Raw genomic sequence first — 114,767 nt, 5'->3', positions numbered from 1 at the left:
GAGCCTGCGCGCCAGCTTACGATGATCGCGCTTTTCGGCCTCTTCGAGGCGATGAAGATACGCCTTGAGCTGTTTCTTGTCCGGCCAGGCGGTGCCATAGATGCGCGTCAGCATCGGTTTATCGGCATCGCCACGCCAATAGGCGCCAGCCAGCTTGGTCAGCTTGAATGCCTTGAGGTGGCGTGTGTTGGGCACATGCGGCCCACGACACATATCGATGTATTCCTGATGATGGTAGAGACGCAGCGTCTCGCCCTCGGGAATACCACGGATGATTTCCTGCTTGTACGGCTCGTCGCGATGCAAGAAGGTCAGCATCGCCTTGTCGCGATCGACATACTCGCGCACCACGTCGTAACCCGTGTCGATCAAGTGTTTCATGCGCTGCTCGATCGCCTCGAGATCTTCCGGCGTGGCCGAACGACCGAAATCGATGTCGTAGTAGAAGCCGTCGTCGATCACCGGGCCTATCGCCATCTTGGCGTCCGGGTAGAGTTGCTTGACCGCGTGGCCGATCAGGTGGGCGCAGGAATGGCGAATGACCTCCAGCCCTTCCTCGTCGCGCGCGGTGAGTATGGCGACCTCGGCGTCACGGTCGATGATATCGGCGGCATCGACCGCCACGCCATCGATCTTGCCGGCTACGCAGGCCTTAGCCAGGCCAGCACCGATCGACTCGGCCAGTTGCATCACGCTAAGAGGGGTATCGAAGGTTCTTTGGCTGCCGTCGGGCAGAGTCACGATGGGCATGAAAGCGTCCTTGAGCGCAGTGGTGAGCCATACCAGGGATCACATGTCGCGGGAGTAATGGGGTGCATCGAGATAGCGCGGACACCTCGCCTGGCCATCACGCAACTCCACATGCCTTGGGCATGTTGCATGAGACGGTGTCAGACGGCGATGACGCGCAGGAAAGGTGAACATTAGCAGCCGATTAGCCTAGGCGTCCAGCCCGAGCCGACCGCAATGTCGCAGCCATGAAAAAGGGGCGCCCGAAGGCACCCCTCATCAGCTACCGATCAAACCGGTAATGGCAAAGGCTTACGCCTTACTGTTCCCATTCACCCAGTTCGACGCGACGGTTCTGAGCACGGCCCGCATCGGTTTCGTTAGTCGCGATGGGTTGCTCTTCACCATAGCCGGTCGCACGGATGTGGCTAGGATCGATGCCATGTGCGGCGAGGTAATCCCTGACCGAGTCGGCACGACGCTGCGACAGGTCGAGATTGTAGGCTTCAGTACCGATGGAATCGGTATGGCCTTCGAGACGCACGTAGACATTCTCGTTGGCGGCAAGCTTCTCGGCGACATCGGCGAGGACCATTTCCGCGTCCGGGGTCAGCGTAGCGGAATCGAACTCGAAGTGGACGTCCTGCAGCACCACGTCGGCTTCACAGCCAAGCGCGTTGACTTCGGCACCGGCCGGCGTGTTGGGGCACTGGTCCATGTAGTCCGGTACACCGTCGCCGTCGGAATCCAGCGGGCAGCCCGAAGCATTCACTTCAACGCCGGCCGGAGTTCCCGGGCACTCGTCCATGTAGTCGGGTACGCCGTCACCATCGGTATCCAGCGGACAACCGCTAGCATCGACAGCCACGCCGGCAGGTGTGTTCGGGCACTGATCGCGGCCATCCGGCACACCGTCGCCATCGCTATCGTTCATCGATGGGCCATAATCGGCACACATCAGGGCACCGGCAGTCGCACCGGCAACACCACCAATCGCTGCGGCATCATCCTCGTTTGATTCACCGCTGGTGGCATAACCGATGCCACCACCGATCAGACCACCGGCCAAACCGCAGACGAACGGTGACTGATACCAAGCGTCCTGATCATTGCTAGCCATGGACTGGGTGCCAGAACTGGCACAGCCCGAAAGACCAACCACGAGAGCAGAACCAAGCAGTAAGCCAGTCGTTGATTTCTTCATGTAAGACTCCTTCTTAACACAGCGCTAGTCGTAACGTGTCGTTACTCAGCGGGCCCTACAAAATATCAGGCCCAAACAGGAAGAGAGTGGATTGCAACACTCATCCTTTCCTCGGAAAAGAAAGCACATTTATGCTCATTCGGCTAGTGCTTTCCCATACATCATTGCAATTTGTATCGTTGATGTACGCCTTGCATCATAGCAACCATCATCATGACTGATCGAAGAAAATGCTGCAAACGGGGAATTCCGGTAACACTCCTGTACAACAAGTTAAAAGCGTATATTCAAACTTGACGGCGATCGTTAGGCGCATGGAAAAGCCTCCTTTCAGACTGCGGGCGAATCCGATAGGCAATGCGCTGAATGTCGATCATCGCGGCAAATGAGAAAAATCAGTGCAAGCCAGCCGGCCAACGCTGCTTGAAATCGATCACAGCATGTGCAGCGTCGAGCACGCCGGTACGCAGTTCGTCTTCCACGACGTGACGCTGGCGGTCTTCCTGTAGACGCTGAAGCGGCGTCAATACCCGTCGCGACGAATGCGTATGCAGGTGGGCCGTGCGCTGATGAACCTCGGCGAAAATACGCAGCGAGGGGCGCTCGAGCAGTTTGGGATCGATGATCTCCAGGAGCACCTTGCAACGCAGGCTACCTTCCGTCAGATCCACCTGGTCGGCCAACATCGCCCTAGCAATGACTTCGAGACTTTCAAGGCAATTCTCGTTGGCACGACGTATCTCTTCACGGCGAAATGAATCGCGACTCTTGACCTTGCGCCACAACAGCAAGGCATACATACCCAATCCACCCACGACAACAACCGCACTACCCAGCATCAACCAGGCTATCGTTTCGTTCATATTGGCCTCGGCACAGTATTCGCTGCGCGTAGTATACGTTGGCAAGACAAGCCCACCCAATCGACACTGAACTTGGACATCTTTCCTGCGCCGTCGCGATAAGGAAGAGAAAGCTTGCAACATTACTCTCGAATTATTAGCTAGCTAAAGGTACATTGCCGTCCCGTCAACCAAACCAGCATGGAGGCTGACAACATGCAGACCCCATCCCCTACCTCGAACGAACAGCAAGAACGCCCTTCGCGCGCGGCCCTTGTCGGACTCTGGCTTGGCCCAGCCTGGCTGGTGATAACCTGGCTACTACCGCCGCCAGCCGGCATGCCCGATCCAGCATGGCTCTGCACGGGACTGGCCCTGCTAATGGCGACCTGGTGGGCCACCGAGGCCATTCCCATCCCTGCCACCGCACTACTACCGCTCGTACTGATACCGGCAATGGGAATCGATGGGCTCGAACCCACGGCGTCCAATTATGCCGACCCCATCATCTTTCTGTTCCTCGGCGGCTTTCTGCTGGGTATAGGCATGCAACGCTGGAACCTGCACCGCCGAATCGCCTTGAGAATCCTGCAATTCGTCGGCCACCAGCCGCGCCGGCAGATCGGCGGGTTCATGATCGCCACCGGCTTTCTCAGCATGTGGGTTTCCAATACCGCGACCACCATCATGATGCTGCCGATCGGCATGTCGGTGATCAGCCTGCTTGAGGACAAGGACCCCAGGGAGTTGAAGCGCTATGCCACCGCCCTACTGCTGGCCATCGCGTATTCCGCCAGTATCGGCGGTATCGCGACGCTGATCGGTACGCCACCCAATGCGCTACTGGTGGGTTACTTGTCTAACAATCAAGGGGTGGATATCGGTTTCGCGCAATGGATGATCATCGGCTTGCCGGTCAGCATCGTAATGATGATCGTTGCCTGGTGGTGGCTCACGCGAAAAGGCTTCGACATGGGTTCCGGCGAGGATAGCGCCGATCTGATTCATGATGAGTTGGCCAAGCTCGGCGGCATATCCTCCGCGGAGCGCCGTGTCGGCATCGTCTTCCTGCTGGCCGCACTGAGCTGGATGACTCGCCCATTGCTCAACGATGCCGGCATTGGCTGGCTTTCCGATACGGCGGTGGCCATCATCGCAGGTTTGGTATTGTTTCTACTGCCCAGTGGCAGTCAACCAGGCGTTCGTCTGCTCGATTGGGATGACGTCAAGGACTTGCCGTGGGGCGTGCTGTTGCTGTTCGGTGGTGGGTTGGCACTGGCCGGAGCGATTCAAAACTCCGGGCTCGCGGAATGGATCGCCAATCAACTCGCGATATTTGGTGTGTTGCCGCTGATCGGGCTGATCGGCATGATCGTGCTGATCATCATCTTCGTTACCGAGCTGACCTCCAACACCGCCACGGCGGCCGCTTTTCTACCACTACTCGGGGCTTTGGCAATGTCGCTGGATGTCTCGGCGGTGCTGATCACCGTGCCAGCGGCAATAGCCGCTAGCTGCGCCTTCATGATGCCGGTCGCAACGCCGCCCAATGCCATCGTGTTTTCGACCGGACACATGAAGATTCAATCGATGATTCGAGCCGGGTTCATGCTTAACGTGATCGGCACCCTGGTGGTAACGCTGGTGGCTTACTCGCTGATCACGCTGTTCTGGTGAGGCATGCCAATGACAACGCTGCCGGCGCTTGGCCGGCAGCGTTCGCCGAGGCCGCTACACCCCAGCTAAGACGGCGTAATGATCGAGCAGCAGAATGGCGAAAACACCCAGGATATAGCGGATCGAGAACCAGAAGGCACCGATTGGCGCTTGAGAATCACGGCCCCGCCAGACACGCCAATACCAGACCATGAAGCGTGCATTGAGCGCGGTGATACCGACCAGGTAGACGATGCCGCTCATTCCCGTGGCAAACGGTAGCAGTGTGACCGCCACCGTAAGCCAGCTATACAGCCATATTTGCAAGCGGGTGAAGGCCTCGCCGTGTGTCACCGGTAGCATCGGCACTTTGGCGCGAGCATATTCGTCTCGTTTATGGATCGCCAATGCCCAGAAATGCGGAGGCGTCCAAGCGAACACGATCAACACCAGCAGCAGCGCATCGGGATGCACCTCGCCACTCACCGCCGCCCAACCCAGCAGCGGTGGTGCCGCCCCGGCCAAGCCACCGATGGTGATGTTCTGCGGCGTGGCCCGTTTGAGAAAAGCGGTATAAATCAGCGCATAGCCGATCAGCGAGGCGAGCGTCAGCCAGGCCGTCAAGGCATTCACCTGCCAGGCCAGCAGGCCAATGCCCGATACCGACAGCAGCCCGGCCCAGCCCAATGCCAGCGGCGTGGGTAATCTTCGCGTGGCCAAAGGGCGACTCGCGGTACGCAGCATCAGGGCATCCAGGCGCCGGTCGAGTACATGGTTGAAAGCCGCCGCGCCCGAGGCTGCTAGCCCTATTCCCACCAGCCCCAACACCACGGCCTTCGTCGGTGGCAATCCTGGCACGGCCAAGGCCATGCCCACCAGCGCACAGACCAGCATGACCACAACGACCCGGGGCTTGCCCAGTGTAATAAAGTCACGCCATTGCCAAGGGGCAACCACCTGCGGCGCTTGCGAGATCATGACATCACGCATGGACCCACTCCTTCTTTGCCTTGTTCACCATATGCCACCCATCGGACAGGTCGGCCACACGCCAGATAGTCAATGTCATCGCCAGGACCAATAGCGCCGCCCCCGCGGTATGCGCCAAGGCCAGTCCTAACGGCAACCATAACAGTACATTGGCGATACCCAATGCCAACTGCAGGCCGTACCCGCCAAGCAGCATTGCCAGACAAGGGCGCAAATGCCGCCGATGTCGATGGCGCCAAGCCAATAGCAACAGCACAATACCCAATGCCACGGCACCCAAGCGGTGAGCCATATGAATCGCCGTACGTGCCTCGCCGTGCAACTGACCGTACAAATAACTCGGACCAATCGTCTGCGTCAGATCCAACCCTTCGGCCCAATCCATGGCCGGCCACCATTGGCCATTGCACATCGGGATTCCCTGACAGGCGAGCCCCGCGTAATTGCTCGATGTCCAGCCACCCAGGGCGAGCTGGCCAATCAACAGGACGACGGCAAGCAGCCACAACCCACCCGGACGCGCCAAGCGCTTCGCTGCCGCTGCGCGCCCGATCTGGCGCCAGCGCAGATGTAACCACAGAAACAACAGCATCACGCTCAACCCACCCAGCAGATGCAACGTGACGACCTGGGGCCACAGCTTCAGCGTCACGGTCAAGGCACCGAAGACACCCTGGACGACGATCATGGCCAACAGCAACAGGCTGGTCCGCAGCACACAATGGCTTTGCCGGCGCATACGCCAAGCCAACCATGTGAGTATCAGCACCAGTAAACCCAGGCTCGTCGCTACATAGCGGTGAATCATTTCCATCCAGGCCTTGCCCACCTGTAATGGAACCTCAGGCGAGTGCGCCAGAGCCACGCTATTGTCGGGAACCACCAACTGACCGTAGCAGCCAGGCCAATCAGGGCAACCCAGCCCAGCATCGACCAGACGCGTCCAGGCTCCCAGCAGCACCACTACGAACGTGAACAGCACGCCGAGAAGACTTAGCAGCCTGGCCCAACGCACCCTGGCGTCAACCGCATCCATCAGCAGCGCCCCCTTCAGCCATCAGTTGCTGTGAATCGACCGCCGACGAAGGCTATCGATTCGGTGGTTTTCAAGCTTGCGCCGGTGTGACGTTATTCTCTCGAGGCCAGCGCGGGCTCGGGATTCATCTTCAGCAGTCGCTTCACATCGTCAAGCACGCCGTCGGCTTTCTGCCCAGCCTCATAAGCAAGCACCACACGTCCCTCCGGGTCGATGAACCATAGCTCCCCTTCATCGCTCCAGTCAGGGCGCTGTAGCCACGGCCCTGCCACTTCGCCGGGCAGCGGCGCCTCGCGCGCGCCAAGGCGCAGGCGGATGACTCGCGTCGCGTCCTTGCCCAATGCACGGTGTAGGCGCCACCAGCGATCCGCCACTACCTCGCAGTCATCGCCGTCACACGCGTAGGCCAACACCCAGTCATCCGATTCGACTACCGGATTGGGCTTTTCCAATGGCCACTGCGCCAATGGCGGTAACGAAGGCATCAATTCTCCATGCGCAACTCGCTCGTCGGGAATGCCGACACGCCATTCGACCATGATCCAGGCCACCAGCATTGGCCCGGCAAAAAGCGCAATCAATGCCAACAGCTTCAAGCGCTGCCGAGTGTCCGACGACAACCTTCCTATCATGATTTCTCCTTCACGGCGTGGCGACTCACGAAGGCGTAACGCCTTCCAAAAACCATGACGGCGGCAGCCGCCAACGCGAGCCCCCACCATTGGATGGCATAACCGATGTGACGGCTGGGTGGCATCACGCTGGGCTTCCACCAACTGGCAAAGGCGCCGGCTCCCGACACTTGATGAAGCCAGCCGGGATGCGCGAAGCGCTTGGAGCGTTGCCAGGCCTCCAGGACGATACTCTGTAGCCAACGCCCTTGCTGGTTGGGGCCGAAAACCGGCGCGCGTTCACCAGCGACCTGCCACTGCCCGCTCACTTCGACCCGTCCCGAAGGCGTGTCGATGACCGGATCCTCGCGTTGCGGGCCGATAGGCACGAAGCCACGCTCGACCAACCACCAGCGCCCTTCGTCGTCGACCAGTGGCGTCAGTACAGCGACACCGACACGGCCGTTGAGCACACGATTATCGAGAAAGCGAGTCGCTTGCGGCACATAATGGCCCTGCAAGTGGACCTCGGAGCCCTCGGGTGGGGCTTGGGTAGGTGTCTCAAGGGTCGGCGCGGCCTCCAGACGCGCCAGGTAGTCGCGCTTCTCCTCGGCACGCTGCCATTGCCAGGCCCCCAGCACCAATCCCAGCACGATCAGCAGGCTCCAGCCCAGCCACCAGAGCGATTGCCACTTGACGTCGCTCTCGGGCTTGTTTGAACTAACGGATCCCATCGACAGGAGTTCCTCATGCTCGAAGTGCTGATCGCCATCGTCTTTCTCGCCATGCTTGGCAGCTTAATGGCCGGCGCGGGTTTTCTGCTGCATGACTCAAGCCAGTCGCGACGCTTACTGACATCACTGAAGGTCCGCGTCGGCCTGGCCGCCCTGCTGGTAGCACTGCTGCTTTACGGCTTTTATGCCGGCAATCTGGGCGGCTAGCGGCACGTAGGACCGCCATTCACTCGGTTGTTTTAGAACACATATACGAACAGGAAAAGTCCAATCCACACCACATCGACGAAATGCCAGTACCAGGCAGCGGCTTCGAAACCGAAATGGTTATCGCGTTCGAAATGGCCGCATTGCAGGCGCCAAAGCATGGACGCGAGAATGATCGCCCCCACGGTAACGTGAGCGCCATGGAAGCCGGTCAGCAGAAAGAACGTCGAGCCGTAGATGCCCGCCTGCAGGGTGATTCCCAGATGCGCATAGGCTTCGTAATACTCGAAGCCCTGTACCAGCAAGAAGCACACGCCCAATATCAGCGTGACGATCAGGCAATTACGTGCACTATCGCGATGCCCTGCTTTCAAGCCTTCATGGGCGATGGTTAGCGTGATACTGGAGGTGACCAGGAACAACGTATTGACCAGCGGAAGTTGCCAGGGATTGGCAATTCCTCGAGGGCCTTCGATCTCACTGCCTGGTGGGTTCATCAATGGCCAGCTGGCAGCGAAATCGGGCCATAGCAAGGCACTGACCCCTTTGGCCCCCTCTCCATCCAGCCATGGCAGGGCGAACGTACGCACATAAAATAGCGTGCCGAAGAACGCCGCGAAGAACATCACCTCGGAAAAAATGAACCACCCCATGCCCCAGCGAAACGAGCGATCCATCTGCGCGTCGTAAAGTCCTCCCCGCGACTCCTTGATGACATCGCGGAACCACAGCCCCATCACGACGAGGATCGCCACGCCACCCAACCCCATGATCCAGCTGCCCCATCCATAGACCAGCAGGATGCCCAACCCAACCAACATTGCCGCCAATGCCAGACCCGCGAATATCGGCCACTTGCTGCTCGCGGGTACGTAGTAGCTGCCACCACTCATGCGTCACCTCCTTGCGCTGGCATTGCCCGCTCACCAAGTGTCGGGTTATTAGCCGCGGGATACAGGGTATAGGCGAGAGTCACGGTATGGACGCTCTCGGGAAGGTCGGTCGTCAGCTGGAAGACCACTGGCAGTCGTAAATGCTCGCCGGCCTCAAGACGTTGCTCCTGAAAGCAGAAACACGTCACCTTGCGCAGGTGCAACGAGGCCTCGGACGGGCTGACACTGGGCACCGCCCTGCCTCGGCGAGCCTCATCACCATAGTTGGTAAAGGCGAACAACACCTTGTAGGACTGTCCGGGATGCACCCGAACCTGGCGATCCAGAGGCTCCAGACGCCACGGCAACCCACTACCGGTTCGGGTAATGAATTGCACGGTGACATAACGCGAGGTATCGACCTCTTCGCTGATGATCGGCTGCGCCTGACTGGCAACCTTGCCGTTGAGACCGGTGATCTGACAGAACACGTCATACAAGGGCACCAGAGCAATGGTGAAGCACACCATCCCTATCAGGGCTATTACCGTTTTCGTCACCGTTCGCTGCACAGGTGTCATGCGCTTTCCTCCGGGCATCGATCAAGGCGCCTGAAACGTATCAGGACTCGATTCGACGCATGTCAGGCGGCGTCTCGAAAGTATGCAGCGGTGCCGGACTAGGCACGGTCCACTCCAGGTCGGTGGCGCCATCCCAGGACCTGGCCGGCGCCTTCACCCCACCACGCACGCATTTGACGATGACCCATATGAACAGTAGCTGCGAGAAACCGAACAGGAAGCCACCGATGCTCGACGCCATATTGAAATCGGCGAACTGCAAGGCGTAATCGGGAATACGCCTTGGCATACCCGCCAGACCCGCAAAGTGCATGGGAAAGAACAGCAGATTGACGCCGATCACCGATAGCCAGAAATGCCAGCGTCCGAGACGCTCGTCGGGATAATGGCCGGTCCACTTGGGCAACCAGTAATAGACCGCCGCCATGATCGAGAACACTGCGCCGGGCACCAGCACGTAGTGGAAGTGCGCGACGACGAAATAGGTATCGTGATATTGGAAATCGGCCGGGGCGATGGCCAGCATCAGTCCCGAGAAACCACCGATGCTGAACAATACGATGAAGGCCAACGCGAACAGCATCGCCGTCTCGAAGGTGATCGATCCACGAAATAGCGTAGCGATCCAGTTGAACACCTTCACCCCGGTAGGCACGGCAATCAGCATGGTCGCATACATGAAGAACAGCTCGGCCACCAATGGCAGCCCCACCGAGAACATATGATGCGCCCAGACCGTAAACGACAGAACGGCAATAGACGCCGTGGCGTAAACCATTGAGGAATAGCCAAATAAAGGCTTGCGTGCAAACGTCGGAACGATCACCGAAACGATGCCGAACGCCGGCAGGATCATGATGTAGACTTCCGGATGACCGAAGAACCAGAACAAATGCTGGAAGAGCACGGGGTCGCCACCGCCCGCGGCGTTGAAGAAGCTGGTGCCGAAGTTGATGTCCAGCAGCATCATGGTCAGAACCCCGGCCAGCACCGGCATGACCGCGATCAGCAGGAATGCGGTGATCAACCAGGTCCAGACGAACAGCGTCATGTCCATCAGCCGCATGCCCGGCGCGCGCAGGTTGAGAATCGTCGCAATGATGTTGATCGCGCCGAGGATCGAACTGATCCCGGCCATGTGCAGCGAGAAGATAAAGAACGTCGTCGATGGCGGAGCGTAGGTCGTCGATAGCGGAGCATAGGACGTCCAACCGAAGTTGGGGCCACCGCCTGGCATCAATAGCGTTGAAAGCAGCAGGACAAAGGCAATCGGTAGCAACCAGAAACTGAAATTGTTGAGCCGTGGCAGCGCCATATCCGGCGCCCCAACCTGCAATGGAACCATCCAGTTCGCCAGCCCGACGAATCCCGGCATTACCGCGCCGAAAATCATGATCAGGCCATGCATGGTGGTCATCTGATTGAAAAATTCGGGCTGGACCATCTGCAAGCCGGGTTGAAACAATTCCAGCCGCACGACCAGCGCCATGATGCCGCCGACCATGAACATCGACAGCGAAAAGATCAGATAGAGCGTACCGATCTCTTTGTGATTGGTGGTCAATAGCCAGCGTAGTGGGCCACTGCGATAATGATGCTCGCCCTCATGGGCTGAGGCACCGCCAGTGATGCTATTGCCGTGCTCAAGCGGCGCCTTGGGGGGCAACTTGGGAGCCATCGGTAATCTCCTCGCCAGTCAACTTGCGGACAGGGTCCAAAGCGGATAGGAACTAAAGCTATTCAGATGACAAGCGCGCCTGGATATCCGACGGCTGAATGACATCGCCGGTTTCGTTACCCCAGGCATTCCGCTCGTAAGTGATCACAGCCGCGATATCCACGGGATTGAGCGTGCCACTGAAGGCCGGCATCGCCGTTTCCGAGACACCGTTGAGCACCACGCCGATATGCTTTTCCAGATCGTCCATCAAGGCCTGATTGCCCGCCAGCGCCGGGAAGGTCGGTGGCAAACCCTGGCCCTCGGCCTGGTGGCAGGCGGCACAGATGGTCGAATAAACCTTTTCACCCTGCGCCATCAGTTCGTCCATCTTCCATTCGCGATCAACGCTATTGGCCGCCGAAGCGGCTTGCTGCTTGCGCTCGGCCAACCAGGCATCGAAGTCGTCCTGTTCCATGGCATGGACTACCACCGGCATGAAGCCGTGGTTCCTGCCACACAACTCGGCACACTGGCCACGATAGATGCCCGGCTCCTCGATACGCGTCCAGGCTTCGTTGATGAAGCCCGGCATGGCGTCTTTCTTGACCGCGAAGGCGGGAACCCACCAGGAATGGATGACATCCGCCGATGTCGTTAGAAACCGCACCTTGCGATCGACAGGCAGCACTAACGGCTGATCCACCTCGAGCAAGTAATGTTCGTCCTTTGGCGCCTCGCCCTCAATCTGAGCACTCGGCGTCGACAAATTGGAGAAAAAACTGACACCTTCGCCCAAATATTCATATTGCCAGCGCCATTGATGGCCAGTAATCAGCACATCGAGATCGGATTCGGAGGTGTCGTACATTTCTTTTAGGGTTGCCGTGGCGGGAACGGCCATTGCGACAAGAATCAGAAGGGGAATTGTGGTCCAGAAAACTTCGACGGTGGTGTGCTCGTGAAAATGTGCGGCCTTGGCTCCCTTGGAGCGTCGGTAGCGGAATAGGGAATAGAACATGGCGCCGAAAACCACGACACCGATGACCACGCAAATCCAGAAAATCAGCATGTGCAGACTGTATACACTACGGCTGATTTCGGTCACCCCGACTGGCATGTTCCAGTCACTTGCCAGAGCATTGCGTTGCAATCCGGCAATTGCCACTACCATAACAGCCAGTACGAGCACCTTACGCATCGACTCCTCCTTGGTTTTTTGTACATAGGAGCATTGCTAAAGCAGTAAATTAGAAATCAGTATAGAAGAACTTAGCGATCCTTCAGCTATGCGTGCAACCTCAAATTAAACGTTACTCAGCCCGCCGCCATCATCGCCACGGAAACCACCAACCCCACCATGATCAGCGCCATGACCACGCCAGTGGCGATAAAAACGATCGGCTTGCCATGTTCGAAATCGCTGCGCCGCCGGGAATCCTTCTGCACACCGAAGAACGCCGCCAGTACCGATTTGATGACCTGCCACATGCAGCCCCCGGTTCGCCGACCTGCCCATCGCCCCAAGACTACTCCATGACTCATAAGCTCACATAGGGATGATTAAACGCATAAGCATAATAGACGTCAGCATCAAGATGAGCCGGCTTGCTAGAGCCATGATCGAGACCGCACTCAGGTTTTTGTCTAATGGAGCCTTCCGCGAGTTTCGCGAACGTGGTTGGGTTGAGCCATACGACCTACGTAGCAAGCCCACTCGGCAGATACGCATGGCGCTCGCTTGCCGCGCCCCATAAGACGAACGGCATCGCGGCCCATGGAGCAGCAGCAGTATCGATCGGATGCTTTCAGGACAACGAAAAAAGGCCACCGGAAAAATCCGAGTGGCCGTTTTCTGATTTCTTTGGTCGGAGCGACAGGATTCGAACCTGCGACCTCTGCAACCCCATTGCAGCGCGCTACCAAGCTGCGCCACGCTCCGTTACCGGTTCGCCTAATTACTTCGCATTATGCTAATGCAAGCCGTGACGAACGAGGCATATACTAGCGTTTTCCCCATCAAATGCAAGCGCGGTATCGGCTCTGTTTCCTAATGCCCGTTAACCTGGAAAGCGCGTTAGCCCGTCGCGCGCTCGATTGTGGAATGCGAGGCTCGTCGTCCTCTCACTTGTACAAAGCTTGCCGCGCTGGATTAGCGTGACCGAGTTCTTGCCGTGGGAATGGCCGCCAGCGGGTCGTCGGGCCAGGGATGCTTCGGGTAGCGCCCCTTGAGGTCCTTGCGTACCTCGAAATAGGTCGTGCGCCAGAAATTGGCCAGATCGCGCGTGACCTGAATAGGCCGGCGGGCGGGAGACAGAAGATGCAACATCAGCACCACTCTGCCCTCGACGATTGCCGGTGTCTGGCCGACCCCGAACAGCTCCTGCAGCTTGACCGCCAGCACTGGCGGGTACACCGAATAATCGATGCGCACTCGCGAACCGCTGGGCACTTGAATATGCGTGGGCGCCAATCGCTCCAGCCTTTGACGCTGAGGCCAATCAAGCCGATCGAGCAGCACGCTAGCCAAAGGCAGGCGGTCGATGTCGTCCAGGCGCCGGGCGTCATCGATGTAGGGCCCTAGCCAAACTTCCAGATCACTCATCAGGGCGGCGTCCGACCAATCGGGCCATGCGTCGCCTTGCTCGCGCTCGAGCAGCGCAACCCGAGCACGCAATTGCACGGCGTCCTGACCCAACTCAAGCCAGCCCCGACGCTTCAGCGCATCCAGCAATGCTTGGCGCAACGCCTCTTTTGGCACGTGTTGCACCGCTCGGCGCTCGAAAACCAATTCGCCCAACCCGCGCACTTCCTCGCCCTGCAAGCGCCCCGACTCGTCATCCCAATCAAAGCGCTGCTGCCAGTCTCGCGCCTGGGGGTAGAGTGCCAACAGCGTCGCTAGTTCGACGGGCGCCGCGCGAAAGATACGCGCCCCCTGCGCTTCGCCATCCAACTCAGTCACGACCAGATAATCCTGATGCGCCAGGTTCTGGCGAACATCGAGCAGCGCCTGGCCGCCACCGGACAGCTTGAAGCGTCCCACCTCGATACGCCCCGCGATGCGATCGGGATAGGCGATCGCGAGCAGCGCGCCGAGTGGCGTCAAGTCATCAACCGTCAATGAGCATCCGGCGCGACGCGCCCAGCGCCTGGCGTCGGTATACCAGGCGCGGTCACTACCCTGGGATCGGCCAGTGGGCAGCGCACTCAGCCGTCGGGTCAGATCCAACTCGGCAATGGCATCCCGACGCTCGAGTAGTGCCACCAACCAGCAGGCCAGCGGCCGGGCCGAGAGGGCCTCGGCACGCTCGAACATCACTGCCAGTCGAGGATGCATGGGCCAGCGCACGCACGCATGCCCCAATACCGTCAGATGATGCGCCTCATCGAGCAGCCCTAACTGACGTAATAGCGCTCGACCACTGGCCAGCGCCGCTTCGGGTGGCATGTCGACCCACTTGATCTGCGCGGGATCGGCAATCCCCCAGCGAGACAGTTCGAACGCCAACGGGGCCAGGTCGGCTTGAAGCATCTCGGGTGTCGCCTGGCTCGGCAGCGGCTGCTCCTCGGCCCATAAGCGAAAACACAAGCCGGGCCCCTGGCGACCGGCACGCCCCCGGCGCTGCTCGGCACTGGCACGATTGAGGCGATGCGTCTCCAGTCGGGTGAGACCACTGCGCGGCTGAAATCGTGGCACGCGTTCCCAGCCACTATCGATCACCACCTCGACGCCATCGACGGTGACGCTCGACTCGGCGATCGCGGTGGACAGCACCACGCGGCGATGGCCCTGCTCATCGCGGCGCAGGGCCTGTTGCTGTTGTGCCAACGTCAATTGACCGTGCAGCGGCAGCACGCGTACATCGGTCAGCGTTGCGAGTTCTTGCGCCAGTCGACGAATCTCGCGCTGACCGGGCAGGAACACCAGAATGTCACCGCGACTCGTGCCCAGCGCTTCGCGCACTACCGCCGCCTGATGGCGCTCCGGCTTGCCCCGCGCGGGAGTCGCCCGATAATGCGTCGTGATCGGAAATTGGCGCCCCTCACTTTCCAATAGCGCGGTCTCGTCACCCAGCACACGGCGTAACGCGCCAACGTTCAGGGTCGCGGACATGACCAACAGGCGCAGGTCCTCGCGCAGGCCCTCTTGAACATCCAGCGCCAGCGCCAGGCCCAGGTCGGCATCCAGGCTGCGCTCGTGGAACTCATCGAAGACGATCCCGCTCACGCCTTCCAGCATCGGGTCATCCTGAAGCATGCGCGTCAGCACGCCTTGGGTAACGACTTCCAAACGGGTATGCGGACCGACCCGGCTTTCACCGCGCACGCGATAGCCGACCGTGTCGCCCAATGCCTCGCCAAGCGACTCGGCCATGAAGCGTGCCGCCAGCCGCGCGGCGACGCGACGCGGCTCGAGCAGCAACAAGCGACCCGGCACACACCAGGGCTCATCGAGTAGCGCCAGCGGCACTCGCGTGGTCTTGCCCGCGCCGGGCGCCGCGATCAGCAACGCGCGCGTCTGCCGCGCCAATGCCTGACAAAGGCGGGGCAGCAAGGTATCGATGGGTAGTGACATGACAGCGGCCTTGGCGGCTCCGCCTAGGCGGCACCACCCAGAATCGAGGCTAGATCGATGCGCGTTTCCTGCGGGCGCAGATCGAGCAGCGCCTCGAGCGCACTCAAATGTTCTCTCATGCGCTGGCTGGCTTGCTCGGCGGGTCCATGCTCCAACAGGTTCAGCAGTTCGGCATGATCGTGATCGAGATAGCACGCCTCCATGCCCGCCCGCTTGTAGAGCGCTATGACGATCGACGTACGCAGAATCAGGTCGGCCAACATCGCACCCAACACACGGTTCGGCGAGTGCTCGGCCAGATAACGATGTACCGCCAGCGAGCATTCGACGCGCTGCGCCTCGTCGCCGCGCTGATGCGCCCGATGCTCTTCATCGATGATACGGCCCAATTCCCGGCGCTGCGTGGCACTCAGCTTGCCCGCCATCAAGGCAGCGACTTCGCCCTCAACCAGCCGCCGTGCGGCGAAGATTTCGCGAGTTTCCTCGACGTCCGGCGCCGCCACCCGCGCTACCTGGTTGGGTTGCTGAACGATGACATGATCCGATACCAGCCGCGTCAACGCCTTGCGCACCACCGATCGGCTCACCCCGAAAATATCACCCAGCGTGACTTCGGGCAGCCGCGTACCCGGCGGCAGGCGCTGTGTGAGCACTGCCTGGCGGATCATATCGACGATATGCTGATCGCTGATGCGCGCACCCGACTCGATATCCGCTAGAACGTCATCCCTCCAGCTCTTGTTCATGCCCTCCAACCCTCATGATCGTTTCGTGTGAATAACCATCGCATGTTCACAGCCTGATGACCATGTGTATTCAAGAAGCGCGCTGACTGCATGCATTAGTGAAAGGCCGACAACCTCGAACGGCCCACAATACCGAAAAAACGGTATCAACTTTTTCAGTCATGCACTTGGTTTTTTCCTCTACCAGCATCGCCATGACATCGCTTTCTTCTCGTTTATCCATCATCGGCCAATAAATAGCCTTGAATATGCAGACGATGCCGCTCCGGGCTAGTGACATCGGCTTACGCTTTGCTATTTTGTATACCGATGTGTGCACACACATAAAAACAATCATTGAATACAAAAGAGAGACCTATGAGTCCGACTCCATCTTCCCCCAAGTTCATTGCCTCCACTCTGGGACTGGCCCTGATCGCTACCGCCACCGGCGCGCAGGCCTGGACATCTTCATCGATCTCGCTGCTTACGGGCTCGAGCTATGTAAGCCCGGATTTCAGTGGTGCTGGCAACCATTCGGAATTTGACGCCACCATTGCCACCTTCGAGATGGCCAATGGCTGGGCGTATGGCGATAACTTCTTCTTCTTCGACTACACCAATGCCGAGGGCGAAGGCGATACCGACACCGGCCTGTATGGTGAGTTTGCTCCACGCCTTAGCTTCGGCAAGATAAGCGGAACCGATCTCGGCTTCGGCCCGGTCACCGACGTGCTGCTTGCCGGCCAGATAGAAATGGCCCCTGAAGGTGGCGGTAGCCGCTATCTGTATGGCCTGGGCTTCGACCTGGCGGTTCCCGGCATGGATTACCTCCAGCTCAATACCTACGCTCGCGACGACAAGAACATTCCCGGCGACACCTGGCAGGTCACGCTGGTATGGGGCTCGAGTTTCGAGATCGCCGAAACCAACTGGCTGTTCAAGGGCCACCTCGATTACGCGGGGGCGGAGGGCGACAATGAGAAGACTATCAATAGCGCCCCGCAGCTACTGCTGGACGTAGGAGATTTCTGGGGCGCCAGCGATAAGCTCTATGCGGGTATCGAATACCAGTACTGGAAGAACAAGTACGGGGTCGAGGGTGCCGACGAGCACAATCCGCAGTTGATGGTGACCTGGAAGCTCTGAGGATTAACGGCGAAAGCGGCCCGGTACGCTTCGGGCCGCTACTCCACCAAGCGCTGTTTACGTTTCAGAGCTTGCGCGCCTGACGCCGCAGCCCTTGAGAATCACCCGGCATAGAAAGTCGGTGATATTGCGATAATCGGGCTCGCTCAGCACATCGCGGTCGGTGATGCTGAGCACCTGGGCTTCGAAGTCGGCGTAATGCTGAGTGGAAGACCAGATCAGGAAAATCAGCCATACCGGATCCACCGGGTCCATCAGCCCCTTCTCGGCCCATTGCTCGAAGACCCGGGCTCGCGCATCGACCCAGTCTCTCAATTCACCGCGCAGGTATGTCTGCAGGAACGGTGCGCCCTGCAGCACCTCGGCGGCGAACAATCGCGAGCCTTGAGGATGGCTGCGGGTCAGTTCCATCTTGCTGCGAATGAAGGCTTCGAGCACTTCGGCGGGATCGTCGTCGACGCTGATATCGTCGAGCATGGCATTCCAGCGCCCCATCATGCGTTCTAGCAAGGTGACATATAGCTGGCGTTTGCTGCCCACGTAATACAGCACATTGGACTTGGGCAGCCCCGCCGCCTCGGCAATCGCCTGCACGCTGGCACCACGATATCCGTGGCAGGCAAAGACCTGCTCGGCCGCCTCGAGAATCGCCTGTTCGTTACGCAGTCGGGCACGCGTCGTATCGGGCGTGAGTATTGTCGTCATCGTGACACTCTACGGCATGGGAGCAGCAAGCTTGCCGCACATGCCCCACTTCACGCAATTTTTCACTTGCACTATTTAGCACTTTGGGCCACGCTGAAAATATCTTGACCATTTGGTCAAATACACGAAACACAACGGACCATCAGCGATAACAACGAGCGAACCCGTGATGATCGACTTCTACCTGAATGGGCAGCGCCAGCAACATGCCGACGTGACTCCCGACACCAGCGTGCTGGAGCTGCTGCGTACCCGGCTCGGGCAAACCGGTACCAAGGAAGGCTGCGCTTCCGGCGATTGCGGAGCCTGCACCGTTTCCATCGGCGAACCCGACGGCCGCGGCGGCCTCAGCTATCACAGCGCCAATGCCTGCATCACCCCGGCACATCAGCTCAACGGATGCCACCTGGTAACCGTCGAAGGCCTGTCGCGTGGCGATGCCCTGCACCCGGTCCAGGCCGCCATGGTCGACTGTCATGGCAGCCAGTGCGGCTTCTGCACGCCGGGCATCATCATGTCGTTATTTACCCTGCACGAGCAGCAGCGTCGCCGCCCGGCCCCGCTGACCCAGCAGCGCATGGAAGCGGCACTCGGCGGCAATCTGTGCCGCTGCACCGGCTATCGCCCCATCCGCGATGCCGCGCTACGCATGAACGAGTACCCGGACACGCACCCACTGTGGGCCGACGATCCGGACCTGGCCGGCAACGTTGCGACGCTCCACACCGACGCGACGAAGGCCAAGCCCAGCGCTGGCGCCACCAGCCAGGGGCGTTTCGATTCACCGCGCGACCTGGCCACCCTGCGCGAACTGCGCCGCGAACGCCCGCAGTCGCGCTTGGTCGCCGGCGCCACCGACCTGTGGCTGGAAAGCACCCAGCAACTCAAAATTCTCGATGACATCATCAACGTCCGCCAGGTCGCCGAGCTCAATACGCTGGAAGAAACACCCGAAGGCTGGTGGGTCGGCGCCGCCGTCACCTACAGCCGTCTCGAACCGCTGTTCGCCGAGCACTACCCGGCCTTCGAGCATCTCATGCATCGCTTCGCTTCATCACAGGTGCGCAACCGCGCCACCCTGGGCGGCAACGTCGCCAACGCCTCGCCGATCGGCGACACCCCGCCGGTACTGCTGGCGCTCGATGCCCGCCTGGCGCTGGATGGCCCCGAGGGGGCGCGCGAGATTCCCATCGCCGAGTTCTTCCTCGACTACAAGAAGACCGCGCTCAGAGAGGGTGAATTCATCCGCGCCATCTTCCTGCCGCGCCCGAACGCCGATCACAACCTCAAGGTATGGAAGCTCTCCAAACGCCGCGAAGACGACATCTCGGCAGTGCTCGCCGCCTTCGCCTGGCGCTGGGATAACGGCGTGATGCGTGACGTTCACCTGGCCTTCGGCGGCATGGCCGGCATTCCCAAACGCGCCCCGACTGCCGAAGCGGCACTCGAGGGGCAAGCGCCCAGTCAAGCCGTGTTCGAGGCCGCCAAGGCAGCGCTGCGTGGCGAATTCCAGCCGATGACCGACGTGCGCGGCACCAAGGAGTACCGTTCGATCGCCGCCGCCAACCTGCTCGAACGCCTACGTTTGATGCTGGCGAGCACCAGCAAGGATTCCGATAAAAAAGACGCGGAGGTGTGTCTCGATGCGTACGCTCACTAACATTAAGGCGCCTGAAGCCGCGCCATCTGTCAGCCATGAATCCAGCGAGGCTCGTAAAGAGCAGACGGGCCGCAATAAAGGCGATGGGCCGCTGGCGCGCGATACGACGACCGTACATCGCCAATCAGCTACTGGTGGCTCCAGCACCCATGCCAGGGCCCATGAGAGCGCGATCAAGCATGTCACCGGGCGGGCCGCCTATATCGATGACATTCCGGCACCCTCCGATGTACTGCACATCGCTCTAGGGCTTTCCCCCGTGGCCCACGGGAGGTTGACCCGCCTCGACCTGGAAAAGGTCAAGCGCGCTCCCGGCGTGGTCGACGTGATTACCATCGTCGATGTGCCCGGGCATACCGATATCGGCCCGGTGTTCCCCGGCGACCCGATCTTCGTCGACGACGAGATCAGCTACGTCGGCCAGACCCTGTTCGCGGTCGCCGCGACCAGCTACAAGGCCGCGCGCTTGGCCGTGAAGGAAGCCGTGATCGAAATCGACGAACGACCGGCCAGTCTCGACCCGGTGACCGCTACCGAACGCGGCGAATTCGTGCGCCCGACGCATACGCACCAGAGTGGCGACTGGCAACAGGCGCTGGAAAGCTCGGCTCACGTACTCGAGGGCGAGCAGTTCGTCGGTGGCCAGGAGCACTTCTACCTCGAAGGCCAGGCCTGCCTGGTGCTGCCTACCGAGGACGAAGGCGTCATGGTCTACACCTCGAACCAGCACCCCAGCGAAACCCAGAAGCTGGTCGCCGAGGTACTCGACATCCCCTTCCATGCCGTGACCATGGAAATGCGCCGCATGGGCGGCGGTTTCGGCGGCAAGGAGACCCAGGCCTCGCCTTGGGCATGTATCGCCGCCATCATCGCACGTCGCACGGGCCGTGCCGCCAAGTTGCGGCTACCACGTGCCGAGGACACGCGCGCGACCGGCAAGCGTCACCCTTTCAACAACCGCTACCGGCTCGGCTTCGACGACCAGGGTGTGCTGACGGGCGGCGACATCACCGTGATCGGCGACTGTGGCTATTCACCGGACCTGTCCGATGCCGTGGTCGATCGCGCCATGTTCCATGCCGACAATGCCTACTCGTTGGGCCAAGCCCGTGTCACCGGACACCGCGCCAAGACGAATACCGCGTCAAACACCGCTTTTCGTGGCTTCGGTGGCCCGCAGGGCATGATGATCATCGAGGCGGCGATGGATGACATCGCCCGGCACCTGGGCGAAGACCCGCTCACGGTGCGCAAGCGCAACCTCTATCGCCTGGGACGCGATGTCACCCACTACGGCCAGCGCGTCGAGCAGATCACATTGCTGCATGACATCGTCGAGCAGCTAGAGGCCAGCAGCGACTACTGGTCACGCCGTAAGGCGATTGCCGAGTTCAATGCCAAGAGCCCGATCATCAAGAAGGGACTGGCGCTGACACCGGTGAAATTCGGTATTTCCTTCACTGTGCAGCATCTCAACCAGGCAGGCGCCCTGCTGCTCGTCTATACCGACGGCAGCGTGTCGATCAACCATGGCGGCACCGAGATGGGTCAGGGCCTGCACACCAAGGTCTGCCAAGTGGTTGCCCGCGAACTGGGCCTGGACCTGGAGCAGGTACGCATTACCGCCACGCGTACCGACAAGGTGCCCAACACCTCGCCCACTGCGGCATCGAGTGGCGCCGACCTCAACGGCCAGGCGGCGCGGGATGCGGCATCCAAGCTACGCGAACGATTGTTCGACTTTGCTGCGCAGCACTTCGATCAGGAGCTCGGTGGGCTCGACCGCGAGGGTATGCGCCTGGAGGGCGGCGAACTAATCGCCGGCGTCGGTGAAAGCGAGCGGCGCATTCCCTGGGGTGAACTCATCCAGAAGGCCTACCTGGCGCGTGTCTCTCTATCAGAGAAGGGGTTCTACGCAACCCCCCTGATTCATTACGACCGCGATGCCGCCAAGGGCCGCCCTTTCTATTACTACGCGCATGGCGCCGCGGTCGCCGAGGTCGAAGTCGACACCCTGTCCGGCGAATACCGCCTGTCGCGGGCCGATATCCTCCACGATGTCGGCGATTCCCTGAATCCCGCGATCGATATCGGCCAGATCGAAGGGGCCTTCATTCAAGGCATGGGCTGGCTGACCAGCGAAGAGCTCAAGTGGAACGAACAGGGCCGGCTGATTTCCGACGGTCCGGCGACCTACAAGATCCCCGCCTTCGGTGACCTGCCGCCGGTGTTCAACGTCGACCTGCTGCAGGGTCATCCTAACTCACAGGCCAGCATCTACCGCTCCAAGGCGGTCGGCGAGCCACCCTTCATGCTCGGCATATCGGTCTGGTCGGCGCTGCGTGATGCCTTGGCCAGCCTGGTCGATTACCGCCACTGCCCGCGCCTCGATACTCCCGCCACCCCGGAACGCGTGCTGATGGCCGCCGAAGCGCTACGCAACGCCACGTTGGTGAAGGCTGCCCAGCCGGAGACGAGTGATGACCCGGCTTGATACGGCTCCGGGCCCGGGCGCATCGCCCAGTGCCTGGCACGACATCCTGCACCAATTGCAGGATGCCGCGCTGCCGCATGCCCTGGCCAGCGTGGTCGGGGCGGCAGGCTCCACGCCGCGCGAACCCGGCACCAAGATGGTGATCACGCTTGATGCGGTCTACGACACCCTCGGCGGTGGCACCTTCGAGCATCAAGTAATCGCCGCCGCACGCGAGGCTCTGCTGAACGACCAAGGCGGCACGCGCCTGGAGGCCTTCCCACTGGGCGGGCGCTCCGGTCAGTGCTGTGGTGGCTACGTTCACGTGCTGATCGAAGTCTTCGCCGGGGCGGAAATGACCGTTGCGCTGTTCGGCGCCGGCCATGTCGGGCAGGCGCTGGTGGGCCTGATGGCCCCGCTACCGTGGCGAGTGCTCTGGAACGATAGCCGCGCCGATGGCTTTCCCGCCTGGGCGGCCGATAGCCCGCGCCTGACGTGTCGCCACGCCCCGGACCCGGCAGCCGCCGTCGCGGCGCTGCAGCCCGATTGTCATGCGCTGGTGATGACCCATGACCACGGCGAGGACCGTGCGTTGGTCGACGCCCTGCTCAAGCGTAGCGATTGCGCCTCCATCGGCCTGATCGGATCGGACAGCAAATGGGCCAGCTTCCAGCGCCGCCTGCGCGACGCCGGGCATGAGCAGAGCGCACTGGACAAGGTGCGCTGCCCCATCGGCATCGCCGAGGCCAAGGGCAAGCGCCCTTACGAGATCGCGCTCGCGGTCAGCGCCGAGTTGTTGACCTTGAAGCCCGAAACCGAGCGCCCCGACCGGCGCGGAATTGACCCTAATGCATTGCGCGATGTGTTCGACGCTGAACGCATCGCGGATTCACGAGCTGGAGAAGATTGATGACCGATTCTCGCGCCTCCATGTATGTTCTGCGCGGCCCCTTGATCAGTTTCTTGAACGATCCGGGCGAAGGCGACACTCCCGAAGATGGCAGCCTGCTGCACCTCGAAGATGGCGCCCTGTGGCTTGAAAACGGCCGCATCCGGGCCGTCGCGGATTACACCCAGTTGGCGGCTCAGCTACCCGCTGGCATCGAAGTGGTCGACTACTCCGACAAGCTGATGATGCCGGGCTTCATCGACAGTCACGTGCACTACGTGCAGCTCGACATCATGGCTTCCTATGGCCGCCAGTTGCTGGATTGGCTGAACGAATACACCTTCCCCGAAGAGTGCCGCTTCGCCGAGCGCGCCCACGCCGAGAACGTCGCCGAAGCGTTTCTCGATGAAACCCTGCGGGTGGGCACCACCACCGCCCAGGTGTTTTGCACCTCGCATCCGGTATCGGTGGATACCTTCTTCACCGCCGCCCAGCGGCGTGGCCTGCGCATGCTCGCCGGCAAGGTGCTGATGGACCGTAACGCTCCCGAGGCGCTGACCGATACCGCCACCGGCGGCATCAAGGACAGCGAACGGCTGATCGCCGACTGGCACGGCAAGGGCCGGCTGGGCTATACCCTGACCCCGCGCTTCGCGCCGACCTCGACCCGCGACCAGCTCGATGCCACCGGCGGCATTCTGCGCAACGCCCCGGACCTGCATCTGCAGACACACCTCTCCGAGAACCTCGGCGAGATCGATTGGGTCGCCGAGCTGTTCCCCGAGGCCGCCGACTATCTGGATGTCTACGAACGTTACGGCCTGGTCGGGCCACGCAGCACCTTCGCCCATGGTATCCACCTGACCCAGGAGGCGCGCAACCGCCTGGCTCAGGCCGGTGCCAACATCGCCTTTTGCCCGACCTCCAATCTATATCTGGGCAGCGGGCTGTTCGACCGCCTGGCCTGCCGCGAAGCCGGACTCAACACGACCCTGGCCAGCGACGTCGGCGGCGGCACCGACCTTTCAGGATTGAGCACGCTCAAGGCCGCCTATCAGGTCGGTCAGTTGCTCAACCAGCCACTGACCGCTTGGCAGGGCTTCTACCGCCTGACCTTGGGCAATGCCCGGGCGCTGCATCTGGATGCGCATATCGGCAGCCTGCGCGAAGGCGCCGAAGCCGACATCGTGGTGCTCGACCCCAAGGCGACGTCGCTGATGGCTCGCCGCACCGAACGCACCAAGAGCCTGGCCGAGTTGCTGTTCGCGCTGATGATTCTCGGCGACGACCGCAGCGTGTACGCCACCTGGGCCAACGGCCAATGCGTGCACCAACGCGACACTGTCAACACGACCAAGCTACGGGAGGGTATCAGCGCGCTCGCCTAGCAGGCGTCGAGCGCACCGACTCTTCACTGCTTGTCTTAACTTGCTTCCTAGTTCTCTCTTGCCTCGCGCTGTTGGGCGGTCTCGGTCGAAAGACTGAGCCGCCCTTTTTTATTCGGCTGACCCGTACCGGCCCGCCGCCGTGTCGCGCGTTCAGGCAGCGTCGAGATCAGCCAATAACATTCTGCGTCGCCCTTCATCCATGAAAGCCACCTCGATGGCGTTGCGCGCCAGCCCGCGAAAAGTGTCTTTATTCCAATCGAAGGCATGATGACAGGCCAGATAGTTATCCAGCACGCCGCCGCCGAAATAGGCGGGGTCGTCCGAGTTGATGGTCAACTTGAGTCCGGCATCGAGCAGCCCTGGCAGCGGATGATCGCGCATGTCGTCGACCACCTTGAGGCGCAGGTTGGATAGCGGGCATACCGTCAGGGGAACCTGTGTGTCGCGCAGCCTTGCGGCGAGCTCGGGGTCTTCGAGGCAACGCACGCCATGGTCGATGCGGCAGACATCGAGCACGTCCAGTGCCTGGCGAATATACTCGGCCGGCCCTTCCTCGCCGGCATGCGCCACGCGAGGCAAACCCAGCAGCTTGGCGCGGGCGAATACCTCGGCGAACTTGCTGGGCGGGTTGTCGCGCTCGGCGCTGTCGAGCCCTACCGCATCGAGGAGTTCCAGATACGGGCCGGCACGCTCAAGTACGCTCATGGCCTCTTCGGCGGGTCGGTCACGCAGAAAGCTCATGATCAGCGCGGTGGAAAGCCCCCACTCACGCTCGGCCTGGCGCATGGCCCGCGTCAGACCTTCGATCTGGACGTCCATTTCGATGCCACGCGCCAGATGCGCTTGCGGATCGAAGGAGAGCTCGACATGCACGACACCCTCCGCCTGGGCACGGCGAAAGTAATCCATCGCCAGATCGAAGAAATCGTCGGCCGTACGCAATACCGCCATGCCTTGATAATAAAGGTCGAGAAAGGATTGTAGGTCGTCGAAGTCGTAGGCTTCGCGCACTTCCTCTACCGAGGCATAGGGCAGTGTGATGTCATTGCGCTTGGCCAGGGCAAACATCAATTCGGGCTCCAGCGAACCCTCGATGTGTAAATGCAGTTCGACCTTGGGCAGCGTCTTCAGCCAGTCTTTCATGGTGGAACCCCTTATCGAAGCTTCGCCCTATCTTGCCCGGACTTGACCGTTTACGAAAAGCCTAGCCAAGCCGCCCCTCATGCAACCTGAGCGTTCTATTTACCCCGGGCAGGCCAGTGTCATCGTGGGCCAAATAAAGCACGCTACGCTCGCCAAACCAACCATCGAGTCGCGCGGCGATACTGGTGGCCGTCGCTTCGTCCAACCCGGCGAAGGGCTCATCGAGAATCAACAGGTCGGCATCGGTCAGCAGCACCCGGGCCAAGGCGACACGCCGTGCCTGGCCCCCGGAGAGCTGACGCCCGGATTCGCCGACCCAGGTCTCGAGCCCTTGCGGCAGCGCTTGCGCCCAGCCTTCCAGTTCGACCAGTTCCAGAGCATTCCAGAGCTCTGCATCGCTGGCCTCGGGATTGGCCAGGCGCAGGTTGGTTGCCAGGCTGTCATGAAACAACTCGACCTGTTGCGTGAGATAACCGATACGACCACGCAGCGCGACAGGCGATAGCTGCCTCACATCCTGCCCACCGACCGATACCTTGCCGGTCGTGGGCTCGATCAATCGCACGAGCAACTGCGCAACACTGGATTTACCGGCGCCGGAGGCACCGACCAATGCCAGTCGCTCGCCGGGAGCCAGTGTCAACGAGACGTTATCCAGCGCCGGGGGCAGCGAGTCGGCATGCCCTTTTAAATAGTGCAGCGAAACGTCATCCAAGCTCGCTGACAACGCCCCCGACTCCGCTATCTCCTCCGGACTCTCCGACTCGCCAATCGCACCGCGCAGCGCGGCGAGTTCATTCAAGCGTCGCGCCGCCGCGCGCGTGGCGCCAAGCTGGGTAAACGCCATCGGCAGCGACGCCAGGGCCTCGTTCAGCGCCAGCACCGCCAGCGGCATCATCACCGTCAACGGCCCGGAAAGGCGCTCGCCGATATGCGCTTCGGCCGCTAGCCATAACGCCAATACGGCACTCAGCCCAACACCCAGGCTGACCAGCGCACTACCCAGCGCCTGGCGGCGTCCCAGGCGTCGCTGGTCGGCGTAAAGCGCATCCTCCTCGGCCTCGAGGGTGTGGCGATGTTCCGTCAAGGTCCGATAACAACGTAGCTCGGCCAAGCCTTGAAGCTGCTCGATGGCGCGCATGCGCAGACGATCGAGTGTCGCGACCCGGCGTTGACTGGGCGCCATGCCCAACCAGGATTGTCCCAGCACCAGCCAGGTCCACAAGGCAAGCAACGCCAGCAATACCGCGCCACCCACCCAGGGTGCGAAAAATCCCAGCAAGGCGCTCACCGCAACGATCGCCACCAGGGCCACCAGCGGCGGCGCCAGCAAGCGCAGATACAGGCCGTCGAGGGTATCGATATCCGCGGTCAGACGATTCAGCCACTCGGCGGCGCGCAGTCTGGCCAACTCGCGCCCATCCAAACGGATCAGCACGGCGAACAGGTTGGCGCGCAGATCGGCCAGCAGACGCAGCACCGTATCGTGGTTGTAGATCCGCTCGAGATAACGCGCCCCGGTTCGCAATACGGCGAACAGACGGATGCCGCCGCCGGGGATATAAACACCCAGACTGATCGCCACCCCCGCCGCCGCCAAGACGCCGGCAATCGCCGTCGCGGTGATGAACCAGCCCGATAGCGCCAGCAAGCCGATGGCCGCGATCACGGTCAGCAGCATCAACCCCGCGCCCTTCCACAACCGCCGCCGACGCCAATCCAGCACCCTCAGCCAGGGGCGAAATTCACTGGCGAGCGTTGTCTTAGTGGGCCGTGACATTTGCCCCCCTGGTGTCAGCGCTTACCAGACCCGCGTCGATCGTCAGCACCCGGTCGGCCATCGCCATCAGTGCCGGGTGGTGGGTCGCCACGATCAGCGTGCGCCCTTCATCCTGTAGCGCCTGCAACGAAGCGACGATTCGCGCCTCACTGGCGCGATCGAGATTGGCGGTAGGTTCGTCGAGCAGCACCAGCCGTGCGCGTGACAGAAAGACCCTCGCCAGCGCCAGTCGCTGGGCCTGGCCACCGGATAGTCCCATGCCACGTTCGCCGAGCGGTGTCTGCAAGCCATCGGGCAGGCTTGCCAACAACTCGCCGAGCCCGGCACGCTCGGCGGCGTCAAGCAATCGCGCCTGATCGGCATCGGGGGCCACCAGTCGTAGATTATCGGCCAGGCTACCCTGGACCAGCCATGGGCGCTGATCCATCCAGGCGATCGCCGACGACGGCACGTCGGCCTCGCCGGATTCGATCTCGACAAACCCCGCCAACACTTGCAGCAGCGTCGACTTGCCGGCCCCGGACGGCCCCACCAGTACTATGCACTCGCCCGCCGTTACCGTCAGATCGAGCGGGCCCAGCACGCGCCCACGCCCTGGGTGGCTGACGCATAATCGACTCAAGCGAACGGCGGCTTTATTCATTCGCTGGCGAGTCGCTGCCTGTGCCGACGGAGCCGGCAGCTTGAGCAGCGTCACCAGGCCATCGGCGGCACCCAGAGCGGCGGCGCGATCGTGATAATGCTGCGACAGCGTGCGCAGCGGCTGAAAGAATTCCGGGGCGAGCAGCAGGATGAACAGGCCACTGAACAACGTCAGTTCGTCGGCGGGACCGAAGGCGATATAACCCAGCAAACCGAAGCCGATGTAGATGGCGACCACGGCAATCGCCACCGAGGCAAAGAACTCGAGCACGGCCGACGACAGGAACGCCAAACGCAGCGTACGCATACTGCGTGCGCGATAATCGTCGGCGGCGGTGAACACCTCATCGACAGTGCTTTCGGCCCGGTTGAACAGTTGCAGCGTTGTCAGGCCGCGCACCCGATCGAGAAACTGCCCCGCCAACCGAGTCACCGCCACGAATTGCTCGCGGTTGAGGCGCTCCGCGCCCATGCCGACCAGCGCCATGAACAGCGGAATCAGCGGCGCCGCTAGCAGCAGGAACAACGCTGCCAGCCAATCGAGCCAGGCCACCACGGCCAGGATGATCAACGGCAGTACCAGAGTCAGGCGTAACTGTGGGAGAAAACGCGCGAAGTGGCCCTCTAGCGCTTCGACCTGATCGACCAGTTGCCCGGCCAGTCCGGCGCTGTGCCGATCGCCCAGGCGAACCGGCCCCAACGCGCCGAGATGATCGAGCAACGCCGAACGCACGCGCGCCCTTACCCGCAAGCTGGCCTCGAGTGCCGCGCTTTCCTGCCCCCATTGGGCAACGCAGCGCAGCACAATCACCCCGATCAGCCCGAGAAAGACACCGCCTAGCGTAGCGGGGCTATCCACCCCCTCGATCAAGCGACTGATCGTCCAGGCCAGCAGGCCCATTTGCGCAAGCGTCAGCAACCCGGCGACGATGCCGGCCAGTGTCGCAATCAACAGCCAGCCACGAACGCCCTCGGCTTGCTTGCGTAGCCACCCGCGTGGCGTCAGTTCGGATTCGACCATGGGCGGCTCAGTGATACCCTTCGCCGGGGCGCACCTTGCCCCGGAACACCCAATACGCCCAGCCGGTATAGCCCAGGATGATCGGGATGACGAACAACGTGCCGATCAGCAGGAAGAGTTGTGAACTCGGCGCGGAAGCCGCTTCCCACAAGGTGTAGTCCGGCGGTACGACGTAGGGCCAGCGGCTGACCAGCAAGCCCAGGTAAGTGAAAAGGAACATGCTCATGGTGGCGAAGAACGGCAATCTCGAGCGGCCCGCCCTGGCCGACCAGAACAGCAGCGCGGCGCTGAGCATCGCCAGTGCCGGCAGCACCCAGATCACCTGAATGTTACTGAACCAGCGCTCCCAGACACCGGGATCGACAGTCGGCGTCCACAGGCTGACCACGGCGAACACCGCCAGCACCACAGCGAGCAAACGGGGCACCAGGCCAAACGCCCAGGCCTGCACGTGGCCTTCGGTTTTCATGATGATCCAGGTAATGCCCAGCAGCGCAAAGCCCGCCATCATGCCCAGGCCCGTCGCGACGCTAAACGGCGTCAGCCAGTCGAAGGGGCCGCCGACGAACGTCTTGTCCTGGGTTTCGAAGCCCTGAATATAGGCACCGACCACGGCGCCTTGGGCGAAGGTCGCCACCGCCGAACCGCCGGCGAAAGCCAGGTTCCACCACTTGCGGGAACGCCGCGCCTTGAAACGAAACTCGAAGGCCACACCACGGAAAATCAGCCCGGCAACCATCAGGAACACCCCGATGTATAGCGCCGGCAGCACGATGGTATAGACCAGCGGAAAGGCGCCCAGCAGCGCCGTGCCGGCCAACACCAGCCAGGTCTCGTTGCCGTCCCAGATCGGCGCGGCGGTGTTCATCATCACGTTACGGGCCTCTTCATCGGGAGCCAGCGGATACAGGATTCCCAACCCCAGTACGAAACCATCCAACAGCACGTACATGATGATGCTGAACGCGATGATGACCGCCCAGATCACCGACAAATCGAAGGTTTCCATGATTCAACTCCTTGCCGGTGCACTATCGTCATCATCGTCGAAAGACACATGAGCGGCGGACATCGGCCGCGAAGGCCGCTCGACCTCGTGGGCCTCGTCGCTATCGTCCAGCATGCCTTTGCGAACCACCCGGGTCAGATAGTAAACCCCGGAATAGAATACCACCGCATAGACCGCGACATAGCCGATCAGCGTGAACAGCGCCATGGCACCGCTCAGCGATGGCGTCACGCCTTCGGCATGGGTCATCATGCCGTAGACCACCCAGGGCGCGCGACCGGTCTCGGTGGTGATCCAGCCAGCGAGCACGGCGATGAACGGCGCCACGCTCATCAGTCGCAAGCCCTGCAGAAAAAAGCGGTTGGTGTAGATCCGCCCGCCACGACGCAATATCAGCCCGGTCACGGCGAAGGCGATCATCAGTACGCCGAGCGCCACCATCACACGAAAGGCATAGAAGGTGATCCATACCGGTGGTTGTTCGTCGGCCGGTACTTCGGAGAGCCCCGGCACCACGCCATCCCATTCATGGGTGAGGATCAGGCTGCCCAGATTGGGAATGCCGATCTCGAAGAGATTGGACTGGGTCTGCTTGTCGGGAATCGCCAGCAGCAACAGCGGCACCCCGGCATGCGTTTCCCAATTGGCCTCCATGGCGGCAATCTTGATCGGCTGATGCTCCAGCGTATTGAGACCATGGAAATCGCCCACCACCGCCTGGGTCGGCGTGGCAATCAGCAGCAACCACAGACTCATCGACAGCGCCTTCTTGTTGGCCTCGACATCGTGACCGCGCAACAGATACCAGGCGCTCACGCCCGCCACCACGAAGCCACCGGTGAGAAACGAAGCCAACGCCATATGCGTGAAGCGATACGGGAACGACGGATTGAAGATCGCCTCCAGCCACGAAGTCACATGGAAAACGCCATTGCGCAGTTCGACGCCGTCGGGCGTATGCATCCAACTGTTGGTGGCGAGAATCCAGAACGCCGAGATGAACGTACCGATCGCCACCATGATGGCGGCGAACAGGTGCACCCCCGGCGAAACCCGGTTGCGACCGAATAGCAACACGCCGAGAAAGCCCGCCTCGAGGAAAAAGGCAGTGAGCACCTCGTAACTGAGCATCGGTCCGAGGAAGTTGGCGGTCGCCTGGGAAAAATTGCTCCAGTTGGTGCCGAACTGGAACGACATCACGATGCCCGACACGACCCCCATGCCGAAAACCACTGCGAAGACCCGAGTCCAGAATTCGGCGAGGCGCTCCCAGGCAGGGTTGCTGGTCTTGACGAACAATCCGTAGAGCAGCGCGAGATAGGATGCCAGCCCGATGGTGAAAACCGGGAATATCGCATGGAAGGACACCACGAAAGCGAACTGAATTCGCGATAGGAGTATCGGATCAAGCTCCATGAATGGCTCCTTGAAAGTCCAACGGTAGCTCAAGGGTCGCCGTCGGTGCGGGCTTCCTGAGTCACCCTGGCATCGTCGCTCGACCTTTCGGCGGTGGCGATGTCTATCCTACGCATCTCGACACGCAAGCAGAAGAATGTCCTCGTGCTTGCCGTGTGTCGTGTTGCCGCAGCCGGCGCCTTGACCAAGCGCCGGTCACTTACCGCAGTGGACGAGCGAGCCGGACGGACTTAGCCGCCGCTGGTTTGTATCACGGTATAAATCAGGTAGCCGGTGTAGGCGAGATAGGCAAGCAGCAGCGCACCGCCTTCGAGACGGTTGATGCGCCCCTGACCGCGCAGGCCGATGCCGAACACCATCACCGCCAGCGTCAGTGCGGCCATCACCGGCCAGTCGCGGGTCAACACCTCGCTGCCCGTATCAATGGGGCCAATCAGGCCGGCCAGTCCGACGACCGCTAGCGTATTGAACAGGTTGGAGCCGACGATATTGCCCAGTACCAGGTCATGCTCGTTCTTGCGTACCGCACTGATCGACGAGGCCAACTCGGGCAGTGAGGTGCCGATGGCGACCACGGTCAGGCCGATGATCAGATCGCTGACACCGAAGGCCTGAGCGATATCCACCGCCCCCCAGACCAGCATGCGTGAGCTGACCAGCAGTACCGCCAAGCCAATCAACGTCCAAGTCAACGCCGTTTTCAGGGTCATGGGGTGAGAGGCCATGCTCTCCTCGGTTTCCAAACCCAGCACATCGCCGCTGCTCTTACGTGCGCGCCAAATACTCAAGGCCATGGTGATCGCCAGCAACAGCACCAATAGTCCGGCATCGAGACGCGAAATCTCGCCATCGAACAGCAACCAGGCTGAGATGAGCGTCGCCGCGCCCAACAGGGGCAACTCCTGGCGGATGACCTGAGAGTGAACCGCCAGCGGGCTCAGCAAAGCAACGACACCGAGAATCATGCCGATGTTGGTGATGTTCGAACCATAGGCGTTGCCGACTGCCAAGCCGGGGTTGCCCTGCCAGGAGGCCAGTGCCGAGACCAGCAACTCTGGCGCCGAGGTTCCGAAACCAATGACCAGCATGCCGATCAACAGTGATGGCAGGCCCAAGTGTTGCGCCGTGGCGGCAGCCCCGTCGACGAAACGATCGGCACTCCAGACCAGCAGGATCAAACCCACGACGATGGCGGCAATAGCGAGTAGCACGCAAAACTCCTCTTGATGCGGATGAAAGAAATGTCTTCGATAGGCGGCGAGATGGCGAGCATGATGCCCGACTCGCCAGTGACGGGCCAGTTACCAAGTTCGGCGCGCCGAATACATCCACTGATGAATGTTTTATCATGCTCGGGGCGGACCTTAGGGAACACTGTTCGATCCCCGTGACAATCGCGCTACACTGGCCGGTAACCAATTGTTGAAGGCAGTTTTCGAAATGACAGGAAAACCCGGGTGACCGATAGCCAAGTGCCGACGCTATCGTCTGCACAAGACGATGTCACACCGCCCGCTCATCAAGGGCATGTTCCACGCTCACGGCGGCGATTGCGTGCCTGCCATGAGTGCGACTGGCTGGTGGCGTTGCCGCCGCTACGCGCGGGACACAAGGCCGATTGCCCGCGTTGCGGCCATACCCTGGCGCAACGTCACTACAAACCGGCCCAGCGCAGCCTGGCGTTGGCCTTGGCGGCACTCGTCGCGCTGGGGATCGCCGCAGGTTTTCCCTTCGTCGGCTTCGGCTACAGCGGCATCGAAAACCGTATCGAGCTTGCCCAGACCGCGACCGGGTTGATCCGCTTCGATCAGTTGCCGGTGGCGATCGTCGTGGCCTTGACCATCATGGTGCTGCCGGCGCTCTACCTGCTCGGGGTGATATGGCTGCAAATCGGCCTGCTAAGGGGCTCGCCATTGCCAGCCAGCCGCGACATCGCGCGCTCACTCAGCCATCTTCATCCGTGGATGATGACCGATGTGTTCATCATTGGCGCGCTGGTCAGCCTGATCAAGATTGCCGGACTGGCCGAAATCTCTCTCGGTATCTCGTTCTGGTCGTTCTGTGCTTTCGCCGTGTTGCTGCTGGCAACCACGCAAACCATCGACAGCGACTGGATGTGGTTCTCGCTGGTCGGTGAGCCGCTCGCGCCGGAGAACAGCCACACCGGAACCACCGCCGCCGAACAGGGGCTAAGCGGTTGTCCCACCTGCGGATTGGTCAACCGCCTCGATACCCGCAAGCCCCGCTGCCGACGCTGCGGTGAACGCCTGCACGACCGCTTGCCACATAGTCTGCAGCGCACCTGGGCGCTCTTGTTCGCCGCCGCCTTGCTGTATCTACCGGCCAACCTTTACCCGATCATGATCACCACCAAACTCGGCAACAGCTCCCCCTCGACCATCATCGGCGGCGTCGTGCAATTGTGGCAGATCGGCTCCTACCCTGTGGCCACGGTGATTTTCATCGCCAGCATTCTGGTTCCGGTAGGCAAGTTGCTCGCTCTCGGTTGGCTATGCATCGCGGCCAAACGCAGCGCCGGGTATCACTCCACCATCCGCACGCGCCTGTATCACCTGACCGAATTCATCGGCCGCTGGTCGATGGTCGATATCTTCGTGGTGGCGATCCTGGCCGCGTTGATTCGTGCCGGCGCGCTGATGTCGGTCAGTCCTGGTCCCGCCGCGCTGCCCTTCGCAGGCGTGGTAGTGCTGACCATGCTCGCCGCGTTCACGTTCGATCCCCGCTTGTTGTGGAAACCTTCTTCGCCTGTCAAGGAAGCCCATCATGTCTGATGAGCATCGCGCCCAACGTCGCGTGCAATCGCGCCTCTCCCCGGTCTGGATCGTACCGCTAGTGGCCATAGTGATCGGCCTGTGGCTGGTTTACGACAACTATGCCCAACGCGGCCCGCTGATCACCCTGGAAATGCCCAGCGCCGAGGGCATCGAGGCCGGCAAGACGCTGATCAAGACACGCAACGTCGAAGTCGGCCGCGTGGAAAGCGTACGCCTCTCCGATGACCTGAGTCATACCGTCATTACCGCGCGCATGAGCCAAGACGCCGAGCGCATGCTCAACGAGGGCAGCAACTTCTGGGTGGTCAAGCCGCGCATCGGCCGCGAAGGTATCAGCGGTCTCGGCACCGTGCTGTCGGGTGCCTATATCCAGCTGCAACCGGGCCGCAGCGACGAACCCCAATACCATTTTCAGGTGCTCGAGAATCCGCCGGTGGCTCCGCCCGGCGCCGAAGGCATCCGCATCAATCTGGTCAGCCAGATCGGCAACTCGCTACGTGTCGGCGACCCCATCACCTACCAGGGGTTTACCGTGGGGCGGGTCGAAGATGCAACTTTCGACCCCAAGGAGCGCGAGATGCGTCACCGGCTATTCATCGAGGCACCCTATGATGTGCTGATTACCGAGAACACCCGCTTCTGGACGGCTTCGGGAATCAACCTGAGCCTCGACGCCCAGGGCTTCAACGTCAACATCGAATCGATCGAGACGCTGCTCGGCGGTGGCGTCACCTTCGGCATCCCCGAAGACATACCGATGGGCGCGCCAGCCGAGCCCGAGACAACCTACACGCTCTATGCCGATGCCGAGAGTGCCCTGCAAGGCACGTTCAATCGCTACCTGGAGTATGTCCTGCTGATCGACGACACCGTGCGCGGGCTGTCGAGCGGCGCCCCCGTGGAGTATCGCGGCGTACGCGTCGGTACCGTGGCCAGCGTACCCTGGCACTTTACCGCGCCACAGCCCGATACACGCCAGCAATTCGCGATTCCCGTGCTGATTCGTATCGAACCGCAGCGCTTGGGTAACGTAAACAACGGTGGCCAGCCCATCGATCTGAACGAGTGGCGCGAACGCTTCAAGAAGATGTTCACCGATTACGGCCTGCGCGCATCGCTCGAGTCCGGCAATTTGCTGACCGGCGCGCTGTTCGTCGACCTGAACTTCCGCGACGACGTCGAGGAATACACACCCGAAACCTTCGAGAACCGCCCCGTGTTCCCGACCGTATCGACCGGCTTCGCGCAGATCGAGCAGAAGGTCTCCAACCTGCTCGACAAACTCAACGGCCTGGAGATAGAACCGATCTTCGACAAGCTCGACCGGAACCTGGCCACCTCCGAGGCCACGCTCGAGGAGGTTCGCGCCACGGCCGAGTCGCTGCATGCGCTGCTCTCGGACCCGTCCATCCAGCAAATACCCGACAACATCAACGCCTCGCTACGCGAGTTGCAACAGACATTGCAGGGCGTGTCGCCCGGTTCGTCAGCGTATGACGAGTTGACCGGCACCCTGGAGAGTCTGGAAGCGCTACTGCGCGACTTGCAGCCGGTCGCTCGCACGCTGCGTGAGAACCCCAACGCGCTGATTTTCGATCAGCCCGATAACCCCGACCCCGTGCCCAGGGCACCTAGCCAATGAGGCGCTTTCAGGAATCGCTGAATAAATCGTCGAACGGAATGAAGCGCAGAGAGGTAATAATGAGACCGACACGCTTATTGTTCCCGTTGCTGTTGTTGTTATGGCTGGCCGGCTGTGCCGGCAGCCCCTCGTCGACCCTTCGCTATACGCTGCCATCGCCGCCGGTGTCCGAAGAGAGTGTCGCGGCCAGCCACACGCTGGTGCTGGATTCACTGGAACTGGCGAGCTTTCTGGATAGCGAAGGAATCGTGCTACAACGCAGCGATATCCTGTTGCATCAAGCCAATTCGCATCTGTGGGCCGAGGATCTCGAACGCCAGCTCACCCGGGGGCTGCGCCAGCGCCTCACCAATCGGCTTCCCGATACCCGTGTGCTAGGCACCGCCAGCAATGCCGATGCGCTCAGCCTGCGGGTCGAGGTCGATCAATTTCAGGGTCGCTATGACGGCATGGCCGTCGCCGGCGGGCGCTGGCAACTACACAGCGTCGATGGCGAATTGCTCGCTTTCGAGCCGTTTCAAGCCACGGTCGCGCTCGAAAGCGATGGCTACCCCGCGCTGGTCAGGGCATTGGGGCGTAGCTGGGACCAGGTCGCCGACGCCATGGCCGAGCGCATCGAGGCGTTGCGGTAAAACTGCCGATACTCATTGGCAAAAACTACGACGAAAGGTGCATCGCGCAATGCTTTCTGGCATGATGCGTCGCGCGACACCTTCGTCCCTCTGTCGCGGTCTCTCTGTCACCCCGATTTTCCCCACGCATTGGCCCGGGACCGGCGCCTCCTTCTATCATGGGCGCTTGGCGGATGCGTTTCATCCGGAGTTTGCATGAGCTTTTCCGAACTTGGCTTGCGCGGCGAACTACTGCGCGCGGTCGAAGAACAAGGCTATACCATTCCCACACCGATACAGCTCAAGGCCATACCCGCCGTTCTCAAAGGCGGCGATCTATTGGCGAGCGCCCAGACCGGCACCGGCAAGACCGCCGGTTTCACCCTGCCGCTGTTGCAGCGCCTGGCCGATGGCCCACGCCCGCAAGCCCGCCGCATTCGCGCCCTGGTGCTCACCCCGACGCGAGAATTGGCGGCCCAGGTCGGCGAAAGCGTCGCCACTTATGGGCGCTATCTTAAATTGCGCTCGCATGTGATTTTCGGTGGCGTCGGTGCCCAACCGCAGATCGATGCCATCCGCCCGGGCCTCGACGTGCTCGTCGCCACGCCGGGGCGCCTGCTCGATTTGCATCAACAGCGCCACATCGATCTGTCACGAGTCGAAACGCTGGTGCTCGATGAAGCCGATCGCATGCTCGACATGGGCTTCATCCACGACATCAAGAAGCTGCTACGCCTGCTGCCGGCCAAGCGCCAGAACCTGCTGTTCTCGGCGACCTTCTCCGACGAGATCCAGCAACTGGCCGGCAAGCTACTGGACGACCCCACGCTGATCGAAGTCGCCCGGCGCAACACCACCGCCGAGAGCGTCGATCAAGCCATTTACCGCGTCGATCGCGAGCAGAAGCGCGAGTTACTGGCGCATTTGATTCAACGCCACCAGTGGTATCAGGTGCTGGTTTTCACGCGTACCAAGCATGGCGCCAATCGCCTCGCCGAGCAGCTCGGCAAACAGGACATTCCGGCCATGGCGATCCATGGCAACAAGAGCCAATCGGCGCGTACCCGCGCGCTCTCCTCCTTCAAGGACGGCAGCCTGCAAGTGCTGGTGGCCACCGATATCGCCGCGCGCGGCCTCGATATCAGCGAACTGCCGCATGTCGTCAATTTCGAGTTGCCCAACGTGGCCGAGGATTACGTTCACCGCATCGGCCGCACCGGGCGTGCCGGCAGTGAAGGCCGAGCGGTTTCGCTGGTCTGCGTCGATGAACATGGCCTGCTGCGCAACATCGAAAGGCTGATCAAGCGCGACCTGCCCAAGCACATCGAGCCGGGTTTCGAGCCCGACCCCAACGCCAAGCCGGAACCGATCGAGAATGGCCGGCGCGGTGGTGGCGGGCGTGGTGGCAACGGCGCGCCTTCGCGACGCAACGGTTCCCCATCGGCCAATCGTAGTGGCGGCGAGCGCGGTAACGCAGGGCGCAATGCTGCCAAACGTGACGAGAGCGGTGACACGGCGCGGCGGCGGCGCACACGACGTCGTCAAGCCTGAGTTCGCTCGGCATTAACGTGAGCAGCAACGAAAGCAGCCCTGGGAAACGCTCCCGGGGCTGCTTCGCTATGAGATCAGAGATTTAACTCGGCTGGCGCCAGAAAACTACTCGACCAGTTTGGCGCGCAGTCTCGCCACCGCCTGACTATGCAACTGGCAGACTCGCGACTCGCTGACACCGAGCACCGCGCCGATTTCCTTGAGGTTGAGCTCTTCCTGATAATAAAGGCCCAGCAGCAGTTTCTCGCGTTCGGGCAACTGCTCGATAGCCGCCACCAATCGCTGACGCTGGTCGCCACTGACCAGGGCGTCAAAGGGCGAAGGCGGTGCACCAGCGCTGGCATGGGGTTCGTTGCCCTCGGCGACGATATCCTCATACCCCAGCAGGTTGCCGCCGTTGCTGTCGGCCAGGCGCTGGCGGTATTCTTCCAGGCTCAGCGACAGCGCCTTGGCTACCTCGCGCTCCTCCGCGGGACGCCCGAACTGCTGATCGAGGCGACGTATGGTTTCTTCGATCTCGCGAGCGTTGCGCCTGACACTGCGCGGCGCCCAGTCGCGGCTGCGCAGTTCGTCGATCATCGAGCCACGAATGCGCTGACTGGCATAAGTCGTGAAGCTCGCCCCCTGAGTCGAGTCATAGCGCCCCAGTGCATCCAGCAGCCCCACCATGCCGGCTTGAATCAGGTCATCGAGATCGACACTGGCGGGAAGCCTGACCTGCAGAGCCAACGCCTGGCGACGAACCACGGGCAGGTACTGGTTGAGTAATGCTTGTTGATCGATCTTACCCTGTGCCGTGTACATCCACTCGCCTCGAACCTATCGGAAAGTGACAGTCCGGCTCTTGGCCGGAGCACTGTCGATATTGGCATTATCGCCCTGTCGCCGCACTCGTTAAACGCTGAATACCCCAGCAAGCAGCGGGCTTTTTGCCCCTTAACATGGCTATCTTACTCAGTCGTAATCGACGATCACCTGCAAGCCTTCGATGCGTAACGGCTGGGTGGAACGAGCCGAGGCCGGCAAGCGAAAGCGGAATGTCAGCGGGGCATCGGCGCTCAGACCGGCCAATGCCTGGCTCTGCCCGCTCGGCGTCGATAGCATGATGCAGCGACGCGGATGACACAGCCAGGCTTCGGGACGCAGCGGCCCGGAAGGCGCCGTGAAGCGCCAGCGCAGGGTCCGGATATGCGCGCCATCGGCCAACTCGGGCGGTGGCGTCAGTAGCGTCGATTCCACCGCGCGACCCGGCGTGAACAAGCGCACGCTATCGGCATCGCCCACCCAGCTACCGGGCGCGGCGAATGCCTGGGGCGAAGCCGTGGCCAATAAAGCCATCAGCGCCAACCCGCCGACGACTATCTGCCCTACCAGGTTCATTGCCGTTGGTTTCATAGCGATTCGACCCGCCTGCGCGGCATGCCGATAACCAATAGATCGACACCCAGAAACTGAGCCGCCGCTTGCTGCAGGTTGTCGAGCAGACCGGCTCGCGAAGGCAGCGGCGGATGAACCAGCAGCAGGCGACTCGGGCCACCTTGCTGGCTGACTCGCCTTAGCGTCAGGTAGGCACGCCGGAAACCGTCCAGATCGTCGCCAACCCATAACGCCCAGCGTGGCTGTTGGGTCGTCAGCACCGCCAGATGCGGGCTGTGAGTATCCAGCGCCACCACACGCCAGGCCACCGGATCGCCGACCCAGCGCTGGCCCTGTGCATGCCAGCGTTCGAGCGCTCGACTGACCGGCTTTACATCGGCCTGCGCGCCATCCGGCAGGCCCAATACCATCAATACCCGCGAGGCCGGTCGTGAATCCGCTGTCCCGGTTGACGGCTCCGGCTGCGTCTCGGCCCAGCGCCGCAGGCCGGCGGCCTGATCCGCTTCGCTCACCGTCGCGCCTCGTCCCCGATGCCATGACCGCCCACCTGTACGAAAGCATCACGCGCGGTGAACAGGTGCATCAGTGCTTCCAACAGGACGCTCGGCGAGCGTGACCGTCGACCACCGAGCAGCCCCAACAATTGCGCACGAACATCCATTGCCCATGGCGCATGCTCCTGATCGAGTCGGCTAGCGACGGCCGCCAATCCCGCCGCGACCAGCAGCCGCAATTCGGGATCGACCCTTTGCTGGCCCGTTTCATCCAGACGCTGCCACGCGCGCCTGGTCAGCAACGGCAAGTCGTCATGTATCAGTTGCGCGACCATGCTCTCGATCAGCGCCGATTCCCGATCGTCATGGCGTGGCGCCAGCCAATAGCGCTGCGCCATTTGCCGGCCGCTATCGGCATCGCTCAGCGTGCCGAACCAGGCATTCAAAGACTCTCCGTCGATCCGTGTTACTGCCAGCCGGGAAACCGCCAGCCGGGTATCGTGACCACGATAGCGACAGTCGACCTGGGCACGCGGTTCGGCATGTGCCGCCAACGCCGCCAGGGTATAGCGCTCGCCGGCGGCGATGACCCGTGAATTGCCCTGGACAATGGCCAGCCACACGGCAATGCCGCGTTCGAGATATTCGCGCGCTGCAGCGGTTGGGCAATTCGGCAACAACTGCCAGCGCATGCCCAATTGACTCTCGGCCCAGTGCAGCCGTTCGGCCTCGCCGGCCGGCTGAAGGTGTGCCAGCCAGGGCAACGCCAGGGCGCGCCCCTCGGCATTCAGGCATAAGGCCGGCATCGGCCAGTCGGCGCCGCTAACCGTCGTCGAGCGAGCCCATAACATCGCTTGTGGCGGCTCTTTGCTATCCATGTCCCGCCACAGCGTGGGATCGAGCAACTCTGGCAAACGCCGACGCTGTTGCTCTAGCGGATAGCCCAATAACGGCCAAGCCTGCTCGAGCATGCCAAAGCCCGTGACTTCACGGCGCAATGTCGCCAACGCCGCGGCCAGGGCCCGCCCCTGGCCCAGCAGACCACGCGACAACGACTGCAAGCGACGCCCAGTCGGGGAGCGATGAAGGCCGCCCGACTCGGCAACGAAGCAGGACTCACCACCCGCTGCCAGCGCCTGCTCGATCAGCGGTTCGCGTTCGGCCAGGCGTAGATCCTCGGGAACCTGCTGACCGTGAGAAACGTAATGCAGACGCAGACCATGACGGATCGCGATATCCAGCACTGCGCCAAGCCTTGGCGCTTCGTCGACCTTGGTCAGAATCGCGCCATAGAGAGGCGCGCCGGCGGCCAGCGACGCGCGCTGATACGTATCGACCACCTCATCCAGCGTATCGCCATGGCTGGCGGCGTTAAGCAGCAACAAGCGGCGAATCGGGCGCGCGCTGTCGCCCTGCGTCGAGTCGCCGAGCATCGCGACCTGTCCGACCAGGCGTTGGTCGCGCTGGCTCATGCCTACGGTGTCGACGATCACCAGACGCTTGGCGGCCAAGCGGTCGAGCAGATCGCCGAGTGGCGCATCGGCCTCCAGGGCATGCACCTCGACACCCAGCAGCCGAGCATAGATACGCAACTGCTCGTGGGCGCCGACCCGGTAGCTGTCGGTGGTGACCAGCGCCACGTCCGCCCCGCCATGGCGCATGACGTAGCGCGCCGCGAGCTTGGCCGTGGTGGTGGTCTTGCCAATCCCGGTGGGGCCGATCAGCGCGAAGACGCCGCCGGCGTCGAGCAGCGCCGCCTCGTCATCGAGCGTTGGTAGACGCGCCGCGAGCTGACGCTTCAACCAGGCCTCGCCGGCCTCGCCATTCTGCTCGGCACCCCCCAGCTCGGCCGGCAACGTTTCCAGCAGTTCCGCAGCCAGGCGGGGGCTGAAACCGGCACCGAGCAGCCTATGCTGAAGGCGTTCGACCTCACTGTTCACGCCGTGTGTCGCCGACAGCGACAGGCTCTGCTGAGTCGTCAACAGCGCACGCAGGTCGTGCATTTCTCCCAGCACGCGCTCACTGAATGCCGCAAAATCGAGTGGCGTGCCTTGTGTCGTGGGTATCGGCGTTTCACTCGGTTCCGCGGCAGGTTGCGGCATCGAACGATTCGCAGGCGGTGGTGAACGGTGCGTGGGCACGCGCGGCGATGGCGCATCGGCAAGCCCTGGGGAGCCGGCCGGTCGCTCGGTCATGCGGCCATGGTCATCGTCGGCCAACGCGAGGATCTCGACCCCTTCGGTGACACGTCGATTGGACAGGATCAAGGCGTCCTCACCGAGCGCGGCGCGCACCTGGCGCATGGCGTCACGACTGTTGGCAGCCACGAATCGTTTCACGCTCATTAACGGCCTCCGATCAGGGTGGTAATTCGCAAGGTGCGGTCATCGGGAATCTCGGCTTGCGACATCACCACCAAATGCCGCAGCCGGCGCCGCAGGAAACGCGTCAGCAGCGCACGCAAGCCATGCTGAACGACCAGGACCGTGGGCTCGCCGCTGGCTTCCTGACGCTTCACGCCGGCCTCGGTCTGCTGCATCAAGGTTTCGGCGAGTCCCGGCTCCAACGCACCGCCGCCACTCATCGCCTGGCTGAGCACCTGCTCCAGATTGGCATCGAGTCCCATCACGTGTAGTTCGCTCTGGCCCGGGAACCACTGCTGGGTAATGGCTCGGCCGAGTGCCATCCGCACCACGGCGGTCAGCTCGTGAGCGTCGCTCTGCGGCGAGGCATGCTCGGCCAACGTATCGAGAATGGTGCGTAGATCGCGGATCGACACTTCTTCCTCGAGCAGGTTGTGCAGCAGACGCTGAAGTGTGGTCAGGGTAATGGCCTTGGGCACTACGTCCTCGACCAATGCCTTGTTCTCCTCGCCCATCTTGTCGAGCAGTTGCTGAACCTCGTAGCGGCCGAGCATTTCGCCGGAATGGCGATGCAACAAGTGATTGAGGTGCGTGGCGACCACGGTACCGGCATCGACCACGGTATAACCATAGACCTGGGCGTGCTCGCGCTGCGAACTATCGATCCATATCGCCGGCAGGCCAAAGGCCGGGTCCTCGGTCGGCGTGCCTTCGAGATGGCCCGATACCTGGCCGGGATCGATGGCCAGCCACTTACCGGGATAAGCCTCGGCGCGCCCTACCTCGACGCCTTTCAGGATAATCACGTAGGTGTTGGGGGTAAGTTCCAGATTATCGCGAATATGCACCACCGGTGGCAGGAAGCCGACTTCCTGGGCGAACTTCTTGCGTACGCTCTTGATGCGGCCGAGCAGCTCGCCGTTCTGGCGATGATCGACCAGCGGAATCAAGCGATGACCGACCTCCAGGCCCAAAGTATCGACGAGTTGCACATCGTCCCAGCTAGCTTCCGGCGCTTCCTGGGGCGGCGGTGGCGCGGTATTGATGGCTTCTTCGGTTTGTTTTTCCTGTGTGCGGTGGGTTATCCACCAGGCCAACCCAGCAAGCAGCGCAGTAATCAGCAGGAAGACGAAATTGGGCATGCCCGGTACCAGGCCCAGCAACCCCATCACGCCCGCAGCCAGAATCAGCACCTTGGGGTTGGCGAAGAGCTGGCCCATCATCTGCTGGCCGACATCCTGGTCGGTGTTGACCCTGGAGACGGTGACGCCCGCTGCGGTGGAGATCACCAGCGCGGGAATCTGCGCCACCAGGCCATCGCCGATGGTCAGCAGCGTATAGGTGCGACCCGCGTCGGCGAAGCTCATGTCGTGCTGCAACATGCCGATCAGCAAGCCACCGATGAGGTTGACCACCATGATGATCAGGCCGGCCACGGCATCGCCGCGCACGAATTTGCTGGCGCCGTCCATCGAACCGTAGAACTCGGATTCCTGAGTGATCTCGCTGCGCCGACGCTTGGCGTCGTCCTCGCCAATCAGGCCGGCGTTGAGATCGGCATCGATGGCCATTTGCTTGCCGGGCATGGAGTCGAGCATGAACCGCGCGCCAACCTCGGCGATACGTCCCGCACCCTTGGTAATGACCATGAAGTTGATGATGACCAAGATCAGGAACACCACCAGGCCGACGGCGAAGTTACCGCCGATCAGAAACTCGCCGAAGGCCTCGATGACCTTGCCCGCAGCGTCGCCGCCTTCGTTGCCTTCCATCAACACCACGCGAGTCGAGGCCACGTTCAGCGACAGGCGCAGTAGCGTGGTGAACAGTAGCACCGCCGGAAAGGCCGCGAAATCCAGTGGCTTCTGGGTGAACATGCTGACCAGCAACACCATGACCGCCAAGGCGATGTTAAAGGTGAAGAGCAAGTCCAGCGCGAAAGGTGGCAGCGGCAGGATCATCATCGACAGAATCATGATGATCAGTACCGGCCCGGCCAGCAGCTTCATGTTGGCATTGCCCAACAGATTCTGTCGGCCCAGTGAATTCATCAGGTTCATCGAGTGTCCTCGGAGGGTGAATCGCGTCCGGTCGCGTCATCCAGTTCGGCGGGTACCGGTAGGTCGAACGGCGTGTCGGGCGTCTCGCCACCCTCGCGCTGCACCTGCTTGATGCGAAAGGCCCAAGCCAGCACTTCGGCCACGGCGGTGTACAACTCCGCGGGCACTTCACGATCGAGATCGACATGGCGATACAGTGCCCGCGCCAGCGGCGGTGCTTCAAGTCGCGGAACGCCATGCTCCTCGCCCAATTCGCGAATCCGCGCGGCCACCGCATCGGCGCCCTTGGCGACCACCCGCGGCGCCGACATTTCACCGTCACGGTAGCTCAGCGCCACCGCATAGTGAGTGGGGTTGGTGACGATGACATCGGCCTCGGGCACCTTGCTCATCATGCGTCCGCGCGCCATGGCCTGCTGCTGCTGACGAATGCGCGCCTTGACCTGCGGGTCGCCCTCGGACTCCTTGTGTTCCTTGCGGATTTCGTCCTGAGTCATGCGCAATTTCTTATTGTGGCTCCAGAGTTGATACGGCACATCGATCAGGATTACCACCACCAGCGACAACACGATCAAGCCGCAGCACATCGCCGCCAGCTTCAAGGCATGAAATAGCGCTAACTGGACCGGCTGATCCATCAACGCCAGAAATTCGCCCTTTTTTTGCCATAGGAAGCTGAACGCCACGCTACCGACCAGCACCGTCTTGGCGATGCCTTTGGCCAACTCCGCCAATGCCTGGGTCGAAAAGAGTCGCCCGAGCCCCTTGATGGGATTGAGCTTGGACAATTGCGGTTGCAACGACTTGGCCGAGATCAACCAGCCGCCGAGCAGCGCCGGCGATACCAGGGCCAGCACGGTCAACAGCAGAAACAGCGGTAATAGCGCGACAAGGGTCTCGTTACCCAGTGCCCAGAGATGGGCCAGCATGCGCGCGGTGTCGAAAGCGATGCCACGATCGAAGAGAAACGCCTGCTCCATGACCAGGCTTAACTGGTCGTAAAGTAGCGCGCCCATCCCCCATAATCCTGCCACGCCACCCAGCAGGAGCATGAACGTCGACAGTTCGCGGGATCGCGCAACCTGACCCTCTTCACGCGCCTTTTCCATGCGGCGTGGCGTGGGATCCTCGGTCTTTTCCTCGTCGCTGCTATCGTCAGCCATGGTCCCCACGCCCGAACGGCGGTTAGAAAGGGTCAACGCTGGCTATTCTGCGCGGCAAGAGCAATCGGCAATCACGCAAAAAGCGCGACGAATCGGACGCTAATCCACGATTGTCGCGCATCAAGAGAACAATACGGGAGGAAAGCAGGCTCGGCGAAGGTCAGCCGAGCGCTATAGGGTCGGTCGTTTGTGCTCAGAAGCCCAATGAATCGAGCAGATCGTCTACCTGATCCTGGTTGCTGACCACATCGGCGCCGTCGGGCTTGATTTGGGGCCCGTTGAGCAGCGACGACTCTTTCTTTTCGCTCTCCATGGCCCGCTTCAGCTCCTTGCGGTCTTCGCTATCGGGTACATTATCGAGTAGCACTTGCACTAGCTCGTTCTCGATCTGCTTGATGACATCCATCATCCGCTTGATCACCTGGCCGGTCAGGTCCTGAAAATCCTGGGCCATCATGATTTCGAGCAGTTCGGCATTGGTGGCCTGAACCCGTGTGGGAACGTCGCCGAGATAGGCGCGCGTGTCCTTGACCAGTGACTTGGCCTCGTCGAGCTCCTTGGGTTCGGCAAACCACTCATCCCAGCGCTTGTCCAGCGCGTTGGCCTGGGTTTCCAATTGATCCTGAATCGGCTGGGCACGATCGATTGCATTGAGCGCTCGCTCGGCGGCCTGCTCGGTCATCGAGGCCACGTAGTTCAGCCGGTCGCGGGCATCGGGAATGGCCTCGGCGGCCTTTTCGATCTCTTTGTCGAGACCCAGCTCGCGCATGTTTGCCCGCAACGTGCGCGTCAGATGCCCGATTCGCTGAATCAGGTCTTCACCGTGGTGAGCTACGGCCTGCTGTGCTTCACCGCTCATGACTTGCCCTCCTCACGGCTCATTTGCCCAGTTTTTCGAAAATTTTATTGAGCTTTTCTTCCAGTGTCGCCGCGGTGAACGGTTTGACCACATAGCCATTGGCCCCCGCCTGCGCCGCGGCGATGATGTTTTCCTTCTTGGCCTCGGCAGTCACCATCAATACCGGCAAGGATTTCAGCGCATCGTCGGCACGAATCTGCTTGAGCATCTCCAGGCCATCGAGATTCGGCATGTTCCAGTCGGAAACGACGAATTCGAAGCCTCCGGCACGCAGCTTGCTCAGCGCATCCTGACCGTCCTCTGCCTCCTCTACGTTGGTGTAACCCAGTTCCTTGAGCAGGCTACGCACGATGCGTCGCATGGTGGGAAAGTCATCGACCACCAGAATGCTCATGTTATTGTCGGCCATCTCGTATCCTCGTCACAAAAGATCGTCATAAAAAGAGTGTTGCTCTACTAACCTAAACTCAGAATTCTTCCCAATCATCACCGCTCTCGGTCACCATCTCACGCTTGCCGGAGGGCTTGGAAGATTTTGCCGCCGCCAGCGCAGGCTGGCTGGGGCGCGGCAGAGCCGGCTCGGCACCAGCCGCATCGTTGGCACGACCGGACAGGCGGAACACCGCCACCGCCTGTTCCAGTCGGCTGGCCTGTTCCTCGAGCGAGGCGGCGGCGGCGGCGGCCTGTTGAACCAGCGCGGCGTTCTGCTGCGTCACCTCATCCATCTGGGTGATTGCGGTATTGACCTGCTCGATACCGTCGCTCTGCTCCTGGGAAGCTGCGGAAATCTCGTCCATGATGTCGGTGACCCGGCGCACGGCGCTAACCACTTCACGCATGGTGCTGCCGGCTTCCTCGACCAGCGTCGAGCCCTGCTGGACTTGCGCGACCGAACTGTCGATCAGCGACTTGATTTCCTTGGCGGCCGACGCCGAGCGACTGGCCAGGTTGCGTACTTCACCGGCGACCACCGCAAAGCCGCGTCCCTGCTCACCGGCGCGCGCCGCCTCGACCGAGGCGTTGAGCGCGAGGATGTTGGTCTGGAAGGCAATCGAATCGATCACGCCAGTAATATCGGCGATTTTCTTCGAACTGCCGGAAATGCCGTGCATGGTGGAGATGACCTGATCAACCACCTCGCCGCCACGCCCGGCCGTCGACGAGGCATCGTTGGCCAGGGTGCTGGCCTGGCGCGCATTGTCGGCGTTCTGCTTCACCGTCGCGGTAAGTTGCTCCATGCTGGCGGCGGTTTCCTCGATCGACGCCGCCTGCTGCTCGGTGCGCGACGACAGGTCGGCATTGCCGCTGGCGATCTCGCGCGTGCCGATATGAATCGAACCGCTGCTGTCACGCACGGTCCCGACCGTCTTCGACAGACCCTGTTGCATATCCCGCATCGCGGCAAACAGTTTGCCGATCTCGTTTCCAGTGAGAACCTTGATTTCCTGCGACAGATCGGCCTGAGCGATACGCTCGAGACTTTCCACCGCTTTATTGAGCGGGCGCACCACCATGGCGACCAACCCCATGCGCAAGGCGAGTAGCATCAACAGCGATGCCGCGACGACCGCCAGAATTACCATCTCGGCCATGCTCGCCGTGACGCGATAATCGGCCATCAACGCCTCACCACGCTCCTCGGCATAGCGAATGAAAGCCGTCATGGCCTCGTTGAGTACGGCCGTGGAGGCTTGAGTCTCCCCCTTGAGCGCCTGAAAACCGCCGGCATTGCCTTCCTTGAGTGCCTGCAACTGCGCCTGCACTTTCGCCAGTACGTCGCTGAAAGCGGCCGTCAATGGTTCGGTATAGGCACGCCCCTGTTCGGTCTTGGGCACCGCCTGAAAGGCGGCGAAACGCTCCTCCGCCCGTGCCAGCATGTCGCCAGCCTGCGCGAGTGCGACCTGCACCTCGTCGCCGCCCCCGAACATCGCCGCGTTGGCCTGGTCGCGAAGGCTCAGCTGTATCTTGAGCAGCAGCGATTCAGCGCGGGCGATTTCACTGACCTGTTCGACATTGATCTGGTTGAGCGTGCCGATCGAGTCCTCGCTCATGAGCTTGGTCGCATGACCCAGCCCCGCCACTACCAGAATGAAGACACCGAATAACACCACTACCGTGGTCAGCAGTGTATTGATCGAGAGGTTACTGAGCAGGCGTTTCATGCCGGCATCTCCTAGTGATTGACGTTAAAGCCATTCAAACCCGCTGCGCCCGACCGGAGGCCGCGACCTGATGCATGATCTGACCGGCCATTTGATCGAGCTCCACGATTTCAATAGCCGCATCCATGGCCACCGCCTCGCGTGGCATGCCGTAAACCACGCAACTGGCCTCGTTCTGCGCCAGGGTATAAGCGCCGGCCTGGCGCATTTCCAGCAGCCCAGCGGCGCCATCCTTGCCCATTCCCGTGAGAATCGCGCCAATCGCATTGCGCCCGGCGTGCTGTGCCGCGGAGTGAAATAGCACATCCACCGATGGACGATGCCGGTTTACCGGTGGGCCGTCGTCCAGGCTAACCACATAGTTGGCGCCGCTGCGCGCCAGCTTGAGATGGGCATCGCCGGGTGCGATATAGGCATGCCCCGGCAGCACCCGCTCACCCTCTTCGGCCTCCTTGACTGTGATCCGACACAGCCGATTGAGCCGCTCGGCGAAGGAGCGCGTGAACCCGCCCGGCATATGCTGAGTGATCAGGATCGCCGGAGTATTGGCCGGCAACGGTTCCAGCACGCAGCGGATGGCTTCGGTCCCACCCGTGGAGGCACCGATGATAATCAGCTTTTCACTGGAAATGAGCGGCGCCTTGATGGCTACCGGCGGCGGTGCATCCGCTCTGCGTGCAATACGCGGACGCGAGCGTGCCGCGGCGCGCAACTTGTCGGCGATCATGGAGCTGTATTCGAGCATGCCGCTACGAATGCCCATCTGCGGCTTGGCGACGAAATCCACCGCACCCAACTCCAGCGCGCGCAAGGTGATCTCCGAACCGGCCTGAGTCAGCGATGACACCATCAGCACCGGCATCGGTCGCAGGCGCATCAGGCGTTCGAGAAAATCGAGCCCATCCATGCGTGGCATCTCGACATCGAGTGTCAGCACGTCGGGATTGGTGCGCTTGATCAAATCTCGCGCTACCAGGGGGTCGGGCGCCGTCGCCACGACCTCCATATCCGATTGCGAGTTGATGATCTCGCTCATCAGGTCGCGAATCAGCGCCGAATCGTCGACGCATAGCACCTTGATCTTGGGTGCGCTCAAGGGCGTTCTCCTTTCCATTACCCGCCGCTAAATCCGGCAGAAGCAGCGGGCATTTTCTTATTGGGATTTATCGGCCAGCGGACGACCGACTTGAGGACGAATCGGCCCGTTCGTAGACGGTCTGGCCGCGCAGGCGAAATGCCTGACTGATGTAAGAGAAGTTCTCGGAATGGCCGGCGAAAAGGAGTCCATCCGGCTTGAGCAACGGCGCGAAGCGCTCGAGGATCGCGGCTTGAGTCTGTGTGTCGAAATAGATCATCACATTGCGGCAGAAGATGGCATCGAACGGGCCGCTGATCTGCCAGTTCGGCGCCAATAGATTGAGCGCTTGCAGCTCGACCATCGCCGCCAAATCCGGTCGAATCCTCGCCTGTCCGGCGCGAGCACCGCTGCCACGCAGAAAGAACCGCTTGCGTCGCACTTCGTCCAGCTTGGCGACCTGATCCAGCGTATAGACCGCCTCGCGCGCCTTGGCCAACGCATCGGTATCGATGTCGGTGGCAATCACCTGCGACTCGCGGGCGCGCGCTCCCAAGGTCTCGTTCAGGGTCATGGCGATAGAATACGGCTCTTCACCGGTCGAAGCCGCGGCACACCAGATACGCACCGGTCCGTTGCTCTTGGCGACATGATCGGCCAGCAAGGGGAAATGATGCGCCTCACGAAAAAAGGCCGTCAGGTTGGTGGTCAGTGCGTTGGTGAACGCCTCCCACTCCCTGGCCTGTGGCTGGCGCTCGAGACGCGCCAGGTAATCGGCAAAACGGGTTAAACGATGCTCACGCAAGCGACGCGCCAGGCGACTATAGACCATCTCGCGTTTATGCTCGGCGAGTACGATGCCGGCGCGCTGATAAATCAACTTGCGCACACGCTCGAAGTCCGTATCGGTCATTTCCAGATCGCGCTCGAGACTTCCGCCCGCCCAGGCGCCACCCGAGGCATGCAATCTCGGGGTAGCGACCTGGGCGGATTGGTTCACGATTGAGCTCAAAATGCTTCCCATTCATCGTCTCCCGCGGCGGAGCGCACCGCTTGCCTGGCAGGCTGGGGGGCCGCCAACTGCTCGCGCTCGCCCGCTTCACCCGTCGAGCGACGGGCCTCGGCGGCCTTGAAGCGTGTCTCGCGGCTGACCTGCTCCTTGCCGCTGCCACTCAAGCGCAGCACGGCGATGGCATTGGCCAACAGCGCCACCTGGCTGTCGAGGCTGATAGCGGCCCGCGCCGAGGTTTGTACGCGTTCGGCGTTCTGCTGGGTCACTTCATCCATCTGCGCGACGGCCTGGTTGATCTGTTCGATACCCCGGGTCTGCTCATCGGAGGCCGAAGCGATCTCACCCATGATGTCGTTGACCTTGAGCACCGAGGCGACGACCTGTTCGATCGAGGCTTCGGCACGCTTGACCAGTTCGGCGCCACCGTCGATTTCCTGAGCGGAGCCATCGATCAAGGTGCGAATCTCGCGTGCGGCATCCGCCGAGCGTCCGGCGAGATTGCGCACTTCGCCGGCGACCACGGCGAAACCACGGCCCTGTTCGCCGGCGCGCGCCGCCTCGACCGAGGCGTTGAGCGCGAGAATGTTGGTCTGGAAGGCAATCGAGTCGATCACCGCGATGATCTCGGAGACTTTCTTCGAGCTTTCGGTGATGCGGCCCATGGTATCCACCACCTGGCCCATCACTTCGCCGCTATCGCGTACCGAACCTGCCGCGCTGCCGGCCAAGCCACTGGCTTCGCGAGCGTTGGCGGCGTTCTGCTTCACGGTCGCGGTCATCTCCTCCATGCTCGAGGCGGTTTCCTGCAACGAAGCGGCCTGCTGCTCGGTGCGCGCGGAAAGATCCTCGTTACCCGAAGCGATGTCCTGCGACGCGGGGCGCACCACCGCCACGCTGCGATTGACGTCGCTGACGATGCTACCCAGGCTCTTGCGCATCGCATCCAGCGCGCGCATCAGTCGGCCCAGTTCATCGTCACGGTGGCTCGGCATGCTGGCGCCCAGATTGCCCGCGGCGATTTGCATGGTGAACTGCATCGACTCGCGCAATGGGCGGCGCATGGCGCGAATGCTGACGACTCCCATCACTACCAGTAGAATTAGCCCAGTCACCATCAGGGCAAGCTGTGCCATGAGCATCTGTTGACGTGCGGCAAGCGCCTCCTCGGCGAGTTCCTTGGCGCCCGCCTGCTTGGCCGCGACCAGTTCGTTAAGCACGCCGCTCAGACGGTCGCCCTCGGGCTCGAGCACATCGTTGTAACCCACATAGCCTTGATAGAAATCGCCACTGACCAAACTCGCGACGACGGCTTTCAAGCCGTCGTCGCGGTAACCCGTCAGCCCTTCGCCGAAGGATGTCGCGATATCGGTATGATTAGACTCGCGGGCCATGTACTCGCCCCACACCCGGTCGAGTTCGGCGACGATGCCTTCGACCTTGGCGGCCACGGCTTCCATATCGCCCGACATGGGGTTGCTCACTGGTCCTGCCACAGCGTCACGGCCCTGGGTCATCAGCTGGCCGATCTTTTGCAAGCGGGCGACATCCTCCAGTCCGTTACGGTTGAGTTGCTGAAGCCGCTGACCGGACTGCTCCAGACCATAAAGGCCCAGGCCACCACTGGCAGCCAATAGCAGCAGCGCCAGCACGATCATGGTGGTCATACGCCCTTGGAGGGTCCGAAAACGCAGGCGGCCCAACCAGCCGCGCAGGCCACTACGCTGGATACTGCCGCGTACCAGCCGTACGCCACGCGCACGCCCTTCGCCCATTTGTGCGTAGACACGCTCGGCGCGCTCGCACTCTTCCGGCGTAGCCTTGACCCGCACCGAGGCATAGCCCTGGACTTCGCCATTCTCGAGGATCGGCGTGACGCTGGCGTTGACCCAGTAATGATCGCCGTTCTTGCGTCGGTTCTTGATCAGCCCGTTCCATGTATCGCCGGCCTCAAGGGTTTGCCATAGATTGGCGAAGGCTGCCTCGGGCATATCGGGATGGCGCACGATGCTATGCGCCGCGCCGATCAGTTCGCCGCGTGTATAACCGCTGACCTCGACGAACGCCGGGTTGGCAAAGGTGATACGCCCCTTGAGATCGGTGCGGGTGATCAGGTAATGCTCGTCGTTGAGCTGATATTCACGTTGGGTGACCGGCTGGTTATCGCGCATGTTGGTTTCCCTGCTTGTCTTTGACCCGGCATGGCGCCGTTATGTTTTTTAGAACTACCGCCTAAAAAGTTTCCCACTCGAGATCGCGACTCTCGTCTTTTTCCACGCTCTGGCTAGCGGCCGTTTTCGCGGCGGGGAGCGCTCGGGAAGATTGAGTCGCCAGTGGCTTGCCAATCGCCAACGGCTGGGCAGCGTCGCGAGAGCCACCGACACTACCGGCGAGTTTGAACAACGCGACCGATTCACGCAGTGCACTGGCCTCACGCTCCAGGGCATTGGCTGCCGAGGAGGCCTCCTGAACCAGTCGCGCATTCTGCTGCGTGACCTGATCCATCTCGGTGATCGCCAGATTGACCTGGCCGATGCCGTTACTCTGCTCCTGGGAAGCCGCAGCGATCTCATCCATGATGTCGTTGACTCGCTGCACCGCGGAGACGATATCGCCCATGGTGCTACCGGCCTGATCGACCAATTGCGAGCCGGCGTCCACGCGCTCGACCGACGCTTCGATCAACCCACGAATCTGTTTGGCAGCATCCGCGCTGCGGCTGGCCAGGTTGCGTACTTCGCTTGCGACCACCGCGAAGCCGCGCCCCTGCTCACCGGCACGAGCGGCCTCCACCGAGGCATTGAGCGCGAGGATATTGGTCTGGAAAGCGATCGAATCGATCACGTCGATGATGTCGACGACTTTATGCGAGCGGGTGCTGATCTCGCGCATGGTATCGACGACCTGGTTGACCACCGAGCCGCCGCGTTCGGCGGTCTGCGAGGCGCTCTGCGCCAGTTGGCTGGCCTGACGGGCATTATCGGCATTCTGGCTGACCGTGGAGGTCAGTTGCTCCATGCTCGACGCGGTTTCTTCCAACGAAGCCGCCTGTTGTTCGGTACGCGACGATAGATCGCTGTTGCCATGGGCAATGCTCTGCGAGCCGGTATGAATGGCCTGGCTGCCGTCGCGAACCTTGCCAACGGTACGCGAGAGGCTCTCCTGCATGCGTGCCAACGCAGCGAACAGCTTGCCGATTTCGTTGTTGCCGCGCCGCTCGATGCGTGCCGACAGGTCGCCTTCGGCCATTTTCTCGAAATGGCCGACGATCCGGTCCAGCGGTCGCAGCACATTGACGGTGATGCCCCACAGCACGAACAGAATCATGGCGAGCGAGATGACCACAGCGGCGCCGATGGCGGCCTTCAATGACAACGCCATGGACTGGAAATCGTCGTACAGGGCGCGTCCGTCGTTTTCGGCGGTCACGAAAAAGTCGACCGCGCTGGTATAGAAAGCGCTGTTGAGCTCCTCGATGCGTTGCGCGCGATCGCTGAAGCCGCTCAGATCACCCTCCACCATTCCCGCCACCTGGGGCGCCAGGCCTTCGTCGACCAATTGCTGAAAATCGGCTTTCACCTCGGCTACCAGGGCCTCATGCTGGGGCTGCACGGGAATTTCCAGGAACCCGGCAAAGGTGGCGCGAAGCCCATCGAGGCGCTGTTTCAGTTCATCGTGCTCGGCCTCCCCGAAGACAGCCCCGGTCATGATCTTCGAGTATTCATTCTGGAGCGTCAGGCGCAGTTCCAAGAGTTGCGTATTGGCGCGGTTGAGCGTCGATTGCTGCTCGACATTGACCTGATTGAGCGTACCCAGCGCCTGCTGGCTGTAGTTCACGGCGTAACCGCCCAACGCCCCCACTCCAAGCACCAACGCGGTAAACACCGACAATACGAGCATCCAACTCGCCTTTACCGACATGTTATTGAATCGCTTCATATTGTCCCCTACGTGACTGCGTCATATTGGGTGCTTGTCGGCGGGTGCCAGCCACCTTGTGCACATTGTTATTCGTTATGGATACTATCGGCAGGACTGCTGACTTTCTTGATGGACCGAAACCGTTAATTGTGATTCAGGACTGCTTTTCTGTGTCACCAGGTAACGCTCCAACCGATAGCGCATGTTTGTCGGCACACCCTGCAAGGGTGTACCGACACGCGGTGCTTCAGCGAGGTCAGGAAGCGCTATGCTCGACCAGCGCCATCTCCTCGCTGGTCAGCAGCTTGTCGATATCGACGATCACCAGCATGCGATCGTCGAGACTACCCAAACCGCTAAGATAATCGGACGACAAGGTGACGCCGAACTCCGGGGCCGGTTTGACCTGATCGGGGGACAGCGTCATCACGTCGGAGACCCCGTCGACCACGATGCCAACGATACGCTCGCCAACGTTGACCACGATCACCACGGTCTGGCCGCCGTATTCGACCTTGTCGAGGTGGAACTTGATGCGCAGGTCGACGATCGGCACGATCACGCCGCGCAGGTTGGTCACGCCCTTGATGAAGTCGGGGGCGTTGGCAATCCGCGTGACGTTCTCGTAACCACGAATTTCCTGAACCTTGAGAATATCGACGGCATACTCTTCGCTACCCAACGAGAACACCAGAAACTCGCGGCTGTGCGCGTCGAGGGTGGTGGAGTTGGCCTGCTGGACTTGAGCATTGGCCTGGGACACGGCAGTCATGACGGAAGCACCTCCTGAGCGGGCTTGTTAGGTGAAAGCTGGGATTGGCGCGAGGATTTGCGCCGGCTAAGACGATGCAGATCGGCGATATCGAGAATCAGCGCGACGCTGCCATCGCCGAGAATCGTGGCCGCGGAGATGCCGGCAACCTTGCGATAATTGGTTTCGAGATTCTTGACCACGACCTGCTGCTGACCGACGAGATCGTCGACCACCAGCGCGTAGCGGCGGCCTTCGCCCTGCACGATGACCACGATCGATTCGGTAATCTCGGTGCGCGCGCCCTGGACGTCGAGCGCCTGGTGCAGCGCAATCACCGGCAGGTACTCGTCGCGCACCTTGAGCAGTTGATCGTCGCCGGCCATCGAGTAGAGATCGTCACGGGTCGGCTGCAACGACTCGAGCACCGCGCCGAGCGGCAGGATGAACATTTCCTCGCCGACCTTGATCGACATGCCGTCGAGGATCGCCAGCGTCAACGGCAGCACGATGCGGGTCGTGGTGCCTTGACCTTCGCGCGACAGGATTTCGACATGTCCGCCCATCGCCTGGATGTTGCGCTTGACGACATCCATGCCGACACCGCGCCCGGACACGTCGCTGACCTGCTCGGCGGTGGAAAAGCCCGGCGCGAATATCAATTGCCAGACATCGTCGTCGCTCATGTTCTCGGAAACCGCCAAGCCGTTGGCCTCGGCCTTGGCCAGCAGCTTCTTGCGGTTGAGACCGGCACCGTCATCGATCACTTCGATGAGGATATTGCCGCCCTGGTGCTGTGCCGATAGCGTCAGCCGGCCACTGCGCGGCTTGCCGACGGCCTCGCGGGCATCCGGCGATTCGATGCCGTGGTCGAGGCTGTTGCGCACCAAGTGAGTCAACGGATCGATGATGCGCTCGATCAGGCTTTTGTCGAGTTCGGTGGACTTGCCCTCGGTGACCAGCTCCACGTCCTTGTCGAGCTTGGCGGCCAGGTCGCGCACCAGGCGCGGGAAGCGGCTGAATACGTAATCCATCGGCATCATGCGGATCGACATGACCGCTTCCTGCAGATCGCGTGCGTTGCGCTGAAGCAGGTTAAGGCCGTTATGCAGCGAGCTGTGCGTCACGCCATCGAATCCGCTGGCGGTCTGGTCGAGCATCGATTGGGTAATTATCAACTCGCCGACCAGATTGATGATCTGGTCGACCTTGTCGACCGGTACTCGCAAGCTGGACTCGCCGCCCTTGCTCTTGCCGCCCTGGGTCTGCGCAGGAGCATTGGCCGCCTTCGGCTTGGCCTTGTCGACACGCGCTGGCGATTCCACGACCGCCGGCGGCTGGGCGGGTTCCTCGCTGGCAGACTCGGACGCGGCCGTCGGTGACGCATCGCTTACGGCATCGTTTTGCCCAACTGCCGGCGCGGCGCTGCCTGGCGCGGCCCGGACCTCCAGTTGCTCGGGCTCTACGATGAAGCACATCACCGCCTCGATGTCGTCGCTACTCACACCCGTTTCCAGAATGACTTCGTAGCGCTGAACGTCACCGCCCTGCTTGAGTACGCTGCCCAACTGCTGGAGTTCCTCGACCAGCAGTTCGCGATCCTTGTCGCTGACGCCCAACAGCGCCACGCACAGCGTATTTGCGCCGGTATCCGGGGTATCCGTATCGGCCGATAGCGCGGTTTCAGCCGGTTCTTCGACAAGCGGCTCGGGTACCGGCTCGGGATCGAACGCTGCCGGCTGGGCCCCGGGTGTGGCGCCATCCACCGATTCGCCCAGTTCGTCCAAGGCCAGTTGCTTCAGCGTCTGACAGATACGCTCGAAGGCTTCAGGGTCGGGCTCGACGCTGTTGCGATAGGCATTGAGCTGGTCGTGCAGCATGTCCTTGGCTTCCAGGAAAGTGTCGACGATATCGCGGCGCAGGGTCAGCTCGCCGCGACGCGTATGGTCGAGCAGGTTTTCGAGAATATGGGTGGTTTCCTGCAACACGAGGAAGCCAAAGGTGCCGGCGCCGCCCTTGATGGAATGCGCAGCGCGAAAGATCGCATTAAGCTGTTCGGGGTCGGGCTCGTCGACATCCAGTTCCAGCAGGAGACGCTCCATGTCGCCCAGGAGCTCCTCGGCCTCCTCGAAGAAGGTCTCATAGAAATCCGTGATATCCATGCGCTATTCCACTCGGGTCTCAAGGGGCATTGAACGCGGCGGAGTCGCCGGCAATGCGGTATTCGATAATGCGGCGGAGTTCACCGGATCGGCTTGCTCGGCTTGTGCGATGACGTTCTCTACCTGCGTCCAGCTCGCGCCGCTCTGGTTCTCGATGGCCGCCGCGGCACGCTTGTCGAGCACGACGATACTGATGCGACGATTGATGGCATTGCGCGGGTCGGTCTCGTCCAGCGGCACCCGCGACCCCATGCCCGCCACGCGCAACAGTTTGTTGGGATCGAGACCGCCGGCGACCAATTCGCGACGCGAGGCATTGGCGCGATCGGTCGACAACTCCCAGTTGCTATAGCCTTGCTCGCCACCGAAATAGGGCAGGCTGTCGGTGTGGCCACTCAGGCTGATGCGATTGGGCAATTCGTTGAGTACCGGCGCAATGGCATTCAGGATGTCATGCATGTAGGGAGCCACACGATCGCTACCCAACTCGAACATCGGCCGCCGCTCGGTATCGACGATCTGGATGCGCAGGCCCTCCTGGGTCAGTTCCATGCGCAGTTGCGAACGCAAGTCGCGCAGCTTGGGATTTTTGTCGATCACCGTCTCGATGCGCTGCTCCAGGTTGAGCAGGCGACGCTGCTCGTCGCTGGGGCGAGTCTGCATGCGCTCATCGATACGCTTGCGCTCGCCATCGGCATGCATCGGATCGGGGCCACCGCCGGGAATAGCGCTGGTGCTCGCGGTATTCTTGTCACCACCGGCCATGGCTACCGGCAATGGCGTGCGAAAATACTCGGCGATGCTCTTGAGCTCGTCCTCACTCGCCGTTGAGAGAATCCACAACACCAGAAACAGCGCCATCAACGCCGTCATGAAGTCGGCATAGGCAATCTTCCAGTTACCGCCATGATGCCGATTGCGCGCGGCCTTCTTGCGCTTGATGACGATAGGACGGTTGTCGCTCATGGCCCCCCCGCCGAACTCTTGGTCGAACGAACGTGCTCCTCGAGCTCGGTGAACGTCGGCCGCTCCGCGGTAAACAACGCCTTACGCCCAAACTCCACCGCCAACTGCGGGGCATAGCCATTGAGACTGGCCATCAGCGTGACGCGAATGCACTGCAGCATCTTCACCGCCTCGGCCACCTGATGATGGATGCGTGCCGCCACCGGGTTGACGAAGCCGTAGGCCAGCAGAATGCCGAGGAAGGTACCGACCAGCGCATGAGCGATCAGAATACCCATCTCGGCGGGGCCTTGGTCCGCCGAGCCGAGCGCGTGCACCACGCCCATCACCGCGGCAACGATACCGAAGGCCGGCAGGCCATCACCGACCGCATGCAGCGCATGCGCTGGCACTTCGGCTTCATGCTGGAAGGTTTCGATCTCGTGCTCCATCAGCGCATCGATTTCGAAGGGGTCCATGTTGCCACTGACCATCAGCCGCAGGTAATCGGTCAGAAAGGCCATGATCATCGGATCGGAGAGCAACTTGGGATAGTCGGCGAACAGCGCACTGTTCTCGGGGTCGTCGATGTCACGCTCGATCGCTAGCATGCCATCGCGCCGCGCCTTGGAAAGCAACTTGTACTGCAGCGCCATCAGCTCCATGTACATCGCTTTGTTGTACTTGGTGGTGCGCTTGAGCTTGGAAAACGTGCGCAGTGTCGCCTTGATGGCCTTACCGTTGTTGGATGCCACGAATGCACCAACCGCCGCCCCGGCAATCATGACGATTTCAGCGGGCTGGTAAAGCGCACCAAGATGACCGCCAATTAGCATGTAACCGCCGAAAACCGACGCCACAACGATGAAATAGCCAATAATAATGAGCACGCGCTGATTTCCTTCGCCTGAAAAGATTGGGGCCTCTAACCTATTATCGGCAGAGGCCCCATTCGCTTGAGGATGTTTAGCAAATTCAGCGGGTCAGGCGCGTAGTCTCGGGGCCACCGGCATCGCGTCAGCGGTCATCGGGTGCACGGACTCAACCAGTTTGGCTCGGGCTTCGTTCAGGGCTGCCTCGCGACGCTTGCGGGTTTTGCCAGCGCGTGATGGCGGCTGGCAGATACCACAAACGAAATCATGCGACGGTGTGTGGGCATGGGCCACGAACTGACCGCTGCAATGCGTGCATTTGTTGAGTTCGAGCATGTCGCTTTCAAAGAAGCGCACCAGCGTCCAGGCACGGGTCAGACCCAGAACCGGCTCGACACCCTCCAGCGCCAATTGCTCAAGGTAAAGGCGAAAGGCGCGCACGAAGGCCCCCATTCGCTCGCAACCGTGATCTTCCAACATACGCTGATAGATGTTGAAAAACAGTGACGAGTGGATGTTAGGCAGCCACGTGATAAACCAGTCGGTGGAAAATGGCAGCATGCCCTTGGGCGGCGACATGCCACGCACTTCCTTGTACAGCTTGATCAATCGCGCACGACTAAGATCGGTTTCTGTCTCGAGCACCTGCAGACGGGCACCGAGCTCAATCAGCTCGATAGCCATCTGCACCTGGTGCATCTCGTCGACCAGGCTCTTTACGGCCATGACTCACCTCCCCGCCGAAGTAGCGGTGAACTGAGTCACGGTCGGCACCGACGCCATCAGAAGCGCCGCGTGCGTCTGACCGAGACCTTGATCGCGAGGATCGTGGATCAGCTTGACCAGCTGCTCAGGGTCGTCGAAGCACAAGCGGCACAGCAACTGATTGGTGCGCGAAAGCTGGCCCAACTGCTTGACCGAAAGCGATGCCAGTAGATCGGCCATCGATTCAGTCAGCTTCAGGCGGAACATCGCTGTCGCGCGGTCTTCGTTCAGCAGACGCTGAACCAGCAATAGATACGAGAGGTTGGTATCCTGGATATCACCCAGGAGGCTATCTACATGCATTGTCATGATATTTCCCTGCGTTTGCGTTTTTTTATGATGGCTCTAATGGCCGTTTCTTCGATGGCTCTTTATGGCCATTTCCAATGGCTCTTCGGCCACCGGGTTATTTGAGCCTTGGCCGACTGGCGACGGGCTTCTAGTAATTTATAATAGCCTTATTTTGAGACGTTTTTATGACGAAGATCAACATCTGTTTCATAAAAAGGCATGCTTTTGTATGAAAAAAAATTCCATCCTTGACACGACTTGGCCAAGTCATTGTCGCTTATGAAAAATTTTTAGAAGAAGTGCGGAGAAGACAGGAGAGCAAGAGGCAGAAAAATGAACGAGGACACCGGAAAAAGACGTGAGAAATCGCTATAGTAAACCTTGCTTCAACGAAAAGGATCCGCGGATCGGGCGGCATTGGTGTCCAACTCGTGCACCCATGCCAACAATTCGGCAATGACCTGATATAGGGTTGGCGGAATGTGGGCATCGAGGTCGACCTGCATCAGCAAGCCCACCAGCTCCGGCGCATCGTGTATGAAAACCCCCTGGCGCTGCGCTTCACCGACGATGCGCTCAGCCAGTTCTCCATAACCCTTGGCGAGCACCGTAGGCGCCTTGTCGCCATCCCGGTAGGCTAACGCCACGGCTTGACGCCTGGCTCCCTTACGCGATGGGCCCTTCATGGTTCATTCTCCCACGGCTCGTCATCGCGCACTGGCAACACGCTGACGCGCACGTCGTCCAGACCGCAGCGTCGCAGACGACTCACCAGATCTTCGCGCCCCGCTTCGAGCACGGCCAGACATTCTTCATTGCCGCTTTGCAGCGTCAGGTTGACCGAAGCATTGCGCAGATGCATCTGTACGTCTAGCTCGCCTAGCTTGGGTAAACGCAAGCTGAGTTGACTGTGCCAGACCGGATCGTCATCGCCTTCCTTGCGCTCTTCCTCGCCATGCCAGTCGCGCTCATCGAGCACCTCGGGAAGCTGCAGGCTCAGTGCCATGAAAAGCCCCGACCAGATATCGCCTTCCCAGCGCAACGTCGGCGTCACCAGCAATTCGAGCTGATGACGAATAATCCCCTGCAGCGTGTCGTCGATGGCCTCGAGGGCAGGCAGACGCAACGTCGTTTCGCCGGCCTCAAAGGCTGGTGGAGTCGTTGACATACCTTGCCCCGAGGAGGCACTGGGATGAACCGGTGTGGTAGCTGACGCGGGCAACGCCGCGTTGCCCTGGGCCGACGTGGCTCGGCCTGAAATGGGGTTGCCTAGCGCCCCGGCGTTATCGCCCGATGCCTTGGGGTTAAGAGAGCTAAGAGAGTTGAGAGGATTGAAATGCTCGCCGCCCCTGCCACGCGCGCCCGGCACGAGCCCCGCCAGGTCGACGTTACCCGGCCCGGTCTTGCCGCCGGGAAGCGGTTGTAGAGATTGGAATCGCCACATCTGCGGTTCGCGTTCGAGCGCCGCTCTGGACATTTCGCCCCGGTACCAGCGCGCGAGGTGCGACTCATAAAACAACCCGCTGGATTCAATGCTGTGCTGCAAGCGCGCCGCCAGCAATGGAGGGTTGTTCGGTACGTCACTCTGGAGAAGAGGCACGGGAGACTGAATGACCGAGGGCGGCGCGGGAAATTTGACCAGAATGTCGGCTATGGTAAGCGCAGCCGAACTGAAATGCGTGGTGGTCGACGTCGGGGTAAAAACCGGGGGCGTTGGCAACGCTTGGCGCGCCGCCGGCTCACCGACTCCAAGCCGGGAGTTGGCAACACCGGCACGCCCCGCATCGAGTTGGGAATCGCCCTGAACCGCCCGCGGCGCGACACCCGGCGTCAGCGGTTTGACCGGCTCGAGAAGCTCGCGAGGCGGCGGGGTATCGACACGCTTGCCGAGAACCTGATGTAGCAGCGTATCGAGAATCGGCGTGATGCCGCTCACCGACGCCCTTGGTCGATGGGTACGGGTTGAGCCCCCGATGCACGGTAGGCGCGATTGACATCGCGACGGCGGCGGGTACTACCCAGCAATTCGCTCAACTCGTCACGCCTGGCCTCCAGGCGCTGACGAACCTCGGCGTCCTGCTCGAGAATGCATTCGAGCAGATCGGCCTTGTGCATGAGCCCATCCTGATCGAGCTGGCACCCCTGTTCGCGGCGCTTGAGATCCTCGACCGCCATGACGTAGCTCGACTCTTCCTGGACCAAATGGGCCCAATCGCCCTCGCGCGCCCAGCCCAACATACGCGCCGAACGTTGTCGCAGTCGTTCGTAACCGGCTAGAACGTCCGCTGACGATGCGGTTTCCGCCGCCTCTCTTTTCGCTGGCATAGCATTTAACTCCTTGCCTGCACAGCGATCTCACGCCAGGCAGAGCCGATATCCTCGAGCAACCGCGCAGCTTCGTCCAAGCGTTGCTCATCATTGTGCAGATTAGCCTGTAGCAGCAGGCGTACCACGTAATCATAGAGCGAACCCAGGCGCTCCGCGATCTCGCCGCCACGCTCACGATCCAGCCCCGCGGCCAAGCCGTTATTGACGATGTCGATCGCCTTGGAAATGGATTTGCCCTTTTCCATGATGTTGCCTTGTTGCATATGCAAGCGAGCCGCGCGCAGTGCCGCCTGGGCCCCATCGAACAACATCACGATCAGTTGGTGAGGGCTCGCCGACATGACGCCGGTTTCGACCCCCACACGCGCATAGGCGCTGGCGCCACGCATTGCATTCATGGTCAGACTCCCGTTATCCACGTCCCAATTGGGCGTTCATGGCATCGAACTGCTGCGACAGATAACTCATGGTGGAATTCATCTGCGCGACCAGCATGTCCATCTCGGCGAACTGCACGCGATAGCGCTCGACGGTGACGCCGATGCTCTCCTCGACGCGCGCATAGCGTTCGTCGAGCGATTCGATGGTGGTTTCGAGGCCACTGGTGGTAGTGCTCAACAGACCGCCTTCCTCGAGCATGCCGGTCAAGGTGGTATCCAGCCGATCCGCTAGGCCTTCACCCTCGGCGCCGCCGCTAAAGAAGGCGCTCAGGCTATCGAGATCGTCATTGACGAGCTCTTCGAGACGCTCCTCGTCGAGCTCCAACGTGCCGTCGAGCGTCAACTCGACGCCGATCTCGGACAGCATGTTCAGGCTGCCCTCCTGGACGCTGCCACCCATCACGGCACGTAGCTGGGACTCCACGCTACTCATGGTATTGTTGCCCAGCAGCACGCCAGAGGCGGCATCCGGGCCATTGAAGGCGGTCAACTCATCCATGGTCTTCTGCAACGAGTTGTAGGTGTCGACGAAGGCCTTGATGTCATCGCTGATCTGTTCGGTATCGCGCGACACCGTGAGGATTTCCGGCGACCCCGTCTCGGTAAGCTCATTCAGGTTGAGGGTGACGTCCTGCAAGGCACCCTCGACGCGGTTCGATTCGCTGACGATATCGATCCCATTGACGGTAAGCTCGGCATTCTGCGCCGTCACCGTCTCGGTCATGGTGCCGGTACCATCGGCATTGTGCGTCAGCAAGTCGCTCAACTGCGTGTTACCGGTCGCGTTGACCGTCATCGTCGAGGCTTCGCCGGTCTTGTCGGAAGTCAGCACCAGCCGATAGGGTGTACCGCTGCCGTCGTTGATGATCGACGCGGTGACGCCGCCGTTCTCGGCGTTGATCGCATCGCGAATCGCCTCGAGCGAGCTGTCTTCATCGGCGATGGCGATATCCAACGTCTGTGCCTCGCCCCCGGTGCCCACGGTAATCGTCAGATTACCGGCACCGAGTTGGGCCTCTTGATCGGCAACGCCGTTCGACGCCAGCGACTGAGCACGGGCGAGTTGAGTGATCTCGATTTCGTAGCGACCGGGCACGGCATCGGTGCCGGAGCTGACGGTGAAGCTCTCTCCGGAAACCGTGCTGGACACAGCCTGAAAACCATCGACACTGGCCAGCTTGGCCGCGGCTTCCTTGAAGGCATCCAGCGCCGACTCGAGCTTACCGAAAGCCGAAATCTTGGCCTCGTAGCTTTTCTGCTGTGAAACGATCGGGATCAGCTGCTTACGCTCGGCGGTTTCGAGTTGATCGAGAAGACCGTTGAGATCCAGCCCCGAGCCGATACCCAGTGATGAGATGCTCGCCATGATAATCCTCTGAAGTCTGCGCCCTTTTTACCAGCTCACAGCGCGTTCGGCGCCACGAATAAGCCCGCAATAGGCAGTCAATTCGAAGTATCGGCAAAAACCGGCGGGACTTTAGGCCTATCCGTCACGACCGGCCGAGCCGGCCTCGACTGGTCATGCGTTATCAGGTAGGCCATCATAGAGCCCTGTTCAACAAGCCTATATCGAAAAGGATATCGTCATGGATTCGAGCGCGCTTTTCGCCGATTATCACCGCTGGCAGCGGTTCCAGCGCCAGGATCAGCTGGGGCGAGAACACGCTGCCGCAGTGCGCAAGCTTGCCGAGTCAGGCGCCATGGCGACCCGCGTTACCGAGGGGTACCGCAGCATGGTCGACAAGGGTGCCAAGGAGGGAGCCTGCTATCGTACGCTATTCTTGCGCAGCCGCGACAATGGCGAAACGCTGGCCTGCGAGGCCTGGATGTTCGTGCGCCGTGTGCTCACCGAAGGCGGCACCACGCGGATACGCGCCACCATGCTGGAAAGTTTCACACTCGAGGACGGTGTCATCGAGCCAGGGGCGAAGGCCGCCAGCAAAGTCACGCTGGAGATTTACGACGAAATCCTGGTCAAACGCAGCATGACGCTGGGCTGTCGCATCGACCGTCATGACGACGATCGCGACACACGCTTCATTACTTTTCTGGATAGCGTGCGCGGCGATCTGACCCGGCACCTGAAGTAAACGGCGCCCCACCAGGCCTTATAAAGAACTCCAACGACTTGTCGCAAGGAGCTTGGATTATGGTTACGCCAACGCTGAACCACACCGGCATGTCCCAGGCACTGCGTCTGGAACCCCTGACTCCGCATATCGAAATGCGTCAGCCCCCGGCGGTGCCGCATCTCGATGCCGAGAGCTCGGCGCGGGCGTTGCTTACCGACTTCACCCAGTCGGCGGCGCATACCGTCAGCGACTCGAGCCTGATCGCTCAAGCGCTGGATATCATGAAACAGGGCGGAGTCAGGCTGCTTTTCGTGCTCGACAGAGAAGAGCGCTTCACTGGCGTAATCACGGCCCGGGACCTGATTGGCGGTCGACGCATCACGCTGGCCATGCAGCACCACCAGGTCATGCGCGAGGACGTTACCGTCAGGATGGTGCAAACGCCGCGTGATGAACTGCATGCCCTGCCCCTCAAACAACTGGAACGCGCAACGATCGGCGCACTGGTCAATGCCTTGCGGACCTTCGGCGATCAGCACCTCTTGATCACCGAGGCCAACGAACACGGACAGCAGTGTCTGCGCGGGATGGTTTCGGCATCGGATGTCGGTCGCGCGTTGAACATCGACCTGCAACACCCGCCCGAGGCCCGCAGCTTTGCGTCGATCTGCAAGGTGATTCTCGGTCATGAACTGTAAGGCATCCCGACAGCGAGGAGACAGTTGATGGCCTTGGGTTTGGGCAGTTGGCTAAAACGCAGAAAACACCCCACGGTCTGGGTGATCAAGCAACTCGACGAGTCGCTCATGCACTTGTGTGGCCAAGCAACTGCCCAGGGCCGAGGATCGGCGGCCGTCCAGCTCGACCGATTGCGCGCCGGCGCTTTCTCGGGCGCGGTGCGCATGACCGAAAATAGCGCGATACTCAATGCCGCGCAGTTCGCCGCCCTGATTCCCGAAGTCGATCTGCATCTCATCGATGACAACGAAGCCGAGTGGCAAGGGCGACGCTGGCAGGTCGCCTGGGTTCCCCAGCGCTGCTGGCTGCATGATGGTCGCCTGGTCACCCAGCGTACCGAACTGCATGGCAAGACTCACCTGGTCAGCATCGAGGATGTCAGCGGCATTCGCGCCAAGGCCGAAACGCCGCGCTACCATAACCCGTTCATTACCCTGGAACCCCTCGAGCAACCCCAGCACGAGAACGACGATAGCCCGGCTCAACACCACCGTCAGGACAACGACGGCCGCGACGGTTGAGCCCTTAAGGAACTCAATGCCTTCACCCCTCACCGGGCGCCAACCCTCGTCGCTCGATTGGCGCCCGTTACTGCCCTTTATAGCGCTGATGGTTCTGGTCGCCCTCAATCTGCGCCCGGCGCTGTCATCGATGGCGCCGATGCTGGTGCGAATCCAGCAGGATATCGGACTCTCCGCCACGGCCATCGGCGCGCTGACCACCCTGCCGGTATTGTGCCTGGGGCTGTTCGCGCCACTGGCGCCCTGGCTGACGCGCCGACTCGGCGCAGAACGCACGCTGAGCGTGGCGCTATTGCTGCTCGCCGTGGCGCTATTGCTGCGTGCCAACGCCCACCCCCTACCGCTGTATCTGGGCACGTTATTGGTCGGCGCCGGCATTGGCATCGCCGGTACGCTGTTGCCGGCGCTGGTCAAGCGCGAGCTGTCTCAAGGCGCGGACGTACTGACTGGCGTTTACACCATGGCGTTGTGCCTGGGCGGTGCGCTGGGCGCCGGACTCAGTGTGCCGCTGGCGAATCTGCTCGGCGATTGGCGGGCCTCGCTGGGTAGCTGGAGTCTGCTGGCCTTCATCGCCGTGATCGCCTGGCGCTGGAGAATGCCACACCCTTGGCCCACCGAGCGGGCCAGTTTGAGCAATGCTCCCAAATTGCGCCTAACGCACACGGCGCTGGCCTGGCAGGTTACCGGCTATATGGGCAGCCAATCGGCATTGGCATACATCGCTTTCGGCTGGCTACCGGTATTGCTTCAGCGCCGTGGAATGGCTGAGGCCGAAGCCGGCTGGCTGCTGGCGGCCTCGGTAATGGCTCAACTGATCACCGCGCTTGGCGCCCCCTGGCTGGCGCGCCTGGGCCGCGATCAGCGGCCGATCATCCTGTTGCTACTGCTGAGTACCGCGGCGGGCATCGTGGTGCTGCTCCAGGCACCCCTCGACTGGCGCTGGCATGGAGCGCTACTGCTCGGCCTGGGTCAAGGTGGCAGTTTCAGCATGGCATTGACGCTGATCGTGCTGCGTAGCGCCAACTCACGCCTGGCCGGCCAGCTATCGGGCATGGCCCAGGGCATCGGCTACACCCTCGCCTCCATCGGGCCGCTGCTGGTCGGTATCCTGCTGGAATACTCGGCGGGAATGAATCTGCTTACCGGTGTATTGCTGGCCTTCGTCGTTTCGGCTGCCGCCTGCGCCATGCTCGCCGGACGCAGGCGGCAACTGGATCTCGATGCCCAGGGCCGGCTGGTGACGACCCGCCGCTAGCCAAGAGTCGGGTTCACCCGGTCACAGGTCGCGAAAATAACGCAGAAAGCTTCGATACGCGGCCTGGGCCGGCGTCAACGCTTGCGCTTGCAGACGCACCTCGTGCCCTGGCGGGCATTGCGCCAGCCGCGCGCAGGCCAGGGGCGTCAGTGCGCCCAGTCGCGGGTAGCCACCTATCGTCTGGCGATCGTTGAGCAGCGCGATGGGCTGGCCGTCGGGCGGCACCTGAACGGCGCCCAGGCCAATGCCTTCGGAAATCATGTTACCGGTACGACAACGTAGCGTCGGCCCCTTCAAACGCACGCCCATCCGATCGGAACGCTCGTCGACACGCCACGCGCGATGGAATGCCGCGAACAGGCTCGCTCCCTCGAAATCCGCGATCTGCGCACCCGGCACCAGCGCCAATGATGCTGGTTGCGAATAGTCCGGCCGTGACTCGACCGGCAATGTATCGGCGTTGCGCAACCCACCCGTAAAACTCAGTACATCGCCCGAGCGCAATTTGCCGCCCTGGCCATCGTGACCGCCCAAATCCTCGCGCGATACGCTCGCGACACTGCCCAGCACCGGTTCGGCGATGAAACCACCGGGTGCCGCCAAATAGGCGCGCAAACCGCTCGACGGCGAGGCGAACTTCAGCCGCTGCCCGGCTTCGACGGTAAAGCTCGACCACGGGTCCAGCGCCACATCATCCAGTGTGGCGCCGAGATCGGCCCCGGCCAGCGCCAGGCTGGTAGTTGCCTCGGCGATCAGGCTCAAGCCGCCAAAGGTGATCTCCAGCGCCGCCGCCCCCCAGGCGTTGCCGAGCAGACGATTGGCCCAGGCCCAGGCATGGATATCCACCGGGCCGCCTTGCGTCAGACCCAGCCGGCGCACGCCGAAACGCCCGGCATCCTGCAGGCTCGCCAACGGGCCGGCGCGCTCCACGCGTAGCTGGGCCACGGCACTCATGAGCGCTCTTCGACCGGCGCGATGTCGCCACCCAGTCCTTCGAAGTGGGCACGGTCGATGGCAACGAAGCGCACCCGGTCGCCAACCCGCAGCAGACTGAAGCCCTCGCGCCGTCGATCGAACAATCGCTCGCCGGTACGACCGATCAGGTTCCAACCGCCGGGCGAGACTCGCGGGTATGCCGCGGTCTGGCGATTGGCCACCGCGACACTACCGGCCGGCACGCGCTTGCGGGGTGTCTCGAGACGCGGTAGCGCCAACGCCTCGGGCAGGCTGCCCATGAAGGCGAATCCCGGCGAAAAGCCCAGCGCGAACACCCGATACTCGCGTTCGCAATGCGCCTCGATCACCGCCTGGCGCGACAGGCCGCTGTGTTCCTGCAGGCGAATGAGTTCGGGCCCCACCGATTCGTCGTACCACACGTGAAGTTCCTTGACCTCGCCAACCGCCGCCGTGTCGTCCGGCGCCAGATCGGCGAGCAGGCTGGCCAGTCGCGCGCGCGCCTCATCAGGCCTGAGCGCCAGCGGATCGTAATGCACCAGCACGCTGGTATAGGACGGCACCAGATCGATAAGCGTGTCACCGAAAACCTGCTCACAACGCCGCATCAGGGCGGTGATCCACGCCATGTTGGCATCGTCGATGGTGGCGAACAGGCGCACCAGCCAGGTATCCACCCCCGCCACCTCCAGACACGGCAGATCGCCAGCCCGAAGCGCCTCGTTCATGCGCTGGCCTCGAGATCGGCCAATGCCTGACGAATGGCCTTCACGGCAGCGATCGATTCGGGGTTGTCGCCATGCACGCACAACGTATCGGCGGCCAGTACCAGTTCGCTGCCATCACTGGCGATCAGTGCTTCACCACGCGCGATGCGCAACGCCTGATCGACGATCACCTTGGCGTCGTGATGCACCGCACCCGACTCGCGCCGCGAGACCAGCCGACCTTCGCCGGTGTAAGCACGGTCGGCGAACGCCTCGAACCATAGCGTCACGCCGTGGCGCTCGGCGAGTTCACGCGTTGGCGCGTGATCGCGCGTGGCCAGCACCATCAGCGGCAAGGCGCTATCGAAAGCCGCCACCGCGCGCATCACCGCGGAGAGCTTGTCGGGGTCGCGCATCATGTCATTGTACAGCGCGCCATGGGGCTTCACGTAACGCAAATCACAACCTTCGGCACGGCATATACCCGCCAGCGCACCGATTTGATAGAGCACCAGATTCTCGATTTCAAGAACCGAGCAGGCCATCGAGCGGCGCCCGAAGCCGACCAGGTCGGGATAGCCGGGATGCGCGCCCACCGCCACGTTGCTGGTCCGTGCAAGGTGCACGGTACGGCGCATGATATCGGGGTCGGAAGCATGAAAACCGCAGGCGACATTAGCGAGATCGACATGCGGGATGACATTCTCATCGCTGCCCATTTTCCATGAACCTAGGCTCTCTCCCACATCGGCATTGAGCATCAGCGTTGGCATTGCGGTTCCTCCCGGATTTCGTAACGGTTCCTGGCGGCATCGACCAGGTCGATTTACCGATAAGTTATCGATATTTTATCGACATAACACCGTCGTTTAGTCTAAACAGCGTTGACTGTCCAGAGAATGACTGCCTAGGCTGGGTGAAAAGCAAGGCCGTCTATCCTCAGTCAAGAAGCCTAACGCGCCGCTTTCAAGAAAACGGCTTTATGAGCAGCAATAACAACACCAATCGTGAGGACTCCAATGACCGCTCGTCACCCGCTACTCGCCAGCCTGGCTGTCGCTGCGACATTCGCCACGACCCTGCCCACGACCGTTCAAGCCGCAACCGAATGGGACATGCCGACGCCCTATGGCGATCTCACCTTCCACACCGTCAACATTCGCGAGTTCGCCGACGACGTTCGCGAAAGCACCAATGGCGAACTCGATATTACCGTGCACCCCAGCGGGGCACTGATCGGCCATGCCGAGATCAAGAATTCGGTACGCCGGGGCATCGTGCCCATCGGTGAACTGATCATGTCGCGCCTGGCCAACGAGAACCCGATCTTCGAGGTCGACTCGGTGCCCTATCTGGCATCGAGCTACGCAGAGGCGCGGACCCTGTGGGAAGCGTCGCGCGAGGTCATCGCCGAGGAATTGGCCAAGCAGCAATTGCGCCTGTTGTTTACCGTGCCATGGCCACCACAGGGCATCTATACCCAGCAAAAAGTCGATACGGTCGACGATCTGGAAAACCTCAAGATGCGCGCCTACAACAAGTCCAGCGAGCGCCTGGCACAGCTGGTGGGCGCGGTACCCACGCAGATCGAGGCACCGGACATTCCCACGGCCTTCAGCACCGGGCGCGTCGATGCCATGATCACCTCGCCGGCGACCGGCGCCGACACCAAGGCCTGGGACTACCTCAGCCACTTCAATCACGCCCAGCTATGGCTGCCCAAGAACATGGTGATCGTCAACGAGCAGGCCTTCCAGCGCCTCGACGAAGCCACCCGCCAGGCGGTACTTGAAGCCGCCGAAGCGGCTCAGGAGCGAGGCTGGAAGATGAGCCGCAAGGAAACCGAACAGGCACTCAAGGCGCTGCGCGAAAACGGCATCACCGTCAGCGAACCCAGCGAGGAACTCGCCGCCTCGTTGAAGGAAATCGGCGAAACCATGACCGAGGAATGGGTCCAGCGTGCCGGGGAACAGGGGCAGAAAATCCTTCAGAATTACCAGCAACTCCAGCAGTAATAGTAATCCCCGGCTTTCGGCGCACGCCGCCAGCGCATCCATGACGTGCGCCGAAAGTCTCGCTTCAATATCGTTTTACGGGATCGCCATGCGATATCGACTTCGCCCTCTGTATACCCTTGGTGGCTACGGTTCGGCCGTGTGCCTGTGCCTGATCTGCGCGATGATCACTGCTCAGATCTGTGGTCGCCTGCTCGACGTGTTGGTCATTGCACTCGGCGGCGATAGTCTCGGCCTGTCGATTCCAGGGCTTGCCGAGGTATCCGGCTTTCTGCTGGTGGGCGCCAGCTTTCTGGGCCTGGCATACACCTTCGTGCATGGCGGGCATATTCGCGTGACACTCGTCACCGGCCAACTGCCGCCACGCATTCGCGTGTTCGTGGAACTATGGTGTTTGACCGTCGCGCTGGCGCTTTGCGCGTATCTGGGCTGGTACACCTGGGTACTACTGGCCGACAGTATCGCTTTCGGCCAGGTCTCTTACGGCATGGTGCCGGTACCGCTGTGGATCCCACAAGGCGCCATGCTGCTGGGAATCGCGCTGTTCTGCCTGGCATTGGCCGAGGCTTGGCTCGCTACCTGCGTGATTGCCTTTACCCGCCCCGGTGCGTTTCGAGTCGACGACGACGCCGCACATAGCCCGGAGCCATAGCCATGCTCACCTTGACCCTGGTTCTGCTGACCGCGCTGGTCGTGTTGCTGGGCAGCGGCGTATGGGTGGCTTTCTCGCTGATGGGCCTGGGCTGGCTCGGCATCAGCCAGTTCACCTCGATTCCCGCCGGCGACGTCATGGCCACGGATATCTGGAGTGCCAGCTATAGCTGGGAGCTGACCGCCCTGCCGATGTTCATCTGGATGGGCGAGATCCTGTTTCGCTCGCGCCTCGCCGAAGACATGTTTACCGGCCTGGCGCCGTGGATGACACGTATCCCCGGCCGGTTGCTGCATACCAACGTGGTCGGCTGCGGCCTGTTCGCCGCCGTTTCCGGCTCGTCGGCGGCCACCTGCGCCACCATGGGCAAGATGTCGCTTCCCGAACTGACGCGGCGCGGTTACGACGAGCGACTGGTGATCGGCACTCTGGCCGGCTCCGCCACCCTAGGCCTGCTGATTCCCCCGTCGATCATCTTGATCGTTTACGGCGTGGCCACCGACCAATCCATCGCCCGACTGTTCATTGCCGGCGTTCTTCCCGGCCTGATGCTGGTCGTGCTGTTTTCCGGCTACCTGATGCTGTGGTCATGGCGTTTTCCCGAGCGCATTCCCACTGCCGACGAACACACTTCCCTGCTCGAGAAACTACGCCGCTCGCGTCGCTTGATCCCGATGCTGGGGCTGATCGTAGGGGTGATCGGCTCGATCTATGCCGGTCTGGCTTCGCCCACTGAAGCCGCCGCCGTGGGCGTGGTGCTATCGCTGATACTGGCGCGCTGGCAGGGCGCCATGAATCGCGGCATCTTCATCGAGGCCACGCTCGGCGCGGTGCGCACATCGACCATGATCGCCTTCATTCTCGCCGGCGCCTCGTTTCTCACTGCGGCGATGGGCTTTACCGGCCTGCCCAGCGACCTAGCGGCCTGGATCGCCGCTCAGAACCTCTCACCGTATATGTTGCTGGTCGTACTGACCCTGTTCTTCATCGTGCTGGGCTGCTTTCTGGATGGCATCTCGGTGGTGGTCCTGACCACGTCGATTCTGCTGCCGATGGTCGAAGCCGCCAACATCGATCTGATCTGGTTCGGCATCTACCTGGTGATCGTGGTCGAGATGTCGCAGATCACCCCGCCGGTCGGCTTCAACCTGTTCGTGCTGCAAGGCATGACCGGCAAGAACATTCTCAGCATCGCCTACGCGGCCTTGCCGTTCTTCTTTCTGATGATGCTGGGCGTGCTGCTCATCACCCTTTTCCCGGAGATCGCTACGTACCTGCCGCAAGCCATGAGTGGACCCTGATGAATCAGCAACCCGAGAAATCGCCGCGCCGGCTCAACAGCAAACGCGGCCCGATCGTCTCCTCCGAGCACCTGTCGCACAGCGCCCAGGAGCTTTCCGAGTTCGAGTATGGCTTGATCGTCGCCGGTCATGCCTTCAACCGCTGGATGGTACGCTGCATGACCGCCAGCGGCCTGGCCGAACTCGGCGCGCTCGACGTACTGGTACTGCATAGCGTCAACCACCGCGAACGCGCCAAGCGCCAGGCGGATATCTGCCTGGTGCTCAATGTCGAGGATACCCATACCGTTACCTATGCATTGAAGAAGCTCGCCAAGCTGGCGTTGGTCAGCGGCGAGAAACACGGCAAGGAAACCTTCTTTCGTGCCACCGACGAGGGCCGCTCGACCTGTACCCGTTACGCGGAGATTCGCGAGGCGTGCCTGGTGGAGTCGCTTGAATCGATGGGGCTCGACCGCGACGACATGCATCAGGTCGCCGGCATGCTGCGTGCCATGTCCGGTCTTTACGACCAGGCCGCGCGCTCGGCGGCGTCGCTTTAGTGTCGGTCGCTCCTCGGCTATCATTGGCGCCCTTTATCATGCATAAGGAGCGACGCGATGGACGAGGCGGAGCTACTGGTCATTTACTCGGGCGGAACGCTGGGCATGCTACCCAGCGACAATGGCCTGGTTCCGGGCGGCGACTTCGAGAGCCGCCTGCGCGTCGCGCTCGCCACGCTGCCGCCCGCGCGCCAAGCCTCGTTACCTCCTTTCGAAATACTCGAATATCCCGATCCGATCGATTCCAGTGCCGCCACCCCCACCGATTGGCAGCGCCTCGCCGGTGACATCGCCAAGCGATACAACGATTATTCCGGCTTCGTCGTACTGCATGGCACCGACACCCTGGCCTGGAGCGCCGCCAGCCTCGCCTACCAGTTGCAAGGCATCGACAAGGCGGTGGTAGTGAGTGGCGCCCAACGACCGCTGGAAGCCGATAACAGCGACGCCCTGGCCAATGTCGAAGCCGCGCTGCGCTTCGCCGCGCAACCCGCGCTTCAGGAAGTCGCCGTCTGCTTTTCCGGCAAGCTCACCCGTGGCACGCGCACCCGCAAATGGGATACCCACGCCTTCGATGGCTTCGTCAGCCCCAATTATCCGCTACTCGGCGAAATGGTCGATGGCTCTCCGGTGCTTTACCCCTCGCGTGGCCTTCAGGTACAACAACGCGGCCTGCCACGCTTCGAAATGGCCGACTACGCCGTGCTCGGCGACTCACCCGTGGTGCGTGTCGCGCTGTGGCCGGGCATGTCTTCACGCCTGCTGAACGCCTGGCTGCTCGACGACGGGGTGCATGGCGCCTTACTGGAAGTATGGGGTAGCGGCAACGTTGCGGAAGATCCGGCGATTCTCGGTACGCTCGCCCAGGCCAGCGGCGAAGGCAAGCTGCTCGCCGCGATCAGCCAATGCCCATATGGGCCGGTCTCGATCGGCACTTATGCCGCCGGATGCGGTCTTATCGATGCCGGCGTACTCTCCGGCGACGCCATGACTCCCGAGGCCGCGATTACCAAGCTGGTCCACCTGCTCGCCCAGCCGATCGGCGAAGCCGATAGACGTCAACGATTCCTGGCATCGCTGGTCGGGGAGCGCTAAAGCTTAATAAACGGGCCCATGAACATATCGACAGATGACCGACATGAGCAGATCGTATGAACGGCCCACTAGCGTGGGTGAAACGCTAATCGAGGAATTCATGAAACCCATGGGGATCAACCAGACGCAACTGGCCCAAGCCATGGGTATTCAGCGCCGGCTGGTCAACGAGGTGTGTCGCAACCGCCGCGTGATTACCGCCGACACCGCGCTCATGCTCTCGCGAGTCTTCGGCAACTCCGCCGAATTCTGGCTGAAACTGCAGCACGACAACGATTTATGGGAAGCGCTTCACGATCCCAAGCGTCGCCAGCGAATCGAGCGAGCGCATCCCGTGGCAACCGCCGTTTGACGATATCCTGCTTTCCCGTGGTTGACCGGGGCCCCTTCTACAACGCCACGATCGACTCGAACTGGCCGGCATCGCTGTAATACAGCCGAAAAACGCCATCGATGCCCTCATGCGTGACGATATGACGTAACGCCCTGGCGGGAAACACCACCCTTCGGCCATCCAGGCTATACACATAGACCTGCTGGGTACGCCCCTGATAATGCGCCAGGCACTGGGCGGCCGACAGTTTGATCGTTACATCGAGGCTATTCATACAGGCAGGTCATCAGGGCCGTCAGCGTGGATTAAGCGATGTTGCTAAAAACGCTTGATCTGGACAATACTTTAGTTCTTCACACAAAAGACGACAAACCGGTCATGCAGATCGCTCCCGTTCTTTCCTACATGCCTTACGTGGCACGGCCCAGCGAGTCGAACGGCGTCGCCTCGATCGCTTCGTCCGCCCGCCCGAGCGACACCAGGCAGGCGCCTCTTCCCCAAGTGACCGGCATCCAACCGCCACTGACGAACAACGCCGACGATCCCCGGGCACCGGCCGCAACCGAAAACGCCGCCAGAGCGGAAGGCAATGAAGCGTCAACGGCAAGCGCCCGCAACGCATCGGCTGATGGCGCACAACGCACCGATCAGGAAGCTACCGATACCGGCGAGCAGGATAGGCAAGGCGCCAGCCAGGACCCCACCGCCCCCAAGGGCGCGAATGGCCAGGCCCTGGCGCCGGAAGATATCACTGAGTTGAAGAGCCTCCAGGTTCGCGACCGGGAAGTTCGCAACCACGAACTCGCTCATCAGGTCGTCGGCGGCCAATTCGCCGGTGGGGCCAGCTATACCTTCGAGCGCGGCCCGGATGGCGGACGCTATGCCGTAGCCGGGGAAGTCCCGATCGATGTCGGCGCCGTCCCTGGCGACCCACAGGCAACCATCGAAAAGATGCGCAAGGTTCGCGCAGCGGCGCTGGCCCCGGCCGAGCCCTCCGCCCAGGACCGTGCCATCGCCGCTCAGGCGAGCCAAACCATGATGGCCGCGCAGTTGGAACTTGCGCTACAACGCCGCGAGGCATCGAACAGTGAAGACGCGGTTAGTATAGAGAGCACCACCACCGCGTCGCCCCTATTCGCCGCGACACAATCGACGACCCAGCAGTCGCAGGACACCTCCCAGACAGCACAGAGCGAATCCAACAAGGCCGTACAGACCTACCAGTCAATGGCACCGGGCCTTTCGCAATACGTACCCAGCGCCGATCCACTGTGGGCCATGGCCTGACGGATTTGTTGACTTCTCCATGCGCCGCTTGGCGCAGCCACCCCCTCCTATGCAGGGTTTTGCGATTTTATCCATAACCCAGGTTAAATATTTTTCATAAGCGGCCGATAACGCTCCAAAGGAGTCTTATTGGTCGACTGGCTTGGCAACGAAGCCTCGCGCATTTGCCCTTGTGACTCGCCATTTATTTGACGTTAGCGAGACAACCGATGACATCATTACAAGCCATCAGAACGACATCGGAAACCGCTTTTCTGGAACACCTCGATCAGGCGCTGCATACGCTGACCGAGAGGGACACCTACATCCTCAGAAAAGCCGCCAATGAACGGGCAATCTCCTTCAGACTGGCAATGCATCTCCAATCGGTATTTTCCGATTGGGACGTCGATTGCGAATACAACTGCTGGGATTCGTTCGGCAAGCACATGAATCACATCATTGCCACCACGGATACGGCAGCAACCGAGGCGCGCACGATCTACCCGGATATCGTCATCCACAAGCGTGGCACCTCGCAGAACCTCGCCGCCATCGAGCTCAGCAAAAGCACCAACGATTTTGGCAAGCATCAGGACATCAAGAAACTGAAAGCCTACAAGGCGCAAATTGGCTATGCGTACGCCGTTTTACTGACTATCGGCGTCGACGATGACATCGACAACAATCGCATCGAAATCATGCAATGAACCAACGAGCCATCGTGGCACGACAATAATAACGATCGCGAATCACTACAGGGAACAACGCAATGAACTCACCGATCAACGACGCTACCTCAGCGTCGTCCAGCACATCGCCCGCCACCAACATGACGCCCCGCCAACGCCTGGAAAACGCGCTCGCTCACCTACCGGCACCGCCCGGCAGTGCCGCGAGCCAGGCACAGAGCAATACCCAGGCCGCCGAGACCTCTCCCGGCGAGTTGGTCGAACCCGTCCAGCGTATCAACGAAGCGATGCGCCACTACGGCGTGGAATTTCATCTTCAGGAATTCGGTAGCCGGGTCGTTACACGCATCGTCGATCGTGAAAGCGGCGAGGTGATTCGTCAGATTCCCAGCGAGGAAGTGCTGCGTATCGCCGAATCCCTGGAGCGCTTGCAAGGCCGTTTGATTCAGCACCAAGTCTGATCGAAAAGTCGTAAAGTGTTGTCGCCATTGCGAAAGTCGGATAGCCGGAGCTAAGATTTTCGACGACACTGCCGATAACTCCTGTTAGATACACATGAACGTATCGAGCAAAGCACATCAGGAGCATTGAACGCTGGATAGCTCCACGACCAGGCAGAGTAATGACACATCGCGACCATCCTAATCGCTCTTCCCGGCCGCAGCCCGGAGTCAAGGATCGCTCACGGCTCGCGGCGCTGGAGTCGACGCGTCTACTGGACACCCCTTTCGAGGAGCGTTTCGATGCCCTGACGCGCCTCGCCTGCCGCTTATTCGAAGTGCCCATCGCGCTGATCAGCCTGGTCGACGAACAACGCGTATGGTTCAAATCGGTCAATGGGCTGACGATTCGTGAAACGCCGGTGGAGCACTCGTTCTGCGCCCATTCCTTGAGCAGCGATAGCGTCATGGTGGTCGAAGACGCACGCCACGATTCCCGTTTCGCCGATAGCCCGTTGGTCACCGGTCCGCCGCATATCCGCTTCTATGCAGGCGCGCCGATTCACGGCCCGGACAACATGCCGCTGGGCACGTTCTGCATTACCAGCGATCGTCCTCGCGTCCTGAGTAGCAAGGAACGCGACACGCTGAAAAGCCTGGCCCGGCTGACCACCCTGGAAATCGCTCACCGTCGGCACCAGCCCGAGCTGCTGATACCCGACAGCGAAGAGGCGTTGGTTCAAAGCATCGGCGCGGTGATCAACCGTGCCGAGCAGCGCCACATCGCCGGTACCCCACCACGACTGGTGCTGCTCGAACTACTCGACGATCTGCTACGGCTGACGGAGTGTGAATACGGTCTCGTCGGAGAAATCAAGCAACAGGAAAAAGGCGCATATCTCGATATCCTGGGCATGTCGCTGGGCGACGTGACATCGCAGGGTCAAAAATTTTTCATGCATGGCGGGCGTCGTCTGAACCTGGAACGCATGAATGCACTGGTCGATGGCCGCCTCTCGCTTCCCGAAATCCAGATCTTCAGCGAAGACGACCTTGCCCAGATACATCCCCACGACTTGCCCGCCAGCCACCCGACGTTGCGCAACGCACTGATGGTTCCTTTCATGAATGACGGTCGGGGCGTCGGCATGCTGCTGATGGCCAATCGGCGCACGCACTTCAATCCCGAACGCGCCAGGCGCCTGCTCAAGCCACTGATGAACATCGGCGGCAGCCTGCTCGCCTCGCTATACGCGGAATCGGAAAAAGCCGCGCTGCATGCGAAGCTCGAGGAGTTCAGGGCAACGCTCGATGCGACCCTCGACCTGATTCTGATTTTCGATGAGCAATCGCAGCGTTTTATCTACTGCAATCAGGGAGCGCTAGAACAACTCGGCTATAGCAAAGAAGAATTGATTGGGATGCCACCCGCCAAGCTGCTCGACTCACTCAGCGCCGGCGAGCTCGACGAGCGACTGGCGCCGCTGCGCAACGGCCAACAGCGCCTGGTCCGCCTGAACGCCACGCTACGTCGGCGCAACAACGAACCGCTACCCGTCCAGGCGGTCGTCCAGCGCATACGCCACGACGACAGCGGGCGAACCAACTACATCATCGTCGCTCGCGATCTGCGCGAAACCCTCGAGGCACAACGCGAAATCGACTGGATCACCCATCATGACTCGCTGACACGCCAGTTGAATCGCGCCGGTTTCTTGCAAGCGCTGATGCTCAATGCGCCACGCCGCGACGATCCGGCACCCTTGCAGATGGTCCTGATCTGCGGCATCGATCGCTTCAAGCGGCTCAATGACGCGCACGGTACCGCGCTCGCGGACACCATTCTCTGCGAACTGGCACAGCGTCTGACCCTCGCTCTGGCAAGCTATCCCGAGGCATTGTTGGGACGCCTGAGCGGCGATGAGTTCGCGATCAATGTCAATATCGCCCAGGATAGCAACGCCTTTCTCCTCGCCGACTGGCTTCGCCAACAGGTCGAACAGCATCGCTTCGAAGCCGTCGAAGGCTTGCAGTTGACCGTCAGTATCGGCGTGGCGGTAGTCTGCTGCGGCCAAGTCACTGCCGAGGAGTTGCTGCGACGCGCCAATGCCGCGCTGGTACGCGCCAAGCGTCAGGGTCGCAACCGCGTGCGCCAATATCTGAGCGGCATGCTCGATGAAGCCAGCCGCCATCAATCGATCGAACGCCGTCTTTCAGGCGCTTTCGCTCGCGGCGACTTCACGCTGCATTTTCAGCCGCAATGGGCACTGAACGATCTTTCATGCCCTATCGGCGCCGAAGCGCTACTGCGCTGGAAGGACGAAGAGCTTGGCGCCATCGGCCCCGATGTCTTCATCCCGATTCTCGAAGAGAGTGGAATGATGGTCGAAGTGGGCCGCTGGATCATCGATCAGGCACTCGATCATCTGGTCTCGGCACGCGATCAATTGCCGGAAGGCTTCTTCGTCAGCGTCAATGTCAGCGCCATCCAACTGATGGACGATGCGCAACTGGCCGACCATGTAGTTTCGGCATTGCGTTGGCGTGACCTGCCAACATCGGCCCTGGAGCTGGAGATTACCGAAACGGCGCTGATCCAGTCGCCGCATTGGGTGGGACAACAACTCGAAGCCCTGCACGAACGGGGCGTGAATATCGCACTCGATGATTTCGGCACCGGTTTCTCGTCGCTCTCGCATCTCAAGCAATTTCCCTTCGACACGGTCAAGATCGACAAGTCGTTCATTGCCGGATTGCCCGACTCCGCCGAGGATCGCGCGATCATCGAGTCGCTGTTGACGCTGTGCCGTGGTTTCGGCCGCGATGTGTGCGCCGAGGGCATCGAGACGCCGGCTCAACTGGATTTTCTGCGTCGGCTCAATTGCGCGCGTGCCCAGGGCTATCTGCTGGCACGCCCCAGCCCATCGTTGCAGGTCATTGCCGAGGCACTTCCCCCCTCTCCCGATGAATCCAAAGGGACGCATAGCGCGTAGTAGCGTAAGGCCGATAGGCCAAGCGCAAGGCCCTTTTCACCCGAGTAGCGCTCCGCCCTGTTCGAAGCCGTGGATAACGTGGATCGATAGCCGCAAAACAATGGAGTTGTCATGCGCGCCCTTTGGATACTCCCTGCCTTGTTACTCACACTCGGCGGCTGCGTCCGCCATCTCAACGAACCGCAATCGCCAGCCACGATACCGTACCCCGAAGAGTTCTCGTTCAGCGTATTGGAAGACCAGCGCTATACGTCACCCGACTGGCCACAGCCGCTGTTCGCGGATGTCTACCTACCCGAAACATCCAATATGGTGGAGCGCCCAGTGGCGCTACTGGTGCACGGTGGTGGCTGGCAGGGCCGCACGCCCGAGGACATGGCGCCGATTGCCGAACGCCTGGCGCGACGCGGCTTCGTCACCGTCAATGTCGGCTACCGCTTCGCCCCGGAGTATAAATTCCCGGCGCAGATTCATGATTTGCAGCAGGCCATGCATTGGATTCACCGGCAGTCGGAAGAATGGCGAATCGATACTTCGCGCATCGCCGGCGTGGGGTATTCATCGGGGGCACACCTGGTCAGCCTGCTGGCGGTGGTAGCGGGGCAAGGCGGGGCAGTGGATCGCCCTTACGGCGGTGAACGAACACGGCTCGATGCCGTAATCGCCGGGGGTACGCCGACCAACCTGTTCAAGTTCGACGATGGCCGGCTGGTGGTGGAGTTTCTCGGCGGCACCCGCCTTGAAGTACCCCTGCAATACGCACAAGCCTCGCCGATGAAACACATTCACCCACAGGCACCGCCGTTTTTCCTCTTTCACGGCACCTGGGACGATCTGGTTCCACCGGATCACGCCAAGGATTTCTACACTGCCCTGCGCGAGCAAGGCATCTACAGCGAACTCTACCTGCTACGCTTTCGCGGCCACATCACCACGTTTCTGACTCGCTACAACGCCATGGAAGCCGGCATCGACTTCCTTGCGAGGCAGTTGCAAGATTAGAAACGAGCACATTAAGGAATGGCTGAATAAATCGCCGAACGAAATGATGCGGGCGTCGCTACGTCGCGAGGCGCCCGGGGCACAGAAGACGAGACATAACATATTGTTAGGTGAGTATTCGAGCACCGCGTAACGAAGCGATTCGTTGGGGGCGCCGAGCCCGTGCAGGCATTTATACAGTGGTTCCTAGACCTGCATATTCATGATGTCTTTGTATGCCGTCACCAAGCGGTTTCTCACCTGCACACCCATCTCGAAGGCGACACTGGCCTTTTGCATATCGACCATGACGTCGTTGAGCGCCACATTGGGATCGCCCGCCTGAAAGGCCTCGAGCTTGGCATCGGACGCCTGCTTGAGCTGATTGATACGCTCGATCGAATTCTGCAACTCACTGGCGAAACCGCCCTGACCCACGCTGGCGGTCAACTGTTGGCCCTTGGCGGCATCGCTGCCGGCCTGGGTCGCCATGCTCTGCATCTGACTCAATGCGGCTTGAATGGCGGGTGAACTCATAAAACCTCCTACCCGGTTCGTGCACGCTATTCGACTCGTGTGACGACCTGGATCATGCGGATTGATAGTGATGGCAAGCCTAGCAACCCGCGCGCTGCGGCCATATGCGCAAATGACGCTAAAAAGGTGGGCTTTTCGCACCTTTAGCCTTGCACCAGTCACGGATAATGACGTCCATCACCCGACCGCCCAGGCTATAAGGCCAACATGCTGGAGCCGGACACCGCCATGCTATTTGGACCGACCCACCGTTACCGGGTCGAAACACATCATACCGCCCTGCTGGGCCTGAAGATCGCCGGGAGGCGCGCATGACCGACGCTGTTTCGGCCAATCAGACGACCTCGTCCCAAGGCGGCCGCGATACGACCACCCACAAGCGGACATCCCCCGCTGGGCTGCTATCGCAACTGCGCGGCAATCCTCGCGTTCCTCTGTTGATCGCTGCCGCCGCCGTTATCGCCATTCTCATCGTTCTGCTGATGTGGGCGCGTAGCCCCGATTACCGCGTTCTCTACAGCAATCTCAGCAATGCCGATGGTGGGCGCATCATTACCGAACTCGATACGCTGGGCATTCCCTATGAATTCGGTGCCGGCGGTAGCGCCTTGCTGGTGCCTGGCGATCAGGTGCACACGCTGCGCCTGAAGCTGGCCGAACAGGGCCTGCCCGAAGCCGGCAACGTCGGTTTCGAAATCATGGATAGCCAGGCCTTCGGTATCAGCCAGTTCGCCGAGCACATCAATTATCAACGCGGGCTGGAAGGCGAGCTCGCCCTGTCCATGCAGTCGTTGGGTCCCGTTCAGAGCGCGCGCGTCCACTTGGCGATGGCCAAGCCGTCGGTATTCGTGCGCGAAAGCGAGCCGGCCAAGGCCTCGGTAATACTCACCTTGCAGCCTGGGCGCACGCTGGGCGAAGGTCAGGTCAACGCCATCGTGCACATGGTTTCCAGCAGCGTGCCCGAACTTGCCGCCGACAACGTTACCGTGGTCGATCAGCAGGGCAATCTGCTATCGCGCGATGGCAGTAGCCTGGGCGGCCTGGACGGCACGCAACTGGAATACACCAAGGAAGTCGAACGCTCCTATCAGCAGCGCATCGAACATATCCTTGCACCGATCCTCGGCGCCGATAACGTACGCGCCCAGGTCGCCGCGCAAATCGATTTCTCGATCCGCGAGCAGACCGCCGAGACCTACACGCCAAACCAAGCACCCAATGAGGCCGCGATACGCAGCCGTCAGACCAGCGCCTCTTACTCCGGAGGCGACGGCTTGGCCATGGGCGTGCCCGGCGCGCTAACCAATACACCACCCGGCATTGCGCCCTCGCCCATCGATTTGGGTAGCAACGCGGAAGGCGAACAGGCCGGAGAGGATCAGCAGCAGGATCAAGTCGCCGATACCGCCCAGACCGACACCGAGGACGCCACGCCACCGAGCCGGCTCGACCGCAGCGATATCGTCAACTACGAAGTCGATCACAGCGTCGAACACGTGCAGTATTCGCGTGGCAGTGTCGAGCGCCTGTCGGTCGCCGTCGTCGTCGATTATCAGGAGACGATTAACGACCAGGGCGAAACCGTGATGGAGCCGCTCAGCGATATCGAACTGGCGCAGATCCAGCGCTTGGTACGCCAGGCGATCGGTTTCTCCGCGACGCGCAACGATGCCGTGGAGGTCGTCAACAGCCCCTTCACCCAGCCGGAACACACGGTCGAAATCCTGCCCTGGTGGCAAACGCCGCAGGCGCTTGGCCTGGCCATGACCCTTGGCCGCTACCTGTTGGTGCTGATTGCCGCCCTGCTGCTGTGGTTCATGGTGTTGCGCCCGCTGATCAAGCGTCAGGCACCCGCACAGCTCGCCGGCCCGGCGTTGCGCACGCCGGTGCCGGTCGGAGCCGTCGACAGCGCGGAAGACGAGGAAGACGAGGCCGTGGAAACGCCACGCCCACGTCGTCGTCGCTCATCGGCCTACGAGCAGAATCTCAAGGACGCCCGCGAGATGGCCCAGGAAGATCCGCGTTTGATCGCCATGATCGTCAGAAGCTGGATAAACACATGAGTGAAATGAGCGGCGCCCGCCGAGGCGCAATCCTGCTGCTATCCCTCGACGAGGATAGCGCGGCCGAAGTGTTCAAATACCTGTCCGCCAAGGAAGTGCAGGCCATTAGCATGGAAATGGCCTCGCTCGATCAAGTATCTCATGAAGATATGCGCAAAGTACTCGGCGAATTCCACGACGAGGCCGAGCAATTCACCGCCATCAACCTGCACTCCAGCGATCATATTCGCTCGGTGCTGACCAAGGCGCTGGGTAGCGAGCGCGCCTCCAGCCTGATCGAGGATATTCTCGAAACCTCGGGCGCGTCTTCCGGCATCGACGCACTCAACTTGATGGAAGCTTCGATGGTCACGGAACTGATCCGCGACGAACACCCACAGATCATCGCTACCATCCTGGTTCATCTGGAACGCTATCAGGCGGCGGATATCCTCGAACTGTTCGACGACAAGCTGCGTAACGACGTCGTACTGCGTATCGCGACGTTTAGCGGCGTGCAGCCGGCCGCCCTTCAAGAGTTGACCGAAGTGCTCGGCGGCATGCTCGACGGCCAGAACCTCAAGCGCAGCAAGATGGGCGGCGTAAGAACGGCGGCCGAAATCCTCAACCTGATGAATTCCTCCCAGGAAGAAGCGGTCATCGAAACCGTGCGCGCTCACAACGAGGATCTGGCGCAGAAGATCATCGACGAAATGTTCCTGTTCGAGAACCTCATCGATATCGACGACCGCGGCATCCAGCTCATCCTCAAGGAAATCGATACCAACTCGCTGGTGGTGGCGCTCAAGGGCGCGCCCGATGCGCTGCTCGAAAAGTTCATGGCCAACATGTCGCAGCGTGCCGCGCAACTGCTTCAGGAAGACCTCGAGGCGCGTGGTCCGATTCGCGTCTCGCAGGTCGAGAACGAACAAAAGGCGATTTTGCAGGTGGTGCGCCGGCTGGCCGACAGCGGCGAGATCGTGCTAGGCGGCGGAGACGACAGTTATGTCTGAGCGCCCGGTCGCGCCCGAGCGCGACACCGGCGACTGGCGTCGCTGGCAGATGGACGAACTGGGCGCGCCCGAGCGAGCGCGCCGTCAGCGCGAACGCTCGCGCCAGGAAGCCGTTCGTCAGCAGGTTTTTCAGCGCAACGCCGAAATCGAGGAACTGCGCGAAAAAACCCGCAAGGAAGCCTATGACGCCGCTTACCAGGAGGGTTTCGAGCAAGGCAAGCAGGACGGCTTCGAGCAAGGCCTGAGCGAAGGCCGCGCTGCCGGCGAGCAGGAAATGCAGAGTCAGACCCTGAAGACCCTGCAACCCGTGTTGTCCCTGGCGGAAAATTTTCGCGAGGCGCTCGACAGCCTCGATGGCGAGGTTGCCGAGCGACTGGTCGATCTGGCGCTCACCGCCGGGCGCCAGCTTGCCAGCGAAGCTCTGGAAGCACATCCCGAGGAAGTGCTCGATATCGCTCGCGAGCTGCTGCATGTGGAACCGGCACTGTCGGGCCGGCCGCGGCTGTGGCTGCATCCCGCCGATCTGCTATTGGTCAAGGCGCATCTGAGCGGTGAGTTCGAGGCTGCCGGCTGGCAGCTTCAACCCGACGACCTGATCAGTCGTGGTGGCTGTCGCGCATCCAGCGCCAGCGGCGAACTCGACGCCACGCTGGAGACGCGCTGGGAGGCAATCGCCGCCCAGGTGCGTCGGCGCCACAATGACGATGCGCCGCGTGGAGACACGCCATGAGTGCCATGACCGAGGCGAGCAACCTGCACCAGCGTCGCTGGCAGGATGCCGTGGATGGCGTCCAGCGTCGAGTCGCCGGCGTGGCACCCTATCGCGCCAGTGGACGCATCGTCCGCGCCACCGGCCTGGTACTCGAAGCCATCGGGCTGCGCGTGCCACTGGGCAGCGCCTGTCGCATCGAGGTATCGCCACGTTCCACGCTCGCTTCGCATCAGCGGGACAGCGAGCGTTTCGCCGAAGCCGAAGTCGTCGGCTTCTCGGGCGAGAAGTTGTTTCTCATGCCATTGGAAGAAATCAGTGGCCTGCTGCCCGGTTCGCGAGTCTTCCCGCTCGGCGAGGGCCCGCATGAGAATGGCAGCGCCCGACGCTTCCCGCTCGGTGACACCCTCCTCGGCCGGGTCGTCGACGGTAATGGCCGGCCGCTGGACGGCAAGGGCCCGTTGGCCGACGCACCGCATGCGCCGCTCGCCACCCCGGCGATCAACCCCTTGTCGCGTGCGCCCATCGACACCCAGATCGACGTCGGCATCCGGGCCATCAATGGCCTGCTCAGCGTCGGTCGGGGGCAACGCATGGGGCTGTTCGCCGGCTCCGGGGTCGGTAAATCGGTACTGCTTGGCATGATGGCCCGCTATACCCGTGCCGACGTGATCGTAGTCGGCCTGATCGGTGAACGTGGCCGTGAAGTACAGGATTTCATCGACAATATTCTCGGCGCCGAGGGTCGGCGTCGTGCCGTTGTGGTAGCCGCGCCGGCCGATACGTCGCCGTTACAACGTCTGCAAGGTGCATCTTATGCGACGCGCCTTGCCGAAGGTTTCCGCGACGCCGGGCGCAACGTGCTGCTGATCATGGACTCGCTGACCCGTTTCGCCATGGCACAACGCGAGATAGCCCTGGCGATCGGCGAGCCACCGGCGACCAAGGGCTATCCACCCTCGGTATTCGCCAGGCTGCCCAGCCTGGTCGAGCGTGCCGGCAACGCCATGAAAGGCGGTGGCTCGATTACCGCTTTTTATACGGTACTGACCGAAGGCGACGACCAGCAGGATCCGATTGCCGACTCGGCGCGGGCGATTCTCGATGGCCATATCGTACTGTCGCGCACGCTGGCCGAAGGCGGCCATTATCCGGCCATCGACATCGAAGCGTCGATCAGCCGCGCGATGACATCCATCGTCAGTAACGAACAACAGCGCCAAGCACAACACTTCAAGCAAGTGATGTCGCGCTACCAGCGCAATCGCGACCTGATCAGCGTCGGTGCCTATACGCCGGGACACGACCCGCAGCTCGATCAAGCGGTGACGATGCATCCAAGGCTGGAACGCTTTCTTCAGCAGCGCATCGACGAGCGCGCCGATATCCAGGAAACCCAGGATGCACTGGCGTCATTGGTGCCCGGCTGATCGCGTAAACGAAATTCAAAGCGAATGCAGGACTCAGAGCAAGGCGCAGGATTAAGGGGGACCGTTCATGGCTACATCAACACCGCTCGACACGCTGAGCCAGCTGACCCGCGATGCCCGTGACAACGCCAGTATCGAACTGAGCGGCCTGCTACGAGCGCGTCAGGACGCCGTCGCTCAGCTCGAGACGCTGACACGCTATCGCCACGAATATCGCCAGCGCCTGCAGAGCGCCATGGAAACCGGTATCGGTCCCGATAGCTGGCAAAACTACCAACAATTTCTGACCTCGCTGGATAACGCCATCGCTCGCGCGCGTCAGACGCTTGTCGAGCGCGAGGCTGGCCTGGCCCAAGGTCAACAGCGTTGGCAGGTCGAACAGCGCAAGTTATGTGCCTACGATACATTGGCCTCTCGCCGCGAAAATGCCGAGCGCCAACGCACGACACGCCAGGAACAGCGCCTGGCCGACGAAATGGCCGCCGGCGTGTTACGCCGCCGCCAAGCCAACGATTCCCACTCCGGCTCCAGCCACTGAGGAGGTTGTGTTCATGGAAATTACCCAGTTACTCCCTGCCAGCACCACCTCCCCCGCGTCCAAAGGTCCGCAGGGCACCACGGCCGACGGGGAGGACTTTGCCCGAATGCTCAAGCAGTCGGGTGAAGCCGCCAGCGGCAAAGGGTCCCGCGATGCCACCGCCACATCCAATTCCGGCGACGATTCGCTCGCGAAAACGACGGAGAAGGACACAACCGCTAGCGAAGCCATGCCCGAGTCAGGGGCCGATAGCACGGCGCAACAATCCGAGGCCCTGGTGCCGGGTGCCGTTCCTCCGGTTACCGGCATGCCGGTCGCAGGGTCGCCCACCACAAGATCGCCTGCCGCAGGATCGCCTGCCGGACTGTCGCCACTGACGCAGAATATCGCCCAGGCCATGTCAGCGCAGATAACCAGCCAGCCCACCCAGCCGCCGGTTATCGCGAGCACCCTAAACACCACCCTGCAGGCGAGTCAGGCCACGCTCAATGCTAGCGAAACGCTTGACCTGGCCGCGATTCGCGAGCGTTTGACGACCATCGCCAATGCCCAACGCGGCGCGGCAACATTGGCTGCGCCGGCTGCCGCTGGCGACGCCGCCACGTTATCCAACGCCGGGCAGTTCGCACTGGATATTGCCAAGGCGTCTCTCCCCCAGGCCGGCGACAGGCTAACCAGCATTCACGGCCAGGCCGCGGCAGCGCATCATCAGCCGCTAACCGCCCAAGGCATGAACCCGGTTGGCACTCAGGACCCTAGCGCCGCTCTACCAACCGCCAGCCAGCCGGCGACGTTCATGGACGCTATCGCCACTAGCCCGGCAACGCCCGATCTCGCTATAGCGGGGCGTGGTGGCGCTGAAAGCCATGCCAGCCAGGTTCAGGCCCTCGCCGGCAACCTAACCGGCGCGTCCACTGGCTCGGCCGGCCAGACACAGGCCTCGCCCGCACAGGTACTCAATGCCCCGTTGGCCACGCCACAATGGCAACAGGGCCTGGGTCAGCAATTGGTTGCGCTGCATCAGCGTGGCGCCCAACAGATGGAACTGCATTTGCGCCCCGCCGATCTGGGTCCATTGTCGATTAGTCTCAAGGTCGACGATCAATTGGCCCAGTTGCAGCTCTTCTCGACCAATCCACAGGTTCGCGCCGCCATCGAGCAGGCCATCCCCCAACTGCGCCAAGCGCTCGAGGAAAATGGCATTCAGCTAGGCGAAGCGATGGTCGGCGAGCAGCGCCAACAACATGACGGCGACTCCCGCTCGGCCGATGACACCGGCCTCGCCTCACGCGACGACGACCTGCGCGCCACATCGATCCATGAGGACCTGGATGTCGCGGCGACCGTCGACCGACCCCTGGCTGGCAATGGCAACGCGGTAGACCTTTACGCCTGATCCCAGGAGTCTGTCTGCTTGACCGACAGGCTCCCAGGGCGCGCTTGGCACCCCGGCCCTTCAAGAGTCGGCTCATCGGCCGATAACGGGATTAGGGACCATACCTACCTGCGCGTATCGATACACAAGCGCCGGAGCAAAACCCCGAGATAAGCGTATATCGACAGTCTTTTCCATCCTTGCCGATGGAGCGGCTGCCGCCATACTCCCTTCTGAATCACCCGATAACGACGGCGTAAGCAATGGCCAGCAATCAAATCGCAGGTAAAAGCCGCAAGCCCTGGTGGCTACTCGGCATTCTCATCATCATGCTCTCGATGGCGTGTTCGGCCGTCGTGTTCTTCATGCTCGACTCCAAGAGTTCGGCCGTTGCCCAGGATTCGCAGGTGAGTAGCGCACCGGTCGAAGCCCCAGCGCCTATCTTCGTGGGTATTTCACCTTTCACGGTCAACCTGCAGAGCGAGGAGTATGCGCAACGCCTGTTGTATATCGGCTTGTCGCTCAAGGTGGCCGACGAAGCCACCCAGCAACTGATCATGGAACACATGCCGCAGGTGCGCAGCCGGTTGCTGATGTTGCTGTCGAGCCAGAGCGCTGAGGATTTGATTTCACCGCAGGGAAAACAGGCGCTATCGAAGGAGATTCTGGCGCTGTTCGACGAGCCATTCAGCGACCCTCAGCCACCGCTGAGGATTCAGAATGTGCTCTACACCGACTTCATCGTGCAATAGGACACCATGTCTCAAGACGATCTGCTTTCGCAGGATGAAATCGACGCCCTGCTCAAGGGCGTCAGTGGCGAGGAAGAGTCCAGCGCCGGCAAAGATGCCGTCAGCGATGCTCGCGTACGCCCCTATGACCCCGCGACACAGCACCGGGTCATTCGCGAGCGCCTGCATGCGCTGGACATCATCAACGAGCGCTTCGCCCGTCAATTTCGCATGAGTTTGTTCAACCTGCTGCGACGCAGCGCCGATATCACCGTGGAAAACGTGCGTTATCAAAGCTATAGCGAATTCGCACGGCATATTCCGGTGCCGACCAATATCAATTTGATTTCCATGAAGCCGCTGCGTGGCACCGCGCTGGTGGTATTCCCGCCCAGCCTGGTATTCATGGTGGTCGATAACCTGTTCGGCGGCGACGGGCGCTTTTTGACCAAATCCGAGGGGCGTGAATTTACGCATACCGAGCAACGCATCATCCAGCGTCTGCTCAAGTTGTCCATCGGCGCCTATCAGGATGCCTGGAAATCGGTCTTCCCACTCGAGATCGATTACCTGCGTTCGGAAATGCAGGTGCGTTTCGCCAATATCACGAGTTCTCCCAACGAGATCGTGGTGACCAGCACCTTCCATCTGGAAGTCGGCAACCTGGCCAGTAACTTCCAGATATGCATGCCCTACTCGATGATCGAACCGATACGCGACCTGCTCTCGGGTCCGCTGACCGACAGCCACGCCGATGAAGACCGCCACTGGGGCCAGCGCATGGCCGGCGAGATCAAGCATTCCCAGGTCGAACTGGTGGCCGATTTCGTCGATATCGTCACCAGTATCGGCCGGGTCATGTCACTCAAAGCCGGCGATGTCTTGCCTATCGAGCTGCCCGACATCGTCTCGGCCCGCGTCGATGGCGTGCCGGTCATGGACTGCGAATTCGGCAGCCAGCATGACCAGCGCGCGCTACGCGTGCGCAAGTTGATCGATCACGTCGCCAACAACACCAAGTTTGCCCCAGGTCTGACGCCTGAAGCCAAGGAATCCGACAATGACTGACCCCAAGAAGCCCGATCAGAACAGTAGCGACGATGCTTGGGCAGACGCCATGGCCGAGCAGCAGAACGAAGCGCCTTCGGTGGAAGAAACCGAGGACGACCCCTGGGCAGCGGCGCTTGCCGAGCAGGCCGAAACCGAAGCCGAACAGCCCGTCGGCGGCGATGCCAGTCAGCCTACTGCCGCCGGCTCTCAGGTATTCAAGCCACTGGATCAGGGCACCGGCAGCCATGCCATGCGCGATCTGGAAATGGTCATGGACATTCCGGTCAAGCTGACCGTGGAGCTGGGCCGCACCCGCATCACCATCAAGCAACTTCTCGAGCTCGCCCAGGGTTCGGTGATAGAGCTCGATGGCCTGGCCGGGGAGCCGATGGATATTCTCATCAATGGCTACCTGATTGCCCAGGGCGAGGTCGTGGTCGTGGATGACAAGTACGGCATCCGTATTACCGAGATCATCACTCCTTCCGAGCGCGTGCAGAAACTCAACCGATGAGTCAGACTCTTATCAACCAGAGCACCACGCAAAGCGCCGCCGAAACACTGGGCGGCGCTCAGAGCGACCTGCTGGGTCTCGCCGTGCTGGGCAAGACTGCCCTGGCGTTGGCTATTGTGATCGGCGTGATTCTGCTGTGCAGCGCCCTGCTCAAGCGTATCGGTCCCGCGCGTGGGCGCCAGGGCCAGCACCTCAAGGTAGTCGCGAGCACCGCCGTCGGTCAGCGCGAGCGCGTGGTGATCGTCGAGGTCAAGGACACTTGGCTGGTGCTGGGAGTGGGTGGTGGGAAGGTCAATTCGCTGCATGAAATGCCCGCGCCGCCCACCGATACCAGCACGCCCGAGATAATGCCGGAAGGTGGTGGTTTTGCCGCACGCTTCGCCACTGCCCTGCGCCACAACACGCGCGCCTCCTTCTCGCGCAAAACGTCGCATGACAGGTCTGATGGCGGAGCGAACGAGAAACCGGGAGGCGATGCGTGAGCCTCATTCTGGAACCCCGCAAGGTCGATCGACTTCGCTGGGACCGGCTGCTGCGCCCTGCCGCCTTGCTGCTGGGCATCGCCTTGCTGCTGTGCTGGCCACACGCAGCGCTGGCCCAGAGCATTCCCGGCGTAATCAGTCGTCCGCTGGAAGACGGCGGTCAGCAGTGGTCGTTGAGCCTGCAGACCCTGTTGCTGCTCAGCTCGATGGCCTTCTTGCCGGCGCTATTGCTGATGATGACCAGCTTCACCCGCATCATCATCGTATTGAGCCTGCTGCGCACGGCCATCGGCACGCAGTCGGCACCGCCCAATCAGGTGTTGCTGGGTCTGGCGCTGTTTCTGACCTTTTTCATCATGTCACCGGTGCTCGATCAGGTTTATCAGGTAGCCTGGCAACCGTTTTCCGAGCAGCAGATCAATTTCGACGAGTTCCTGCAGTTGGCCAGCCAGCCGTTTCGTGAATTCATGTTGGCCCAGTCCCGCGAGCCGGATATCGCCCTATTCGCCCGGCTCGCCGATGTCGGCGCCATGCAGGGGCCTGAAGACGTGCCCATGCGCGTGCTGTTACCGGCATTCGTCACCAGTGAATTGAAGACCGCTTTCCAGATTGGCTTCACGGTCTTCATTCCGTTTCTGATCATCGACTTGGTCGTGGCCAGCGTGCTGATGGCCCTGGGCATGATGATGGTCCCCCCGGCGACCATCTCCCTGCCCTTCAAACTAATGCTGTTCGTGCTGGTCGATGGCTGGCAGTTGCTGATCGGCTCGCTGGCGGAAAGCTTTTATATCTAGCGAGAGCCTGCACATCGTTTTCCAGGCAATCTAATTTGCGAGGTGCACCATGACACCGGAAATGGTCATGAGCATGGCCTACCAGGGCATGAAGGTGACGCTGTTTCTGGCCGGGCCGCTGCTCATCACGGCGCTGCTGATCGGTTTGCTGGTCAGCCTGTTCCAGGCGGCGACCCAGATCAACGAGATGACCCTGTCGTTCATTCCCAAGATCCTCGGCGTGTTCGGCGCGCTGGTATTGGCCGGCCCTTGGCTAATACAGTTGATTACCGACTTCACGACCGAACTTTATCGCAACATCCCCCTGATGCTCGGCTGACATGATCGAGGTCACTTTCGATCAGTTACAGGGCTGGCTCATCGCCTTCCTGTGGCCGTTCGTGCGCATTGCCGCCTTTATCATGGCCGCCCCGCTATGGGGCCATTCCAGCGTGCCGGCACAGGTCAAGATCGGCCTGGCGGCCGTGCTTGCCATTGTCATGGCGCCCATCTTGCCACCGCTGCCCGACGTCCCGATCATGTCATGGGCGGGGCTTGGCATCATGATCGAACAGATGCTCATCGGCGTGGCCATCGGCCTGGTAATGCGCGTCACACTAGCGGTGGTGATGGCGGCTGGCGAATATATCGGGCTACAGATGGGACTGGGGTTCGCGACCTTCTTCTCGCCGGCGCTGGGCACCAACACCATGATTCTGTCGCGGGTTCTGTACATCGTCACGCTGTTGATGCTGCTGGCGTTCAACGGGCACCTGGTGGTGATCGAAATCCTCGCCACGTCCTTCGATACCCTGCCTATCGGCATGGGCGGTTTCAATTCCGCCGCCTGGGAAATGCTGGCCCGTTATGGCGGCACGATCTTCGTGGCGGGGCTATTGCTGGCGCTGCCGGTGGTGGCATCGCTGCTGATCATCAACCTCTCGTTGGGTATCCTCAACCGCGCCTCCCCGCAGTTGACGATCTTCTCGATCGGCTTCCCGCTGACCCTGGTGGTGGGCTTGATGCTGATGATGGTGCTGATGACCGATCTGGCGGGGTTTCTGGAAAGGCTGTTCATGGAAGGCTTCGCCTTCATGCGCGAACTATTGGTGGTGATGGCGCCGATTACCAACTGACCCGGAACCAGATACACGATGGGCGCCATGCATGGCGCCCATCGTGTCGTACTGCTTAAAGCTGCTCGAACAACGACAGGTTCTGAATACCGACGAAGGCCTTTTGCGAGGCCTGCAGTGCCGCCTGCTGCAAAAGGTAATCGGAGGTGGCCTTGGCAAGGTCGAGATCGACCAGTTCGGAGAGCGTCGATTTATAGTTCAATTCACGATTGCCGCCCACCGAATCCAGCACATCGAGTTCATTGATACGCGCACCGACAGAGGCACGCACGGTAAGCACGTTGTTCAGGCTATTGTCGAGCTCGCGGCTAGTCGTCGACAGCGTGTTGTGCAAGGCGGCCTTGGCGGCATCGGTATCGGTTGGCGTGTTAAGCGCGGCAATCACGTTTTCCAGCGTGGTGAACAGGCTCTGATCCTGGGCCTTGGCCATGCTGATCTCATCGCCCGCCGCTGGCTCGCCTTCGAGCGTCAACGATAGGCCGCCGAAGGTTAGCGTTGCACCTTCTTCGGGATCATAGGCGACATCGGTTTGCACAGCGGCACCGGTGCTGTCGTTCACGATGCTATAGGTTGGGTTGCCGGCGCCATCGTCACCGAAAGTAATCGTGAAGCCGTCACCGTAATTGGCATGGCTGGCATCCACGCGCGCCGGGCCGGTAAACGTCACGCTACCCGTATTGCCGCTATCGGCCTCGGCCACATAGCCGGAACCGCTGTGCACACCACTGAAAATTTCACTGCCGCTGTCGCCCACCGTCATCTGACGCGAGGGGCCAACCTGCTGTGCCCTGACATTGTCGCTGCCGAAATATTCGATACCACCTGCAGAACGAACGAATGGCGGTGCATCGTCCTCGAAACCACCGAACAGATAGGCGCCGTTACCGTTGGTGGTATTGGCCTGACCGATCAGGCTTTCATAGATGCCATTCAGATCGCTGGCGAGCGATGCGCGGTCCGCATCGCTCAGGGTGCCGTTGCCCGCCTGAACGATCAGCGTCTTGGCGCTGGCGATGGCGTCGCCGATGCTGCCGAGCACGCTATCTTCCTGGGACAGCGCATTACGCGCGCTGATCCGGGCGTCGGCGTATTGCTGATTGACCGCCAAAGACTGCGAAACACCCACCGCGCGTGACGCCGCCTGGGGGTCGTCGGAGGGGTTGACGACTCGCTTGCCGCTGGCGATCTGCTGGCTGATATGAAGAAATTCGCTCTGCTGGCGATTCATCGACGCCAGACTGGCTTGGAACATGGTCACGGTACTAATACGCATGACGGTGCCTCACACTGAAAGAGATGACTGGCATTAACGCAGGCCAAGAATGGTGTCGAGTACGGTGCTACCGGTCTGGATTACCTGGGCGTTGGCCTGGAAAAACTGCTGGTAGCGAATCAGGTTGGCGGCCTCTTCGTTGAGGTTGACCCCCGATTTGGATTGCTGCACAGCGGTAAGCTGCTCGGCGAGCCCCTGTTGCGCGGCAAGGTTGACCTTGGCGACATTGGTCTGATTGCCCACCACGCTGACCAGTGAGGCATAGGTTTGGCTGAAGGTGGACTCGCCACCGACCAGTTCGGCGTCCTGCAGGTTCTGCATGGCCAGCGCATTGCGATTGTCGCCGCTGGCCTCGGGATAAGAGCCGAAGGTAATCCTGTCGCCGTCCGCAGCCTGTCCCGTCAACGTGAAGCTGACGCCATCGACGGTGATCGTATCGCCCGCCTGGAGGTTCATCACCCCAGTTTCGGGGTTGTTATACACCGTACCATTGACCGAGACATTCATGCCCGCCGTGAAACCACCGAGGGTATAGGAGCCCGTCGTCGCATCGACATTACTTACCGTCAGGTCCATGTTCGAGGTGGGCAGTTGATACCCACGCTCGGCACTGATCCCCTCGACGCCCAGCGTGCCACTGTTGGCGCTATTGGCCTCGACTTGCACCAGCGACGCCGCGGCGATGTCCGCCGTATCGTCGATCAGGTTCTCGAACTGGCCGGCGAGATTGCGCGTCGGCTGAACCGCGAAGGTATCACCCGCCTGTGCTGTGCCACTCTCGACGGTCAGCGTGACGCCATCAAAGGTCAGCGTGGTATTGCCGGCGCCATCCGTACCGGCCGTAAAAGTGACGTCGGCGCCGGTATCGCTGCGCACCACTGAGTAGGCGCTACCGTCGTAGCTGACTTCATAATCGCTGGTAGTCACCGCCGTGAAGTCGCTGAACTCGGCACTGATTACTGCATCGCCGGTATTGTTGTCGTTCGAGTAGACGGTTGGCCCACCAATAGCGAAGAACTCCTGACCCCGCTCGCCATCGAGATCCCTACCCAGGCGGTGCTGGGCATTGAAGCCTTCGGCCAGCGACAGCGCCAATTGGCCGACCTGGTTCTGGGTCTGATCCAGCGACTCACGGCGGAAGGTCATCAGGCCGCCGAGGGTGCCGTTGTCGAAAGTCGCTTCGTCGAGCTCGATCAGGTTACCACCGGCGTCGTTATAGCCGACCACGATGCGCGATGGATCGTTGGACGAACGCATGGCTTCGAGCTCGAAGCTGCGATTGCCCGCCACCAATGGCTGGCCGTTGCCGATGGTCAGGTTATAGGTACCGTTATCCTGGACAACCAGGCTGACGCCGATGCGCTCGCTGATATTCGCCACCAGCTCGTCACGCTGATTGAGCAGGCTGTTGGGTGCTTCGCCGGTCTTGGCCTTGGCCAGCGCGATCTGACGATTGAGCATCGCCATCTGGTCGGCGGCATTATTGATCTGGGTGACTTCGTCACGAATCTGGCCGTTGATGCCGGACTGCATGTCGTCGAGATAACTGTCGAACGCACGGAATTGGGCGGTCAGGGTATTGGCGTTGCCGATCACGCCCTGGCGTGCGGCAGGATCGGAAGGCGCGCCGGCCATGTCCTCGAGCGACGAGAAGAAGCTCTGCATCAGCGGCGCGAGACCGGCTTCGCGGTCGGCGAGCAGATTGTCGATCTGACTGATCTGCGTCTCGTAGGCGCTCAGCGCGCTGGCGCTACTGGTCGCCTGGTTGAGCTGCTCGGCGATATAGGTGCTGAACTGACGTTGAACGTCATTGACCTGGACGCCACCGCCGTGGATGCCGTTCTCGCCCAGCAACGTCAACTGACGGTTGTAGCCCGGCGTATACACGTTGCTGATGTTGCTGCTGGTGGTTTGCAGAGCGATTTGTGCTGCGCTCAGGCCGCTGAGGCCGATGGAAAAGAGGCTCATGAGTCCGTTCCGCGTTGGCTATTGTCTAGGTTATCGGCCGTCGCCGCGTCAGCTTTAGGGGTGAATGGCAATCATCGCGCCAATTCCCATCAGAAGATGCTCGTCGGCACCCGGTCCGTAAAACCACCGTTAGCCCCTGGCGACGTGCTCGCCTGCGCACTCAGCGTCGCTTGGGCAGGTCGCTCACCGAGCGACGCCATCACCGCGATCAGCTTGTCGGCATAGGCCGGGTCGGTAGCATAGCCACCGGTCTGCAGGGCGCGGGCGGCTTCATGGGCGTTGGAAGCGCTGACCACGCCGGCGTAACGCGGGTTGTCACCAATCAGCCTGGCGTAATCGGTGAAGGCGTCCTCGAAGGAGTCATACACGCGGAAACTGTCGACCTGTTTGCGCGCCACCCCATCGACGTATTCGGTGGTGACGACATCGGTCGTCTCGCCCCGCCATTGGCTACCGGCCTTGATGCCGAACAAATTATGGCTGTTGCCGCCATCGGCGGTGGGGATTTCATGCTTGCCCCAGCCGGTTTCCAGCGCCGCCTGCGCCAGAATCAACTCAGCCGGCACGCCGGTAGTCCGGCTGGCGATCCGGGCCGGCCCTTCGAGTTGCTCCATGAATCGTGAGACATGCAGGGGGCGCTCGCCCGCGCCGTCACCGCGTGCGTCGCTGGCTCCGTTGACGCTGCTAGCGCCGACGTCATCAGTGGCATAAGCGCCGCGTGGCTGTAGCAGCAGTTCGTCACCCAGCCTTGTCGAGGTCGGCGTGGCGGTTGTTTCCGATGAACCATCCGACGAGTTTGTCACCAGTCCACCGTGCAAGACACGTGGCGTGCCACGCGGTATGCCGGCGATCAGGCTCTCGCCCTGAATGGAGCCAGTTGCCAGCCCGCGGCCTTCGAGCTGATTGATCAATTGCTCGGCCAGGCCGAAACCACTGCCGGAGAGATGCTGTGCCCATTGCTTATCGAGCATGTCGGTATAAAAGCGCGTTTGCTTGCTATCGAGCAGCCCCGATTCGGGAATCGTCTCGCGCATGCTCTTGAGCACCATTTGCAGGAAGATCGCCTCGAACTGTTCGGCCGCGGCGTTTAGCCCCTCGCTGGGCGCATTGACCGCCGTCTGTTTCAGGCGCTGAAGACCCTGCATGTCGAGCGCGAACTGGCCGCCCAGGTTGCTTACGCTCATCAGATGATCTCCAATTCAGCACGTAGCGAGCCAGCGGCCTTGAGGGCCTGCAGAATCGACATCAAATCCTGCGGCGTAGCGCCAAGGGCATTGAGTGCACGCACCACCTCGGCAAGATCGGCGCTGGTTTCGAGCATCTGTAGCGCACCACCCTCCTGGGCCACGGTGATATCGGCATTGGGCACGACAACCGTTTCCCCCCCGCCAAACGGATTCGGCTGGCTGACCAGCGGATTCGAATCGATGGTAATCGACAGATTGCCATGCGCGACCGCGGCACGACTCAGCGTCACCGCGCTGGTCAGTACCACCGAACCGGTACGCGAATTGATGATGACCCGCGCCGGCCCTTCGCCCAGCGTCAGATCGACATTCTGCACGCGCGCCATGAAACGCACCTGGTCGCTGTTATCAATCGGCGCACGCAGGCTGATCACCCGGCCGTCGACGGCCTGAGCCACCGGCGCGCCGAACTCCAGGTTGATGGCGGAGACCGCACGCTGCACGTTGTCGAAACTGTATTGGTCGAACAGCAGTTCGAGGGTGCCGTCCGTGCCCAATTCCAGCGGTACTTCACGCTCGACGGTCGCGCCGCCGCTGATCGTGCCACCGGCCTGCTGGTTGATCGCGACACTGCTGCCGCCCGCCTCGGCGCCTACCCCACCGACCAGCACGTTACCCTGGGCCAGTGCATAGACCCTGCCATCGGCGCCCTGCAGTGGAGACAACAACAGCGTACCGCCACGCAGGCTTTTCGCGTTGCCCACCGACGAGACGACCACGTCGATTTCCTGCCCCTTGCGCGCAAAGGGCGGAAGCTCAGCGGTGATCATCACCGCCGCGACGTTCTTGAGCTGCATGTTGGTGCCCGGGGGAATGCTGATACCCAGTTGCGACAGCATGTTGGTCAGACTCTGGGTGGTGAATGGCGCTTGCGTGGTTTGATCGCCGCTGCCATCCAGCCCCACCACCAGGCCATAGCCGACCAGCGCGTTTTCACGCACGCCGGCAAAAGACGCCAGATCGCGAATGCGTTCGGCCTGGGCCGGCATCATCAGGCCCAGCCACAGCGCCAGACCAAGCACCAAATAGCGCATCAGCGAGAAAGAAAAACGACGATGGAGCATCTTCATCGACCTCTGGTTCATCGGCACCAACTCAGAATGGCGACACGTTGAGGAAGAAGCGTTGCAACCAGCCCATGGTCTGCGCCTCGTTGATATAGCCGTCACCCACATACTCGATACGCGCATCGGCGACCTCGGTCGACACCACCCTGTTCTGCTCATTGACGGAGAGCGGATTGACCACCCCCGAGAAGCGAATGAACTCGGTGCCCTGGTTGATGGCGATCTGCTTCTCGCCACGCACCTTCAGGTTGCCGTTATAAAGTACGTCGATCACGGTCACCGTGATGGTGCCGGTGAAGGTGTTATTGGCCGCGGCACCGCCGCTGCCCGAGAAGTCGTTGTTGCCATTGACATCGAAGCCATACTCGGCCAGTTCTTCCAGCGGCTCGGGTAACTGAACGAATTCCAGGCCCGCCTCGCCATCGCGTCCGGCGTTGGCCGAAGAGCTCTTGCTGGCGCTGACCTGCTCATCGAGAACGATCGTCAGAATATCGCCCACTCGGCGTGGCCGCCGGTCTTCGAACAGCGGCTTGTAGCCATACTCCGGCTGATAAATCGAGCCGTTGGCCACTGGCGGTGGCGGCGGCAGAATCTCGATCTTTTCCTGTTCGCCGACCACCGACGGACGCGGCAATTGAGCGCAGCCACTGACCACCAGCGCCGCACTCAGCATCAACAGCAAGCGCAGCATATGGCGAGCCGAATAGGCGGAATATCGCTTCATGATCAGCTTGTTACCCCTGTACTAGTCACTTGTGTCGCGCGCTTCACATCTGAGCCAGACGCGCCAGCATTTCATCGGACGTCTTGACGACCTTGCTGTTGATTTCGTAAGCACGCTGGGTCTGGATCATGCTGACCATTTCCTCTACCACGTTGACGTTGGAAGTCTCGACATAGCCTTGCAGCAGGGTGCCCGCCCCATTCAGCCCCGGCATGTTGTCGTTGCGTGGCCCCGACGCATCGGTCTCGAGGTAGAGGTTTTCACCAATGCTCTTGAGCCCGGCCGGATTGATGAAGGTCGACAGCAGCAACTGGCCGACCTCGTTGGATTGACTGGACCCCGGTTGGGTGACCGAGACGATGCCATCCTGAGAGATCGACACCGACAGCGAGTTGGCGGGGATAAACACCGCCGGCTCGATGGGATAACCGCTGGCGGTGACCATCTGGCCGTTCTGGTTGACCTGAAAGCTGCCATCACGGGTGTAGGCCGTGGTGCCATCGGGGCGCATGACCTGGAAGAAACCCTGGCCGTCGATCGCCAGATCGCGCGAGTTCTCGGTATTTTCCAGCCCGCCCTGGGTGTGCAGACGTACCGTGGCCACCGGGCGTACGCCGGTACCGATCTGCAAGCCCGACGGCAGATTGTCCACCACCGTGGATTGCGCGCCGGGCTCGCGCAGGTTTTGATAAAGCAGGTCCTCGAACACCACGCGCGTGCGTTTGAAGCCATTGGTGCTGACGTTGGACAGGTTGTTGGCGATAGCGTCCATCTTCAACTGCTGGGCTTCGAGGCCGGTCTTGGCTGTCCACAGCGAACTGATCATGATGTATTCCTCGTAGATTCGTCAGGCAATCGCTCAGCTCAACGAGAGCAGGTTATTGGCGCGCTGTGAGTTCTCGTCGACGCTTTCGATCGTCTTCATTTGCATGTCGTAGCGCCGCGCGCTGTCGATCATCGCCACCATGGTTTGGGTAATACTGACGTTACTGCCTTCCAAGGCACCGCTGATCACACGCACCGTCTCGTCGGCCTGCAATACACCAGGCGCCACGCCATTGGCATTCGGTGCCGGCCGAAACAGGCCGTCCTCGCCGCGAACCAGCCCTTCGGGGCCCGGCGTCACCAGCTTGAGCTGTCCGGCCGGGCCACGCGTGACCGGCTCGCCGCCGGGAATCAAGGCGCTCAGGGTGCCGTCACTACCGATACTGACCTGGGCACCCAACGGCACCACGATGGGCCCGTTGTCACCGATTACCGGGCGCCCGAGGACATTTACCACCCCATTGGCGTCGATCTGCAGATCGCCGCGGCGGGTATAGGCCTCGCCATCCTCGGTTTGTACCGCCAACCAGCCGTCGCCACTGATAGCCACATCCAGATCGCGGCCAGTCGTGGAGATGGGCCCCGGGGTAAAATCGCTACCCGGCGTGGTAACCGCCACGACACTGCGCGTGGGCAACCCCTCGCCCTGAATGGGCACGGCGCGCAGCGCTTGAAGCTCGGCGCGAAAGCCCGGCGTCGAGGCATTGGCCAGGTTGTTGGCGATGATCGCCTGATGGTCCATGCTCTGCTGGGCGCCGCTCATGGCGGTATAGATGATTCGATCCATAGCGTCCGGCTCTCTTCCAGGTTCTATCGATTAGTGCATGGCTCAAGCGTTACAGGTTGACGATGCCCTGCAATACTTCGTCCTGAACCTTGACGGTCTGGGAATTGGCCTGGAAGGTGCGTTGCGCAATGATCAGATCAACCAGCGCCTGCGTGAGATCGACGTTGGAGGTCTCGACGACGCCGGACTCCACCGAACCGAACACGCCACTACCGCCCAGGCCCAGCAATGCTTGGCCGGAGGCTCCCGTCTCGGCCCAGGCGTTGTCGCCCACCGGCTGCAGGCCTTCCGGGTTACGGAAATTGGCCAGCGCGATGGTGCCTAGCACCTGGGACTGCTCGTTGGAGTAGTTGCCGATGATATTGCCGTTATCGTCAATGACCGTGCCCACCAGGCTACCGGAGGTATAACCGTCCTGGGTCAGTGAGCTAAGCTCGAACTCGTTGCCGAACTGGGTGGTACCCGCCAGGTCGAGATCGAACGTAACGTCGGCGGCGCCGTTAGTTGAAGTGAACGTGAACGTGCCCGGTGCCGTGGTCTGCAGAATACCGTCCTGATCGAAGGTAATATTCTCGACATTAGCATTCACGGTGCCATCCAGCGCCGTGCGCACTTCCCAAGCATTTGCTCCGGTCTTGGTGAAGTACATCGTCACGTTATGACTATTGCCCAGCGAGTCGTAGACGGTGGCGCTATTGGCGTAGGAGTAGCTATCCGGGTCGGTGATATCGAATGCTGTCGTGGCGCGATCGATCGCATCCACGGAGCTGTTCAGGTTGAGGCTGGCATCGATGCCGGTAGTGCCCTTGGCCGCCAAGGCTTCCGTCGGCACCTGCAATTCCACAGGCTGACCGCCGGTACCGACACCCGCCGGGAAGCCGGTCAGGCGCGCGCCCTGGGCGTTCTCGAGATAGCCCTGGGCGGTCACGGTCAACTGGCCGTTGCGCGAATAGACCACCTGATCGTTCTGCACGAAACGAAAGAAGCCGTCGCCGGCAATCGCCAAGTCGAGATTGCGCCCGGTGGTTTCCAGCGAGCCGTTGCTGAAGTCCTGCAGTACGGCGCTGACCTTGGTGCCCAAGCCGATCTTGCTGCCGGCGTACACGTCGGCGAACTGTACAGTCGACGACTTGAAGCCCACCGTCTGCGAGTTGGCGATATTGTTGCCAACTACATTCAATTTATCGGCGGCGGCGTTAAGACCACTGAGTGCTTGTGAAAAACCCATGGTAGTACTCCCTGCGCGTTTGCTGTTTTGGTTATAACTGCTGTTTCGCTGTAATTGCCGTGTTCGTCATGAGCGTTGAAACGATGGTCCGCCGCGCTAGAGAATCTGGCGCACGGCCTCGAGACCGACTTGCCCCATCATCGCGCCAAGGTCCAGGCGCGGCCCGCTGTCAGTGCTGATCACGCCGCCGACCACGGCGTAATTCAAGGTCGTCACCGGTACCGGTTCGCCGCCGTACGTCGCCTCGACTGAAACGAGATATTCGCCTGTGGCAACGTCCTCACTACTGTCAGACTCCCCTACCTTTCCATCCCACGAGAAGGACTGGACTCCAGCCTCCTGCGCGCCAATGTCGAAGGTTCGCATCACCTCGCCACTACCATTGGTGATGGTAATCTTGACCTCGTCGGCGGGGCCTTGCAGTTCGATACCAAACGGCGTGGCGACCACACCCTCGGCATCTTCACCCGCCTTGCCAACCAGCACGCGATCGCCCGGCACCAGTACGCCCTGGCCGATCAGTCCCGCCGCCTGAAGTGTCTGACCGGCATCGATCTGGCCATTGATGGTTTCCAGCGTCGCATTGAGATCCTGAATGCCCTGCACCGTATTGATCTGCGCAATCTGCGAGGTCATTTCGGCGTTTTCCATCGGCTTCAAGGGGTTCTGATTCTGAAGCTGTGTGACCAGCAGGGTCATGAAGCTTTCGCTCAACTCCTGGGATGACGTCCGGGGTTGAGCGGAGGTCCCACCCCCGTTCAGGGCACCGAGTACGCCACTGTCGATCGTGCTAGCCATGGGGCTCTCCTGGCCGGGTTAGTTCTGGGCCAGCGTCAGCGTCTTGAGCATCAGCGTCTTGCTGGTGTTCATGACTTCGACGTTGGCTTGATAGGAACGCGAGGCAGCGATCATGTTGACCATCTCGCTGACCGGCGACACGTTGGGCATCGTCACATAGCCATCTTCATCGGCCAGTGGGTGCTCGGGCCGATACTCCATGCGCATCGGTGAGTCGTCCTCGATCACCTTGGCGACACGCACACCGCCAATGGCGCTGCCACCCTGGGACTGGGCTTCGAAAATCACCTGCTTGGCACGGTAGGCTTCGCCATCGGGGCTAGCCACGCTACCGGCGTTGGCCATGTTGCTGGCCGTGACATTCATACGTTGTGCCTGGGCGCTCATCGCCGAGGCGGAAATATCGAAAATACTGAACATGCGCATTTACTCCGGTTGCATGGCAGATTTCAGGCCCTGAATCTTGCTACTCAGGACGGTAATCGCCGCTTGATAGCGCACCGCGTTGTCGGCAAACTGCGCGCGCTCGGCATCCATGTCGACGGTGTTGCCATCGAGACTCGGCTGGCTGGGCACGCGATACAGCAGGTCGACACCGCTGGAAGCCGGCGCCTGGGCGGGAATGTGGCGACTCGATGTGGTCGACAACGCCAGCCCTTCACTACTGCCCTGGCCCTGTTTCATCGCCCGCGAGAGCTCGCTGGAAAAGTCGAAGTCGCGGGCCTTGTAATTCGGGGTATCCGCGTTGGCGATGTTGCTGGCCAGAACCTTCTGGCGTTCGACGCGCAGGTTGAGTGCCTCCTGATGGAGGTTCAGCGCCCCGGAAAGCTGATCGATCATGCCCATGGTTATCGCCCCTTGGTTAAATGGGGAAAGTTTCAGGTTGGAGATTAAACGCCGCGCTGTCATCGCAAAGGAAGAAACAGGCCACGATTTGCCGGTTATTTCCGCGCATGAAAAATTTCACGCCCGCCTAGAATCGGCGACATTGAGCAATGGGGGCTGAACATGCGTGTTGCGCACGAGTCGACAGCGCTGTTCCGACAGGCGATCAAGGTGCTTCGCCCGTTCATGGCATGGACGATGGTCTGGTTTGTGGCTGCGCTCGCCGTGCCGGCAGCAACGCTGGCCGCGACCGCAGCCACCGATGGCCTGCTCGAACAGCGCGTGCACGACTTTCTCGCCGAACGCATTCAGCACCTTGGCGACGACGTCACCATCACCTTGCATCGGGGCTCGGCCCGGCTTCCCGAGTGCCAACAGCCCGAGGCTTTCTTGCCTAACTTCGGGCAACGGCTTTACGGCCGCGTCTCGGTGGGCGTGCGCTGCGGCGAACAGCGCCGGGTGCGTTATCTGCAGGCCGATATATCGGTCATGACCCAGCATGTGGTGGTCGCGCGAGATATCGCCGCCAACGCGCGCATCGCAGCCGCCGATCTGAAATTGGAAGAAGCCCGGCTGGAACGTCTACCGCGCCATGCCATACTCGATGTCGATGCGGCAGTCGGTCTGCTCGCCGTGCGCCCACTGCCGGCCGGCACCACCTTGCAGGATTACCACCTGCGCCGCGAGCCTCTGGTCGAGCGCGGCGATTCGGTCACGGTATATGCGCGCGGTAACGGCTTCACCGTCAGCCTCGATGCCGAGGCGCTGGACAACGGCGCGCTCGGTGACGAGGTGCGCCTGCGTACCGATGACGGCGATCGCTTGCAGGCAAGAGTCGTGGGGCGTGATAAGTTGGAAATCGTCTTCTGAAGCCTTTTCTCGATCGCCGCTCGAGCAGAGGCCGTGATCATGCATGCTAGAATGACATCTAGTGCTCACTTGTGGCCTAAAGTTATTTTTTGCTCGGCCGATAGTGAGGGTAAGTGTTTATCTTGAGGATGTTTTCGTGAAGATTGATAGCTCACATCCGCTGCACCGCGCCACTCAGGGCGAGGTTAACAAGGCAGCGCAGCCCGCCAAGGGTGAGTCGGTCACGCAATCGACCAACCCGGCCGCCATCACGCATCTCAGCGACAGCGCGCGAGACGACAGCCAGGATATCGACGCCGCGCGTGTCGCCGAAATTCGTCAGGCGATCAGCGAGGGGCGCCTCGACATCCGCGCCGAACGCATTGCCGACGGCCTGATCGATAGTGTCCGCGACCTGCTGGGCGATACGTCTTCCTGATCGTCAACTTGGAGTCTTGGACATGAGCCTGGCCCAGCATCTCGACCGCCAACGCAGCCATCTCGAAGCGTTCATCACGCTTTTGGAGGCTGAACGAGACACGCTTTCGGCCGGTCAGATCGATGGACCGCGACTGACCAAGCAAGCCGAAGAGAAAGAGACGCATATCGTCCGCCTCGAAGCGCTGGAAGCACAGCGTCTTTCGGCACAGCGCAAACTCGGTTATGGCGAAGGCGCTCGCGGCGCCGAAACCGCCGCTATCGATGCCGGTTGTCTCGAAGAGTGGCTTGAATTCCGTGAGCGGGCGCTGCATGCCAAGCAACTCAATCAGCTCAACGGCGTGCTGGTCGGCTCGCGCCTGGCACAGAACCAGCGCATCCTCGATTTCCTCAATGACGCCGCTGGAAAAGCGCTCTATGGCCCGGACGGCCAATCCCGCCGACAAGGCTTCGGAGGTGTCGCTTCCCAAGCTTGAAGGATACTAATCCTAATTCTACTTGCTTTCGCGGTGACGTTTCGGTCATATAGTGTGACATATATTCACACAACGTCATTAAAGATAGCTTGATGAGCGCCATCGTTACCACATCTCGTCTTTCGGCCGCTCGTATTGGTCTATCGCTTGTCGATGAAGGGGGCCTGCTTGATTTCTGATGCGCTGCGTAAGTCGCTGGATAGCTGCCCCGCCCTGCCCTCATTGCCCGCCGCCGTGCTCAGACTCATCGAGCTAGCCCGCAGCAGCGAAACGCGCCTGCAGCCCATCATAGAAGCGCTAAGCAAAGATCCAGCGCTGACAGCGCGGTTGATCTCGCTCGCCAATACCGCTTTTTATACCAAGGGTCATCCCGCCGAAGAGCTACGCGAGGCCGTCGAGCGCCTCGGTCTCGATACCACCGTCTCGCTAGCGCTGGGATTCAGTTTGGCGAGTGGTTACGGCAACGATGCCCAGCGGCCGGGGCTCGACCTGCACCGCTACTGGCAACGCTCGCTAACCAGCGCCATTGCCAGCCAGGAGCTCGCTCGCCAATCCGCCCTGGAGTCGAGTGGTGGCGCTATCTTCACGGCCGCGCTACTGCAGGATATCGGCATGTTGGCACTGGATGCCGTCGAGGGTCCTCATTATGACGCCGTGATCGGCAATGCCGACCGGCACGACGATATCAGCCTGCGTGAACGCACGGAGTTCGGTGCCGCTCATGCCGAAATCGGTGCCTGGCTGGCGGCGAACTGGGGGTTATCGCCGCGAGCCTGCGACTGGATTCGGCGCAGTCATGATCGTCCGGTGCGCGATGCCCTACTCGATGAGGGCGAATGTGTCATGCTCTCGGGGCGTCTGGCCGATATCTGGCTGGAGGCCGACGGTCACAATACCCTGGCACAGCTAGAGCCCTGGCTGGGTGACGAGCAATGCCGTAGCGATCTGCTGAGCCGCATTCAGGCCCGCCTGCCGATGATGGCCGAACTCTTCGACGTCGCAACGCCAGGATATATCGATCCACATACGCTACTTTTTCAAGCCAAGCAGTTATTGCTGGAGCGTACCCTGAAGCTTCAGCAAATACTCGGCCGCAAGGAAAAGGAACTCGATGAGCTACGGCACGATAACGCCCAGCTCGATCAAGCCGTGCGCTACGATCCGCTAACCCGCCTTTATAATCGTCAGCACCTGACAAGAGTCCTGCAGGAGCGTTTCTTCGAGGCCCAACGAGACGAACAATCACTGGTGGTGATCTTCATCGATCTCGATTATTTCAAACAGATCAATGATGAGCACGGCCATCATCTGGGCGACCAGGTACTCAAGGCATTCGCCGAGCTGCTGCGCACGATGAGCGAGAAAGGCATGACGATCGGCCGCTACGGTGGCGAAGAATTTCTGGTCATAATGAAAGGATACACGCCGCAGCATGCGTGGGATTTCGCCAATCGTCTTTGCGAGCAGCTACGCGTCATGCCGCTCGCCCATTACGACGACAAGGCGATCCATGTCACCGCCTCGGTGGGTATTGCCAATTTGGGTGACGGTGATTTCGAGACCCCCGACGACTTGATCCACATCGCCGATCAACGCATGTACCTGTCCAAGCGCCAGGGACGCAACCGCATCACGGCGAGTTGAGGGGCGTTAGGCATCGCTGGTTCCTCAAAGGCGAGCTTCGACGCGCTCCAATATCTGCCGACTAACCTGGCTGACCAGCGGCCTGGCCGCCTTGTTCACCGCTTTCTCGACCAGGCGATTACGAATCTGGTAGTCGACGATCAGCTTCACTTGCGTGCCTTCCGGCACCGCAGTCAATTCATAACGCCCCTGATTGCGCACTCCTTCCAGCGACTCCCAAGCTAACACCTCGGGTGAGCGTATTTCCGTGATCTGGACATCGAAACACCAATCCATGCCGACGGCATGGACATTCCAACGGTAGCGACGCTCGCCAAGCGGCTCGATCGACTCGATCATGTCGGAATAATCGGCAAAGTCCTCGACGCGCTCCAGCAGGGCGAAAACCCTATCCGGTGTGGCGGGCAACACTGCGCTATGTTCGATTCTCGCCATGCGCTTTCCCTGATTGGCCGTATGAGTCCATGCCAAGAGGGTAACGGCAGCGACCGGGAATCGCTAGGGGAGCCTTGATAATCGTTTCTCAACGCGTTGTGTAACATCAACCGATATAGCGTAATCGCTTGCGCTCGGTAATGCGCGCCACCTCGACCTGGACCAGCCCATCGACGCAATAGCCAAAATCGGCATCGATACCAAAATCGACAAAGGAAACTCCGCCCGGCTCGCAAAGCTCCGTGTAATGCTTGTAGAGGGCCGGCACCGTGACACCATGTAACGCCAACTGCTCCTTGAGCATCTTGAAATCGTGCCGGGCATCATTGCCGATGAATAGCTGCCCGGCTTCCTTGAGGCGCTCGCCCAGCGGCTGGAAAGGCGCACGTGCCTTCACTCCGGTGACGGAGGCGCCATAGTAATGCCGGTAATAACTGACCAATAGATCCTGAGCAGCTCTTGGCATTGCATTCGAAATCGATACCGGACCGAACATCCAGCGCACTTCCGGGCGTGTCTTCAGGTAGGCACCAATGCCATACCACAAGAGATCCAGGCTGCGACGTCCCCAGTAACGTGGCTGCACGAAGCTTCGCCCCAGTTCAATGCTCTCGCTCATGCGCTCGAGCCAGCCGTCGGGATAGGCAAAGAGCGAGCTGGAATAGAGCCCATCGGGCCCTTTATCACGCAGCACGGTACCGACCTCGCCGATGCGATATGCACCGGCGATTTCCAGCGCCTCCTCGTCCCAGACCAACAAGTGGCGATAATGACGATCATAGTCGTCGAGATCGAGCCGCCTCCCCGTGCCCTCCCCGATGCGTCGAAACGTCAGTTCACGCAGACGCCCCAGCTCACGCATGACAGCCGAATCGTTACGGTAGTCGAGCAGCAGGATCCGCATGCCATGGTGAGTTTGCCCCAGGCACTCGGCATCGCGTAGCTCGCGCCGTAACTGAGCACGGTCTTCGGGGTGGGCAATCGGCCGGACCGTGGCAAACAAGGACTTCTTGTTCTTGGGCAAGCGGTAGACATGCTTGCGCAGCAGCTTGACCTTGGTGCGGGTCGGCAACTCGGCGAGGTCGAAACGCTCCAGCGGAATCGGCTCCCCCACGCGCACCGGCAAGTCCACGGCATGTTTCTTGAACATCTCGTCGACCAGCAGCAATCCGCCCAGCGGCCGATAGATCAGCGATAGAGAATAGAACAACGCCGAATTCTTGCCACCGAGGTGCACCGGCAGGATAGGCGCATTGGTCTTGCGCGCAAAATGCAGAAAACCGCTCTGCCAAGGACCATCCTTGATGCCTGACGGGCCGGCTCGCGACACTTCCCCGGCAGGGAACACGATGACCACCTCCTCGTTCATCAAGCTGCCAACGATGCGAGTCATCGACTGGCGGTAGCCGCTACGCGTCAGATTGTCGACCGGCAACAGCAACGCGCGCAGTGCCGAGAATTGCCACAATAGGTCGTTGGCCAGAATCTTGACGTCTCGGCGTACCTCGCCAACCAGTCGCAGCAATGCCAGGCCATCCAGCGTGCCCAACGGGTGGTTGGCGACGATGATCACGCGCCCTTCGCTGGGGATATTCTCGCGTTCGCGGGGCGATACCAGATAGCTGAACGTGAACCGTGCCAATACGTGATCGATGAATTCAAAAGGCCCTACGTCCTGGTGCCGGTCGAGAAAGCGGTTGATCTCGACTTCATGTGTCAGGCGTCGCAATAACCCCAGTGCCGGCTGACGGATCAGTGCCGGCTGCCTGGCAAGGGCGGGATACTTCTGTGTCACGGCATGCGCGATGTCCAGCATGATGGTTCCTCCTGTCCTGCAACCAACATGCCGCCTCACTGTGACGCATAGGTGTCAGCGATATGGACGCCCGATGACAGTGCCGCTATGGCTGGCCTGCGCCTCAACCGGTACAATGCGCGCCGTTCTCGGCGCAGCGTATACTGCGACTCGGTGGGGCCAGCGGCCTCGCCTTCCGGACGCCCGGATCCCGGACACCGTCACACCACGGCCCATAAATTCTCCGGCAGGTTAACTATGACCCAACAACATCGCGATGCCAGCGGCATCGCACGCCTCAAAGCCATCGTCATCTATTCCGGTGGCATGGACTCCTATACTGTTCTGCACCATGCGCTGTGCCAGGGTTATGAAGTCCATGCGCTGTCGTTTGACTACGGACAGCGCCATTCACGTGAGTTGAATGTGGCGCGAGACGTCTGTCAACGCTTGGGCATCGCGCATCAGATCGTCGATATTCGCGCGATCCATTCGTTGATCGACAACTCGGCGCTTACCGACGCCAGCCGCGATTTGCCCGGCGGCGATTACGCCAGCGACAACATGGTTGCCACGCTGGTACCCAATCGCAACATGATTCTGCTCTCGCTGGCCATCGCCCAGGCGGTGAACATCGGCGCCGAACTCTGCTTCTACGGCGCGCATGGTGGCGATCACGTGCTCTATCCCGATTGTCGGCCCGAGTTTGTCGAACGCATGAACGACGTCGCCGCCATCGCCAACTTCGAAACGGCACGCATCGAAGCGCCCTATCTGCACGTCGACAAGGCGGCGATCCTGGCCGATGGCCTGGCGATGGGCCTCGATTATGGCGAAACCTGGACCTGTTACCTGGGCGAGGAGTTCGCCTGTGGTGCTTGCGGTAGCTGTCGCGAGCGCTTGGCCGCCTTTGCCGCCAACGGGGTCAGTGACCCTGTTCGCTATTCCCACCGATGCCAACCCGGCACCAATGGCAAGGGTGAGCCCGATGTATAGCGTAAAAGAAGCATTCTATTCGCTACAGGGTGAAGGCGCTCGAGCCGGGCGGGCCAGCGTGTTCTGCCGTTTTAGCGGTTGCAATCTCTGGTCCGGGCGTGAGCGCGATCGCGCGAGCAGTGCATGCCGCTTTTGCGATACCGATTTCGTCGGTAGCGATGGCCAGAACGGTGGGCGCTTCGATAACGCCGACTCGCTGGCCGATCACCTCGCCGGGCTATGGCCCTTTGATGCGTGCAGCGAAGCCGAACGGCGCGGTGTACCCTATGTGGTCTTCACCGGTGGTGAACCGCTGCTGCAACTCGGCTCGGCGCTGATCGAAGCCATGCGTGAGCGTGGCTTCGAAATCGCGCTGGAAACCAACGGTACGCTACCCGTTCCATCCGGCATCGATTGGCTTTGCGTGAGCCCCAAGGGACTCACCGAACTGGTCGTTACCCAGGGTGACGAACTCAAGCTGGTCTATCCGCAAAGTGACAATCGACCGGAGCGTTTCGCCGCTCTCGACTTTAGGCATTTCTACCTTCAGCCGATGGACCGACAACCGCTGGGTGGCAACGGCACGACGATCGGGGATACCGTAGCCTATTGCCTGGCCCATCCACAGTGGCAACTTTCGTTACAGACTCACAAGATCGCGGGGATCGACTGATGACGCTATTCGTCAATGGACTGACCCAGCTCGATGCGTCGTTATGGTGCCCAAGCCGTGGCTTGATCGGCGCCAGTTGGCAAGTCGACGCCCAACTCGATGGCGAACTCGGCGAGGACGGCATCCTGTTCGATTTCGGCGAGGTCAAGCCCTGGATCAAGTCACGCATCGACAGCGAGGCCGACCACACCTTGCTGGTTCCCACCAAGGCGCCGGGGGTCACGGTCCACGAATGCAGCGAAGGCCTGAGCATACGCACGACCCTGCCCTATGCCATGGAGGTTCGCGGCCCGCGTCAGGCCTTCACGTTACTGCCATGGGGCGAGGTCACCGCCGAGCGGTTGGCACGCCACTATGGCAAGGCCCTGACCCGGCGGCCGCCATCGCGGGTCAATGAGATTCGCTTGAACCTGCGCGATGAGTCGATCGCCGAGGCCGCCTATACCTATAGCCATGGCCTCAAGCACCACGCGGGGAATTGTCAGCGGATTGCTCACGGCCACCGCTCACGACTGTATATCTGGTGCCAGGGAGAACGCGCGCCACAACTCGAGATGCAATGGGCGCAACGCTTGACGGACCGTTATCTGGTGGATGTCGCGGATATCGTCGAAGGCGGCGATGCCGACATGCATGGCCAACTGACGACCCGTTATCGTTCGTCCCAGGGCCTATTCTGCCTACGCCTGCCACGCGAATGCTGCGAGATTCTGCCCAGGTCCACTACCGTGGAGCACATCGCCGCCTGGCTGGCCGAACAGATCGCCCGCGACTGCGGCCTGCCCACTCGCGTGCAGGCTTTCGAGGGTATCGGCAAGGGGGCAATCGCCGAGGTCAGCTTGTGAAACGGGCCGTACCCGCGACGAGTGCCGCTTCTACTCAGGAGGCCATCGGCTGCCGCCCGGGTTGCGGTGCCTGCTGTATCGCACCGTCGATCAGCTCGACGATTCCCGGCATGCCAGAGGGCAAACCCGCCGGTGTGCGCTGCGTGCAGCTCGATGACGACAACCTGTGCCGCCTGTTCGGCGATCCTCGCCGTCCCGCTGTCTGCCATCGCTTCGATTACGATCCCGAACTGTGCGGCGACGACCGCGATAGCGCCCTGCAGCGTATCGCCGCCTGGGAAGCCGCGACCTGATCGGCGATTGCAAGTTAATGTCGTGATGCAGCAAGATAACGGTATAATCAAGCACCGATACGACAGCCCATGAGCCGATGCTCCAGTGCCTCGGCCTCGGGCAAACGTTCGCCTATCAATTCCAGTCGCGAGTCGCGCCGCCAGCTACTTTCGCTGAGCGTTACACCGCTTTCGCCGCGGTTATACAGCTTCCAGCCGCTATCGGTGTGCCATACGCCCTTGACTCGTACCCCACCCGGCAAGTCGGCAAGCACGGCGGTCAAGGCATCCAGGTCGAAACGCTCCAGCGCGTGCCAGCGCCAACTCAAGGTGACGTAACCCAGTGCCGCGCCCTGCTCACGCTGGGGTTTTCCCGGCTGTGGCTCACGAAAGGCGAAGGTATCGAGCAGTACGCCTTGAGGCGTATCGGCGAGGTGCTGGTGTTCGCTGCTGCGAGGAAGAGCATTTCGCCCCTGCTCGCTGATGCTGCCTTCAAGTAACCTATCGACCGGCAGCCGGCCATGAGGCGCTTCAACCAACCAGCGCTTGGGCGGCCACAGGTTCTCGACATATTGCCGCGCCGCCTGACGCTGGGCCGCGCTGGCCAGGTCGGTCATGGTCAACGCGATAGCATCGGCGAGCTGTAACTGATCGCGAAAGGTTTCATGCTCGCGAGCGCGAGCGTCGTCCAGGCGCCGTGGGTCGAGCAGGACAATGACATCGCGAATTTCCAGCACGTCGCGAAACGCCTCGCCACGCAACACATCGAGCAGGCCGGCGGGATGTCCCAGACCGGAAGGTTCGATGATCAGTCGATCAGGCTTGACTCGGTGCAACAGATTGACCAGCCCCGCCTGTAGCACGAAGGCCAGTTGGCAACACAGGCAACCTCCCGGCAGCCCCTTGACCGTCACGCCGGCATCGGATTCAAATATCGTCTGGTCGATCCCGACCTGACCGAACTCATTGACCAATATCGCCCAGTGCTCTCGAGGCGGCTTACTTTCCAATAGCGCACGGATCAGCGTGCTTTTGCCACTGCCCAGAAAGCCACTGACGATATGCACCGGAATCGACTGCAGCGGCTGACGGGAAGGCGTCGATAGGGACATGGCGCTTTTCCAAATTTGTTACTTTATAACAATAACAGACCATGGCTATCGTGGTCGAGCTTACAGCTCAACCAGCATCTTGCCGCGATTACTTCCCTCGAACAGCCTCAGGAAAGCCGCTGGCATGCGTTCGAGCCCGTTCTCGACGGTTTCCTGATAATCGATTTCGCCACGTTCGACCAGCGGCCCTACCTCATCGAGAAACTCGCCGTAATGATCCCAATGCTCGAAG

The 114,767-nt window shown here is 61.2% G+C and carries 112 protein-coding genes and 1 tRNA gene (2 of these 113 cut by a window edge); 47 read left to right on the top strand and 66 right to left on the bottom strand.

Going from position 1 to position 114,767, the window contains the following annotated elements:
* From thrS to BLR92_RS02985, 3 genes are all read right to left on the bottom strand, one after another.
* On the bottom strand, positions 1-750 hold the 5' portion of the coding sequence (gene thrS, locus BLR92_RS02995) for a threonine--tRNA ligase (protein WP_089725330.1). It extends 1,149 nt beyond the left edge of the window; only the first 750 of its 1,899 coding nucleotides appear in the window; it begins with the start codon at positions 748-750; the stop codon falls past the left edge of the window.
* A 298-nt stretch (positions 751-1,048) separates the two neighbouring features.
* The gene (locus BLR92_RS02990) at positions 1,049-1,933 is read right to left on the bottom strand and encodes an OmpA family protein (RefSeq protein WP_089725328.1); all 885 of its coding nucleotides are present in this window, start codon (positions 1,931-1,933) and stop codon (positions 1,049-1,051) included.
* A gap of 395 nt (positions 1,934-2,328) precedes the next feature.
* Entirely contained in the window at positions 2,329-2,796 is a 468-nt protein-coding gene (locus tag BLR92_RS02985) for a DUF2489 domain-containing protein (RefSeq protein WP_089725326.1), read from the bottom strand.
* Positions 2,797-2,991: 195 nt separating this feature from the next.
* Between BLR92_RS02985 and BLR92_RS02980 the strand changes: the two genes are divergently transcribed.
* The gene (locus tag BLR92_RS02980; protein ID WP_089725324.1) at positions 2,992-4,452 is read left to right on the top strand and encodes an SLC13 family permease; all 1,461 of its coding nucleotides are present in this window, start codon (positions 2,992-2,994) and stop codon (positions 4,450-4,452) included.
* A gap of 54 nt (positions 4,453-4,506) precedes the next feature.
* Here BLR92_RS02980 and cyoE read toward each other — a convergent pair whose 3' ends face one another.
* The 4 genes from cyoE to BLR92_RS02960 form a co-directional block, all read right to left on the bottom strand.
* A complete protein-coding gene (gene cyoE, locus BLR92_RS02975) occupies positions 4,507-5,421 on the bottom strand; it encodes a heme o synthase (RefSeq protein WP_089725322.1) in 915 nt (304 codons plus the stop codon).
* Positions 5,414-6,457 carry a COX15/CtaA family protein gene (locus BLR92_RS02970; protein ID WP_089725320.1) on the bottom strand — a complete coding sequence of 348 codons (1,044 nt, stop codon included), beginning with the start codon at positions 6,455-6,457 and terminating at the stop codon, positions 5,414-5,416. The genes cyoE and BLR92_RS02970 overlap by 8 nt, the downstream gene beginning before the upstream one ends.
* Positions 6,458-6,549: 92 nt before the next feature.
* Positions 6,550-7,089 (bottom strand): hypothetical protein, encoded by a 540-nt coding sequence (locus BLR92_RS02965; RefSeq protein WP_089725318.1) that lies wholly within the window; start codon positions 7,087-7,089, stop codon positions 6,550-6,552.
* Entirely contained in the window at positions 7,086-7,802 is a 717-nt protein-coding gene (locus tag BLR92_RS02960) for an SURF1 family protein (RefSeq protein ID WP_089725316.1), read from the bottom strand. Before BLR92_RS02960 ends, BLR92_RS02965 begins: the two co-directional genes overlap by 4 nt.
* Positions 7,803-7,817: 15 nt before the next feature.
* Here BLR92_RS02960 and BLR92_RS02955 point away from each other — a divergent pair, with 15 nt between their 5' ends.
* Positions 7,818-8,009, top strand: coding sequence for a DUF2909 family protein (locus BLR92_RS02955; protein ID WP_089725314.1), 192 nt, complete (start codon positions 7,818-7,820; stop codon positions 8,007-8,009).
* Between the two features lie 32 nt (positions 8,010-8,041).
* Here the strand turns inward: BLR92_RS02955 and BLR92_RS02950 are convergent, their stop codons facing one another.
* From BLR92_RS02950 to BLR92_RS02915, 8 genes are all read right to left on the bottom strand, one after another.
* Positions 8,042-8,902 (bottom strand): cytochrome c oxidase subunit 3, encoded by an 861-nt coding sequence (locus tag BLR92_RS02950; protein WP_089725313.1) that lies wholly within the window; start codon positions 8,900-8,902, stop codon positions 8,042-8,044.
* The gene (locus tag BLR92_RS02945; protein ID WP_089725311.1) at positions 8,899-9,462 is read right to left on the bottom strand and encodes a cytochrome c oxidase assembly protein; all 564 of its coding nucleotides are present in this window, start codon (positions 9,460-9,462) and stop codon (positions 8,899-8,901) included. Before BLR92_RS02945 ends, BLR92_RS02950 begins: the two co-directional genes overlap by 4 nt.
* A gap of 40 nt (positions 9,463-9,502) precedes the next feature.
* Complete coding sequence (gene ctaD, locus BLR92_RS02940) at positions 9,503-11,140, bottom strand: cytochrome c oxidase subunit I (protein WP_217636515.1); 1,638 nt, start codon at positions 11,138-11,140, stop codon at positions 9,503-9,505.
* Positions 11,141-11,198: 58 nt separating this feature from the next.
* Positions 11,199-12,320: a cytochrome c oxidase subunit II gene (gene coxB, locus BLR92_RS02935; protein WP_089725309.1), complete on the bottom strand. Its 1,122-nt coding sequence runs from the start codon at positions 12,318-12,320 to the stop codon at positions 11,199-11,201.
* Positions 12,321-12,436: 116 nt separating this feature from the next.
* Positions 12,437-12,610, bottom strand: a complete 174-nt coding sequence (locus BLR92_RS02930) for a DUF2970 domain-containing protein (RefSeq protein ID WP_089725308.1) — start codon at positions 12,608-12,610, stop codon at positions 12,437-12,439.
* 374 nt (positions 12,611-12,984) lie between these two features.
* A tRNA-Pro gene (locus BLR92_RS02925) sits at positions 12,985-13,061 on the bottom strand.
* A gap of 210 nt (positions 13,062-13,271) precedes the next feature.
* Complete coding sequence (gene hrpB / locus BLR92_RS02920) at positions 13,272-15,695, bottom strand: ATP-dependent helicase HrpB (protein ID WP_089725306.1); 2,424 nt, start codon at positions 15,693-15,695, stop codon at positions 13,272-13,274.
* 23 nt (positions 15,696-15,718) lie between these two features.
* Positions 15,719-16,441 carry a GntR family transcriptional regulator gene (locus BLR92_RS02915; protein WP_089725304.1) on the bottom strand — a complete coding sequence of 241 codons (723 nt, stop codon included), beginning with the start codon at positions 16,439-16,441 and terminating at the stop codon, positions 15,719-15,721.
* A 357-nt stretch (positions 16,442-16,798) separates the two neighbouring features.
* On the opposite strand from BLR92_RS02915, the gene BLR92_RS02910 reads away from it, so the two are divergent.
* Positions 16,799-17,569: an outer membrane protein OmpK gene (locus tag BLR92_RS02910; RefSeq protein ID WP_089725302.1), complete on the top strand. Its 771-nt coding sequence runs from the start codon at positions 16,799-16,801 to the stop codon at positions 17,567-17,569.
* A gap of 57 nt (positions 17,570-17,626) precedes the next feature.
* Here the strand turns inward: BLR92_RS02910 and BLR92_RS02905 are convergent, their stop codons facing one another.
* A complete protein-coding gene (locus BLR92_RS02905) occupies positions 17,627-18,274 on the bottom strand; it encodes a TetR/AcrR family transcriptional regulator (protein ID WP_089725301.1) in 648 nt (215 codons plus the stop codon).
* A 169-nt stretch (positions 18,275-18,443) separates the two neighbouring features.
* Between BLR92_RS02905 and xdhA the strand changes: the two genes are divergently transcribed.
* From xdhA to guaD, 4 genes are read left to right on the top strand one after another with little or no spacing between them, the layout of a single operon-like run.
* Positions 18,444-19,934, top strand: coding sequence for a xanthine dehydrogenase small subunit (xdhA, locus tag BLR92_RS02900; protein WP_089725299.1), 1,491 nt, complete (start codon positions 18,444-18,446; stop codon positions 19,932-19,934).
* Positions 19,918-22,428, top strand: a complete 2,511-nt coding sequence (gene xdhB / locus BLR92_RS02895; RefSeq protein ID WP_089725296.1) for a xanthine dehydrogenase molybdopterin binding subunit — start codon at positions 19,918-19,920, stop codon at positions 22,426-22,428. The genes xdhA and xdhB overlap by 17 nt, the downstream gene beginning before the upstream one ends.
* Entirely contained in the window at positions 22,415-23,317 is a 903-nt protein-coding gene (xdhC, locus tag BLR92_RS02890; RefSeq protein ID WP_089725294.1) for a xanthine dehydrogenase accessory protein XdhC, read from the top strand. The genes xdhB and xdhC overlap by 14 nt, the downstream gene beginning before the upstream one ends.
* Positions 23,317-24,684, top strand: a complete 1,368-nt coding sequence (guaD, locus tag BLR92_RS02885) for a guanine deaminase (RefSeq protein ID WP_089725293.1) — start codon at positions 23,317-23,319, stop codon at positions 24,682-24,684. Before xdhC ends, guaD begins: the two co-directional genes overlap by 1 nt.
* A 150-nt stretch (positions 24,685-24,834) precedes the next feature.
* On the opposite strand, the gene BLR92_RS02880 is transcribed toward guaD, so the two are convergent.
* The 6 genes from BLR92_RS02880 to BLR92_RS02855 form a co-directional block, all read right to left on the bottom strand.
* A complete protein-coding gene (locus BLR92_RS02880) occupies positions 24,835-25,827 on the bottom strand; it encodes an adenosine deaminase (protein WP_089725291.1) in 993 nt (330 codons plus the stop codon).
* A 61-nt stretch (positions 25,828-25,888) separates the two neighbouring features.
* A complete protein-coding gene (cydC, locus tag BLR92_RS02875) occupies positions 25,889-27,607 on the bottom strand; it encodes a thiol reductant ABC exporter subunit CydC (protein WP_089725289.1) in 1,719 nt (572 codons plus the stop codon).
* Positions 27,591-29,270 carry a thiol reductant ABC exporter subunit CydD gene (gene cydD / locus BLR92_RS02870; protein ID WP_089725287.1) on the bottom strand — a complete coding sequence of 560 codons (1,680 nt, stop codon included), beginning with the start codon at positions 29,268-29,270 and terminating at the stop codon, positions 27,591-27,593. The genes cydC and cydD overlap by 17 nt, the downstream gene beginning before the upstream one ends.
* A gap of 7 nt (positions 29,271-29,277) precedes the next feature.
* The gene (locus BLR92_RS02865) at positions 29,278-30,279 is read right to left on the bottom strand and encodes a cytochrome d ubiquinol oxidase subunit II (RefSeq protein WP_089725285.1); all 1,002 of its coding nucleotides are present in this window, start codon (positions 30,277-30,279) and stop codon (positions 29,278-29,280) included.
* Between the two features lie 3 nt (positions 30,280-30,282).
* Positions 30,283-31,695, bottom strand: a complete 1,413-nt coding sequence (locus BLR92_RS02860; protein ID WP_089725283.1) for a cytochrome ubiquinol oxidase subunit I — start codon at positions 31,693-31,695, stop codon at positions 30,283-30,285.
* 230 nt (positions 31,696-31,925) lie between these two features.
* The gene (locus BLR92_RS02855; protein WP_089725281.1) at positions 31,926-32,906 is read right to left on the bottom strand and encodes a calcium/sodium antiporter; all 981 of its coding nucleotides are present in this window, start codon (positions 32,904-32,906) and stop codon (positions 31,926-31,928) included.
* 339 nt (positions 32,907-33,245) lie between these two features.
* Between BLR92_RS02855 and BLR92_RS02850 the strand changes: the two genes are divergently transcribed.
* The 4 genes from BLR92_RS02850 (at position 33,246) to BLR92_RS02835 (ending at position 38,294) form a co-directional block, all read left to right on the top strand.
* Positions 33,246-34,487 carry a paraquat-inducible protein A gene (locus BLR92_RS02850; RefSeq protein WP_245704031.1) on the top strand — a complete coding sequence of 414 codons (1,242 nt, stop codon included), beginning with the start codon at positions 33,246-33,248 and terminating at the stop codon, positions 34,485-34,487.
* Positions 34,480-36,132 (top strand): intermembrane transport protein PqiB, encoded by a 1,653-nt coding sequence (gene pqiB / locus BLR92_RS02845; RefSeq protein ID WP_089725279.1) that lies wholly within the window; start codon positions 34,480-34,482, stop codon positions 36,130-36,132. Before BLR92_RS02850 ends, pqiB begins: the two co-directional genes overlap by 8 nt.
* 59 nt (positions 36,133-36,191) lie before the next feature.
* Entirely contained in the window at positions 36,192-36,764 is a 573-nt protein-coding gene (locus BLR92_RS02840; RefSeq protein WP_089725277.1) for a PqiC family protein, read from the top strand.
* Positions 36,765-36,959: 195 nt separating this feature from the next.
* Positions 36,960-38,294, top strand: a complete 1,335-nt coding sequence (locus BLR92_RS02835) for a DEAD/DEAH box helicase (protein WP_089725276.1) — start codon at positions 36,960-36,962, stop codon at positions 38,292-38,294.
* A gap of 105 nt (positions 38,295-38,399) precedes the next feature.
* Here the strand turns inward: BLR92_RS02835 and BLR92_RS02830 are convergent, their stop codons facing one another.
* The 24 genes from BLR92_RS02830 to fliD all read right to left on the bottom strand — a co-directional run bounded on the left by BLR92_RS02830 (position 38,400) and on the right by fliD (position 64,697).
* Positions 38,400-39,098 (bottom strand): RNA polymerase sigma factor FliA, encoded by a 699-nt coding sequence (locus tag BLR92_RS02830; protein WP_089725274.1) that lies wholly within the window; start codon positions 39,096-39,098, stop codon positions 38,400-38,402.
* Between the two features lie 150 nt (positions 39,099-39,248).
* A complete protein-coding gene (locus BLR92_RS19650; protein WP_175488701.1) occupies positions 39,249-39,689 on the bottom strand; it encodes a flagellar protein FlhE in 441 nt (146 codons plus the stop codon).
* Positions 39,686-40,183, bottom strand: a complete 498-nt coding sequence (locus BLR92_RS19645) for a hypothetical protein (protein WP_175488700.1) — start codon at positions 40,181-40,183, stop codon at positions 39,686-39,688. Before BLR92_RS19645 ends, BLR92_RS19650 begins: the two co-directional genes overlap by 4 nt.
* Entirely contained in the window at positions 40,180-42,510 is a 2,331-nt protein-coding gene (flhF, locus tag BLR92_RS02820; protein ID WP_089725271.1) for a flagellar biosynthesis GTPase FlhF, read from the bottom strand. Before flhF ends, BLR92_RS19645 begins: the two co-directional genes overlap by 4 nt.
* Positions 42,510-44,588 carry a flagellar biosynthesis protein FlhA gene (gene flhA, locus BLR92_RS02815; RefSeq protein WP_089725269.1) on the bottom strand — a complete coding sequence of 693 codons (2,079 nt, stop codon included), beginning with the start codon at positions 44,586-44,588 and terminating at the stop codon, positions 42,510-42,512. Before flhA ends, flhF begins: the two co-directional genes overlap by 1 nt.
* Positions 44,585-45,751, bottom strand: a complete 1,167-nt coding sequence (gene flhB / locus BLR92_RS02810) for a flagellar biosynthesis protein FlhB (RefSeq protein WP_089725267.1) — start codon at positions 45,749-45,751, stop codon at positions 44,585-44,587. Before flhB ends, flhA begins: the two co-directional genes overlap by 4 nt.
* Positions 45,752-45,944: 193 nt before the next feature.
* A complete protein-coding gene (gene cheZ / locus BLR92_RS02805) occupies positions 45,945-46,610 on the bottom strand; it encodes a protein phosphatase CheZ (RefSeq protein ID WP_089725266.1) in 666 nt (221 codons plus the stop codon).
* 19 nt (positions 46,611-46,629) lie between these two features.
* Positions 46,630-47,019, bottom strand: a complete 390-nt coding sequence (gene cheY / locus BLR92_RS02800; RefSeq protein ID WP_089725264.1) for a chemotaxis response regulator CheY — start codon at positions 47,017-47,019, stop codon at positions 46,630-46,632.
* 58 nt (positions 47,020-47,077) lie between these two features.
* Positions 47,078-48,772: a methyl-accepting chemotaxis protein gene (locus BLR92_RS02795; RefSeq protein WP_089725260.1), complete on the bottom strand. Its 1,695-nt coding sequence runs from the start codon at positions 48,770-48,772 to the stop codon at positions 47,078-47,080.
* Between the two features lie 34 nt (positions 48,773-48,806).
* Complete coding sequence (locus tag BLR92_RS02790; protein WP_089725258.1) at positions 48,807-49,868, bottom strand: protein-glutamate methylesterase/protein-glutamine glutaminase; 1,062 nt, start codon at positions 49,866-49,868, stop codon at positions 48,807-48,809.
* A gap of 67 nt (positions 49,869-49,935) precedes the next feature.
* A complete protein-coding gene (locus BLR92_RS02785) occupies positions 49,936-50,760 on the bottom strand; it encodes a CheR family methyltransferase (RefSeq protein ID WP_245704030.1) in 825 nt (274 codons plus the stop codon).
* Between the two features lie 95 nt (positions 50,761-50,855).
* The gene (locus BLR92_RS02780) at positions 50,856-53,027 is read right to left on the bottom strand and encodes a methyl-accepting chemotaxis protein (protein WP_089725253.1); all 2,172 of its coding nucleotides are present in this window, start codon (positions 53,025-53,027) and stop codon (positions 50,856-50,858) included.
* 61 nt (positions 53,028-53,088) lie between these two features.
* Positions 53,089-54,795 carry a methyl-accepting chemotaxis protein gene (locus tag BLR92_RS20060; RefSeq protein ID WP_089725251.1) on the bottom strand — a complete coding sequence of 569 codons (1,707 nt, stop codon included), beginning with the start codon at positions 54,793-54,795 and terminating at the stop codon, positions 53,089-53,091.
* A 238-nt stretch (positions 54,796-55,033) separates the two neighbouring features.
* Positions 55,034-55,549, bottom strand: coding sequence for a chemotaxis protein CheW (locus tag BLR92_RS02770; RefSeq protein ID WP_089725249.1), 516 nt, complete (start codon positions 55,547-55,549; stop codon positions 55,034-55,036).
* Positions 55,546-57,690: a chemotaxis protein CheA gene (cheA, locus tag BLR92_RS02765; protein WP_089725248.1), complete on the bottom strand. Its 2,145-nt coding sequence runs from the start codon at positions 57,688-57,690 to the stop codon at positions 55,546-55,548. The genes BLR92_RS02770 and cheA overlap by 4 nt, the downstream gene beginning before the upstream one ends.
* Before the next feature lie 3 nt (positions 57,691-57,693).
* The gene (gene motB, locus BLR92_RS02760; RefSeq protein ID WP_089725246.1) at positions 57,694-58,656 is read right to left on the bottom strand and encodes a flagellar motor protein MotB; all 963 of its coding nucleotides are present in this window, start codon (positions 58,654-58,656) and stop codon (positions 57,694-57,696) included.
* The gene (motA, locus tag BLR92_RS02755) at positions 58,653-59,525 is read right to left on the bottom strand and encodes a flagellar motor stator protein MotA (RefSeq protein WP_089725244.1); all 873 of its coding nucleotides are present in this window, start codon (positions 59,523-59,525) and stop codon (positions 58,653-58,655) included. Before motA ends, motB begins: the two co-directional genes overlap by 4 nt.
* A gap of 93 nt (positions 59,526-59,618) precedes the next feature.
* Complete coding sequence (gene flhC / locus BLR92_RS02750; RefSeq protein ID WP_089725242.1) at positions 59,619-60,233, bottom strand: flagellar transcriptional regulator FlhC; 615 nt, start codon at positions 60,231-60,233, stop codon at positions 59,619-59,621.
* A gap of 3 nt (positions 60,234-60,236) precedes the next feature.
* Positions 60,237-60,575: a flagellar transcriptional regulator FlhD gene (flhD, locus tag BLR92_RS02745; protein ID WP_089725240.1), complete on the bottom strand. Its 339-nt coding sequence runs from the start codon at positions 60,573-60,575 to the stop codon at positions 60,237-60,239.
* Positions 60,576-60,949: 374 nt separating this feature from the next.
* On the bottom strand, positions 60,950-61,249 hold the full coding sequence (locus tag BLR92_RS02740; protein WP_089725238.1) for an EscU/YscU/HrcU family type III secretion system export apparatus switch protein: 300 nt from the start codon (positions 61,247-61,249) through the stop codon (positions 60,950-60,952).
* A complete protein-coding gene (gene fliK / locus BLR92_RS02735; protein WP_089725236.1) occupies positions 61,246-62,499 on the bottom strand; it encodes a flagellar hook-length control protein FliK in 1,254 nt (417 codons plus the stop codon). The genes BLR92_RS02740 and fliK overlap by 4 nt, the downstream gene beginning before the upstream one ends.
* The gene (fliT, locus tag BLR92_RS02730; protein ID WP_089725234.1) at positions 62,496-62,888 is read right to left on the bottom strand and encodes a flagellar protein FliT; all 393 of its coding nucleotides are present in this window, start codon (positions 62,886-62,888) and stop codon (positions 62,496-62,498) included. The genes fliK and fliT overlap by 4 nt, the downstream gene beginning before the upstream one ends.
* A 5-nt stretch (positions 62,889-62,893) precedes the next feature.
* Positions 62,894-63,289 (bottom strand): flagellar export chaperone FliS, encoded by a 396-nt coding sequence (gene fliS / locus BLR92_RS02725; protein WP_175488698.1) that lies wholly within the window; start codon positions 63,287-63,289, stop codon positions 62,894-62,896.
* 13 nt (positions 63,290-63,302) lie between these two features.
* Positions 63,303-64,697 carry a flagellar filament capping protein FliD gene (gene fliD, locus BLR92_RS02720; protein ID WP_089725232.1) on the bottom strand — a complete coding sequence of 465 codons (1,395 nt, stop codon included), beginning with the start codon at positions 64,695-64,697 and terminating at the stop codon, positions 63,303-63,305.
* A 220-nt stretch (positions 64,698-64,917) separates the two neighbouring features.
* Here fliD and BLR92_RS02715 point away from each other — a divergent pair, with 220 nt between their 5' ends.
* From BLR92_RS02715 to BLR92_RS02700, 4 genes are read left to right on the top strand one after another with little or no spacing between them, the layout of a single operon-like run.
* Positions 64,918-65,421, top strand: a complete 504-nt coding sequence (locus BLR92_RS02715; protein WP_089725230.1) for a hypothetical protein — start codon at positions 64,918-64,920, stop codon at positions 65,419-65,421.
* A 59-nt stretch (positions 65,422-65,480) separates the two neighbouring features.
* Positions 65,481-66,101 (top strand): CBS domain-containing protein, encoded by a 621-nt coding sequence (locus tag BLR92_RS02710; protein WP_245703939.1) that lies wholly within the window; start codon positions 65,481-65,483, stop codon positions 66,099-66,101.
* A gap of 27 nt (positions 66,102-66,128) precedes the next feature.
* Positions 66,129-66,662, top strand: a complete 534-nt coding sequence (locus tag BLR92_RS02705; RefSeq protein ID WP_089725228.1) for a hypothetical protein — start codon at positions 66,129-66,131, stop codon at positions 66,660-66,662.
* 16 nt (positions 66,663-66,678) lie between these two features.
* Complete coding sequence (locus BLR92_RS02700; RefSeq protein WP_245703925.1) at positions 66,679-67,917, top strand: MFS transporter; 1,239 nt, start codon at positions 66,679-66,681, stop codon at positions 67,915-67,917.
* A 21-nt stretch (positions 67,918-67,938) separates the two neighbouring features.
* Here BLR92_RS02700 and BLR92_RS02695 read toward each other — a convergent pair whose 3' ends face one another.
* Genes BLR92_RS02695 through BLR92_RS02685 form a run of 3 tightly spaced genes read right to left on the bottom strand, consistent with a single transcriptional unit; the run spans position 67,939 to position 70,351 of the window.
* Positions 67,939-68,871, bottom strand: a complete 933-nt coding sequence (locus tag BLR92_RS02695) for a 5-oxoprolinase subunit C family protein (protein WP_089725226.1) — start codon at positions 68,869-68,871, stop codon at positions 67,939-67,941.
* Positions 68,868-69,599 carry a 5-oxoprolinase subunit B family protein gene (locus BLR92_RS02690; protein WP_089725224.1) on the bottom strand — a complete coding sequence of 244 codons (732 nt, stop codon included), beginning with the start codon at positions 69,597-69,599 and terminating at the stop codon, positions 68,868-68,870. The genes BLR92_RS02695 and BLR92_RS02690 overlap by 4 nt, the downstream gene beginning before the upstream one ends.
* Positions 69,596-70,351, bottom strand: coding sequence for a 5-oxoprolinase subunit PxpA (locus BLR92_RS02685; protein WP_089725223.1), 756 nt, complete (start codon positions 70,349-70,351; stop codon positions 69,596-69,598). Before BLR92_RS02685 ends, BLR92_RS02690 begins: the two co-directional genes overlap by 4 nt.
* A gap of 246 nt (positions 70,352-70,597) precedes the next feature.
* Between BLR92_RS02685 and BLR92_RS02680 the strand changes: the two genes are divergently transcribed.
* From BLR92_RS02680 to BLR92_RS02655, 6 genes are all read left to right on the top strand, one after another.
* Entirely contained in the window at positions 70,598-71,593 is a 996-nt protein-coding gene (locus BLR92_RS02680; RefSeq protein ID WP_089725221.1) for a TRAP transporter substrate-binding protein, read from the top strand.
* An 88-nt stretch (positions 71,594-71,681) separates the two neighbouring features.
* On the top strand, positions 71,682-72,245 hold the full coding sequence (locus BLR92_RS02675) for a TRAP transporter small permease (protein ID WP_089725218.1): 564 nt from the start codon (positions 71,682-71,684) through the stop codon (positions 72,243-72,245).
* Positions 72,246-72,247: 2 nt separating this feature from the next.
* Positions 72,248-73,546 carry a TRAP transporter large permease gene (locus tag BLR92_RS02670; protein WP_217636514.1) on the top strand — a complete coding sequence of 433 codons (1,299 nt, stop codon included), beginning with the start codon at positions 72,248-72,250 and terminating at the stop codon, positions 73,544-73,546.
* Positions 73,546-74,088 carry a winged helix DNA-binding protein gene (locus BLR92_RS02665; protein ID WP_089725214.1) on the top strand — a complete coding sequence of 181 codons (543 nt, stop codon included), beginning with the start codon at positions 73,546-73,548 and terminating at the stop codon, positions 74,086-74,088. Before BLR92_RS02670 ends, BLR92_RS02665 begins: the two co-directional genes overlap by 1 nt.
* 57 nt (positions 74,089-74,145) lie before the next feature.
* Complete coding sequence (locus BLR92_RS02660; RefSeq protein WP_089725212.1) at positions 74,146-75,183, top strand: asparaginase; 1,038 nt, start codon at positions 74,146-74,148, stop codon at positions 75,181-75,183.
* A gap of 43 nt (positions 75,184-75,226) precedes the next feature.
* A complete protein-coding gene (locus BLR92_RS02655) occupies positions 75,227-75,535 on the top strand; it encodes a HigA family addiction module antitoxin (RefSeq protein ID WP_089725965.1) in 309 nt (102 codons plus the stop codon).
* 37 nt (positions 75,536-75,572) lie between these two features.
* Here BLR92_RS02655 and BLR92_RS02650 read toward each other — a convergent pair whose 3' ends face one another.
* A complete protein-coding gene (locus tag BLR92_RS02650; RefSeq protein ID WP_089725211.1) occupies positions 75,573-75,791 on the bottom strand; it encodes a DUF2835 family protein in 219 nt (72 codons plus the stop codon).
* Between the two features lie 104 nt (positions 75,792-75,895).
* On the opposite strand from BLR92_RS02650, the gene BLR92_RS02645 reads away from it, so the two are divergent.
* The 5 genes from BLR92_RS02645 (at position 75,896) to BLR92_RS02625 (ending at position 81,910) form a co-directional block, all read left to right on the top strand.
* Complete coding sequence (locus tag BLR92_RS02645; RefSeq protein ID WP_245703921.1) at positions 75,896-76,804, top strand: putative metalloprotease CJM1_0395 family protein; 909 nt, start codon at positions 75,896-75,898, stop codon at positions 76,802-76,804.
* Positions 76,805-77,013: 209 nt separating this feature from the next.
* On the top strand, positions 77,014-77,493 hold the full coding sequence (locus tag BLR92_RS02640) for a hypothetical protein (protein WP_089725209.1): 480 nt from the start codon (positions 77,014-77,016) through the stop codon (positions 77,491-77,493).
* A gap of 62 nt (positions 77,494-77,555) precedes the next feature.
* On the top strand, positions 77,556-77,936 hold the full coding sequence (locus BLR92_RS02635; RefSeq protein ID WP_089725207.1) for a flagellar protein FlaG: 381 nt from the start codon (positions 77,556-77,558) through the stop codon (positions 77,934-77,936).
* 161 nt (positions 77,937-78,097) lie between these two features.
* Complete coding sequence (locus tag BLR92_RS02630; RefSeq protein WP_089725205.1) at positions 78,098-80,908, top strand: sensor domain-containing phosphodiesterase; 2,811 nt, start codon at positions 78,098-78,100, stop codon at positions 80,906-80,908.
* 111 nt (positions 80,909-81,019) lie between these two features.
* Complete coding sequence (locus BLR92_RS02625) at positions 81,020-81,910, top strand: alpha/beta hydrolase (protein ID WP_089725203.1); 891 nt, start codon at positions 81,020-81,022, stop codon at positions 81,908-81,910.
* Positions 81,911-82,096: 186 nt separating this feature from the next.
* Here BLR92_RS02625 and fliE read toward each other — a convergent pair whose 3' ends face one another.
* Positions 82,097-82,426 (bottom strand): flagellar hook-basal body complex protein FliE, encoded by a 330-nt coding sequence (gene fliE / locus BLR92_RS02620; protein ID WP_089725201.1) that lies wholly within the window; start codon positions 82,424-82,426, stop codon positions 82,097-82,099.
* A 311-nt stretch (positions 82,427-82,737) separates the two neighbouring features.
* On the opposite strand from fliE, the gene fliF reads away from it, so the two are divergent.
* From fliF to fliR, 13 genes are all read left to right on the top strand, one after another.
* Positions 82,738-84,489 carry a flagellar basal-body MS-ring/collar protein FliF gene (fliF, locus tag BLR92_RS02615; protein WP_089725199.1) on the top strand — a complete coding sequence of 584 codons (1,752 nt, stop codon included), beginning with the start codon at positions 82,738-82,740 and terminating at the stop codon, positions 84,487-84,489.
* Positions 84,486-85,481, top strand: a complete 996-nt coding sequence (gene fliG / locus BLR92_RS02610) for a flagellar motor switch protein FliG (protein ID WP_089725197.1) — start codon at positions 84,486-84,488, stop codon at positions 85,479-85,481. The genes fliF and fliG overlap by 4 nt, the downstream gene beginning before the upstream one ends.
* Entirely contained in the window at positions 85,474-86,211 is a 738-nt protein-coding gene (locus BLR92_RS02605; RefSeq protein ID WP_089725196.1) for a flagellar assembly protein FliH, read from the top strand. The genes fliG and BLR92_RS02605 overlap by 8 nt, the downstream gene beginning before the upstream one ends.
* Before the next feature lie 5 nt (positions 86,212-86,216).
* Entirely contained in the window at positions 86,217-87,620 is a 1,404-nt protein-coding gene (gene fliI / locus BLR92_RS02600) for a flagellar protein export ATPase FliI (protein WP_089725960.1), read from the top strand.
* A 67-nt stretch (positions 87,621-87,687) separates the two neighbouring features.
* Positions 87,688-88,158, top strand: a complete 471-nt coding sequence (gene fliJ / locus BLR92_RS02595) for a flagellar export protein FliJ (protein WP_089725194.1) — start codon at positions 87,688-87,690, stop codon at positions 88,156-88,158.
* Positions 88,159-88,171: 13 nt separating this feature from the next.
* Positions 88,172-89,554, top strand: a complete 1,383-nt coding sequence (locus tag BLR92_RS02590; protein WP_175488697.1) for a flagellar hook-length control protein FliK — start codon at positions 88,172-88,174, stop codon at positions 89,552-89,554.
* 242 nt (positions 89,555-89,796) lie between these two features.
* The gene (fliL, locus tag BLR92_RS02585) at positions 89,797-90,285 is read left to right on the top strand and encodes a flagellar basal body-associated protein FliL (RefSeq protein ID WP_089725191.1); all 489 of its coding nucleotides are present in this window, start codon (positions 89,797-89,799) and stop codon (positions 90,283-90,285) included.
* A gap of 6 nt (positions 90,286-90,291) precedes the next feature.
* Positions 90,292-91,332, top strand: a complete 1,041-nt coding sequence (gene fliM, locus BLR92_RS02580; RefSeq protein ID WP_089725189.1) for a flagellar motor switch protein FliM — start codon at positions 90,292-90,294, stop codon at positions 91,330-91,332.
* On the top strand, positions 91,325-91,828 hold the full coding sequence (fliN, locus tag BLR92_RS02575; RefSeq protein WP_089725187.1) for a flagellar motor switch protein FliN: 504 nt from the start codon (positions 91,325-91,327) through the stop codon (positions 91,826-91,828). The genes fliM and fliN overlap by 8 nt, the downstream gene beginning before the upstream one ends.
* Positions 91,825-92,310, top strand: a complete 486-nt coding sequence (gene fliO / locus BLR92_RS02570; protein ID WP_089725185.1) for a flagellar biosynthetic protein FliO — start codon at positions 91,825-91,827, stop codon at positions 92,308-92,310. The genes fliN and fliO overlap by 4 nt, the downstream gene beginning before the upstream one ends.
* Positions 92,311-92,375: 65 nt before the next feature.
* Positions 92,376-93,104, top strand: a complete 729-nt coding sequence (fliP, locus tag BLR92_RS02565; protein WP_175488719.1) for a flagellar type III secretion system pore protein FliP — start codon at positions 92,376-92,378, stop codon at positions 93,102-93,104.
* A gap of 49 nt (positions 93,105-93,153) precedes the next feature.
* A complete protein-coding gene (gene fliQ, locus BLR92_RS02560; protein ID WP_089725183.1) occupies positions 93,154-93,423 on the top strand; it encodes a flagellar biosynthesis protein FliQ in 270 nt (89 codons plus the stop codon).
* 1 nt (position 93,424) lies between these two features.
* Positions 93,425-94,219, top strand: a complete 795-nt coding sequence (fliR, locus tag BLR92_RS02555) for a flagellar biosynthetic protein FliR (protein WP_089725180.1) — start codon at positions 93,425-93,427, stop codon at positions 94,217-94,219.
* Between the two features lie 55 nt (positions 94,220-94,274).
* Here the strand turns inward: fliR and flgL are convergent, their stop codons facing one another.
* The 11 genes from flgL to flgB all read right to left on the bottom strand — a co-directional run bounded on the left by flgL (position 94,275) and on the right by flgB (position 104,976).
* The gene (gene flgL, locus BLR92_RS02550) at positions 94,275-95,492 is read right to left on the bottom strand and encodes a flagellar hook-associated protein FlgL (protein ID WP_089725178.1); all 1,218 of its coding nucleotides are present in this window, start codon (positions 95,490-95,492) and stop codon (positions 94,275-94,277) included.
* A 33-nt stretch (positions 95,493-95,525) separates the two neighbouring features.
* The gene (flgK, locus tag BLR92_RS02545; RefSeq protein ID WP_089725176.1) at positions 95,526-97,460 is read right to left on the bottom strand and encodes a flagellar hook-associated protein FlgK; all 1,935 of its coding nucleotides are present in this window, start codon (positions 97,458-97,460) and stop codon (positions 95,526-95,528) included.
* An 89-nt stretch (positions 97,461-97,549) separates the two neighbouring features.
* Positions 97,550-98,644 carry a flagellar assembly peptidoglycan hydrolase FlgJ gene (gene flgJ / locus BLR92_RS02540; protein WP_089725174.1) on the bottom strand — a complete coding sequence of 365 codons (1,095 nt, stop codon included), beginning with the start codon at positions 98,642-98,644 and terminating at the stop codon, positions 97,550-97,552.
* Positions 98,644-99,741 (bottom strand): flagellar basal body P-ring protein FlgI, encoded by a 1,098-nt coding sequence (locus BLR92_RS02535; protein WP_175488718.1) that lies wholly within the window; start codon positions 99,739-99,741, stop codon positions 98,644-98,646. Before BLR92_RS02535 ends, flgJ begins: the two co-directional genes overlap by 1 nt.
* A gap of 61 nt (positions 99,742-99,802) precedes the next feature.
* Positions 99,803-100,465 (bottom strand): flagellar basal body L-ring protein FlgH, encoded by a 663-nt coding sequence (locus tag BLR92_RS02530; RefSeq protein ID WP_217636530.1) that lies wholly within the window; start codon positions 100,463-100,465, stop codon positions 99,803-99,805.
* Between the two features lie 76 nt (positions 100,466-100,541).
* Positions 100,542-101,324: a flagellar basal-body rod protein FlgG gene (gene flgG / locus BLR92_RS02525; protein ID WP_089725170.1), complete on the bottom strand. Its 783-nt coding sequence runs from the start codon at positions 101,322-101,324 to the stop codon at positions 100,542-100,544.
* A 33-nt stretch (positions 101,325-101,357) separates the two neighbouring features.
* Positions 101,358-102,110: a flagellar basal body rod protein FlgF gene (locus tag BLR92_RS02520; RefSeq protein WP_089725168.1), complete on the bottom strand. Its 753-nt coding sequence runs from the start codon at positions 102,108-102,110 to the stop codon at positions 101,358-101,360.
* A 49-nt stretch (positions 102,111-102,159) separates the two neighbouring features.
* Positions 102,160-103,338: a flagellar hook protein FlgE gene (gene flgE, locus BLR92_RS02515; RefSeq protein ID WP_089725167.1), complete on the bottom strand. Its 1,179-nt coding sequence runs from the start codon at positions 103,336-103,338 to the stop codon at positions 102,160-102,162.
* 96 nt (positions 103,339-103,434) lie between these two features.
* Positions 103,435-104,136, bottom strand: coding sequence for a flagellar hook assembly protein FlgD (locus BLR92_RS02510; RefSeq protein ID WP_089725165.1), 702 nt, complete (start codon positions 104,134-104,136; stop codon positions 103,435-103,437).
* Between the two features lie 18 nt (positions 104,137-104,154).
* Positions 104,155-104,562: a flagellar basal body rod protein FlgC gene (flgC, locus tag BLR92_RS02505; protein ID WP_089725163.1), complete on the bottom strand. Its 408-nt coding sequence runs from the start codon at positions 104,560-104,562 to the stop codon at positions 104,155-104,157.
* A complete protein-coding gene (gene flgB, locus BLR92_RS02500; RefSeq protein ID WP_089725954.1) occupies positions 104,563-104,976 on the bottom strand; it encodes a flagellar basal body rod protein FlgB in 414 nt (137 codons plus the stop codon). It abuts the gene before it with no gap.
* A gap of 168 nt (positions 104,977-105,144) precedes the next feature.
* Between flgB and flgA the strand changes: the two genes are divergently transcribed.
* From flgA to BLR92_RS02480, 4 genes are all read left to right on the top strand, one after another.
* Positions 105,145-105,891 (top strand): flagellar basal body P-ring formation chaperone FlgA, encoded by a 747-nt coding sequence (gene flgA, locus BLR92_RS02495; protein WP_089725161.1) that lies wholly within the window; start codon positions 105,145-105,147, stop codon positions 105,889-105,891.
* Between the two features lie 136 nt (positions 105,892-106,027).
* Positions 106,028-106,309: a flagellar biosynthesis anti-sigma factor FlgM gene (flgM, locus tag BLR92_RS02490; RefSeq protein ID WP_089725160.1), complete on the top strand. Its 282-nt coding sequence runs from the start codon at positions 106,028-106,030 to the stop codon at positions 106,307-106,309.
* Between the two features lie 22 nt (positions 106,310-106,331).
* The gene (locus tag BLR92_RS02485; protein WP_089725158.1) at positions 106,332-106,784 is read left to right on the top strand and encodes a flagella synthesis protein FlgN; all 453 of its coding nucleotides are present in this window, start codon (positions 106,332-106,334) and stop codon (positions 106,782-106,784) included.
* Positions 106,785-106,952: 168 nt separating this feature from the next.
* A complete protein-coding gene (locus tag BLR92_RS02480) occupies positions 106,953-108,428 on the top strand; it encodes a sensor domain-containing diguanylate cyclase (protein ID WP_175488696.1) in 1,476 nt (491 codons plus the stop codon).
* A 24-nt stretch (positions 108,429-108,452) separates the two neighbouring features.
* Here the strand turns inward: BLR92_RS02480 and BLR92_RS02475 are convergent, their stop codons facing one another.
* On the bottom strand, positions 108,453-108,863 hold the full coding sequence (locus tag BLR92_RS02475) for an SRPBCC family protein (protein WP_089725155.1): 411 nt from the start codon (positions 108,861-108,863) through the stop codon (positions 108,453-108,455).
* Positions 108,864-108,969: 106 nt separating this feature from the next.
* Complete coding sequence (locus BLR92_RS02470) at positions 108,970-110,679, bottom strand: bifunctional ornithine lipid synthase OlsF (RefSeq protein WP_089725153.1); 1,710 nt, start codon at positions 110,677-110,679, stop codon at positions 108,970-108,972.
* A 237-nt stretch (positions 110,680-110,916) separates the two neighbouring features.
* Between BLR92_RS02470 and queC the strand changes: the two genes are divergently transcribed.
* Genes queC through BLR92_RS02450 form a run of 4 tightly spaced genes read left to right on the top strand, consistent with a single transcriptional unit; the run spans position 110,917 to position 113,444 of the window.
* Positions 110,917-111,654, top strand: a complete 738-nt coding sequence (gene queC, locus BLR92_RS02465) for a 7-cyano-7-deazaguanine synthase QueC (RefSeq protein WP_089725151.1) — start codon at positions 110,917-110,919, stop codon at positions 111,652-111,654.
* Positions 111,647-112,306 (top strand): 7-carboxy-7-deazaguanine synthase, encoded by a 660-nt coding sequence (gene queE / locus BLR92_RS02460; protein WP_089725149.1) that lies wholly within the window; start codon positions 111,647-111,649, stop codon positions 112,304-112,306. The genes queC and queE overlap by 8 nt, the downstream gene beginning before the upstream one ends.
* Positions 112,306-113,151 carry a 6-carboxytetrahydropterin synthase gene (locus tag BLR92_RS02455; protein WP_089725147.1) on the top strand — a complete coding sequence of 282 codons (846 nt, stop codon included), beginning with the start codon at positions 112,306-112,308 and terminating at the stop codon, positions 113,149-113,151. Before queE ends, BLR92_RS02455 begins: the two co-directional genes overlap by 1 nt.
* Positions 113,148-113,444 carry a YkgJ family cysteine cluster protein gene (locus BLR92_RS02450; RefSeq protein WP_245703910.1) on the top strand — a complete coding sequence of 99 codons (297 nt, stop codon included), beginning with the start codon at positions 113,148-113,150 and terminating at the stop codon, positions 113,442-113,444. The genes BLR92_RS02455 and BLR92_RS02450 overlap by 4 nt, the downstream gene beginning before the upstream one ends.
* Before the next feature lie 47 nt (positions 113,445-113,491).
* Here BLR92_RS02450 and BLR92_RS02445 read toward each other — a convergent pair whose 3' ends face one another.
* Both BLR92_RS02445 and BLR92_RS02440 read right to left on the bottom strand, forming a co-directional pair.
* Positions 113,492-114,535 carry a CobW family GTP-binding protein gene (locus BLR92_RS02445; RefSeq protein ID WP_089725145.1) on the bottom strand — a complete coding sequence of 348 codons (1,044 nt, stop codon included), beginning with the start codon at positions 114,533-114,535 and terminating at the stop codon, positions 113,492-113,494.
* A gap of 60 nt (positions 114,536-114,595) precedes the next feature.
* On the bottom strand, positions 114,596-114,767 hold the 3' end of the coding sequence (locus tag BLR92_RS02440) for an NADP-dependent oxidoreductase (RefSeq protein WP_089725142.1). It continues 827 nt past the right edge of the window; 172 of the gene's 999 nt are visible here — the last part of the coding sequence; its start codon lies beyond the right edge, outside the window; it ends in the stop codon at positions 114,596-114,598.

Origin of the sequence: Modicisalibacter muralis (assembly GCF_900102945.1) — a bacterium.
GTDB classification, from domain to species: Bacteria; Pseudomonadota; Gammaproteobacteria; order Pseudomonadales; family Halomonadaceae; genus Modicisalibacter; species Modicisalibacter muralis.
Note: the sequence above shows the minus strand (reverse complement) of the source record. Positions and strands in the feature narration are given on the sequence as shown.

Bases quoted from the DNA above. Each gene is read 5' to 3' on its own strand.
- BLR92_RS02740 (WP_089725238.1), bottom strand. From the start codon at position 61,249: ATGAAGGGCCCATCGCGTAAGGGAGCCAGGCGTCAAGCCGTGGCGTTA.
- flhD (WP_089725240.1), bottom strand. From the start codon at position 60,575: ATGCATGTAGATAGCCTCCTGGGTGATATCCAGGATACCAACCTCTCG.
- fliI (WP_089725960.1), top strand. From the start codon at position 86,217: ATGACCGAGGCGAGCAACCTGCACCAGCGTCGCTGGCAGGATGCCGTG.
- flhC (WP_089725242.1), bottom strand. From the start codon at position 60,233: ATGGCCGTAAAGAGCCTGGTCGACGAGATGCACCAGGTGCAGATGGCT.
- fliE (WP_089725201.1), bottom strand. From the start codon at position 82,426: ATGAGTTCACCCGCCATTCAAGCCGCATTGAGTCAGATGCAGAGCATG.
- BLR92_RS02970 (WP_089725320.1), bottom strand. From the start codon at position 6,457: ATGGATGCGGTTGACGCCAGGGTGCGTTGGGCCAGGCTGCTAAGTCTT.
- cheA (WP_089725248.1), bottom strand. From the start codon at position 57,690: ATGGATATCACGGATTTCTATGAGACCTTCTTCGAGGAGGCCGAGGAG.
- fliQ (WP_089725183.1), top strand. From the start codon at position 93,154: ATGACACCGGAAATGGTCATGAGCATGGCCTACCAGGGCATGAAGGTG.
- queC (WP_089725151.1), top strand. From the start codon at position 110,917: ATGACCCAACAACATCGCGATGCCAGCGGCATCGCACGCCTCAAAGCC.
- BLR92_RS02645 (WP_245703921.1), top strand. From the start codon at position 75,896: ATGCAGATCGCTCCCGTTCTTTCCTACATGCCTTACGTGGCACGGCCC.
- BLR92_RS02990 (WP_089725328.1), bottom strand. From the start codon at position 1,933: ATGAAGAAATCAACGACTGGCTTACTGCTTGGTTCTGCTCTCGTGGTT.
- BLR92_RS02710 (WP_245703939.1), top strand. From the start codon at position 65,481: ATGGTTACGCCAACGCTGAACCACACCGGCATGTCCCAGGCACTGCGT.
- cyoE (WP_089725322.1), bottom strand. From the start codon at position 5,421: ATGCGTGATGTCATGATCTCGCAAGCGCCGCAGGTGGTTGCCCCTTGG.
- BLR92_RS02475 (WP_089725155.1), bottom strand. From the start codon at position 108,863: ATGGCGAGAATCGAACATAGCGCAGTGTTGCCCGCCACACCGGATAGG.
- BLR92_RS02715 (WP_089725230.1), top strand. From the start codon at position 64,918: ATGGATTCGAGCGCGCTTTTCGCCGATTATCACCGCTGGCAGCGGTTC.
- flgG (WP_089725170.1), bottom strand. From the start codon at position 101,324: ATGATCAGTTCGCTGTGGACAGCCAAGACCGGCCTCGAAGCCCAGCAG.
- BLR92_RS02670 (WP_217636514.1), top strand. From the start codon at position 72,248: ATGCTCACCTTGACCCTGGTTCTGCTGACCGCGCTGGTCGTGTTGCTG.
- BLR92_RS02605 (WP_089725196.1), top strand. From the start codon at position 85,474: ATGTCTGAGCGCCCGGTCGCGCCCGAGCGCGACACCGGCGACTGGCGT.
- BLR92_RS02840 (WP_089725277.1), top strand. From the start codon at position 36,192: ATGAGACCGACACGCTTATTGTTCCCGTTGCTGTTGTTGTTATGGCTG.
- BLR92_RS02860 (WP_089725283.1), bottom strand. From the start codon at position 31,695: ATGGAGCTTGATCCGATACTCCTATCGCGAATTCAGTTCGCTTTCGTG.
- pqiB (WP_089725279.1), top strand. From the start codon at position 34,480: ATGTCTGATGAGCATCGCGCCCAACGTCGCGTGCAATCGCGCCTCTCC.
- BLR92_RS02865 (WP_089725285.1), bottom strand. From the start codon at position 30,279: ATGGAAACCTTCGATTTGTCGGTGATCTGGGCGGTCATCATCGCGTTC.
- BLR92_RS02905 (WP_089725301.1), bottom strand. From the start codon at position 18,274: ATGACGACAATACTCACGCCCGATACGACGCGTGCCCGACTGCGTAAC.
- fliT (WP_089725234.1), bottom strand. From the start codon at position 62,888: ATGCCAGCGAAAAGAGAGGCGGCGGAAACCGCATCGTCAGCGGACGTT.
- BLR92_RS02445 (WP_089725145.1), bottom strand. From the start codon at position 114,535: ATGTCCCTATCGACGCCTTCCCGTCAGCCGCTGCAGTCGATTCCGGTG.
- BLR92_RS02535 (WP_175488718.1), bottom strand. From the start codon at position 99,741: ATGCGCTATTTGGTGCTTGGTCTGGCGCTGTGGCTGGGCCTGATGATG.
- BLR92_RS02910 (WP_089725302.1), top strand. From the start codon at position 16,799: ATGAGTCCGACTCCATCTTCCCCCAAGTTCATTGCCTCCACTCTGGGA.
- flgC (WP_089725163.1), bottom strand. From the start codon at position 104,562: ATGCGCATGTTCAGTATTTTCGATATTTCCGCCTCGGCGATGAGCGCC.
- BLR92_RS02680 (WP_089725221.1), top strand. From the start codon at position 70,598: ATGACCGCTCGTCACCCGCTACTCGCCAGCCTGGCTGTCGCTGCGACA.
- fliG (WP_089725197.1), top strand. From the start codon at position 84,486: ATGAGTGAAATGAGCGGCGCCCGCCGAGGCGCAATCCTGCTGCTATCC.
- cydD (WP_089725287.1), bottom strand. From the start codon at position 29,270: ATGGTCGAATCCGAACTGACGCCACGCGGGTGGCTACGCAAGCAAGCC.
- cydC (WP_089725289.1), bottom strand. From the start codon at position 27,607: ATGTCACGGCCCACTAAGACAACGCTCGCCAGTGAATTTCGCCCCTGG.
- BLR92_RS02705 (WP_089725228.1), top strand. From the start codon at position 66,129: ATGGCCTTGGGTTTGGGCAGTTGGCTAAAACGCAGAAAACACCCCACG.
- hrpB (WP_089725306.1), bottom strand. From the start codon at position 15,695: ATGTCACTACCCATCGATACCTTGCTGCCCCGCCTTTGTCAGGCATTG.
- BLR92_RS02785 (WP_245704030.1), bottom strand. From the start codon at position 50,760: ATGACCGATACGGACTTCGAGCGTGTGCGCAAGTTGATTTATCAGCGC.
- BLR92_RS02590 (WP_175488697.1), top strand. From the start codon at position 88,172: ATGGAAATTACCCAGTTACTCCCTGCCAGCACCACCTCCCCCGCGTCC.
- BLR92_RS02835 (WP_089725276.1), top strand. From the start codon at position 36,960: ATGAGCTTTTCCGAACTTGGCTTGCGCGGCGAACTACTGCGCGCGGTC.
- BLR92_RS02660 (WP_089725212.1), top strand. From the start codon at position 74,146: ATGGACGAGGCGGAGCTACTGGTCATTTACTCGGGCGGAACGCTGGGC.
- BLR92_RS02650 (WP_089725211.1), bottom strand. From the start codon at position 75,791: ATGAATAGCCTCGATGTAACGATCAAACTGTCGGCCGCCCAGTGCCTG.
- BLR92_RS02510 (WP_089725165.1), bottom strand. From the start codon at position 104,136: ATGGCTAGCACGATCGACAGTGGCGTACTCGGTGCCCTGAACGGGGGT.
- flgL (WP_089725178.1), bottom strand. From the start codon at position 95,492: ATGCGTATTAGTACCGTGACCATGTTCCAAGCCAGTCTGGCGTCGATG.
- BLR92_RS02520 (WP_089725168.1), bottom strand. From the start codon at position 102,110: ATGGATCGAATCATCTATACCGCCATGAGCGGCGCCCAGCAGAGCATG.
- BLR92_RS02965 (WP_089725318.1), bottom strand. From the start codon at position 7,089: ATGATAGGAAGGTTGTCGTCGGACACTCGGCAGCGCTTGAAGCTGTTG.
- BLR92_RS02880 (WP_089725291.1), bottom strand. From the start codon at position 25,827: ATGAAAGACTGGCTGAAGACGCTGCCCAAGGTCGAACTGCATTTACAC.
- xdhA (WP_089725299.1), top strand. From the start codon at position 18,444: ATGATCGACTTCTACCTGAATGGGCAGCGCCAGCAACATGCCGACGTG.
- queE (WP_089725149.1), top strand. From the start codon at position 111,647: ATGTATAGCGTAAAAGAAGCATTCTATTCGCTACAGGGTGAAGGCGCT.
- BLR92_RS02665 (WP_089725214.1), top strand. From the start codon at position 73,546: ATGAATCAGCAACCCGAGAAATCGCCGCGCCGGCTCAACAGCAAACGC.
- BLR92_RS02955 (WP_089725314.1), top strand. From the start codon at position 7,818: ATGCTCGAAGTGCTGATCGCCATCGTCTTTCTCGCCATGCTTGGCAGC.
- fliO (WP_089725185.1), top strand. From the start codon at position 91,825: ATGAGTCAGACTCTTATCAACCAGAGCACCACGCAAAGCGCCGCCGAA.
- BLR92_RS02980 (WP_089725324.1), top strand. From the start codon at position 2,992: ATGCAGACCCCATCCCCTACCTCGAACGAACAGCAAGAACGCCCTTCG.
- xdhC (WP_089725294.1), top strand. From the start codon at position 22,415: ATGACCCGGCTTGATACGGCTCCGGGCCCGGGCGCATCGCCCAGTGCC.
- BLR92_RS02770 (WP_089725249.1), bottom strand. From the start codon at position 55,549: ATGACTGCCGTGTCCCAGGCCAATGCTCAAGTCCAGCAGGCCAACTCC.
- BLR92_RS02530 (WP_217636530.1), bottom strand. From the start codon at position 100,465: ATGCTGCGCTTGCTGTTGATGCTGAGTGCGGCGCTGGTGGTCAGTGGC.
- BLR92_RS19650 (WP_175488701.1), bottom strand. From the start codon at position 39,689: ATGAAACCAACGGCAATGAACCTGGTAGGGCAGATAGTCGTCGGCGGG.
- BLR92_RS02830 (WP_089725274.1), bottom strand. From the start codon at position 39,098: ATGTACACGGCACAGGGTAAGATCGATCAACAAGCATTACTCAACCAG.
- flgB (WP_089725954.1), bottom strand. From the start codon at position 104,976: ATGATCGATCAGCTTTCCGGGGCGCTGAACCTCCATCAGGAGGCACTC.
- BLR92_RS02675 (WP_089725218.1), top strand. From the start codon at position 71,682: ATGCGATATCGACTTCGCCCTCTGTATACCCTTGGTGGCTACGGTTCG.
- BLR92_RS02690 (WP_089725224.1), bottom strand. From the start codon at position 69,599: ATGAACGAGGCGCTTCGGGCTGGCGATCTGCCGTGTCTGGAGGTGGCG.
- fliR (WP_089725180.1), top strand. From the start codon at position 93,425: ATGATCGAGGTCACTTTCGATCAGTTACAGGGCTGGCTCATCGCCTTC.
- BLR92_RS02695 (WP_089725226.1), bottom strand. From the start codon at position 68,871: ATGAGTGCCGTGGCCCAGCTACGCGTGGAGCGCGCCGGCCCGTTGGCG.
- cheZ (WP_089725266.1), bottom strand. From the start codon at position 46,610: ATGAGCGGTGAAGCACAGCAGGCCGTAGCTCACCACGGTGAAGACCTG.
- BLR92_RS02795 (WP_089725260.1), bottom strand. From the start codon at position 48,772: ATGAAACGCCTGCTCAGTAACCTCTCGATCAATACACTGCTGACCACG.
- flgK (WP_089725176.1), bottom strand. From the start codon at position 97,460: ATGAGCCTCTTTTCCATCGGCCTCAGCGGCCTGAGCGCAGCACAAATC.
- BLR92_RS02640 (WP_089725209.1), top strand. From the start codon at position 77,014: ATGACATCATTACAAGCCATCAGAACGACATCGGAAACCGCTTTTCTG.
- flhA (WP_089725269.1), bottom strand. From the start codon at position 44,588: ATGAACCTGATGAATTCACTGGGCCGACAGAATCTGTTGGGCAATGCC.
- coxB (WP_089725309.1), bottom strand. From the start codon at position 12,320: ATGCGTAAGGTGCTCGTACTGGCTGTTATGGTAGTGGCAATTGCCGGA.
- BLR92_RS02455 (WP_089725147.1), top strand. From the start codon at position 112,306: ATGACGCTATTCGTCAATGGACTGACCCAGCTCGATGCGTCGTTATGG.
- BLR92_RS02930 (WP_089725308.1), bottom strand. From the start codon at position 12,610: ATGTGGCAGGTCATCAAATCGGTACTGGCGGCGTTCTTCGGTGTGCAG.
- fliM (WP_089725189.1), top strand. From the start codon at position 90,292: ATGTCTCAAGACGATCTGCTTTCGCAGGATGAAATCGACGCCCTGCTC.
- flgE (WP_089725167.1), bottom strand. From the start codon at position 103,338: ATGGGTTTTTCACAAGCACTCAGTGGTCTTAACGCCGCCGCCGATAAA.
- ctaD (WP_217636515.1), bottom strand. From the start codon at position 11,140: ATGGCTCCCAAGTTGCCCCCCAAGGCGCCGCTTGAGCACGGCAATAGC.
- BLR92_RS02635 (WP_089725207.1), top strand. From the start codon at position 77,556: ATGAACTCACCGATCAACGACGCTACCTCAGCGTCGTCCAGCACATCG.
- BLR92_RS02985 (WP_089725326.1), bottom strand. From the start codon at position 2,796: ATGAACGAAACGATAGCCTGGTTGATGCTGGGTAGTGCGGTTGTTGTC.
- fliL (WP_089725191.1), top strand. From the start codon at position 89,797: ATGGCCAGCAATCAAATCGCAGGTAAAAGCCGCAAGCCCTGGTGGCTA.
- flhB (WP_089725267.1), bottom strand. From the start codon at position 45,751: ATGGCTGACGATAGCAGCGACGAGGAAAAGACCGAGGATCCCACGCCA.
- BLR92_RS20060 (WP_089725251.1), bottom strand. From the start codon at position 54,795: ATGAAGCGATTCAATAACATGTCGGTAAAGGCGAGTTGGATGCTCGTA.
- BLR92_RS02960 (WP_089725316.1), bottom strand. From the start codon at position 7,802: ATGGGATCCGTTAGTTCAAACAAGCCCGAGAGCGACGTCAAGTGGCAA.
- fliF (WP_089725199.1), top strand. From the start codon at position 82,738: ATGACCGACGCTGTTTCGGCCAATCAGACGACCTCGTCCCAAGGCGGC.
- flgA (WP_089725161.1), top strand. From the start codon at position 105,145: ATGCGTGTTGCGCACGAGTCGACAGCGCTGTTCCGACAGGCGATCAAG.
- BLR92_RS02685 (WP_089725223.1), bottom strand. From the start codon at position 70,351: ATGCCAACGCTGATGCTCAATGCCGATGTGGGAGAGAGCCTAGGTTCA.
- fliS (WP_175488698.1), bottom strand. From the start codon at position 63,289: ATGAATGCAATGCGTGGCGCCAGCGCCTATGCGCGTGTGGGGGTCGAA.
- BLR92_RS02700 (WP_245703925.1), top strand. From the start codon at position 66,679: ATGCCTTCACCCCTCACCGGGCGCCAACCCTCGTCGCTCGATTGGCGC.
- cheY (WP_089725264.1), bottom strand. From the start codon at position 47,019: ATGGCCGACAATAACATGAGCATTCTGGTGGTCGATGACTTTCCCACC.
- motB (WP_089725246.1), bottom strand. From the start codon at position 58,656: ATGAGCGACAACCGTCCTATCGTCATCAAGCGCAAGAAGGCCGCGCGC.
- BLR92_RS02485 (WP_089725158.1), top strand. From the start codon at position 106,332: ATGAGCCTGGCCCAGCATCTCGACCGCCAACGCAGCCATCTCGAAGCG.
- guaD (WP_089725293.1), top strand. From the start codon at position 23,317: ATGACCGATTCTCGCGCCTCCATGTATGTTCTGCGCGGCCCCTTGATC.
- BLR92_RS02470 (WP_089725153.1), bottom strand. From the start codon at position 110,679: ATGCTGGACATCGCGCATGCCGTGACACAGAAGTATCCCGCCCTTGCC.
- fliN (WP_089725187.1), top strand. From the start codon at position 91,325: ATGACTGACCCCAAGAAGCCCGATCAGAACAGTAGCGACGATGCTTGG.
- flgJ (WP_089725174.1), bottom strand. From the start codon at position 98,644: ATGAGCGTAAGCAACCTGGGCGGCCAGTTCGCGCTCGACATGCAGGGT.
- xdhB (WP_089725296.1), top strand. From the start codon at position 19,918: ATGCGTACGCTCACTAACATTAAGGCGCCTGAAGCCGCGCCATCTGTC.
- BLR92_RS02780 (WP_089725253.1), bottom strand. From the start codon at position 53,027: ATGCGCGATAACCAGCCGGTCACCCAACGTGAATATCAGCTCAACGAC.
- BLR92_RS02625 (WP_089725203.1), top strand. From the start codon at position 81,020: ATGCGCGCCCTTTGGATACTCCCTGCCTTGTTACTCACACTCGGCGGC.
- BLR92_RS02915 (WP_089725304.1), bottom strand. From the start codon at position 16,441: ATGAACAAGAGCTGGAGGGATGACGTTCTAGCGGATATCGAGTCGGGT.
- BLR92_RS02945 (WP_089725311.1), bottom strand. From the start codon at position 9,462: ATGACACCTGTGCAGCGAACGGTGACGAAAACGGTAATAGCCCTGATA.
- BLR92_RS02630 (WP_089725205.1), top strand. From the start codon at position 78,098: ATGACACATCGCGACCATCCTAATCGCTCTTCCCGGCCGCAGCCCGGA.
- flhF (WP_089725271.1), bottom strand. From the start codon at position 42,510: ATGAGCGTGAAACGATTCGTGGCTGCCAACAGTCGTGACGCCATGCGC.
- BLR92_RS02655 (WP_089725965.1), top strand. From the start codon at position 75,227: ATGAGCAGATCGTATGAACGGCCCACTAGCGTGGGTGAAACGCTAATC.
- BLR92_RS02950 (WP_089725313.1), bottom strand. From the start codon at position 8,902: ATGAGTGGTGGCAGCTACTACGTACCCGCGAGCAGCAAGTGGCCGATA.
- fliD (WP_089725232.1), bottom strand. From the start codon at position 64,697: ATGGCGAGCATCTCATCACTGGGTATCGGCTCGGGGCTGGATCTCAAC.
- fliJ (WP_089725194.1), top strand. From the start codon at position 87,688: ATGGCTACATCAACACCGCTCGACACGCTGAGCCAGCTGACCCGCGAT.